This is a genomic window from Pseudomonas sp. HMSC057H01 (assembly GCF_001836405.1).
Classification (GTDB): Bacteria; Pseudomonadota; Gammaproteobacteria; order Pseudomonadales; family Pseudomonadaceae; genus Pseudomonas; species Pseudomonas aeruginosa.
This window is the reverse complement of sequence record NZ_KV828387.1, coordinates 1-105,899: the sequence shown is the minus strand read 5'-3', so window position 1 is coordinate 105,899 and position 105,899 is coordinate 1. Positions and strand designations below refer to the sequence as shown.

Below are 105,899 nucleotides of genomic sequence, written 5' to 3'. Positions count from 1 at the left end.
CCTGCTTGGTGCCGGTGATGGACATATAGGCGGGTGTTGCCATGGATGCATTCCTTGTCAGTGGTAGCCGGGACGACATGTCCTGGTGCGGCAGCTACCCAACAAGCTTCGTGCCAATAAAATATTTACCTTTTAAATCAAACTCTTGAAGAATCTCCCGGCCCGCACGAACGCTTTCCCCCGGGTTTATCCCGAAAAAGTGAGCAAGTTGTTGCACAGTGCTATGCAAGAACTTGCTCACTTCATCGAAGACCCCGCCAGACCTTGGCCCCGGCGTTGTATCCACAGCTTTTCCCGAAGTTATCCAGCAAAAAGTTGCACACCTGCCGAGTGCCTCAGAGCCAGTTCTTGAACTTGAACCAGAGGTACGGAAGGATCGCCGATACCACCATCATCCCCAGCGCCATCGGATAGCCGATGGACCAGTCCAGCTCGGGCATGTCCTTGAAGTTCATGCCGTAGACGGTGCCCACCAGGGTCGGCGGCAGGAACAGTACGGCAGCGATGGAGAACACCTTGATGATGCTGTTCTGCTCGATGTTGATCAGGCCAAGGGTCGCGTCGAGGAGGAAGTTGATCTCGGTGGACATCTTCGCCAGGTACTCGTCCAGCGAGCGCACGTCGCGCTCCACGGTCTTCGCCAGCACCTTGGCCGGCTCGGAAAGCCAGCCGTTGCAACCCTGGCGGAAATAGCTGTTCATCCGATTGATGCTGAGCAGGCTGTCGTTGAGCTTGGACAGCAGCGAGCTGCTGCGCCCGAGGTGCTTGATGATCTGCTGCAGGTCGGTCTTCGGCTTGCGGGTCTGGGCGGTGGACTCGGCGAAGATCTCCCGCGACATGCTGCTCAGTTGCCCCTGTACGGCCTCCAACACGTCGGCGATGCGGTCCACCAGGCTGTCCATCATCAGGGCGAACAACTGGGTGCTGCTGCGGTTGGCGTCGAGCTGGCGGATGCAACGGTTCTCGAACTCGCGGAACGAACGCAGGTCGGCGTAGCGCACGGTAATCAGCCATTTCTCGCTGAGTACGAAGGTCACTTCCTCTGTGCTCGGCCGGTGCTCGGTGATCCCGCCGACCACCGAAGTGGTCATGTAGAGGACGTTGCCGTCCTCGTAGAAGCGCGACGAATCCTCGATCTCGGCCATCTCCTCGCGGGTCGGGATGTTCACCTGCAGGTGGGATTCGAGCAGGCGCTCCTCTTCGGGGGTCGGGTGATGCAGGTCGATCCACAGGGTGCCCGGCGGCAACCCCCGCTGGGCATCGTCGTGCTGGCGTCGCTCCAGGCGGTCGCCGGAAAGGATGTAATAGGTGATCATGTCGGGTATCGCTACCTTCGCGGCCATCCGTTGGCCAAGCAGGGTGGACAACTTCCCGCCGCCGCACAAGCGGTACTTTGCGCCAGAACGAGGAACGCCCGATGAGCGAACAGGACGACAACCAGGAAGACGGCTTCGCCGAGGAAAAACTGATCCAGGCCATCGAGAACCAGATCGAAAGCGAGAATCCGCCGGCGGCGCGCGCCGTGTTCAACAAGCTGACCCTGGTCGGCTACGAGCGCGACGAGGCACTGGGCATGATGGCCTACGTGCTGGCCCACGAGATCAACGCCATGCTCGCCGCCGACCGCGCTTTCGACAGCGCCGGCTACGAGCATGCGCTGCGTGCCCTGCCGACGTTGCCGGACGACGAATGAGCGGAGCCGGGCCGACTGGTGCCGGCGAATGCCCCTCGTATCCATACGGTTTTGTTTCGCCAAACGCCTGCCGCTCTGGTAGAAAGGTGGCGCCCACTCTCCGTGCCACCTGCTTTCGCGGAGCGATACCGGATGCGATCCTGGTTCCACTTCCTGCCCATCTGCCTGCTGCTGGCCCTTTCCGGCCCGGCAGCGGCCGTCCCGACAGAACCCCTGGTGCTCGGCGCCGAAGACGACTGGTATCCCTATACCGCCTACAAGGACGGCCGCATCCAGGGCATGAGCGCGGACATCGTGCGGGCCGCCTTCAGGGCTGCGGACACGCCGGTCCAGCTCAATCCCTACCCCTACTCCCGCTGCATGAAGCTGGCCCTGAAAGGCTTGATCGCCGGCTGCTTCAACACCTCGCCGAACCCGCACATCCTCGCCGACTACCGTCTGCCCCGGCATCCGTTGTTCCGCGCGGAGATCCAGCTCTGGGCGCGACGCGACGAAGCGCGGCCGGTGAATGCGGAGCAGGCGCTGAGCGGACGGAAAGTCGCGGTGACCCTCGGCTATGAATACGGCGACGGCTTCGATCGCCGCCACGACCTGGTGCGCATTCCGGTGCGCAAGGACTACTACGGTTTCCTCATGCTCCAGCGCGGCCGCGTCGACTACGCCCTGGCCTACCGCAATACGGCTCGCCAGTTGTTCAGCGAACATCCCGAACTGGAAGGCCAGTTCCAGCCGGTGGCCACGGTCCACCGCCCGGAGCTGTACCTGTCGTTCTCGCGCCGCCACCCGCAGGCCGAGCATCTGCTCGAACGCTTCGACCTCGGCATGCAGCGCATCCTCGCCAGCGGCGAGTACCAGAAGATCCTCGACGGCTGGAGCCAGGCCGCCGACGCTACGCCCTAGTCCAACTACACTCACCGGTGCTCAACACCGTAAGGAGCCGACATGGCCTTCACTCCCGAGCTGATCGACGAACTGGAACTGCTGGCGCTCTTCAACCTGAACAACACCCAGGAAGGACTCAAGGTCCATCACACCGCCGACGGCAAGGCCGTCGCCGCCGCCCGACGCCTGCACGACAAGGGGCTGATCGACCAGCCCGACGGCGGCTACCTGACCAGTCTCGGGCTGGACGCCGCGGAGCAGGCACAGGGCCTGCTGACCATCCTCAAGGGTTGACGGAAGCGGCCATCGCGACCTGCTCCCGACAGGCCGCGACGGTTGTCCCGGTTCGCGGTGCGGCGCTCAAGCCGCCGCGCTTCCGGGCGATACAATGGCATGACCGGAGCCAGGCACGGCGCCTGGCCTTGCCTGTGCCCGGACGCCCATGAACCGACACCCCGCACTCAGCCTCGATCTCGACGATGGCATCGACCGCAAGGTCCTCGGCCAGTTGCGCCAACGCTTCCTGGCGGTCAACGCCGGTCGCCTGCAACGCGCCCGACAGGCGTTGTCCAGCCGCCAGGAGCGGGTCCTGCGCCTGCTACCGCTGCTGTTCCACATCAACCATCCGCTGCTGCCGGGCTACCTGTCGGCCAGCACGCCGGCGGGCCTGAGCGGTTTCGAGGCGGACGACGAAGTACTCGCCGAAGCCCAGCGCCTGGCACGTTCGTTTGTCTACAAGCCACGCAGGCAGGAACCCGCACAACAGCCGATCCACGGCCTGTTCCTGATGGGCAGCCTGGGGAGCCTGGCCCAGGAGGAACAGAGCGATCTCGACCTCTGGGTCTGCCATGCCCCAGAACTGGAGCCCGGCGCGCGCCAGGAGCTGCGCCGCAAGTGCGCGTTGATCGAGGACTGGGCGCGCAGCCAGGGCAGCGAGGTGCACTGTTTCCTGATCGACGTCGCCCGCTTCGGCCAGGACGAACGCGAAGACCGGAAGGAGCCCGGCGGCGACGGCAATACCCAGCACTTCCTGCTGCTCGACGAGTTCTACCGCAGCGCGATCTGGCTCGGCGGACGCACCCCTCTGTGGTGGCTGGTGCCGCCGGCCCATGAACGGCGCTACGACGAATACTGCCGGACCCTGCTCGGCAAACGCTTCATCCGCGCCGAAGAGGTGCTCGACCTCGGCCACCTGGCGCACATCCCCGCCCGGGAGTTCATCGGCGCCGGCCTCTGGCAGTTGTCCAAGGCCATCGATTCGCCCTACAAGTCGCTGCTCAAGCTGCTGCTCACCGAGGCCTACGCCAGCGAGCACCCGCGGGTCCGCTGCGTCGCCCTGCGCTTCAAGGAGCAGGTATTCGCCGGCCAGCTCGATCTCGACGAACTGGACCCCTACGTCCTGGTCTATCGCCATCTCGAACGCTACCTGCGGGAACAGCAGGCGCCGGAACGCCTGGAACTCGTGCGGCGCTGCCTGTACCTCAAGGTCGGGCGCAAGCTCGGCGGTCGCCAGCGCCAGGCGCAGAAGGGCTGGCAGCACCTGTCGATGGAGCGGCTCGTCGCGGAATGGCAATGGGAGCCTCGCCGCTTGGCCCTGCTCGACAGCCGCAGCCAGTGGAAGATGCGCCAGGTGATGGAAGAGCGTCGCACGGTGGTCAACGAACTGACCTACAGCTACCGCCTGCTGTTCCAGATCGCCCGCCAGCAAGGCGCTGACAGCGGCATCGACAGCCGCGACCTGGGCCTGCTCGGCCGCCGCCTGTATGCCGCCTTCGAGCGCAAGGCAGGCAAGGTGGAGAACATCAACCCGGGGATCGCCCCGGATCTCGGCGAAGACGTCCTGACCCTGGTCCAGCTGCCCGCCGACGACGACCGCGAGCAGGCGCAGTGGGCGATCTTCCCCGGTGCCCTGGGCGCTCACCAGTGGCCTGACTACGCGCCGCTGAAACGCAGCCTCAGGCTGGTCGAGCTGCTCGCCTGGTGCCATCGCAACGGCGTCATCGACAGCGCCACCCGGCTGTCCCTGCATCCCGGCCAGAGCGACCTCGGCGATGCCGAACTGGACAATCTCCTGGGCAGCCTGCGGCAGTTCCTGCCGGTCCCCCTGGCGACCGTGGACGACGCCGACCTGCTGCAACCGCGTCGGCTCAAGAGCGTCCTGCTGCTGGTCAACGTCGGTGTCGACCCGCTGCGCCACCACAGCCAGATGAACCTGCACATGGCTACCGGGCGTACCGACGTGCTCGGTTATGCCGGGGTGCGCGACAACCTGGTGCTGACCCTCGACCAGCTCAGCCTCAACAGCTGGAACGAACTGACGGTGCGCCATTACGCAGGCCCTCAGGCGCTGCCCGAGTGCCTTGCCGAGTTCCTCGACGCCGTCCGCGAAAAGCCCGGAAGCCTGCCGCAGCCGCCCGAACTGATGGTGCGCTGCTTCTGTCGCAACCGGGCCGCCGCCATCGCCGTGCGGGTCGAAGAGCTGTTCCGCGAAACCTACGGGCAACTGCTTGGCGGCCAGCCGAGCCGCTACCTGCTGCAGATCCGCCAGCAGTACCACCTGCTGGAAATGTCGCCGGAAGCGGTCAGCCACGAGAGCCTGCCCGACCTGCCGAGCCTGCTCCAGCACCTGGGCCGCGAGCGCGATGGTTACAGCGCCCTGAAGCTGGATCGCCACGCCCTGGAAGGCGTGGACCTCGGGCTGATCCTGTCCATGGGGCGGCCGGACTGCATCCAGGTGTTCTACCGGCGCGACTTCGACAGCGCCGAGATCAGCCTGCTCGACGAACGCAACGCGTTCTGGCGCCAGCGCCAGGCGTTGCGTGACGAACGCAGCCTGCTCGCACCGCTGCAGCGCTTCCTGCAATCGCTGCTGTACCGGCGCAACGCCCTGTCGCTGGCGGAACAGGTGCCGGCCTCGCTGGATATCCGCTACTACGAGTTGCTCTCCAACGACGGCAGAGTGCACGTCGAGCCTCGCGAAGCGCCGGAGGCCCTGGCCGGACCCGCGTTGTACGAGCTACAGGCGCTACTCGAACGCGGCGAACGCAAGCGCGTGCAGGTCACCCTGTACTGCGACCACCAGGAGTTTTCCGAACTGGAGTACGGCGCCGGCCTGTTCAAGGCGGTCGCCCGGCATATCCTGGCGCATCGCGCGGAAAGCGAACCCTACCCCTGCTACCTGACCGACCTCGACCTGTCGCGGCTGTTCGCCGACGAACAGCCGCAAACGCTGCACTATCTGCGTTATAAAAGCGTCCTGGAAACGGCGCTGAACCAGGCGCTGCTGGAACAATGACCCAGCGCCACACCGCGCGGGGCTCGACAAGGACGTACGGATGGCACTCCTCGGTATTACCCTGCTCGCTGGCGCCGCATTCGTGGGCGGCTATCTCTACCGCCGCGGCCTGGATCGCCGGCGCTACCGCTTCATCCAGCAATTTCGCCTGCCGCCGCGGGTCGCCCAGGCGGTCCGCGAGCGCTATCCGCAGCTCAGCGAGGAACAGGTCCAACGAGTGCTCGGCGGCCTGCGCGAATACCTGCTGCTATGCCGCGCCGCCGGCAAGCGGATGGTCGCGATGCCGTCCCAGGTGGTGGATGTCGCCTGGCACGAGTTGATCCTGCATACCCGGCTCTACCAGCACGTCTGCCGCAAGGGACTCGGGCGCTTCCTCCACCATACGCCGGCGCAGGCGATGCGCAGCCCCCGACAGGCCCAGGAAGGCATTCGGCGCGCCTGGAAGCTGGCTTGTCGCCGCGAAGGCATCGACCCCCAGAACCCCACGCGCCTACCGCTGCTGTTCGCTCTCGACACGGAACTGGCGATCGCCGACGGCTTCCGCTACACCCTGAACTGCGCGCAGCGGCAAGACGGCGGCGCAGCGGTGTATTGCGCCAGCCATATCGGTTGCAGCAGCGGCTGCGCCAGCGATAGCGGCAGTACCTTCGGTTCGGACGGACAGGACTCGCGCCACGGCTGCGGCGGCGATAGCGGTGGGGACGGCGGCAGCGGTTGCGGGGGCGGTGGGGGCGACTGAGGGTCGCGAAGCCCGTCGCCGGCAGGCGACGGGCGAAAACCGATCAGCGCGCGTAGTCGCCGGCGGCTTCCGGCTGGTATTCGATTTCCAGCAGGGTCAGCTTCAGCGTCTTGCCGCTCGGCGCCGGCCAGTCGATGGTCTGGCCGATGGTCAGGCCCAGCAGCGCGGTGCCCACCGGCGCGAGGATCGAGACCTTGCCTTCGCCGGCCACGTCTTCGGGATAGACCAGGGTCAAGGTGTACTCCTTGCCGCTGCTTTCCTCGCGGCAACGCACGGTGGAGTTCATGGTCACGACGCCCGGCGGAATCTCGTCATGCCCCACCACCTGGGCGCGCGACAGTTCGGCCTCCAGCGCCTCGGCGGCGGGTCCGAATTCGTCCAGGCCATCCAGCAGGCGCTCCAGGCGCTGCAGGTCCAGACGAGTGATGGTGATCGGCGGCGTGCTCATGATCGCAGGCGTGCTCCTTGGTCCGGTTCGGTTGATCGATGAAAAGCAGGAATCGCAAAAAAGCAAAAACCCCGCCCGAAGGCGGGGTTTTCCCGGACACTAACACAGTCGCAGGAATTAGCAACATCCCCCCTATCAGGAGAGACGGCCCGCCAGCGACTGGCGTCGAGCGGCCTGTGACCTGATCTGCAAGCGGCGGGAATCGTCGGCCTTGCCCCACTCGCGGATTTCCGCCAGGGAGCGTCCGCAGCCGACGCAAACGTCCGCATCGTCGAGGCAGCACAGGCGCCGGCAAGGCGAGGCCACCGCCGGCGGCGAAGCCTCAGAGGCCGGGGAACTCGACATCCTCGCCCCCCTGCTCCAGGGTCGCCCGGTTGAGCAGCGCGCCCAGCGGTTCCTGGCTGCCATCGTGGCGCCAGAGACCGCTGGCCTCGTCGTAATCGAAGTGGAAGCCGCCCGACTTCGCCGCCACCCACAACTGGCGCAACGGCGCCTGGCGGCTGAGGATCAGCTGCGAGCCGTTCTCGAAGCGTACGGTGAGCACGCCGCCGGCGTTCTCCAGGTCGAGATCCAGGTCGCTGTCATCGAAGGCGTCTTCCACCTGCTGCTGGAGCGCATCGACCAGGTCGTGGAAACGCGCTTCATTCATCGTACTCATGCATTGCCTCGGCATTCGCTAACGGGAAAAAAGGCGGGCGACTACCTTCGTCTTGCCCTATTCCGACAATTCTACGCTGGTATTGCCGTAGTCCGCGCTGTTTTGCCGCGACGCTCGCGGAAAACGCCGGCGCCCCCTCTGCCTCAGGCCATTCCCCTGCAAGCCCCGGCACACCTGATCCGGCTCGCATAGGCAAGGCGCCGGGGGGTCGGTATACTCCGGAACAATTCACGTTTTCTACAAGGATTCCGTCATGAAGCGGCTGTTCCTGTCCTTCGTCGCGCTCGCCCTCCTCGCCGGCTCCATCGCCGCCTGCGGCCAGAAAGGCCCGCTGTACCTGCCGGACGACGAAAAAGCCAAGAAAGAACACAGCAAAGACCGCTACGGTTTCTGAGAGAGCGCCCATGGACACATTCAGTTACCGCGACGGTGAGCTGTTCGCGGAAGGGGTGGCGCTTTCCCGCATCGCCGAGCGTTTCGGCACGCCCACCTACGTCTACTCCCGCGCGCACATCGAGGCCCAGTACCGCGCCTATGCCGACGCCCTCGCCGGCATGCCGCACCTGGTCTGCTTCGCGGTCAAGGCCAACTCCAACCTCGGGGTGCTGAATGTGCTGGCGCGCCTCGGCGCCGGTTTCGACATCGTTTCCCGCGGTGAGCTGGAGCGTGTCCTGGCCGCCGGCGGCGATCCGGCCAAGGTGGTGTTCTCCGGCGTCGGCAAGACCCGCGACGACATGCGCCGCGCCCTGGAAGTCGGTGTGCACTGCTTCAACGTCGAGTCCGGCGAAGAGCTGGAGCGCCTGCAACGGGTGGCCGCGGAACTCGGCGTGAAAGCGCCGGTGTCGCTGCGGGTCAACCCGGACGTGGATGCCCAGACCCACCCCTATATCTCCACCGGCCTGAAAGAGAACAAGTTCGGCATCGCCATCGACGAGGCCGAGGCGGTCTACGCCCGCGCCGCCGAGCTTGACCACCTGGAGGTGATCGGCGTCGACTGCCACATCGGCTCGCAATTGACCCAGCTGGAGCCCTTCCTCGACGCCCTCGAGCGCCTGCTCGGGCTGGTCGACCGCCTGGCCGGCAAAGGCATCGGCATTCGCCACCTGGACCTCGGCGGCGGCCTCGGGGTGCGCTACCGCGACGAACAGCCGCCGCTGGCCGGCGACTACATCCGCGCCATCCGCGAGCGCCTGCATGGCCGCGACCTGACCCTGGTGTTCGAGCCGGGCCGGTCCATCGTCGCTAACGCCGGCGTGCTGCTGACCCGCGTCGAGTACCTCAAGCACACCGAGCACAAGGATTTCGCCATCGTCGACGCGGCGATGAACGACCTGATCCGCCCGGCTCTCTACCAGGCCTGGATGGACGTGCAGGCGGTACGCCCGCGCGATGCCGTGCCGCGCCGCTACGACCTGGTCGGGCCGATCTGCGAGACCGGCGACTTCCTCGCCAAGGATCGCGACCTGGCGCTCGCCGAAGGCGACCTCCTGGCGGTGCGCTCGGCCGGCGCCTACGGCTTCGTCATGAGCTCGAACTACAACACCCGCGGTCGCGCCGCCGAGGTGCTGGTGGATGGCGAGCAGACCCACGAGGTCCGTCGCCGCGAGACCGTCCAAGAGCTCTACGCCGGCGAAAGCCTGCTGCCGCAGTGAGGCCCAGACTATGCTTTTGCGCTTCACCAAGATGCATGGCCTGGGCAACGACTTCATGGTCCTCGACCTGGTCAGCCAGCACGCCCATGTGCAGCCCAAGCACGTCAAGCTCTGGGGCGACCGCAACACCGGGGTCGGCTTCGACCAGTTGCTGATCGTCGAAGCCCCGAGCAGCCCCGACGTCGACTTCCGCTACCGGATTTTCAACGCCGACGGCTCCGAGGTCGAGCAGTGCGGCAACGGCGCCCGCTGCTTCGCCCGCTTCGTTCAGGACAAGCGCCTGACGGTGAAGAAGAGCATCCGCGTAGAAACCAAGGGCGGCATCATCGAGCTGAATATCCGCCCGGACGGCCAGGTCACGGTGGACATGGGTCCGCCGCGCCTGGCCCCGGCCGAGATACCGTTCCAGGCCGAGCGCGAAGCCTTGTCCTATGAGATAGAGGTGAATGGCCAGCGCGTCGAACTGGCCGCGGTATCCATGGGCAATCCCCATGGCGTGCTGCGCGTCGAGAACGTCGACAGCGCACCGGTACACAGCCTCGGTCCGCAACTGGAAGTCCATCCGCGCTTCCCGAAGAAGGCCAACATCGGCTTCCTCCAGGTGCTCGATCCGCACCATGCGCGCCTGCGCGTCTGGGAGCGCGGCGTCGGCGAGACCCAGGCCTGCGGCACCGGCGCCTGCGCCGCGGCGGTTGCCGGGATTCGCCAGGGCTGGCTGCAATCGCCGGTGCAGATCGACCTCCCCGGCGGCCGCCTGCACATCGAGTGGGCAGGTCCCGGCCAGCCCGTTATGATGACCGGGCCTGCCGTCCGCGTGTATGAAGGCCAGGTCCGCCTGTAAGGGCCGTCGCCCGCGAGAACCGAGACGCTTATGACCGAGAAAAGCCAGGAACCGACAGCAGCGCTGGACGCCGAGCAGGTGGCCGCCTATCTGAGCCAGCACCCGGAGTTCTTCGTCGAGCATGACGAGCTGATCCCCGAGCTGCGCATCCCGCACCAGCCCGGCGACGCCGTGTCGCTGGTGGAGCGCCAGGTACGCCTGCTGCGCGAGCGCAACATCGAGATGCGCCACCGGCTCTCGCAACTGATGGACGTGGCCCGCGAGAACGACCGCCTGTTCGACAAGACCCGCCGCCTGGTCCTCGACCTGCTCGACGCCACCAGCCTGGAAGACGTGGTCAGTACCGTCGAGGACAGCCTGCGCCACGAGTTCCATGTGCCCTACGTGAGCCTGATCCTGTTCAGCGACAGTAGCGTCTCGGTGGGCCGCTCGGTGAGCAGCGCGGAGGCGCACCAGGCCATCGGCGGCCTGCTCTCCGGCGGCAAGACCGTCTGCGGCGTGCTGCGTCCGCACGAACTAGCGTTCCTCTTCGGCGAGAGCGACCGCGACGAGATCGGCTCCGCAGCGGTGGTCTCCCTGAGTTTCCAGGGCCTGCACGGCGTGCTCGCCATCGGCAGTCCCGATCCGCAGCATTACAAGAGTTCCCTCGGCACCCTGTTCCTCGGCTATGTCGCCGAGGTCCTGGCCCGCGTGCTGCCGCGCTTCTCCTCGCCGCTGCGCTCGGTCCGCTGAGCGCGGCGGGCGGTCCGAGATGCGCGCCGACCTGGATGCCTTCCTCGAACATCTGCGCAGCGAGCGCCAGGTCTCCGCGCACACCCTCGACGGCTACCGCCGCGACCTGCTGAAGATCCTCGCCCTCGCCGAAAAGGCCGGGCTCTCCGACTGGAACGCCCTCGACACCCGCAGCCTGCGCACCTTCGTCGCCCGCCTGCACCAGCAGGGCCAATCCAGCCGCAGCCTGGCACGGCTGCTCTCGGCGACGCGCGGCCTCTACCAGTACCTGCTACGCGAAGGGCGCTGCCGGCACGACCCTGCCAACGGCCTGAGCGCGCCGAAGAGTCCGCGCAAGCTGCCCAGGACCCTCGACGCCGACCGCGCCCTGCAATTGCTCGACGGTGCCGTGGAGGATGACTTCATCGCCCGCCGCGACCAGGCCCTGCTGGAGCTGTTCTATTCCTCCGGGCTGCGCCTCTCGGAACTGGTCGGCCTCGATCTCGAATGGCTGGACCTCAAGGAAGGCCTGGTGCGAGTGCGCGGCAAGGGCAACAAGGTCCGCGAGCTGCCGGTCGGCAAGGCCGCGCGCCAGGCGCTCGAAGCCTGGCTGCCGCTGCGCGCCCAGGCCGCTCCGGAAGACGGAGCGGTGTTCATCGGCCGCGGCGGCAAGCGCCTGACGCCACGGGCGATCCAACTGCGAGTGCGCCAGGCCGGCGTCCGCGAGTTGGGCCAGCACCTGCACCCGCACATGCTGCGGCATTCCTTCGCCAGCCATCTGCTGGAGTCGTCCGGCGACCTGCGCGCCGTGCAGGAACTGCTCGGCCACGCCGACATCGCCACGACCCAGATCTATACCCACCTGGACTTCCAGCACCTGGCCTCGGTCTACGACCGCGCCCATCCCCGCGCCAAGCGCAAGGGCAACGCCGATGGAGGCAACGACCCATGAGCAGCCTGCGACTGATCACCTTCGACCTCGACGACACCCTGTGGGACGTCGCCCCGGTGATGAACAACGCCGAGGCCCTGCTCCGCGAATGGCTGGCGAGCAACGCGGCGCGCCTGGGTCCGGTGCCCATCGAGCACCTGTGGGCGATCCGCACCCGCCTGCTGGATCGCGAACCGATGCTGCGCCACCGTCTCAGCGAGCTGCGCCGGCGCATCCTGTTCCATGCCCTGCTCGACGCCGGTTATCCACAGGCGGAGGCGGAAAGCCTGGCCGAGGCCGGTTTCCAGGTATTCCTCGAAGCGCGCCACCGGGTCACCCTGTTTCCCGAAGTCCACCCGACCCTGGAGATCCTCGCCGACCGCTTCACCCTCGGCGTGCTCACCAACGGTAACGCCGACGTGCGCCGCCTGGGCCTGGCCGACTACTTCCGGTTCGCCCTCTGCGCCGAGGAACTGGGCGTCGGCAAGCCCGACCCGACGCCATTCCGCGAAGCCCTGAAGCGCGCCGGCGTCGAGGCCTCGGCAGCGGTACACATCGGCGACCACCCCAACGACGACATCGCCGGAGCGCGCCGCGCCGGCATGCGTGCCATCTGGTTCAACCCAAACGGCAAGCCCTGGGCCGGGGAGGAAGAGCCGAGCGCGGAGATCCGCAGCCTCGCCGAGCTGCCGGCCCTGCTCGCCCGCCTGCAATGACCAACCGGGCCCCCGGTCGCGGGTAGCGCCCTAGGCACGCGAAGCGCTGGCCTTGAAGCGCCCGACCCCGCGCAAGATGGAAAGCGCCACCGCAACGGCAGCCAACGTCAGCGACACGCCGAAAAGCAGCAACGCCGTCGACGCACCGAAGCGATCCGCGATCAGTCCGGTGAAGATCACCGGCAGGCTGAAGCCGAGGTAGGCCAACAGGAAGTAGCCCGCGCTGGCCCGCGGCTTTTCCGCACCGGCCAGGACATTCACCGCCGACAGCCCGCCCAGGTAGGTGAAGCCGTAGCAGGAACTGCTCGCGCCCAGCGCACCGAACAGCACCGCAGCCAGTGAGCCGTGGATCGCGCCCCAGGCCAGCAGGGCATAGCTCGGCGGCAGGATCACCAGCCCCAGGCAGGTCGCCGAGGCCGGCGCCATCCGCCGCGCCAGCGGCTGGAACAGCAGGCCGCAGCTGATCACGGTGAAGGTCGAGAAGCCCGACCAGCGCGCCAGCCCGTGGGCCGCCAGCAGCGAAGGCAGGACCGCGATGACCAGGCCCACAGTGGCCCATGCCAGCAGGATCGAGAAGCCGTACGGCAGGCTGCCGGCGGGAAAGAACGGCAGCCGCAGCATCGGCGTATCGCGCCCGCGCGGCGCCTCGTCCGGCAGGCCCGCCACCGCCGCCAGGGCCACGCAGGCCAGTCCCAGCTGGACCCAGAAGCTGCCGGGCACCAGGCTCTCCCGGAACAGCAGGAACAGACTGGTCAGTGCCGCGCCGAGGCCGAAGCCGAGCGAGGTGCTGGCGGTCACCCAGTTGGCCGAGGTGCGGGAATCCCCGCCCGCCATCAGTTCGCTCATGTAGGCCGTCCCGGTGGCCGATGCCAGGGCCGTGCCGACGCCGAGCAACAGGCGCGCCACGCCGAGCGCCTCCAGGCGCGGCCAGAGCGCCATCACCAGGGTGGCCACCATCGACAGCAGCAACGCGACGACGATCGGCGGCTTGCGCCCCATCCGATCGGACAACCCGCCGAGTACCAGCAGCACCGGCAGTACGCCAAGCACATAGCCGGAGAAAGCGCTGGCGGTGGCTGCCGCGCCGTAGCCGGAAAGCTCCGCGTAGGCGGTGTACAGCGGCGCCTGGAGGTTCACCGCCAAGGTGATCAGGCACAGGCCGAAGGCCAGGCATGCGGCGTGGCGACGGGTATTGCTCATGCGTTTCTCCGTACAAGGGCCTGCCGCGGCAGAGCGGTGGGCATTGGCTAGCCCGCGAGAAGAGGCGTCGACTATCCGGCGCGGCGGCGCTACGGAACAAGTAACAGCTGTTCGGATTTGTGCTTAACTGTTCGCCTGAAAAGACCGAACAGTGAGTCAGGCATGCACCTCCGGATCGACCGCAATGCCAGCGAGCCGCTGGTGCAGCAGATCGTCGCAGGGGTCAGCGGCTGGATCCGCGGCAATCGCGTCCGCGCCGGCACGCGGATTCCGTCGATACGCCAGTTGGCCAGGGAAAACCAGCTCAGCCAGTCCAGCGTGATCGAGGCCTACGACCGCCTGGTCGCCCTGGGGATGCTGGAATCGCGGCACGGCTCGGGGTTCTTCGTCGCCGAGGCACCCACCGCCGCTACCGAACTCGACAGCGAGTGGCACGAAGGCGCGGAAAACGCATGGGGCCAGTTCAGCGGCAGCTCGACGAAACTCAAGCTCGGCTGCGGCTGGATTCCGGACAGCTGGCGGGAAGTCGAGGAACTCAGCTACGCGATCCGCCAGGTCGCCCGCAGCGAACTCGCCGGGCTGTTCGACTACAGCACTCCGCTGGGCCTGCCGGCGCTGCGCCAGCACATCCAGAAACGCCTGCGGCTGATCGATATCCATGTCGACCCGGAGCAGATCCTCACCACCACCGGCGCCAGCCATGCCCTCGACCTGTTGGTACGCACGCTGCTCAAGCCGGGCGACGTGGTGGTGGTGGAGAACCCCGGCTACTACAACCTGTTCAACCTGCTGAAATTCCACGGGGTGAAGATGCTCGGCGTGCCGCGCACCCGCCACGGCCCGGACACCGCCGCGCTGGAGGCGATCCTCCTCGCACACAAGCCGAAGTTCCTTTTCACCAACAGCATGTACCACAACCCCACCGGCACCAGCCTCAGCCCCTCGGTGGCCCACCGCGTGCTGCAACTGGCCGAGCAGCATGATTTCCACATCGTCGAGGATGACATCTACGCCGACTTCCAGAACGGCCCCAGCACCCGCCTGGCAACCCTCGATTCGCTGCGCCGGGTGATCTACCTGGCGAGCTTTTCGAAGACCCTCAGTTGCTCGCTACGGGTCGGCTACCTGATCGCCGGCCCCGAGCTGATCCGGCGCCTGGCGGATGTGAAGATGTACACCAGTATCGGCAGCCAGCGCTTCGCCGAATGCGTGGTCTCGACCATGCTCGCCAACGGCAGTTACCGCAAGCTGGTGCAACGCCTGCGCCAGCGCCTGACCCGGCAGATGGCGGCGACCCTGCGGGTGCTTGGGGACAACGGCTGGGAGGTGTTCGCCGAACCGGTCGGCGGGATGTTCGTCTGGGCCCGTATCGGCGACTACCCGTTCGCCGAATTGCAGGCCGTGGCGACACGCCTGGACGTGCTGCTGTCGCCGGGCAGCGGCTTCAGCCCGGAAGGCGAGGAGAGCGACTGGCTGCGTATCAACATCGCCTATGCCAGCGACCCGCGGGCCCTGGCGTTCTTCGAGGCGTTCGGGTGAGGCGCGCTCTTGCCCTCCCCTGCCTCACTGGTAGTCGAGCAGGATCACCATCGCGGCCAGGACCGAGCCGGGCGTGATTTTCTCGGCGGTCTGCACATAGGACGCTTTCATCGGGATCCAGTACGCCCCGCCGGTGTTCTTGTCGTACGCGGTCACCGGCAACGAGAGTCCCATCCGTAGCGGCACGCCGGCCTCGTCGGTGACCCGGATCGATACGCCGGTCGCGGTGCTGCCCGCCAGGCGCGGCAGCACACCCGAGCCTTCGGCCACCGCCCCCCCCACCGCTTGAAGGCTGTAGCCGACGCGGTTGTACCCGCGAGGACAGCCGGCCACTACGAGATTGAACGGGGTAACGGCCGCGTAGGTGCCGACGCCGTTCAGCCGGGCGGCAGCGATCGACTGCAGCTTCACGGTCTGGTCGGCGACCTGGCAGGTCGCATTGATCGTGGTGACGCTCCCGGTCAACCTGACGGAAGAGGTGCCAGACGCGACAAGCCCGTCCTTGTAGGTAATGAGGAAGTACGAGTTGAACGCTCCGCTCGCGAACTGGCCGTCGGAGAGCGGCGTCGAGTTGCGGAACAACTGGACCTCCGCGATTTGCGAGAAAGTGCCCTTGAAACGGCTGCTCGCCGGTATGCCATCCAGCAGCAGGCGCACCGAAAGGCCCGGCACGTTGGTATTCAGGTCCGGACCATCGACCGGGTCCCAGACACTTCCCTTGTTGTACAGAGAGACGCCGATGAGATCGCAGCTGGGCTTGCCGCACAGTTGCATGGGAGTGAACGTGTAGCGCGACGTGACGTTTCCCTCGGGAAGGATCGAGGGGACGGCGATATCGCGGCCGCCGAAAGCGTACAGATTGGCAGCCATGCTGGTGCCGGCGGGAACGAACAGGACTGCCGCGATCAGCAGGGTTCGACGGAACGTCTTGAACTCCATGGGATGACAACCGATGTGTCCGGCATGTCCGGGAAAATCCGGCGGAACCGGCGCGAACTTGATGGGTGGCGAATCTTTTCAGAACGCCTGGAAAAGAGCCATAAGACAGGACCTACACGGCTCCGCGAATCCACCTAAGAATCGCTAGGAAAATTCTTAAGCAAGCTCTACAGCTCGCTCTCCGGCAAGTGCAGGATTGGCCCCGGACACCGCTTGGAGCGCCTGGATGGCAAGCAGCTTCGGTTGACGATGTGGAACGGTAGCGCTGCCACCGGAAAGGAAAAGGCCTTGGCCCGTCGCCAGCCGTGCCTGAACAGGCGAAAGATCGGCTCGCCAACCGGGATGCGGCGGGGCGGGATGCCCGCCAAGATAGCAGGCGCCATAGCACAAGGCCCGCCACTCCCTCACGGGTGGCGGGCCTTGGGATGACGCGAAATCAGATGGGGCGGCTGCCGTACTTGCTGTCCGGCTTCTTCGGCGGATCGGCCACCACGTTGGGTTCGATCTCCTGCACCTTTCCACCGCGGGAAAGGAATTCCTCCATCGCCTTGGCGAGGGCGTCACGCTCTTTCTGCTTGGCTTCGACCGAGGGCAGTTCCTCTTCCACCACGGCGGCTTTCGCCTTCTTGCCGGGGGCGGGGGCCTCGTCGCCGTCACTGCTGTCCGCTTCGCCGTCGTCGGCCGCGGCCAGCTCTTCGCCGTCGTCCTCGTCAGCGCCGTCCAGCTCGTCCTGTTCCAGTTCTTCTTCGCTCATGGTCAACCTCTCGGTGCTGCAAAAGCAGGTTAGTTATAGCCCAGCCGCGCGTTTTGATGAGCGCCGCCGGAAAAAATTCATACTGACTCGCCCTGCCAGGTGGCGAGCACGCGCCGTGCCCCGCCCCTGTCCCGGTGTTCACCGAGATAGATCCCCTGCCAGGTGCCCAGTGCCAACCCTCCCGACTGTATCGGCAGGGTCAGTTGGCAGCCCAGCAGGCTGGCCTTGAAATGCGCCGGAAGGTCGTCCGGACCTTCGTCGTTGTGTTCATAGCCGACTTCGCCGCGTGGCGCCAGCCGCTCGAAAAAACGCTCGAAATCCCGGCGTACGGCAGGATCGGCATTTTCATTCAGGGTCAGTGAAGCCGACGTATGTTGCAAAAGCAGGTGCAGCAGGCCGACCCGGCACCGCCGAAGCTCCGGCAAGGCGTCGAGTATCTCCTCGGTGACGAGGTGAAAGCCCCGCGGACGCGGGCGCAAGGTGATCAGGGTCTGCTGCCACATGCTGCTGTTCCAAATCGGCTCCGATCCGTCGCGCCGCGCATTCTAGCGCGGCATTTGAAAAAGCAAAGAGCGTAAGAGACAGACCTGTGAAAGCTGAGGGTTGCGCAGTCCGCCGGCAGTCGCTGAAAGACCGGTTGCGGAGAGGTCGTGGCAGTCGCGGGAAACGCCCAGGACTTTCGACGCGCAAGGGCATGGCGTTCGGCGAAGGCGAGCGCGGGAGGCAAACCGACGCCCGGCGGAAAGCCGGGCGCCGGCAGGTATTACAGGTTGTAGCCGCGCTCGTTGTGCAGCGCCAGGTCGAGGCCGACCGCTTCCTCTTCCTCGGTGACCCGCAGGCCCATGACCAGGTCCAGCACCTTGAGGATCACGAAGGTCACCACGGCGGTGTAGACCACGGTGAAGGCCACGCCCTTGAACTGCACGAAGAACTGCGCGCCGATGTCCTCCACGCTGCCGAAGCCGCCCAGCGACGGCGCCGCGAAGATCCCGGTGAGCAGCGCGCCGACGATACCGCCGACCGCATGTACGCCGAAGGCGTCGAGGGAATCGTCGTATTTCAGCGCGCGCTTGAGACTGGTGGCGGCGAAGAAGCAGATCACCCCGGAGGCCAGGCCGATCACCAGCGCGCCCATCGGACCGGCGGTGCCGGCGGCCGGGGTGATCGCCACCAGACCGGCGACCACGCCGGACGCGATGCCCAGGGCGCTCGGCTTGCCGTGGGTGATCCACTCGGCGAACATCCAGGCCAGGGCCGCGGCGGCGGTAGCGATCTGGGTCACCAGCATGGCCATCCCGGCGGTGCCGTTGGCGGCGGCGGCGGAACCGGCGTTGAAACCGAACCAGCCGATCCACAGCATGGCCGCCCCGACCAGGGTGTAGCCGAGGTTGTGCGGCGCCATCGGCGTGGTCGGGTAGCCCTTGCGCTTGCCCAGCACCAGGCAGGCGACCAGGCCGGCGATACCGGCGTTGATGTGCACCACGGTGCCGCCGGCGAAGTCCAGCACGCCCCAGTCCCACATCAGGGCGCCGTCGCCGCTCCAGACCATGTGCGCGATCGGCGCGTAGACCACGGTGAACCAGACCGCCATGAAGATCAGCATCGCCGAGAACTTCATGCGCTCGGCGAAGGCGCCGACGATCAGCGCCGGTGTGATGATCGCGAAGGTCATCTGGAAGGTGATGAACACGCTTTCCGGGAACAGCGCGGTGGCGGAAGTCAGGCCGTCGGCGGTGAGACCGCTGAGGAAGGCCTTGTCCAGCCCGCCGACGAAGGAATTGAAGTTGAGGACGCCCTTCTCCATCCCGGCGGTATCGAACGCCAGGCTGTAGCCATAGACCACCCAGAGAATGGTGATCAGGCCGGTGATGGCGAAGCACTGCATCATGATCGACAGCACGTTCTTCGCTCGCACCATGCCGCCGTAGAACAGCGCCAGACCGGGGATGGTCATGAGCAGGACGAGCGCAGTGGAGATCAGCATCCAGGCGGTGTCGCCGCTGTTCAGGACGGGTTCCTCAGCGGCCAGGGCGACGCCCGGCAAAGCGAGGGACAATAGGGCTCCTAGCCCTGCGATCTTACGCAGAGTCATGTTGGTATTCTCCTGGGGCTTTTGGGGGTTCGGTTGGGCTTAGATCGCGTCGGTATCGGTTTCGCCGGTACGGATGCGGATGGCCTGTTCCAGGTTCACCACGAAGATCTTGCCGTCACCGATCTTGCCGGTATTGGCCGCCTTGGTGATCGCCTCGATGACGCGGTCCAGCTGGTCGTCGGCGATCGCCACGTCGATCTTCACCTTGGGCAGGAAGTCGACGACGTACTCGGCGCCGCGATACAGCTCGGTGTGGCCCTTTTGCCGGCCGAAACCCTTGACCTCGGTCACCGTGATGCCCTGCACACCGATCTCGGACAACGACTCGCGGACGTCGTCCAACTTGAACGGCTTGATGATGGCAGTGACTAGCTTCATGAAACTCTCTCCCGTGTTTGGTGGACTCGCCCCAGGAAAACGAACCCGAGGACAGTCTAAGCGCAGTGTCTGGCTTTGTAACGCGCCGGTCCCTCTGGGAAGCATGATCGGGACCCTCCGCCCCGACCTGGCCCTGCTGCGGCCGTTCGATGCCGCAACCTGCCGGCCTCCCGCAACCGCCTCATCTGCCGCACCGGTACTGCTTCAGTGCACGCCTCACCCCGGCCAAAGCAGAAAGCTTGCCAGCTCCGGCAAATCCGCCGGATTTCAAGCCCTTAGCCGCCAACCCGGGGATAGTGCGGAACGCCGGCCTCCGGGCGGCGCACCAAATAGGCGCAGACGCGCTCCGACAGTTGCGCAAAAAGTGTGCAATGGCCCTCCCGCGAGCGCCGCCGACATCGTGCTAGACTGCCGCCCACTCGTTACCGGAACCCTCGCCATGCTGCCGCCCAAAGCCGTCTTCGAAGCCCTCAGCCAACAAGCCAGCCGCCTGTTCGCCGGCGAATCGCCGTTGCCCAAGGCCGAACTGGAGTCGCAGTTCCGCGCCCTGATGCAGAGCGCTTTCAGCAAGCTCGACCTGGTCAGCCGCGAGGAATTCGACAGCCAGATGCTGGTCCTCGCCCGCACCCGCGCACGGCTGGAAGCCCTGGAGGCCAAGGTGGCGGAACTCGAAAGCAAGCTGACGCCGCCCGCCGACTGATCCTTCCCCCTGCGAGCGGCGTGAGATCAAGGAGCGATCCATGTCCCTGGCGATTGTCCACAGCCGAGCCCAGGTCGGCGTCGAAGCCCCCTGCGTCAGCGTCGAGGCGCACCTGGCCAACGGCCTGCCTTCGCTGACCCTGGTCGGCCTGCCGGAAACCGCGGTGCGCGAGAGCAAGGACCGCGTGCGCAGCGCCCTGCTCAATGCCGGTTTCGACTTCCCCGCGCGGCGCATCACCCTCAACCTCGCCCCCGCCGACCTGCCCAAGGACGGCGGTCGCTTCGACCTGGCCATCGCACTCGGCATCCTCGCCGCCAGCGGCCAGTTGCCCGGCACCACCCTCGACGGCCTGGAGTGCCTTGGCGAACTGGCCCTGTCCGGGGCGATCCGGCCAGTGCGAGGCGTATTGCCGGCCGCGCTGGCGGCGCGCGACGCAAGGCACGTTCTGGTGGTACCGAAGGAAAATGCCGAAGAGGCCAGCCTGGCCAGCGGGCTGACGGTGTTCGCCGTGGACCACCTGCTGGAGATCGCCGGACACCTCTCCGGCCAGGCCCCGCTGCTGCCCTACCAGGCCCGCGGCCTGCTCCGCGCGCCCTTCCCTTATCCAGACCTGGCCGAGGTCCAGGGCCAGGCCGCCGCCAAGCGCGCCCTGCTGGTGGCCGCCGCCGGCGCGCACAACCTGTTGCTCAGCGGCCCGCCGGGCACCGGCAAGACCCTCCTGGCCAGCCGCCTGCCCGGCCTGCTGCCGGCGCTCGACGAGGACGAGGCCCTGGAGGTCGCAGCGATCCATTCGGTGGCCAGCCACGTCCCCCTCAGGCACTGGCCGCAGCGACCGTTCCGCCAGCCGCACCACTCCGCCTCCGCGCCGGCCCTGGTCGGCGGCGGCAGCCGCCCGCAGCCGGGCGAGATCACCCTGGCGCACCAGGGCGTGCTGTTCCTCGACGAACTGCCGGAGTTCGAGCGCAAGGTCCTGGAGGTCCTGCGCGAGCCGCTGGAAAGCGGCGAGATCGTCATTGCCCGGGCCAACGGCCGGGTACGTTTCCCGGCGCGCTTCCAACTGGTGGCGGCGATGAATCCCTGTCCCTGTGGCTACCTCGGCGATCCCAGCGGCCGCTGCCGCTGCACCCCGGAACAGGTCCAGCGCTACCGGGGCAAGCTGTCCGGACCGCTGCTCGATCGCATCGACCTGCACGTCAGCGTGCTCCGCGAAAGCACCAGCCTGCAGCCAGGACACGGCGAAACCGCTACCGCCGAGATCAGCGAACGGGTTGGCGCCGCACGGCAACGGCAACTGGCCCGCCAGGGCTGCGCCAATGCCCATCTCGACCTCCAGGCGATGCACCGCAATTGTGCACTCGCCGAAGCGGACCGCCGCTGGCTGGAGGCTGCCGGAGAGCGCCTGGAACTTTCCTTGCGCGCCTTGCATCGCATACTCAAGGTGGCCCGGACGCTGGCCGACCTGGAGCGCATCGATGCCATCGAACGCCGGCACCTGGCGGAAGCCCTGCAGTATCGGGCAACGACCTCCACGTGAAGCGTAATAATTCAGCAAAGCTATCGATTAAGGCTTTCCGAATCAAATTAGCTATCACGATGTGTTAGGCTGTTTCGTCTTCCGCCTTCGGCGGGCAATCCGATCACAAGGAGAGCTAGCTTACATGGAGACACCCACTACCCCCCGGAGCACCCTGAATCCTCCGGTCTTCTATACCTCCGCCGCCCTGATCCTGGCCCTGGTGCTGTTCACCGTGCTCCTCCAGGAAGAAGCGCAATCGCTGTTCAACCACGTCCAGCAATGGATCATCACCAACGCCAGCTGGTTCTACGTACTGGCCGTGGCGCTGATCCTGATCAGCGTGGTGTTCCTCGCCGTCAGCCGCTACGGCGACATCAAGCTCGGCCCCGACCACAGTCGTCCCGACTACCGCAACACCACCTGGTTCGCCATGCTGTTCTCCGCCGGCATGGGCATCGGTCTGATGTTCTTCGGCGTTGCCGAACCGGTGATGCACTTCACCACCCCACCGGTAGGCGAGCCGAACACCGTGCAGGCGGCGAAGGAAGCGATGAAGCTGACCTTCTTCCACTGGGGCCTGCATGCCTGGGCGATCTACGCCATCGTCGCGCTGATCCTGGCCTTCTTCAGCTATCGCCACGGCCTGCCGCTGACCCTGCGCTCGGCGCTGTATCCGCTGATCGGCGAACGTATCTACGGCCCCATCGGCCACGCGGTGGATATCTTCGCGATCATCGGCACCGTGTTCGGCGTGGCGACTTCGCTCGGCTACGGCGTGCTGCAGATCAACAGCGGCCTGCACCACCTGTTCGGCTGGCCGGTGAACCAGACCGTGCAGATCGCCCTGATCGCCGCCACCTGCGGCCTCGCCACGCTCTCGGTGGCCAGCGGACTGGACCGCGGCATCCGCATCCTGTCCGAGCTGAACCTGAGCCTGGCGGTGATCCTGCTGCTCTTCGTGCTGGTCCTCGGGCCGACCGTGTTCCTCCTGCAAACCTACGTGCAGAACACCGGGGCCTACCTGTCCGACATCGTCAACAAGACCTTCAACCTGTACGCCTACGAGCCCACCGACTGGATCGGCGGCTGGACCCTGCTGTACTGGGGCTGGTGGCTGTCCTGGTCGCCCTTCGTCGGCCTGTTCATCGCCCGTATCTCGCGCGGCCGCACGATCCGCGAGTTCGTCTGCGGCGTGCTGTTCGTCCCGGCCGGCTTCACCCTGCTGTGGATGACGGTGTTCGGCGATACCGCCATCCACATGGTCCTGCAGGAGGGCTTCACCCAGTTGGCCGAAGTGGTCAACCAGGACAGTTCGGTGGCGCTGTTCGCCTTCCTCGAGCACTTCCCGCTGGGCAGCGTGATTTCGCTGGTGGCGGTGCTGATGGTGGTGGTGTTCTTCGTCACCTCGGCCGACTCCGGCGCGCTGGTGGTGGACATGCTGGCCTCCAGCGGCAAGGACCACTCGCCGCTCTGGCAGCGGATATTTTGGTCGGTGCTGATGGGCGTGGTGGCCATCGCCCTGCTCCTCGCCGATGGCCTCAAGGCGCTGCAAACCGCGACCATCGCCAGCGCGCTGCCATTCTCCATCGTGCTCCTGGCGTCGATCTGGGGCCTGTTCAAGGCGCTGCACCTGGATGCCACCAAGCGCGGCATCCGCTACCAGGCGCTGACCTTCTCCCGCCCCACCACGCGCAGCGGCGCAAGCGAGGGCGACGGTTGGCAGCGCCGCTTGCGCAACATCGCCATGTTCCCGAGGCGCAGCCACGTCAACCGCTTCATCACCGATGTGGCGCGACCGGCCTGCGAGGACGTCGCCGCCGAACTGCGCAAGCAGGGCTACGAAGTCCAGGTGCAGGACGGCGAGGACGGCCGGGTTCGGCTGGAAGTCAGCCACGGCGGCGAGGTCGATTTCATCTACGAGGTGCGTCCGCGCGCCTTCACCACGCCGAGCTTCGTGATGCGCGACACCGAGGACAGCAGCGAGTCGCGCAAGTATTTCCGCGCCGAGGTCCATCTCCAGGAAGGCGGCCAGGACTACGACATCATGGGCTGGAGCCGCGACGGCGTGATCGGCGACATCCTCGATCAGTACGAGCGGCACATGCACTTCCTGCACGTGGTGCGCTGAGGGATGCGGGGGCCGGCCAATGCCGGCCCCTCGCCGTTTCGCCTACTGGATCTGCTCCGGGGTGACGATCACCCAGTTCCTGTCCGCCGTCACCGGCAGGCCGGCCTTGGCCTGGGCGGCGGAATGCTGCTTGATCATGCCGTTGATCTGCTCCATGTACTTGGCCTTGCGGTTGACCCACAGGTGCACGCCGTTTTCCGCGGTGCCGTTGAACAGCATGTAACCGTCGCTGTCCGGGGTATCGCCGGCGACCAGGATCGGCCGCTTCCAACGGTCGATGTAGGTGAGGATCGCAGCCTGCTTGCCGGCCATCCAGGTCGCCGGGGTCCACAGGTAGGGGGTCACCTCCAGGTCGAGGTTGGCCTTGGGATCGTACTTGCCCTCGGCGATCTGCTTGCGCGCGGTGGTCAGCTCTCCGGTCTTGCGGTTCTTCAGCAGGGTGGTGACGCCGATGACGTTCTCCGGCTTGGCGTTGTAGCCATACCTGGGGTCCGCCGCGACCATCCGCACCAGTTCCTCGTGGGCCGCGCTGATCACGTAGACCTCGATGCCGTTTTCCATCAGCTTGTTGTACAGCTCGCGCTGGCCGCTGAACACGCGCGGCGGCTCGACGTCGAGCGTGGCGAGCTTGTCGCCGTCGTAATAGGTGGCGGGGATCGGCTTGCCGTAGGCCATCAGTTCGTCGACATAGCCCTTCAGTTCCCTGAGGGTGAAGCCTGAGAACACCTGGGCGACCCAGGGATAGCAGACCATGTCGTCGATCTCGCAAAGCCGGTAGTAGTAGCTGAACAGGCTCTCCTTGTGCCCGGCCTGGTCCTTGAACGGGATCAGTTTCAGCGAAGGGTCGAGCCTGTCGCGGGTCAGCACGCCCTTCATTTCCAGATAGGGCAGCAGCGATTCTTCCAGGTCGTAGCGATAGCTGGTGTTGTCCATGTCGAACACGGCGTAGGCGCCCTTGTTCGCGTTGGCCTCGATCAGTGCATTCAGTTGCCTGGCGGCGGGGGCCGGCCAGTGCTCGAGTTCGGTGGCGCTGGCCTGGCCGACTGCGGCGGCGAGCGCCAGCGCGGCGAGTATTCCTTTGGCGAAGGTCATGGCGGGTTCCTTTGGGCGGTTGGAAGGAAGCTCCGTCCCCTGCCGCTCCCGACAGGCAACGACCAACGACCCTAGCGCAAACCCTGCGCCCGGCCCAGCGACGGCAGCGACCTGTAACGTCGCGTCAGCGCCAGGAGTTGTCCGGCGGCGTCACGCCAGCCGCTCGACGACGGGCAGACGCATCGCCGCCACCTCCGCGAGGAGGAAGTCGCGCAATCGCTGGAAGCGTTCCTGTCCCCTGCGGGCGCGAGGCCAGACTAGGTGATAGCTTTCGCCGCTGGCCACCGCCACCGGCCAGGGCAGGCCGATGCGGCCCTGGGCGACATCCTCGGCGACCATCACCAGGTCGCCGATGGACACGCCATAGCCTCGTGCGGCGGCGACGATACCCAGTTCCAGCGTGTCGAACACCTGGCCGCCCTTGAGCGACACCTCGTCCCCCAGCCCAGTCCGCTGCAGCCAGCGTCGCCAGTCGCGACGATCCGGCGTGGGGTGCAGCAGCTCGCTGTCACGCAGGCGTTGGAGGGTCCAGGGCTCCACGGCCTCGTCGGGATCGCAGACCGGCACCAGCCATTCGGCGAACAGCGCTGCCGTTTCCCATTCCGGGCTGAACTGGCCGCTGCCCAGCAACACCGCGCAGTCGAAAGGCTCGCGCTGGAAATCCACCGAGTCCACATCCATCCAGGCACTGGTGAGCTGCACCTCGATATCCGGGTTCAGGTGGCGGAAGCGGCTCAGGCGCGGTAGCAGCCAGCGCAGGGTAAGGGTGGAAGGCGCCTTCAGGCGCAGGGTGGCGTCGTCCACGCGCAGGGCGGTGCAGGCCCGTTCCAGCGCATCGAAGCCGTCGCGCAGCCCGGGCAGTAGCAGGCGTGCCGGCTCGGTCAGCTGCAACTGGCGGCCATGGCGCTCGAACAGACGGCAATCGAAGTGCTCCTCCAGGGTACGGATGTGCCGGCTCACCGCGCTCTGGGTTATCGCCAGTTCCTCGCCGGCGCGGGTGAAAGAGGCGTGCCGGGCGGCAGCCTCGAAGGCGCGCAGGGCATACAGCGGGGGCAGGCGACGGGTCATTGGGGAATTACCTCTTTCATGACTTTTACTCATGCCTGGCATCTTGTTTTTCCTTTTGTGGAGCCATGCCAGTCGCACCGAGAATAGCCGCATTCTCAACGCCGACAGGCCATCGCGGCAACCATCTCCTCCTGAGCCATACTCATCCATGTCCTCGCCATCCCTCGTCGAACTCAAAGCCATCCTGCGCCTGGCGGGCCCGTTGATCGCCGCCCAGCTGGCCTATGTCGCCATGGTCTTCACCGACACCGTGATGATGGGCAAGCTCGGCCCCGACGCGCTGGCCGCCGGCGGCCTGGGCGCGGTCAGCTACGCCTTCGTCTCGACGTTCTGTGTCGGCGTGGTAGCAGCGGTCGGCAACCTGGTGGCGATCCGTCACGGCTGCGACGACGCCGCTGGCGCCGCCGCGGCCGCTCGCTCCGGACTCTGGGTCGGCGCCGCGCTGGCCCTGGCCGCCGGCCTGCTGCTATGGAACCTGCGGCCGCTGCTCCTGCTCTTCGGCCAGGCGCCGCAGACGGTGGACGGCGCCATGCAGTTCCTCCACAGCCTGACATTCGCCCTGCCCGGCTACATGGCCTTCATGGTCCTGCGCGGCTTCACCAGCGCCATCGACCGCGCCGGCCCGGTGATGGCGATCAGCGTGCTCGGCGCGCTGGCCAACCTGGCTCTCAACTATTCCTTCATAGAAGGCCTGTTCGGCCTGCCGCGCCTGGGCCTGGCCGGTATCGGCCTGGTCACCGCCCTCGTCATGAACTGCATGCCGCTGCTGCTGGCCCTGTATATCCGCCGGCAGCCGGCCTATGCCGCGTACTCGCTGCTGCGCGGACTGGGACGGCCGCAGCGGGCGATGGTCGAGGAGATCCTGCGCCTGGGGCTGCCCATCGGCGGCACCTACGCGGTGGAGTCGGGGATGTTCACGGTCGCCACCCTGTGCATGGGCATCATCGGCGATCACGCCCTGGCCGCGCACCAGATCGCCATCCAGGCGGTATACGTGGCGTTCATGGTGCCGGTGGGGTTGTCGTACGCCACCACCTACCGCATCGGCCAGCATTTCGGCGCCGGCCGCCTGCTCGAAGCACGCCGCGCCGGGCGCGTCGGCATCGGCTTCGGCGCGCTGTGCATGCTGCTCTTCGCCGGGCTCTTCTGGTGGATGCCGGAGGCCATCATCGGCCTGTTCCTCGACCGCGACGCCCCGGCCAACCGGGAGGTGGCCGCGATGGCCGTCTCGCTGCTGGCGATCGCCGCCTGGTTCGAGCTGTTCGACGGCACCCAGAACGTCGCCATGGGCGCGATCCGCGGTCTCAAGGACGCCCGCACCACCTTCCTGGTCGGCCTGGCCTGCTACTGGCTGGTTGGCGTGCCGCTGGCCTGCCTGCTGGCGTTCGCGGCCGGCTGGGGCGCCGCGGGCGTCTGGTGGGGGCTGGCCGGCGGCCTGGCCTGCGCAGCCATCGGCCTGACCCTGGCCTTCGAGTGGAAGACCGCGCGGTTGCTGCCGAAAGCCACAGCCAGCGAGACGTCGGCGCTCAATTGCCGAGCGGCTGGCCGCGGTGCGCCGAGCGCTCGCCGATGCCCAGGAAACGCGCCAGTTCCGCCAGCGGCAGCGGCGGACTGATCCAGTAGCCCTGCACCTGGTCGCAACCGAAATCGCGCAACTGCTCCTGCTGGCGCAGGGTCTCCACGCCTTCGGCAACCACTTCCAGGTTTAGGTTGTGCGCCAGGTTGATCATCGCCCGCACCAGTTGGAAGTTTTCCGCCCGCTGGTCCATGCCGCCGACGAAGCTGCGGTCGATCTTCAACAGGGTGATCGGCAGGCTATTGAGGTGGACGAAGGACGAGAAACCGGTGCCAAAGTCGTCCAGCGAAAAGCGCACGCCCAGTTGGCCGAGCGCCTGCATGGTCTGCAGCACCTGGTCGCTACGCCGCATCACGGCGGTCTCGGTCAGTTCGAACTCGAGCCAGCGCGCGTCGACGCCGTGCTCTTCGATCAACCGTTGCAGGGTCGGCAGCAACTGGCTGTCCTGGAACTGGCGGAACGACAGGTTCACCGCCATGTGCAACGGCTCCAGGCCGCGCCCGTTGAGCCACTGCATGTCGCGCAGGGCGCGGGCGATGACCCAGTAGCCGAGCGGCACGATCAGCCCGCTCTCCTCGGCCAGCGGGACGAACTCGCTGGGCGTGAGCAGGCCCCGCTCGCCGTGGCGCCAGCGCACCAGCGCCTCCAGGCCGACGATGCGCCCGCTGTCCAGGCACAGTCGCGGCTGGTAGTGCAGCTCCAGCTCGTCGCGACGCAGCGCCCGGCGCAGTTCGGCTTCGAGGTCGGCTAGGCTGCGCACGCCACGGTTGATGCGTTCGTCGAAGACATGGAAGGTGCAACCCTGGCGGCTCTTGGCCTGCTGCATGGCGATGTGCGCATGCCACATCAGCGGATCGGCACCTTCGTCGGCACGGGCATGGGCGAGTCCCAGGCTGCAACCCAGCAAGAGGCTCTCGCCATCGATCCAGTAGGGCTCGCCGAGGCATTCGACGATGCGTTCGGCGACCCGCTCGGCGCGTTGCGGATCGCGACGGGTGTCCAGCAGCAGGGCGAACTCGTCGCTGCCCAGGCGCGCCAGGCTGTCACCGTTCTCCATGAAGCCGCGCAGGCGGTTGACCACCTGCAGGATCAGGCGGTCGCCGCCCTGGTGGCCGAGGGAATCGTTGACGTGACGGAAGTTGTCCAGGTCGAGATGGCCGAGCACCAGGCCACGCCCGTCGAATTCGCTGAGGCGCGCCGCGAGCAGGGTCTGGAAGCCCTGGCGGTTGGCGATGCCGGTCAGCGGATCCTGCTCGGCGAGCAGTTGCAGGGTCGCCTGCAAGCCCAGGCGCTCGCGCGCGTAGCGCAGGCAGCGGCGCAGGCTGTCCTCGGAGAGCTGTTCGGCGGCCAGCCAGTCGACCACCCCAACCGGCGCCTGCGCCGGCTCCTGCTGCAACAGCAGGATCACCGGCCAGGGGCAGGGAGTCCCCAGCGGCAGGCAGGCCGGCGTGGCCAGGAGCAGCCCGCGGGGCTCGGCGGCGAACAGGGTGGCCGCGCCCTCCCAGGTGGTGACGATGCTCAGCGAAAAGGCAGGCCCCAGCGCTCTCAGGCGTTCACCTAGCAGTGGCGCCCAGTCCGGCGTATCCGCCAGAAGGAGCAGGCGCAAGGGTTCTGCGGGCGCTGACAAGCAACCTCCAAAGTTTTAAGAATCTTCGTAAAGAACGAACGGCATCATCCTAATGCGGTAGGGAATCTACAGCAAAATGGCGTGAACGATCTCGGGATCGGTCACAGCTTGCACGCTAATTCTCGCGGATGCCAGCCAGCCTGTTAGAATACGCCCCCGCTTCAACCCTCTCTTCCGGCCTGTTCCTATGTCCCGACTCAATCCCCGGCAGCAAGAAGCCGTGAACTACGTCGGCGGTCCCCTGCTGGTCCTGGCTGGCGCCGGCTCCGGCAAGACCAGCGTGATCACCCGCAAGATCGCCTATCTCGTCCAGCAGTGCGGTATCCGCGCCCAGTACATCGTCGCCGTGACCTTCACCAACAAGGCCGCGCGGGAGATGAAGGAGCGCGTCGGCACCCTGCTGCGCGGCGGCGAGGGCAAGGGCCTGACCGTCTCGACCTTCCACAACCTCGGCCTGAACATCATCCGCAAGGAACACGAGCGGCTCGGCTACAAGCCCGGTTTCTCGATCTTCGACGAGTCGGACATCAAGGCGCTGCTGACCGACATCATGCAGAAGGAGTATTCCGGGGACGACGGCGTCGACGAGATCAAGAACTACATCGGCGCCTGGAAGAACGACCTGATCCTTCCGGAGGAGGCGCTGGAAAAGGCCCGCAATCCCAAGGAGCAGACCGCCGCGATCGTCTACCTGCATTACCAGCGCACCCTGCGCGCCTACAACGCGGTGGACTTCGACGACCTGATCCTGCAACCGGTGAAGCTGTTCCAGGAACATCCGGACGTCCTCCAGAAGTGGCAGAACAAGGTGCGCTACATGCTGGTGGACGAGTACCAGGACACCAACGCCAGCCAGTACCTGCTGGTCAAGCTGCTGGTGAAGGACCGCGCCCAGTTCACCGTGGTCGGCGACGACGACCAGTCGATCTACGCCTGGCGCGGCGCGCGCCCGGAAAACCTGATGCAGCTGAAGGAAGACTTCCCTTCGCTGAAGGTGGTGATGCTGGAGCAGAACTACCGCTCCACCAGCCGCATCCTCAAGTGCGCGAACGTCCTCATCGCCAACAACCCGCACGTATTCGAGAAGCAGTTGTGGAGCGAGATGGGCCACGGCGATCCGATCCGGGTGATCCGCTGCCGCAACGAGGACGCCGAGGCCGAGCGCATCGCCATGGAAATCCTCACCCTGCACCTGCGCACCGAGCGGCCGTACAGCGAGTTCGCCATCCTCTACCGTGGCAACCACCAGGCCAAGCTGATGGAGCTGAAGCTCCAGCACCACCAGATTCCCTATCGGCTCTCTGGCGGCACCAGCTTCTTCGGGCGCCAGGAAGTGAAGGACCTGATGTCCTACTTCCGCCTGCTGGTGAACCCCGACGACGACAACGCCTTCCTCAGGGTGATCAACGTGCCGCGCCGGGAAATCGGTTCGGCGACCCTGGAGAAGCTCGGCAACTACGCCACCCAGCGCAAGATATCGATGTACGCCGCCTGCGACGAGATGGGCCTGGCCGAGCACCTCGACAGCCGTTTCCACGAACGCCTGCAACGCTTCAAGCGCTGGATGGACGGTATCCGCCGACAGTGCGCGGAGAACGAGCCGATCGCCGTGCTGCGCAGCATGGTGATGGACATCGACTACGAGAACTGGCTGCGGCAGAACGCCTCCAGCGACAAGGTCGCCGAATTCCGCATGAGCAACGTCTGGTTCCTCATCGAGGCACTGAAGAACACCCTCGAGCGCGACGAGGAAGGCGACATGACCATCGAGCAGGCCATCGCCAAGCTGGTCCTGCGCGACATGCTGGAGCGCCAGCAGGAAGAAGAGGAAGGCGCCGAAGGCGTGCAGATGATGACCCTGCACGCGTCGAAGGGGCTGGAGTTCCCCTACGTGTTCATCATGGGCATGGAGGAAGAGATCCTGCCCCACCGTTCCAGCATCGAGGCCGACACGGTGGAAGAGGAGCGCCGCCTGGCCTACGTCGGCATCACCCGCGCGCGGCAGAACCTGGCGATGACCTTCGCCGCCAAGCGCAAGCAATACGGCGAGATCATCGACTGCTCGCCGAGCCGCTTCCTCGACGAACTGCCCCCCGAAGACCTCGAATGGGAAGGCATGGAAGACGCCCCGCAAGAGGTCAAGGCGGCCAAGGGCAACGCCGCCCTCGCCGACATCCGCGCCATGCTCAAGCGCTGAGCCCGCCGCGCCTCGACTGTCTCGATTTTCACAAAAGTGTCTTGCCCGATGCCTAGCCTCGGGCGAGGAACTTTTGCCGCTCCACGCGCGACCAAAATTAGCTAGCTAACGAATTCCATTCGAGGACAGCTTCATGTCGAGCAAGAAAGTCGCCGAGATCGTCGTGGAAACCCTGGAAGCCGCCGGCGTCCGCCATTGCTATGGCATCGTCGGCGACACCCTCAACCATGTCACCGACGCCATCCATCGCAGCCAGATCCAGTGGGTCCACGTGCGCCACGAAGAGGCGGCGGCCTTCGCCGCGGGCGCCGAGTCCTACATCAGCGGACGCCTGACCGCCTGCGCCGGCTCCTGCGGACCGGGCAGCCTGCACTTCATCAACGGCGTCTACGAGGCCCAGCGCAACCGCGCGCCGATGGTGCTGATCGCCAGCCAGATCGTCACCCCGCAACTGGGCATGGAGTTTCCCCAGGAGGTCGACTTCAAGGCGGTCTACGCCAGTTGCTCGGTGTTCTGCGAGCAGGTGCACAGCCCGGAACAGGCGCGCCGGGTGCTGGCCCTGGCCTGCCAGGCGGCGCTCAACCGGCGCGGCGTGGCGGTGGTGATCCTGCCGGCCGACATCAGCCAGGCCACGGTGAAGGACGACCTGCCGTTCTCGGTGCATTTCCCGCAACCGGTGCTGCGCCCCAGCGACGCCGAACTGCAGGATATCGCCCGCCTGCTGGCCCACGGCAAGAAGATCGGCATCTACGCCGGCTCCGGCTGCCAGGGCGCCCACGACCTGCTGGTGGCCCTCGCCGACCGCCTCAAGGCGCCCATCGCGCACACGTCGCGGGCCAAGGACTTCGTCGAGTACGACAACCCCTTCAACATGGGCATGACCGGTATGCTCGGGATCGAGTCCGGCTTCCACATGATGACCGAGTGCGACACCCTCCTGCTGCTCGGCGCCGACTTCGCCTGGGCGCAGTTCTATCCGCAGAAGGCCACCCTGATCCAGGTCGACCGCGACGGCAGCCACCTGGGTCGCCGCCACCCCGTCGATCTCGGCGTGGTCGGCGACGTGATCCCCACCCTCGAGGCGCTCCTGCCGCTGCTCGAAGTCCGCGAGGAACGCAGCTTCCTCGACGAATGCCTGAAGCACCGCGAGCGCTCGCTGCGGACGCTGGAAAAAGAGGAGCAAGCCGGCAAGGGCGAGCTGATCCACCCCCAGCACCTGGTCAGCCTGCTCGACCAGCACGCCAGCGAGGACGCCCTGTTCACCGCCGACGGCGGCTCGGCGATGGTCTGGCTGTTGCGTCACATCCACAGCAACGGCAAGCGCCGCACCCTCACCAGCCTGGTCCACGGCACCATGGCCAACGCCATGCCCCAGGCGCTGGGACTGAAGAAGGCCTACCCCGAGCGCCAGGTGATCTCGATCTCCGGCGACGGCGGCCTGGCCATGCTGCTCGGCGACCTGCTGACGGCCATCCAGGAAAAACTGCCGATCAAGGTAGTGGTGCTGAACAATGCCTCGCTGAACTTCGTCGAGCTGGAACAGAAGGTCGAGGGCCTGCTGGACAACTACACCGACCTGCTCAACCCGGACTTCGCCCGGCTCGCCGAGGTGATCGGCTTCCACGGACGCAAGGTGACGCGCTCCGAGGATCTCGAGGCGGCGGTGCAGGAGTTCCTCGCCCAGCCCGGTCCGGCGCTGCTGGACGTGCATACCAACCCTGCGGAGCTGGTGATGCCGCCGAAGATCGAGTTCGGCCAGGTCGCCGACACCGCCCTCTACGCCGCCAAGGCCGTGCTCAGCGGGCGCTTCAAGGACGTCGAGACGCTACTGGTGAACAACCTGCTGAAATGAGCCGGCAGCGGCGCGGCCCGCCTGCCACGGGGCCGCGCCGGGCAGGCGCGGATTCCTGACCGCTCGATCATGTTCGCTCGTCCGAGAGAACGTCGCGCGCGGCGCCGGCTGGCGGTACAATGCCGCGCTTCATCAGCGACAGCCGCTTCGCAGGAAGCCACCCGTGGACATTCTCAAAGACAAAATCCGCTCGGAAGGCATCGTCCTTTCCGAGCACGTACTCAAGGTCGACGCCTTTCTCAACCACCAGATCGACCCGCAGCTGATGCAGCAGGTCGGTCACGCGTTCGCCATGCGCTTCCGCGACCAGGGCATCACCAAGATCGTCACCATCGAGGCTTCCGGCATCGCCCCGGCGGTCATGGCCGGCCTGGAGCTGGGCGTCCCGGTGATCTTCGCCCGCAAGTACCAGTCGCTGACCCTGAAGGACAACCTGTACATCTCCAAGGTGTTCTCCTTCACCAAGCAGACCGAGAGCACCATCGCCATCTCGGCCAAGCACCTGAACGCCCACGACCACGTGCTGGTGATCGACGACTTCCTCGCCAACGGCCATGCCGCCAAGGCGCTGATCGACCTGATCGGCCAGGCCGGCGCGAGCATCGCCGGGCTCGGCATCGTCATCGAGAAATCCTTCCAGGATGGCCGCGCCCTGCTGGAAAGCGAAGGCTACCGGGTCGAGTCCCTGGCCCGGGTGAAATCGCTGGCCGGCGGTCAGGTCGAGTTCCTCGACTGAGCGCCACTCAGCCCCGCTCTTCCTGGCTGGCCCGCAGGCCGGCCAGCAGCAAGCGCTGGTAGAGTTCCTCGCGAAGCCCCTGCGGATCGTCCAGGTCCATGCGCCGCAGATGCGCCGGGTAGGCTTCTGGCTCCGGCGCGTCCAGGGTCGCCTTGCCCAGTTCGAGAATCTCGCTCAGCTTCAGCTTGCGCTTGAGCCAACCCAGCGCCCGCAGCAGGTCCTGCTCGACCTCGTCGAAATCGCTGCCCAGGGGAAACTCCGGCAGCGCCGCTGCGTGGGCCTGGTGCAAGGCCTGCAGGCGCTCCGGGGTATTGTTGCGATAGCGTTCGGGCAGGACGAAATCCTTCGGCAGCTTGCCGGCCGACTGGGCCTGCTCGGCCAGCGCCTGCTGGAAACGCGAGTCGGCGATGGCCAGCAGCGCGGCGATCACTTCCGCGTCGTTCTTGCCGCGCAGGTCGGCGATCCCATACTCGGTCACCACCATGTCACGCAAGTGCCGGGGAATGGTGGTGTGGGCGTACTGCCAGACGATGTTCGAACTGACTTCCCCGCCGGATTCGCGCCAGCTACGCAGCATCAGGATCGAACGTGCGCCCTCCAGCTCGTGGGCCTGGGCGACGAAGTTGTACTGCCCGCCGACGCCACTGAGCACCCGGCCGTCCTCCAGCTGGTCGGCGACCCCGGCGCCGAGCAGGGTCACGGTGAAGGCGCTGTTGATGAAGCGCGCGTCGCGCCGCTGCAGGCGCTTCAGCTCTTCCTGGCGGTACAGGTTGTTGACGAAGCCGATGCCGGTCATGCCGATCCCGGCGCGCTCTTCCAGCGACATCTCGCGCAGGCGCCGGTAGAACGCCAACGGACCGAGGAAGAAGCCGCCGTGCAGCCACACCCCGCCCTCCTCCGGCGCCTCGCCGCGCTCGGCAGCACGCTGTCGCGCTTCGTCGGGGTAGACCCGGCGGCTCAGCACGCCGGCCTCGGCCAGCGCCAGCAGACCCGGCACGAACATCTCGCTGCAACCGTAGAGCCCCCGGCGGAACGGCTCCAGGCCACCATCGCGCTCGACCGTCTCGGCCCAGCGCGCACGCACCCCCAGCTCGTCGATCAACGCCCGGTAGGTGGCGTTGTCGCGCTGGCGCAGCAGCAAGGCGGCGGTCAGCGCGTCGCCCATCGAGCCGATGCCGATCTGCAGGGTGCCGCCGTCGCGCACCAGCGCGCTGGCGTGGAGACCGATGCAGTGATCCTGCAGGTTGACCGGCATGTTCGGCGTGGAGAACAGCCGGCTGCTTTCCGCCGGCGCGTCGATCAGCAGGTCGAATACCGACTCCTCGACCTCGGCGTCACCCGGCAGGTAGGGCAGGTCATCGTGGACCACGCCGATGGCGACGATGGTCTCGCCAGCGGCGCGACGCTTCTCCAGCATCGGCAGGAGGTCCAGGGTGATATCCGGGTTGCAGGCCAGGCTCAGCTTGCCCGGCCGCTCGGGATGCCGCGCCACCAGCTGGGCCACCGCGTTGACGCCCTTGGCATTGATGTCGCGGGCGACGTGGCTGTAGTTGCAACTGATGTAGTGCTGCTGCGCCGGCGCGCTGTCCAGCAGGCTGCCGGGCTGCAGGTAGAACTCCTCGACGCGGATGTTCGCCGGCAGTTCGTCGCGGCGCAGGGCGTGCAGGTAATCCAGCTCCGGGTAGTCGGCGAAGACCCGTTCGGCGAAAGGCTCGAGGAAACGCCGTTGCAGGTCGCCGCCAGCGGCGGGACGCCCCAGGGAAAGCGCGGTATACAGCGTCAGTTGGCGCTCCGGCAGGGTCCGCAGGCGCTGGTACAACGCATTGACCAGTCGGTTGGGCTTGCCCAGCCCGAGGGGCAGGCCCATGCGGATCGGGCCCTCGATGGTCTGCAGCAAGTGATCGACTGCGGCGTCGATGGAACAGGTTCGGCTCAAGACGATGCCCTCCGGCGAATGGGTAGCCGGAAGTTTGGACCCTGTTTGCCGGCGGGACGATCCGCCAGCGGAAAAAACCCGCACCGCGGATACGAAAAAGCCGCCAGGAGGCGGCTTTTCGCGACACGGTTCCGGCGTTGTTACAGGCCGGACATATGCTTGATCGCGGCTTTCAGCTCGTCGTCCGAGCAATCGGCGCAGGTGCCTTTCGGCGGCATGGCGTTGATACCGGAAATCGCCTTGGCCAGCAGGCCATCGAGGCCGCCCTGCTCCTTGGCGCGCTTGCCCCACTCGGCCTTGTCGCCAACCTTCGGCGCGCCCAGCAGGCCAGTGCCGTGGCAGGTGTTGCAGGTCTTGCCGACGATGTCTTCGCCGGAACGCGCACCGCCGCCACCGGCGGCTGCCGCGACGGCGCCGACGCCTTCGCATTCCTTGCCTTGTACGCAGACCTTGCCTACCGGCTCGAGGCGCTTGGCGATCGCATCGTCAGTGGTCGTAGCCTGAGCGCTTACAGCCCACAGGGCCAACACGGCAGCTTGGGCCGCCAGCATTTTTTTAATCAGGTTCACCCTTACACCCTCATCGTGGCTTATCACACCCGGGCACGATACCGATCACTGCGGGCCGCGCGGGCGGGCGCAAGTATAACGGCAAAGAAAGCCCGGCAGAAACAATTGCACACCCTCGCAAAGCCTTGCGGCATTAGGTCGCAGCCCCGCATGCCCCTTGTCGGCCGGCGCCCTTCGGGCCCGGCGGGGTCTTGTGCTTCAGGTCAGAAATTTGCGGGCGTGGTGGCGCTGATCAAGCGTGCCGGCACATCGTAGGGATTGCGAAAACGGTGCGGCTTGTTGCTCTCGAAATAGTAGCTGTCGCCGCGCTCGAGCACATAGGTCTCGCTGCCAACGGTCAGTTCCAGGCGCCCGTCGACCAGCACCCCGGCCTCCTCGCCTTCGTGGTTGAGCATTTCCTCGCCGGTGTCGGAGCCCGGCGGGTAGGTTTCGTCGAGGAAGGCGATCGCCCGGCTCGGGTGCGCCTTGCCCACCAGGCGCATGGACACCGCGCCGCTGGAAATGTCGATCAGTTCGTCTGCCTTGTAGACAACCTGGGTATGGCTGTCCTGCTCCAGGTCCAGGGAGAAGAACTCCACCAGGGACATGGGGATACCGCCCAGCACCTTCTTCAGCGAACTGATGGAAGGGCTCACGCTGTTTTTCTCGATCATCGAGATAGTGCTGTTGGTGACACCCGCCCGTTTGGCGAGTTCGCGCTGGGAAAGACCTTTGAGCTTTCGGATGGTTTGCAGACGAGCACCGACGTCCAAGGGTGGAGTCCTCCTTATTCTTCTGGCAGGCAAGGCAAAACGAGGCCGCACACGGCTGGCGACCCCAAGTCGGCGGTATCATGGCAACACTGTTCAGTATTTACAACAGATCGGTCGACATGCCTGCGCAAAGAATTCGGAAAGTTTTTCTCAAGCCCCGGAATAGACGCGCGGCACCCTTTTCAGGTTGCACAGCAGTTGGTAGGGAATGCTGCCGAACTGCGCCGCCAGGGCGCCGACCGGCACGTTCGGGCCCCATAGTTCGACCCGGCTGCCCAGCCCGGCCTGGGGATGGTCGGTAAGGTCGACGGTGAGCATGTCCATCGATACCCGGCCAACCAGGCGCCCCGGCTTGCCGTCGATGAACACCAGGGTGCCGTCGGCGGCGTGCCGCGGGTAGCCATCGGCGTAGCCCATGGCGACCACGCCGATGCGCTGGCTACGCTCGGTGCTGTAGCGCGCGCCGTAGCCAACCGGTTCGCCGGCCGGCAGGTCGCGGACGCTGATCACCTTCGATTCCAGGGTCATCACCGGGCGCAAGCGGTCGGCCAGCGGATGTGCGCGCTCGAACGGCGTGGCTCCGTAGAGCAGGATGCCCGGACGTACCCAATCGCTGGGCACCTTCGGCCAGCCGAGCACGGCTGGCGAATTGCGCAGGCTGATCTCGCCTTCCAGGCCCTGGCTCGCGGCCGCGAAGGCGGCGAGCTGTTCCTCGGTGCGCGGGCAATCCAGTTCGTCGGCGCGGGAGAAGTGACTCATCATCACGATCTTCGCCACCTTGCCGCTGGCCCGCAGGCGCTCGTGGGCGGCGCGGAAGTCCTCGGGGAAGAAGCCGACGCGGTGCATGCCCGAATCCATCTTCAGCCAGACGTTCAGCGGGCGGGCCAGGCTGGCGCGTTCGATCGCCTCCAATTGCCAGGCGCAATGCACCACGCACCAGAAGTCGTGGGCGACGATCAGCTCCAGCTCGGACGCCTCGAAGAAGCCCTCCAGCAGCAGGATCGGCTGGCGGATACCGGCCTCGCGCAGCTCCAGGCCCTCCTCGATGCAGGCCACGGCGAAGCCATCGGCCTCGGCCGCCAGCGCTTCGGCACAGCGCACCGCGCCGTGGCCGTATGCGTCCGCTTTAATCACCGCGAGCGCACGGGCGCCGGTGGCCTCGCGGGCCAGCCGATAGTTGTGACGAAGGGCTTGCAGGTCGATCAGGGCACGGGCGGGGCGCATGGCGACGGGTCTCTCTTCAGCGAGGTGCGGCATCGCGCACCTTTCATCAGGCGAAAAAAAGCCCGGCTCTCCGGCCGGGCCAGACAAAACTCAGGGCAGCGCAGCGACCACCGACATCTCTACCAGGATCTCCGGCTCGCAGAGCTTGGCTTCGACGGTGGCGCGCGCCGGCGCGACGCCGCGCGGCAGCCACTGGTCCCAGACGCGGTTCATGCCTTCGAAGTCGGCGTCGATGTCCTTCAGGTAGATGGTCACCGAGAGGATCCGGGTCTTGTCGGTGCCGGCCTCTTCCAGCAGACGCTCGATGGCCGCCAGGGTCTCGCGGGTCTGCTGCTCGACGCCCGCGGACATGTCCTCGCCCACCTGGCCCGCCAGGTAGACGGTGCCGTTGTGGACGACGATCTGGCTCATACGCTCGTTAGTGTGCTGGCGCTGGATGGGCATTCTTGGCGTTCTCCGGGGAATTGCTGTAGCGGGAAATATCCAGGCCTTCGGTGCTGATCTGCGGGCGCTTCTTCGCCATCAGGTCGGCCAGGTAGCGACCCGACCCGCAGGCCATGGTCCAACCCAGGGTGCCGTGGCCGGTATTGAGGAACAGGTTGCGGTAGCGGGTGGCGCCGACGATCGGGGTGCCATCCGGGGTCGCCGGGCGCAGGCCGGTCCAGAAGGTCGCCTGGCTGATGTCGCCGCCCTCGGGATAGAGGTCGGTGGTGATCATTTCCAGGGTCTCGCGGCGGCGCGGGTTCAGCGACAGGTCGAAGCCGGCGATTTCCGCCATGCCGCCGACGCGGATGCGCTGGTCGAAGCGGGTGATCGCCACCTTGTAGGTCTCGTCGAGGATGGTCGAGGTCGGCGCCATCTCCGGGTTGGTGATCGGCACGGTCAGCGAGTAGCCCTTCAGCGGATAGACCGGAGCCTTGATACCCAGCGGCTTGAGCAGTTGCGGCGAGTAGCTGCCCAGGGCCAGCACGTAGTGGTCGGCGGTGAGCAATTCGCCGTTGACCAGCACACCGTTGATGCGGTCGCCGGCGAAGTCCAGGCGTTCGATGTTCTGGCCGAAGCGGAACTCCACGCCCAGGCCCTTGGCCATTTCCGCCAGGCGGGTGGTGAACAGCTGGCAGTCGCCAGTCTGGTCGTTGGGCAGGCGCAGGGCGCCGACCAGCTTGTCGGCGACCTTGGCCAGGGCCGGCTCGACGCGGGCGATGCCGTCGCGGTCGAGAACCTCGTAGGGCACGCCGGAGCGCTCGAGCACGGCGATGTCCTTGCCGGCGGCGTCCAGCTGCGCCTGGGTGCGGAACAGTTGGGTGGTGCCGAGGGTGCGGCCCTCGTAGGCGATGCCGGTCTCGGCGCGCAGTTCGTCGAGGCAATCGCGGCTGTACTCGGACAGGCGGACCATGCGCTCCTTGTTCACCGCGTAGCGCTCGGCGGTGCAGTTGCGCAGCATCTGCAGCATCCAGGCGTACTGGCTGGGATCGGAGGTGAGCTTGATGGCCAGCGGCGCGTGCTTTTCCAGCAGCCACTTCATGGCCTTCAGAGGAATGCCCGGGGCAGCCCAGGGCGAAGCGTAGCCGGGAGACACCTGGCCGGCGTTGGCGAAGCTGGTTTCCAGCGCGGGACCGTCCTGACGGTCGACCACCACCACCTCGAACCCGGCACGGGCCAGGTAATACGCACTGGCGGTACCGATGACACCGCTGCCAAGGACCAGAACTCGCATTGTCGCCTCCCACGTCGCGGAGGAACCGCGGACGTTTGTTATTTTGAGCGTGTAGATGCGCGCAGTATAGGAAGAGGCAGGCAGAAATAATCACCAATTTTAGGCGGTTACTCAGGTAAAAAACCGGACAAGTAGGGGTTTTACCGAGGCGCATCCACCATAAAACTGGAAAAATACCGCATATTTAAATGATCGAACTCAGGCCGGGAGCCGCTTTTTCGGGAAAGCCTGTCGCAGAACCCATGGAAAACGGCAGGAGTCCCTGAAGGAACCGCTCACGACAGGAAAAATTCCGCGGACACTGCCCGGCCCTTGCGACCGGAGCAGCGTCCCAGAGCGCTCGCGGAGCCTTCGCGCTATTTCTTCACCCACTTGCCGCCGACCTGGACGTACTGCCCGGCAGGGGTTTTCTCCATCGCCTTCTTGCCGGCCATGGCCTCCACGTCGGCCAGCGAAGCGCCGCTGCTGTTGGCCACCTTCTGGTATTCGGCGCGGCGCGCGGCATTGATCTGCGCGGCGATGTCCGCCGCCTGGCCGCTGTTGCTGACCACGCCAAGGTAACCGTCCGCCTGCTCGCCGACCAGGCCCTGGGCCTTGGCGCCGCCAAGGGCCGACATGGCCTGGCCGAGGTCCATCGCCATGGCGGAAAGGCTGATGCCGAGGGCCAGCAGGGCGATACCGAGTTTGCTACGGGTTGTCATGGATCCGCTCCTTTAGAACAGGCCGCTGTTCTCGTTGATGATGCCGTCCAGAGCCTTGTCGACCTTGATGTAGATCTCGTGCTCGATTTTCACGTTGAGATTGATGTTGATCGGCTCGCTGGGAGCCGCCAGTTGCACGGTGGGCGTGCAGGCCATCGTCAGGCTGCCCAGCAGCAGGACAGCGAATAGAGCGCAGAGGCGCATCGGGGGTTCTCCTGTATGGCTCATGGCGCCGAAGCCTTGCGTTTCTGCATGCGCTCCTGCACACGTTGGCGAATGGTTTCGCTGACCCGGTCGCTCAGTTGCAGGCTGGTCAGCAGTGCCGGGATATCCTCCTCCAGGTTGACGTTGAGGTTGACCGGGCGCCCCTTCTCCAGGTCCGGGTTGCTGCCCTGCAAGCGCAGGCCGAGCAACAGCTTGCCGTTCTCATGATAATCGACGCTGCTTTGCAGGACGTCGTAGTGGAAATCGTCGAGGGCATCGGCGACCAGCTTCATCCCCGGGTTACTGCGCCCCAGCGCCTCGATTTTCGCCGAGCGGAAGCGCAGGTAGCCGGGCTCGCGGGCCTTGACCTGGCCGCCGGAGACGCTGGGCTTCCAGCGGTTCAGCATCAGCGGCAGCTCGCCGTCCAGGGTGCCTTCGCCGGCCAGGCCCTCCGCCGGATAGACCCGGAAAATCTCGCCAAGTTGTATGCCCTGGATACGCAAGGCGAACTTCTGCTCGGCCTGACCCAGGCGGATGCTCCCCGCGGGGACCGAGGCCTGCCCGCCGAACAGGCCGCTCTGCAACGTCTGCCAGCTCAGGCGGCCGCTGCCCGGCGCGGAAAGCGGGGCCTCGTAGCGCCCGCGGAAACTCACCGGCCCCAGCGGCAGGCCGGGATTGGCCTCGGCCAGGCTCAGGCCGGGGCTGTCCAGGCTCAACTGACCGCCGCGCAGGCGCAAGGCCAGGCTGCCGCCCAGCCCCTTCAGCTCGCTGCGGTCGTAGATACCGTCGAGGCCTTTCAGGGTCAGGTCCAGGTCGAGGGACGAGCCACCCGCCGCGTCGAGCTTCCAGCCGGCCGCGGCGGTCGCGCGCCCATTGCCCAGTTCGAGCAGCCCCGGCCAGTCGGCGAGGGTCGCGGCCAGCGGATTGCCGGTACGGAAGAACACCTCGGCCAGCTTGGCGGAGAGTGCCAGGGGCGTCTTCGCATCGCGCTGCAGCTGGATGTCCGCCGCCAGCCCCGCACCGTTGCTCAGCCGTCCCTTCAGGCTGGTGCGCTCGAGGGTGGTGTCGAGCGGCCCCTCGAAGGTCCAGGCCAACGGCTTGAGGTTGGCCTGGCGGAGTTGTCCGACCTGCGCCTGCAGCGGCCCGGCGAAATGCAGCGCCAGCGGCTGGTAGGCTAGTTCGAGAGCGGTCCCGGCGAGATTGAGGCGGGGCTGGCCAAGGTGCAGCGTCGACGGCTCGGCCAGGGACGCCGCCTGCAACCGCGCGCCCCTGCCGAAGGAGAGGTTGGCGCGCTGCCCGTCCAGCCGGCCCTCCAGGGGAATCTCCGCGACCAGTCGCTCGGCTTTCCAGCCCAGGTATTGCAGGCGCGGCGCGTCCACCTGCAAGCGCCCCTCCACCAGCCTGGCGGCCCACGGCGAGATGCCCAGCAGGTCGAGCCGCGTCTCCAGCTTCAGCGTACTTGCGCCCTCGCTGGTGAACGCCAGGCGCAACGCGGTGACGCTATCGGCATCGCGCTCCAGCGGCTCGCTGCGCAAGCCCAGCGCGCTCGGCCGCAACTCGGCCGGCAGCGCCTGCAACCACTCGCCGTGCAACTGGCTCAGGCGCAAGTCGCTGCGCAGCTGGCGTGGCAACCAGGCGCCCTCGTCTCCATCCAGTTGGACTTGCAGTTCGCCCTGTACATTACCCAGACCGGGCAGCGGCCAGGCTTGCGGAGCCTGCACCAGCAGCGCCGCCGAGCCACCGCCGTCGAGCACCCGGCGCGGCTCCAGCCAGTCGCGGCCAGGCGCCAGGCGGATCGTCCAGTCCGCTTGCAGACGCAGGGCTTGCGGTGCGTCGGGCAGGCGCTGGGCTTCCGGCAACCAGCGATTGAGCCAGACCACCAGGCCACGGGTGTCCGGCAGGCCGGGCGCCTCCAGGCGCCCCTGCCAGAGGCCGTCGCCATCGGACGGCGCGAGCTGGCTGTCCAGCGTCAGCAGCGCCTGCCGGTCGAGTTGCGCGCGCGCCCGCAGGCGCCAACCGGTAGGCTCCTCGAAGAGCTGGGCGTCGAGCTGGGCCTGCTGCGCCTCTTGTTGCAGGCGCAGTTGCGCAGCCAGCGGAAACAGCGCTCCCGACGGGCGGCCGATGTCCAGCCCGCCGTCCTGCTCGCAGCGGCCGGCGGGACAAGGCAGGTCGAGATGGAAGCGTTCGAGGTGGATCTGTTCCGGCAGCCAGGCGAGGGTCTCGCGTAGGGACGTCCAGTCCAGCGCAGCGGAGTCGTCGGAACTCGCGGCAGCCGGTTGCCAGGCGAGCGCCACTTGCTCCACGCGCAGGCCGGGTAGACGCGGACGCCAACCCGACAGCCCGGGCCAGCGCAGCAGCGCGTGTTCCACGTCCAGTCGCAGGCTGGCGCCATCCGCGCCGCGCCGCTCCAGCGCCAGCCGTCGCAGCCCGATGCCTTCGGCGGACAGGCCCAGGCCTTGCCACTCCAGGCGCTCGACACCCTGCTCGCGCAACAGGCTGCGCCAGGCATGCCAGCCGTAGCCGAATGCCAGCAGCAACAGCACTGCAAATACCAGCAGCAACGTCGTCCTTCTGCGCAAACGCATGTCCTACCTCTGTCCGTTGCCGACCCGGCCAAGGGTGGCGGGGCCCTCGTGCAAGATCAAGGCGTTTTCCCTGGCCAGTGTTTTTCCCTGCTTTCGACGTTATATTGGCGGAAAATTTCCGGATTTTCCGAGCCAGACGGGGAGCCTCCATCCATGCGTACCCAGCATCAGAGCAAGCGCGAGCTGGACAAGATCGACCGCAACATCCTCCGCATCCTGCAGGAGGAAGGTCGCATTTCCTTCACCGAGCTGGGCGAACGCGTCGGCCTCTCGACCACACCCTGCACCGAACGCGTGCGCCGCCTGGAGCGCGAAGGCCTGATCATGGGCTATCACGCCCGGCTCAATCCGCAGCATCTGAAGGCCAGCCTGCTGGTGTTCGTCGAGATCAGCCTGGACTACAAGTCCGGCGATACCTTCGAAGAGTTTCGCCGGGCGGTGCTCAAGCTGCCCCATGTGCTGGAATGCCACCTGGTGTCCGGCCACTTCGACTACCTGGTGAAGGCTCGCATCTCGGAAATGGCGTCCTACCGCAAGCTGCTCGGCGACATCCTGCTGAAACTGCCGCACGTACGCGAGTCGAAGAGCTATATCGTCATGGAAGAGGTCAAGGAGTCGCTCGACCTACCGGTTCCGGATTGACCCATGACGCGCTCCGGGAGTCCGCCAGGACTCCCGGCATAGACGGGAAACACCGTCTTTTCTGTACACGATCCCCGCAACACCTCGCAGTTTTTTCCTTTTTCGCCCTTGGCGAGCGCCTCGACTGACGTTTATGCTCCGTCAAATTTTCCACACATAATAATCAGGATTTCACACATGAACGCCCGCGTTCACCAGCCGGTGCATACCGCCCAACACGCCCCCTCCTACTACGCCGCCACGCTCAACCGACGCATCGAGTGCCCTCCCCTGGCCGGCGAAGAACAGGCCGACGTGTGCGTCGTCGGCGGCGGCTTCTCGGGAGTGAACACGGCGTTGGAACTGGCCCAGCGCGGCTTCTCCGTGGTCCTGCTGGAAGCGCACCGGATCGGCTGGGGCGCCAGTGGGCGCAATGGCGGCCAGTTGATCCGCGGCGTCGGCCATGACGTCGAGCAGTTCCTCCCGGTGATCGGCGCCGACGGCGTGAAGGCACTCAAGCTGATGGGCCTGGAGGCGGTGGAGATCGTCCGTCGCCGGGTCGAGCAATACGCCATCGACTGCGATCTGCGCTGGGGCTACTGCGACCTGGCGAACAAGCCCGGCGACTACCAGGGCTTCCGCGAGGACATGGAGGAACTCCAGGCCCTCGGCTATCGCCACGAGATGCGCCTGGTGCCGGCCGCGGAGATGCGCAGCGTGGTCGGCTCCGATCGCTACGTCGGCGGCCTGGTGGACATGGGCTCCGGCCACCTGCACCCGCTCAACCTGGTCCTCGGCGAAGCCGCCGCTGCCCAGTCGCTGGGCGTCCGCCTGTTCGAGCGCTCGCCGGTGACGCGCATCGACTACGGCACGGAAGTCCAGGTGCATACCGCCGCCGGCAAGGTGCGGGCGAAGACCCTGGTGCTGGGCTGCAACGCCTACATGAACGACCTCAACCCGCTGCTCGGCGGCAAGGTACTGCCGGCCGGCAGCTACGTGATCGCCACCGAACCGCTGGACGAGCAACTGGCCCGCCAACTGCTGCCGCAGAACATGGCAGTGTGCGACCAGCGCGTGGCCCTCGACTACTACCGGCTCTCCGCCGACAACCGCCTGCTGTTCGGTGGCGCCTGCCATTATTCCGGCCGCGACCCCAGCGACATCGCCGCCTACATGCGGCCGAAGATGCTGGAGGTATTCCCGCAACTGGCGAACGTCCGCATCGACTACCAATGGGGCGGCATGATCGGCATCGGTGCCAATCGCCTGCCACAGATCGGCCGCCTGCCGGGGCAGCCCAACGTGTACTTCGCCCAGGCCTATTCCGGACACGGGGTGAACGCCACGCACCTCGCCGGGCAGTTGCTCGCCGAAGCCATCGGCGGCCAGCAGAGCGACGGCTTCGACCTGTTCGCCAAGGTGCCGCACATCACCTTCCCCGGCGGCAAGCTGCTGCGCTCGCCACTGCTGGCGCTGGGCATGGCCTGGTACCGGCTGAAGGAAAAACTCGGTAGCTGAGCCCATCCGAGGCTCGGCGGATTCTGAAAAAATCAGGCGGGGCATCGCTCTTCCGAGGAAAACTCCTAGAATTCGCACGACCGGGATGAGCCGGTCGTTCGAGTTTCCACGGGAGATGTCCTTGCTTCGCCGATTCCTCCTGCTGGCCCTCCTGGCCCTCTCCGGCTGCGCCAGCACTCCTCCGCCGCAACCGTCGTCGGCACTGCCCGCCGAGGGTACCTGGCTGGCCAGGCAGGCCGAAATCCAGGGACGCGACCACCCCGGCCAGTCCGGCTTCCACCTCCTGGGCGCCAGCGAGGATGCCTTCGTCGCCCGCGCGGCGCTGATTCGCGCAGCCCAGCGCAGCCTCGACATCCAGTACTACATCGTCCACGACGGACTGACCACGCGCGCCCTCGCCTACGAGTTGCTCAAGGCAGCCGACCGTGGCGTGCGGGTACGCATCCTCATCGACGACACCGCCAGCGATGGCTGGGACTACGAGATCGGTGTGCTCTCCGCCCATCCGAACATCCAGGTGCGCCTGTTCAACCCGTTGCACCTGGGCCGCGCCACCGGCATCACGCGAGGCGTCGGCCGCCTGTTCAACCTGTCCCAGCAACACCGGCGCATGCACAACAAGCTGTGGCTGGCCGACGGCACGGCGGCCATCGTCGGCGGACGCAACCTCGGCGACGAGTATTTCAACGCCAAGCCGGAGATGAACTTCACCGACCTCGACCTGCTCGGCGTCGGCCCCATCGCCAACCAGCTCTCGCACAGCTTCGACCAGTACTGGAACAGCGCCATCAGCCGGCCGATCGAGGATTTCCTCTGGCGCGCGCCCTATCCCGGCGAACTGGAGTCGGCCCGACGCAAGTTGCAGCGCTACCTGCGCAAGGAGTCGGTGAAGGAGTCCGGCTACATCCGCCACCTGTTCGACCACGGCGACCAGCCACGCCTGGGCAACTGGCTGGAGAATCTCACCTGGGCACGCGCCGAGGCGATCTGGGATGCGCCGCTGAAAGTATTGAGCCGCGGCGAGCCCGACTCGCACCTATTGCTCAGTCCGCACCTGGCGGGCCTGTTCAAGGGCGTGCAGAAGGAACTGATCCTGGTCTCGGCGTATTTCGTTCCGGCCAAGGACGGTCTCAACTACCTCACCGGCAAGGCCGACAGCGGCGTCCGCGTGCGCCTGCTGACCAACTCCCTGGAAGCCACCGACGTGCCCGCCGTGCATGCCGGCTACGCACCCTATCGGATGGCGCTGCTGGAACATGGCGTGAAGCTCTACGAGCTGCGCGCCAATCCCGACCAGCCGCTGAGCGGCGCGCCCTGGCGCCTGCACGGATCGAGCAGCGCCAGCCTGCACAGCAAGGCGATGGTCTTCGACAGGCGCAAGGTATTCATCGGTTCGTTCAACTTCGATCCGCGCTCGATCCTGTGGAACACCGAAGTCGGGGTCATCGTCGACAGTCCGCTGCTGGCCGAGCAGGTCCGCCAACTGGCGCTGGAGGGCATGGCCCCGAGCGTCAGCTACCAGGTTCGCATCGACCGCAGCGGCAGCCGGCCGAAGCTGGTCTGGATCGACGAACGCGACGGCCGGGCCCAGGTCCTGCGCCACGAGCCGGGTAGCCTGTGGCGACGCCTGAACGCCTGGGTCGCGGGAATGATCGGACTGGAAAAGATGCTCTGAGGGTCACTCGGAGGCTTCCAGGCCGGTCGCCTCCTCGTCCGCCGGAATCGCCCCGCGCAGCCGCACCAGCACCACGAAGCCCGCCGCGCCGAGCGCCATCATCAACGGCAGGGCGTGACCGCTGATCCACTGGCTGGCGGCGCCGGTGGCCAGCGGGCCGAGCAGGCAGCCGATGCCCCATAGCTGCGCGACATGGGCATTGGCCCGGACCAGGGCATCGTCTCGGTAGCGCTCGCCGATCAGGATCAGCGCCAGGGTGAACAACCCGCCGGCGCTGGCCCCGAACAGCACCAGCAGCGGCCAGATCAACGGCGTCTGCAGCAGCAGGGGAATCGCCAGGCTGCTCAGCAGCAGCACCAGGCCGCAGCCGCCGAACAGGCCGCTGCGCGAGACCCGGTCGGCGAGCCAGCCGATCGGCAGCTGCAACAATGCATCGCCCACCACCACGGTACTGACCATGGCCAGCGCCACCGCTTGCGGAAAGCCCTGGCGCAACCCGTATACCGGCAGCAGGGTGAGGATCATCGCCTCGAAGGCAGCGAACAACACCACCGCCCAGGCGATCGCCGGCAGGCCCCGGCAGAAGGCCCACAAACCGCGCCCGGAGGCGCTGTGCGGATCGACCCTGGGCGCACCGCCGCGGCCCAGCAGCAGCAACGAGCCAGCAATCAGCAGGCAGACGCCGAACCAGAAGCCACGGTCGTCGGCGGTACCGATGAAGGTCAGCAGTACCGGCCCGGACAGTTGGCTGAGGGCGTAGCCGGTGCCGTACAGCGCGACCAGCCGGCCACGCCACTTCTCCACCGCCAACTGGTTGATCCAGCTTTCCCCGAGGATGAACACCACGGTGAGCTGCACGCCGATCAGAAGGCGCAGCAACAGCCATACCGGGTAGCTCTGCAGCAGTGCCAGCAGGCCGATGGAGGCTGCCCCGGTGAGCAGGCACAACTGCATCAGCCGCGGCGTACCGACGCGCGCGGCGAGGCGCCCGGCGATCATCGCGCCGAGCAGCACGCCCACTGCCGGCGTGCTGGCCATCACGCCGATGGCGAAACTGCCGTAGCCCCAGCTCTCCAGGCGCAACGAGACCAGCGGCATGGTCAGGCCAAGGGCGAGGCCGATGCTGATGACTGCGGAACAGACGGCGAAATAGCTTCCCCAACGCATTGCGATTCTCCCGTTGGCACCCCGGAAGCCTTGCCGGGGCGAGCGGATATATCCGGCGCACGAAGCACAGCGGCCGGGCTTCCAGAAGGAAACCCGGCCGCGGGTGTGGCTCGAGAGAGCCGGCCCGGAAGGGCCGACCTAGGCGATCAGAGCTTGATCCAGGTCGCCTTCAGCTCGGTGTACTTGTCGAAGGCGTGCAGCGACTTGTCGCGACCGTTGCCCGACTGCTTGAAGCCGCCGAACGGAGCGGTCATGTCGCCGCCGTCGTACTGGTTGACCCAGACGCTGCCGGCGCGCAGGGCCTTGGCAGTCAGGTGCGCCTTGGACAGGTTGCTGGTCCAGACCGCCGCCGCCAGCCCATAGGGCGTGTCGTTGGCGATGCGCACGGCCTCCTCGGCATCCTCGAACTCGATCACCGAGAGCACCGGGCCGAAGATCTCCTCACGGGCGATCTTCATCGCATTGGTCACGCCGTCGAAGATGGTCGGCTCGACGTAGGTGCCGCCGGTTTCTTCCAGGGTCCGCTTGCCGCCGGCAACCAGCTTGGCACCGTCGTTGTGACCGGCCTCGATGTAGGACAGCACGGTGTTCATCTGCTGGGTGTCCACCAGCGCGCCGACGTTGGTTTCCGGATCCAGCGGGTTGCCCGGCTTCCAGCCCTTGAGGGCCTCGATCACCAGGGGCAGGAACTTGTCCTTGATGGAGCGCTCCACCAGCAGGCGCGAACCGGCGGTGCAGACTTCGCCCTGGTTGAAGGCGATGGCGCCGGCAGCGGCTTCGGCGGCGGCCTTCAGGTCCGGGGCGTCGGCGAAGACGATGTTCGGGCTCTTGCCGCCGGCCTCCAGCCAGACGCGTTTCATGTTCGACTCGCCGGCATAGACCATCAGTTGCTTGGCGATCTTGGTCGAACCGGTGAACACCAGGGTGTCGACATCCATGTGCAGTGCCAGCGCCTTGCCTACCGTGTGGCCGTAGCCCGGCAGCACGTTGAACACGCCTTTCGGAATGCCGGCCTCGACGGCCAGCTGGGCGATGCGGATGGCGGTCAGCGGCGACTTCTCGGAGGGCTTGAGGATCACCGAGTTGCCGGTGGCCAGGGCAGGACCGAGTTTCCAGCAGGACATCAGCAGCGGGAAGTTCCACGGCACGATGGCGGCGACCACGCCGACCGGCTCGCGGGTCACCAGGCCCAGCTCGGCATGGGGAGTGGCGGCGACTTCGTCATAGATCTTGTCGATCGCCTCGGCGCTCCAGCGCAGGCTGTTGGCGGCGCTGGCGACATCGATGTGCAGCGAGTCGCTGATCGGCTTGCCCATGTCCAGGGTTTCCAGCAGGGCCAGCTCCTCGGCGTTCTCCAGCAGCAGATCGGCGAAGCGGATCATCGCCTGCTTGCGCTTGGCCGGCGCCAGGCGCGACCAGGCGCCGGAATCGAAGGCATTGCGAGCGACCTTGACCGCCTGCTCGGCATCGGCCAGGTCGCAACTGGCGACCTTGGCCAGGAAGCGGCCATCCACCGGGCTCAGGCAATCGAAGGTCTCGCCGGAGGCGGCGTTGCTGTATTCGCCGTTGACGAAGGCGCGGCCTTCGATCTTCAGGTCTTTGGCGCGGGCTTCCCAGTCGGCGCGGGTCAGGGTGGTCATGACAACGTGTCCTCTTATTGGTGTTCTGGGCGCCTGGGAGACAGGCGCGCTGTCAGATTCTGCAAGGCGGGCGCGCGGCCCGTGGTGTCCGCCACCCTAAACCAGAGCAGCGCCTGTTTTCAATATATTTGACAGGAACCCCTCTAACTCCCTTGTCACGTTCATTATTTTAAACATAGACTCGCCCGGACTAGCGTCTTCATCCCTCGCGTGCAACCTGGGTGGCCCTATGACAATGAATAACGAGCCGCAGTCGAGCAGCCTCGACAACTTCTGGATGCCCTTCACCGCCAACCGCCAGTTCAAGGCGCGGCCGCGCCTGCTGGAAAGCGCCGAAGGCATCCACTATATCGCCCAGGGCGGGCGCCGCATCCTCGACGGCACCGCCGGCCTCTGGTGCTGCAATGCCGGCCACGGCCGGCGCGAGATCAGCGAAGCGGTGGCCCGGCAGATCGCCACCCTCGACTACGCCCCGCCGTTCCAGATGGGTCACCCGCTGCCGTTCGAACTCGCCGCGCGGCTGGCGGAAATCGCCCCGCCGGGCCTGAACAAAGTGTTCTTCACCAACTCCGGCTCGGAATCGGCGGACACCGCGCTGAAGATCGCCCTTGCCTACCAGCGCGCCATCGGCCAGGGCACCCGCACCCGCCTGATCGGCCGCGAACTGGGCTACCACGGGGTCGGCTTCGGCGGCCTGTCGGTAGGCGGCATGGTCAACAACCGCAAGGCCTTCTCCGCCAACCTGCTGCCGGGGGTCGACCACCTGCCGCACACCCTGGACGTCGCCCGCAACGCCTTCACCGTCGGCCTGCCCGAGCATGGTGCGGAAAAGGCCGAGGAGCTGGAACGCCTGGTGACCCTGCACGGCGCCGAGAATATCGCCGCGGTGATCGTCGAGCCGATGTCCGGCTCGGCCGGCGTGGTGCTGCCGCCCAAGGGCTACCTTCAGCGGCTGCGCGAGATCACCCGCAAGCATGGCATCCTGCTGATCTTCGACGAAGTGATCACCGGTTTCGGCCGCGTCGGCGAAGCCTTCGCCGCGCAGCGCTGGGGCGTCGTCCCGGACCTGTTGACCTGCGCCAAGGGGCTGACCAACGGCAGCATCCCGATGGGCGCCGTATTCGTCGACGAGAAGATCCACGCCGCCTTCATGCAAGGCCCGCAGGGCGCCATCGAGTTCTTCCACGGCTATACCTATTCCGGCCACCCGGTAGCCTGCGCCGCCGCCCTGGCGACCCTGGACATCTACCGTCGCGACGACCTGTTCCAGCGGGCCGTCGAACTGGAAGGCTACTGGCAGGACGCGCTGTTCAGCCTGCGCGACCTGCCCAACGTGGTCGACATCCGCGCCGTCGGCCTGGTCGGCGGCGTGCAACTGGCGCCGCACGCGGACGGCCCCGGCAAGCGCGGCTACGACGTCTTCGAGCGCTGCTTCTGGGAGCACGACCTGATGGTCCGGGTGACCGGCGACATCATCGCCATGTCGCCGCCGCTGATCATCGACAAGCCCCACATCGACCAGATCGTCGAGCGCCTGGCCCAGGCCATCCGCGCCAGCGTCTGATCCAGGCGGGCGGCTGGCGCCGCCCTGCCTCCAACTGGCCAGAACCACAAGAACCGAGAGTCAGCATGAACATCGAACAGATCGTCGACTTCGCCCAGGCCAACAGCGCTCCGGAACACTACAGCCCGGCGCCGGAGAAAATCCTCAAGGGCGACCCGAAACAGAGCGTGCGCAACCACTACGGCAGCCCCTGCGGGCAGTTCAACGCCGGTATCTGGGAAGGCGCCGTGGGCCAGTGGACGGTGAACTACACCGAACACGAGTACTGCGAGATCATCCAGGGCGTCTCGGTGCTGCGCGACCGGCACGGCAACGCCAAGACCGTGCGCGCCGGCGACCGCTTCGTGATCCCCGCCGGCTTCCAGGGCACCTGGGAAGTGCTCGAAGCCTGTCGCAAGGTCTATGTGATCTTCGAAGCCAAGGCCTGAGCCCCGGCTTCATCCCGAATGCTTGTTACCCTTGCCCGCCACCTGGCGGGCTTTTTTGTGCACCAGCCCGGGAGTTCGTACGCCGGAAATGAAAAAGCCCGCCGGATGGCGGGCTTTTCGCAAGGTGCCGGATCAATTACTTGATCTTGGCTTCCTTGTAGATCACGTGCTGACGAACGACCGGATCGTACTTCTTGATCTCGATCTTCTCAGGCTTGGTACGCTTGTTCTTGTCGGTGGTGTAGAAGTGGCCGGTACCGGCGCTGGACACCAGACGAATCAATTCACGCATGATTCAGCTCCTTAGAATTTTTCGCCGCGGGCACGCAGGTCAGCCAGGACGGCCTCGATGCCACGCTTGTCGATGATACGCATGCCCTTGGCGGAAACGCGCAGACGTACGAAGCGCTTCTCGGACTCGACCCAGAAACGGTGGTGCTGCAGGTTCGGCAGGAAACGGCGGCGGGTTTTGTTGTGTGCGTGGGAAATGTTATTCCCGGTAACCGGACCCTTACCGGTTACTTGACAGACTCTAGACATGCCTCAGCCCTCTATAACCTCATGCCCAACCCGGCATGGGTTGGCTGCTTTAACTCAAGTTCGATACTCAGTTTCACCGGGGTCTTACCCGCTGCATCCCGACGAAGGAGAGCGTGGCCCCAGAAAAGAGCGCAGCTTTATATCAGAAAGGCGCCCCGCGCCGCAAGGGCGAAGGCCCATGGCGCAGCCGCGGCCCGCCTCACTGCGGGCTTCGCACCGCGGCCGTTCGTCGCCTTGCCTCGTTGTCGCTGCCCGCCGCATGGTCTAGGGTAGCGATTCAAGGTCGCCAACGGCCTTGCATGACTGCGCCCAACCGCTGCGGATGGGCATGTTAACCGTTCGAATGGAGCCCGTCATGCGCCTCGCCGCTTTCTCCCTGTTCCTCGCCCCCCTGCTGCTCGCCCAGCCCGCCGCCGCTGCCACCTTGAGTGTGTGTACCGAGGCCAGCCCCGAGGGCTTCGACGTGGTCCAGTACAACTCGCTGACCACCACCAACGCCTCGGCCGATGTGCTGATGAATCGCCTGGTCGAGTTCGACGCCGGCAAGGGGACGGTGGTGCCCTCGCTGGCCGAGCGCTGGTCGGTGTCCGACGACGGCCTGAGCTATCGCTTCGACCTGCGCCAGGGCGTGCACTTCCACAGCACCGCCTACTTCAAGCCGAGCCGTACGCTCGACGCCGACGACGTGGTGTTCAGCTTCCAGCGCATGCTCGATCCGGCCAATCCCTGGCACAAGGTGGCGCAGAACGGCTTCCCGCACGCCCAGTCGATGCAACTACCGGAGCTGATCAAGCGGGTGGAGAAAAGCGGCGACCACCAGGTGCTGATCGTTCTCGACCACCCCGACGCGACCTTCCTGCCGATGCTGAGCATGGGCTTCGCCTCCATCTATTCGGCGGAGTACGCCGACCAGTTGATGAAGGCCGGAACCCCGGAAAAGCTCAACACCGCGCCGATCGGCAGCGGGCCGTTCGTGTTCAAGCGCTTCCAGAAGGACGCGGTGGTGCGCTACGCCGCCAACCCCGAGTACTTCGCCGGCAAGCCGGCGGTCGACGCGCTGATCTTCGCCATTACCCCGGACGCCAACGTGCGCCTGCAGAAGTTGCGCCGCGGCGAATGCCAGATCGCCCTGTCGCCGAAGCCGCTGGACGTGGAGAGCGCGCGCAAGGACGCCAGCCTGAAGGTCGAGCAGACGCCGGCCTTCATGACCGCCTTCGTCGCCCTCAATACCCAGCATCCGCCGCTGGACGATCCCAAGGTGCGCCAGGCGATCAACCTGGCCTTCGACCGCACCAGCTACCTGCAGGCGGTATTCGAAGGCAGCGCCAGTGCCGCCACCGGCATCTATCCGCCAAACACCTGGAGCTATGCCAGGGATATTCCCGCCTACCCGCACGACCCCGAACAGGCGCGCAAGCTGCTGGCTGGCAAGCAGCTTCCCGAGCTGAACATCTGGACCCGCCCGTCCGGCAGCCTGCTCAACCCCAACCCGAGCCTCGGCGCCCAACTGCTCCAGGCCGACCTGGCGGAGGCCGGGATCAAGGCCAACATCCGCGTCATCGAATGGGGCGAGTTGATCCGTCGCGCCAAGAACGGCGAACACGACCTGCTGTTCATGGGTTGGGCCGGCGACAACGGCGATCCGGACAACTTCCTCACTCCGCAATTCAGCTGCGCCAGCGTCAAGTCGGGGCTCAACTTCGCGCGCTATTGCGACCCCGGCCTGGACAAGCTGATTGCCGACGGCAAGGCCGCCAGCAGCCAGGAACAACGCACCGGCCTGTACCACCAGGCGCAGAAACTGATCCACGAACAGGCGCTCTGGCTGCCCCTGGCCCACCCGACCGCCTTCGCCCTGACCCGCCAGGAGGTGCAGGGCTACCAGGTCAATCCGTTCGGTCGCCAGGATTTCTCGCGGGTCGCCGTGAAACGCTGAAGGCCACGCCCGGGAGAACCCAGCGATGGATCTCGACCGTCTCTACCTGCCGCATTGGCAGTTCAGCGAGCGCCATCAGCGGCTGATCGACGCGCCGGCGCTACCCTGCTGCACACGGAAACCCGGGTGTTCTGCCCCGATCGCGCCAGCCGCCTGCGCTTCACCCCCTACTGGTTGGCGATCCGCCCGGTCAGCGGACTGATCCGCCGGCGCCTGCTGGCGGGCATCGAGCGGCGCCTGGGCTGAGCCCTTCGTCGAACGCTCACAGCCAACCGTATTCGGCCAGCGACAGCGGCTCGCCGTCGCCGATGATGAAGTGGTCGAGCACCCGCACGTCGATGAGCGCCAGGGCTTCCTTGAGGCGCGCAGTGAGCTGGCGGTCGGCGAGACTCGGACGGGCGTCGCCGGAAGGGTGGTTATGGGTCAGGATCAGCGCCGCCGCGTTGTGCGCCAGGGTGCGCTTGACCACCTGGCGCGGGTAGACGCTGGCGCCATCGATGCTGCCCTGGAACAGCACCTCGAACGCCAGGACCCGGTGCCTCGTGTCGAGGAACAGGCAGGCGAACACCTCGTGCTGCTCGTGGCGCAGGCGCGCCTTGAGATAGTCGCGCACCGCCTGCGGGCTCTCCAGTATCGAATCGCGACGCAGGCGCTCGGCCAGGTGGCGCCGGCCCATCTCCAGCACGGCCTGCAATTGCGCATACTTGGCCACGCCGAGCCCGAGATGGCCGCAGAACGAGGCGAGGTCCGCCTCGAGCAGGGCACGCAGCCCGCCGAACTCGCTCAACAGCCGCCGCGACAGCTCGACCGCACTGCAACCGGTCACTCCCGTGCGCAGGAAGATCGCCAACAGCTCGGCATCGGAAAGGGCCGCCGCGCCCTGCTCCAGAAGCTTCTCCCGAGGCCGTTCGGCTTCGGGCCAATCGCGGATGCTCATTCGCTTTCCCCATCGAGCCCGCCCGCTGTTCCCGTGCGGACGCTGTGCTATCTTAGCCCATCCTTTTTGCGCGGCAGACGACCTGGGGAGGCGCGTTTGCCGAAGCGCATGTCATCCATTTCCTTATTAAGGCAAGCCTATGCAGCGGCTCTATCGGAAACGCATCGTCCTCGGCGTGGGCGGCGGCATTGCCGCCTACAAGAGCGCCGAACTGGTCCGCCGCCTGCGCGACCAGGGCGCTGAAGTCCGAGTGGTGATGACCCAGGGCGGCCGCGAGTTCATCACGCCCCTGACCCTCCAGGCGTTGTCCGGCCATCCGGTGCACACCGATCTGCTGGACCCGGCGGCGGAAGCCGCGATGGGCCACATCGAACTAGCCCGCTGGGCCGATCTGGTGCTGATCGCACCGGCCACCGCCGACCTCATGGCGCGCCTGGTCCAGGGCGTGGCCAACGACCTGCTGACCACCCTGGTGCTGGCCACCGACGCGCAAATCGCCCTGGCACCGGCGATGAACCAGGCCATGTGGCGCGACACCGCGACCCAGGCCAACGCCGAGCTGCTGCGCCAGCGCGGCTTCCACCTGTTCGGTCCGGCAGCGGGCAGCCAGGCCTGCGGCGACGTCGGCCTCGGGCGCATGCTCGAAGCCGAGGAACTGGCGCAGCGCGCCGCCGACTGCTTCCAGCGCCAGGCGCTGACCGGCGTGCATGTGCTGATCACCGCCGGCCCGACCCAGGAAAACATCGATCCGGTGCGCTACATCACCAACCACAGTTCCGGAAAGATGGGCTTCGCCCTCGCCGAGGCGGCGGTGGAAGCCGGCGCACGGGTGACCCTGGTCACCGGCCCGGTGCACCTGCCGACGCCCGACCGGGTGCAGCGCGTCGACGTGGTCAGCGCCCGCGACATGCTGGCCGCCTGCGAGGCGGCAATGCCCTGCGACCTGCTGATCGCCTCCGCGGCGGTCGCCGACTACCGCCCGGAAGTGGTCGCCGCGCACAAACTGAAGAAAGACCCTACCAGCGGCGAGGGCTTGCTCTTGCAGCTGGTGCGCAATCCCGACATTCTCGCCACCCTCGCACAGCGCGAGGATCGTCCCTTCAGCGTGGGCTTCGCCGCAGAAACCGAAAACCTGCTGGACTATGCTGCACGCAAGCTGAAGGACAAGAACCTCGACCTGATCGTCGCCAACGACGTGGCCAACCCCTCGATCGGCTTCAACAGCGACGAGAACGCGATCACGGTGATCGACCGCGACCTGCATCCGAGCACCTTCGCCCAGACCAGCAAGGGCAAGATCGCTCGCCAGCTGATCGCCTTCATCGCCGACCGCCTCAACCAGCAATGAGTTACTGATGCACTCTCTCCAAGCCAAGATCCTCGACCCCCGCCTGGGCTCCGACTTCCCGCTCCCGCAGTACGCCACGCCGGGCTCGGCCGGCCTCGACCTGCGCGCCATGCTCAAGGAAGACACCGTCCTCGGCCCGGGCCAGACCCTGCTGATTCCCACCGGCCTGTCCATCTACATCGCCGATCCCGGCCTCGCCGCCCTGGTTCTGCCGCGCTCCGGCCTGGGCCACAAGCACGGCATCGTGCTGGGCAACCTGGTCGGCCTGATCGACTCGGACTACCAGGGCGAGCTGATGGTGTCCTGCTGGAACCGCGGCGAGTCGCCGTTCACCATCGCCGTCGGCGAGCGCATCGCGCAGTTGGTACTGGTGCCGGTGGTGCAGGCGCATTTCGAGCTGGTCGAGCAGTTCGACGAAAGCCAGCGCGGCGCCGGCGGCTTCGGCCATTCCGGCAGCCACTGACCCCGAACACAGGACGAGACGCCGAGGAGACGCGGCATGAAGCTTTTCCAGCGCACCGCCAAGGATGGGAACGAGTTGGGCGACCTGCTCGAACCGGAAAAGAAGCCGCGCAAGGCAGCGTCCGAACGCGCTGACGGCAAGGACCTGCTGCCCGGCATAGGCGCCAGCCTGCTGGGCGTGGCGGCCGCCGGCGCCCTGCTCTGGTTCGGCGTCTTCGGCGGCGCCGGTGAGGCACAGCAGCGCCAGTTGGACGCGGCCTGGGCCGAAGGCCAGGCCGGCGCCTTGCGCCAAGCCTTGCAGCAACTCGCCGCCGACACCCGCGCCGCCGCGGCCAGCCCCCTCGCCCTCGAAGCCCTGCAAAGCGGCGACGCCGCCCGCATCGAGGCCGCCCAGCGCAGCCTGCTGGCCTGGGACGGCGTGGTCGATGCCCACCTGAACGCGCCCGGTCAGGCCACCCAGGACAACGACAGCCCCGGCCCGGTCAGCTTCGCCGCCCTGGATATCCTGCACCGGGTGGAAAGTGGCCAGAACGTCGCCGCCGAAGCCTACAAGGTCGGCCAGCGCTGGCTGCTGTACAGCGCCGCGCCGGTGCGCGGCGCCGACCAGAGCCTGCAAGGCACGCTGCTGCTGGCGGTCGACCTGCAACGGCTGCTGCGCGCCCTGCCGCCCTTGCCGGGCGATGCCGGCCAGGTGCAACTGGTCCAGCAGTTCTCCGGCGCACCGGCCCAGGTGCTGCTGCAACGCGGTATGCCGGCGCCGGGCAAGGGTGCGCAAGCGCTGGACAGCGGCAATCCGAACTGGAAACTGAACTACACGCCCGGCAGCGTCGCCTCGACCCAGGCCTCGCCGCTGCTGCTGGCACTCGCGGCGCTGCTGGCCCTGCTCGGCGGCATCCTCGGCGCCTACCTCACCCGTTCGTCGCTGTTGCGCCGCCTGCACCAGGATGTCCTGACCCTCGGTCAGTATCTTCAGGAACTCGGCGGGCAACGCACTGCCAAACCCCCTGTGCCTAGCCTGCCGGGCTTCGCCCCGCTGATCCAGGCATTGGCCCGCCAGCCGCGGCGCAAGCCGGAGCCGACCAGCGCGCCCAGCCCTGCCAAGGCAGCGCCGGTGGCGGTGGCGGTGGCGAAAGCGCCTCCTCGCGAGGAGCCGGCATTGGCAGATCCGTTGTTCCAGAACACCGACATTCTGGATATCGACATTCTCGATGAAGACCAGGACCTCCTGGGATTGGAGCAAACCCCCATCATGAGCACTGCAAAAGCACCGACGCTGCCCGCCAGCATCTTCCGCGCCTACGACATCCGCGGCGTGGTAGGCGATACCCTCACCGCCGAGACCGCCTACTGGATCGGTCGCGCCATCGGCTCGGAAAGCCTCGCCCGCGGCGAACCGTGCGTCGCTGTCGGCCGCGATGGCCGCCTGTCCGGTCCCGAACTGGTCAAGCAGCTGATCCAGGGCCTGGTGGACTGCGGTTGCCAGGTCAGCGACGTGGGCATGGTGCCTACCCCGGTGCTGTACTACGCGGCCAACGTGCTTGAGGGCAAGTCCGGGGTGATGCTGACCGGCAGCCACAACCCGCCGGACTACAACGGCTTCAAGATCGTGGTCGCCGGCGAGACCCTGGCCAACGAGCAGATCCAGGCCCTGCGCGAGCGCATCGAGAAAAACGACCTGGCATCCGGCGTCGGCAGCGTAGAGCAGGTCGACATCCTGCCGCGCTACTTCAAGCAGATCCGCGACGACATCGCCATGGCCAAGCCGATGAAGGTGGTGGTCGACTGCGGCAACGGCGTGGCCGGGGTGATCGCCCCGCAGCTGATCGAGGCCCTGGGCTGCAGCGTGATCCCGCTGTACTGCGAGGTCGACGGCAACTTCCCGAACCACCATCCGGACCCGGGCAAGCCGGAGAACCTGAAGGACCTGATCGCCAAGGTCAAGGCCGAGAACGCCGACCTGGGCCTGGCCTTCGACGGCGACGGCGACCGCGTCGGCGTGGTCACCAATACCGGTACCATCATCTATCCGGACCGCCTGCTGATGCTGTTCGCCAAGGACGTGGTCTCGCGCAACCCGGGGGCCGACATCATCTTCGACGTCAAGTGCACCCGCCGTCTGATCGCCCTGATCAGCGGCTACGGCGGCCGTCCGGTGATGTGGAAGACCGGCCACTCGCTGATCAAGAAGAAGATGAAGGAAACCGGCGCCCTGCTGGCCGGCGAGATGAGCGGCCACGTGTTCTTCAAGGAGCGCTGGTTCGGCTTCGACGATGGCATCTACAGCGCCGCCCGCCTGCTGGAAATCCTCAGCCAGGACCAGCGCGACAGCGAGCACGTGTTCTCGGCCTTCCCGAGCGACATTTCCACCCCGGAAATCAACATCACCGTCACCGAGGACAGCAAGTTCGCCATCATCGAGGCGCTGCAACGCGACGCCCAATGGGGCGAAGGCAACATCACCACCCTCGACGGCGTGCGGGTCGACTACCCCAAAGGCTGGGGCCTGGTACGCGCCTCCAACACCACTCCCGTGCTGGTCCTGCGCTTCGAAGCGGACACCGAGGAAGAGCTGGAGCGCATCAAGACCGTCTTCCGTAACCAACTGAAGGCAGTGGATTCCTCGCTGCCCGTGCCCTTCTGACATGTCGGAGCTCCCCATGACCCTGAGTCGCGATGACGCCGCCCAGGTTGCCAAGGTCCTTTCCGAGGCCCTGCCCTACATCCGCCGCTTCGTCGGCAAGACGCTGGTGATCAAGTACGGCGGCAACGCCATGGAGAGCGAGGAGCTGAAGGCCGGCTTCGCCCGCGACGTGGTGCTGATGAAAGCGGTCGGCATCAACCCGGTGGTGGTGCATGGCGGCGGCCCGCAGATCGGCGACCTGCTCAAGCGCCTGTCGATCGAGAGCCACTTCATCGACGGCATGCGCGTCACCGATGCGGCGACCATGGACGTGGTGGAGATGGTCCTCGGCGGCCAGGTGAACAAGGACATCGTCAACCTGATCAACCGCCACGGCGGCAGCGCCATCGGCCTGACCGGCAAGGACGCCGAGCTGATCCGTGCGAAGAAGCTCACCGTGACCCGCCAGACCCCGGAGATGACCAAGCCGGAGATCATCGACATCGGCCATGTGGGCGAAGTCACCGGGGTCAACGTCGGGCTGCTGAACATGCTGGTCAAGGGCGACTTCATTCCGGTGATCGCGCCGATCGGCGTGGGCAGCAACGGCGAGTCCTACAACATCAACGCCGACCTGGTGGCCGGCAAGGTGGCGGAAGCGCTGAAGGCCGAGAAATTGATGCTGCTGACCAACATCGCCGGCCTGATGGACAAGCAGGGCCAGGTGCTGACCGGGCTGTCCACCGAACAGGTCAACGAGCTGATCGCCGACGGCACCATCTACGGCGGCATGCTGCCGAAGATCCGCTGCGCCCTGGAAGCGGTGCAGGGCGGCGTGACCAGCGCGCACATCATCGATGGCCGGGTGCCGAATGCCGTGCTGCTGGAAATCTTCACCGACAGCGGCGTCGGCACCCTGATCAGCAACCGCAAGCGTCACTGATCGCCCGCCACGGCGCGCTCCGGCGCGCCATGGCGGTTCTCCCTTAGCGTCGCGCGGCCAGCGTGAAGACCTGGTCCAACGGGCTCGTGCCCTCGCTACGGAAGGTCGCCGGGCTCACTCCCGTCCAACGCTTGAACGCGCGCCTGAAACTGCGGATATCACGATATCCCACTTCCTCGGTGATACGTTCGATGGACATCCCGGGGTTGCCCAGCAGGCTCATCGCCCGCCCTCGCCGCACCTGCTCCAGCAACGCCTCGAAGGTCAGCCCGTGTTCGGCCAGCCGGCGCCGCAGGGTGCGGCTGCTCATGTTCAGTTCGGCGGAAATCCTTTCGATCTGGCTGCCCAGGCTGAGGTCGCGGGCGATGGCCCGTTCCACCGCCTGGACCAGGTCGAGTTTCCGGTGCACCTGGGTGCTTTCCTGCTCCAGCAGGGCCAGCGCCTGGCGCAACGCCGGCAGGTTGTGGTTGGGCAGGCGCATGTCCAGCCAGTGGCTGGCGATCGCCATGCGGTTGTGCAGGCAGCCGAAGCGTACCTGGGGCCCCAGCAGGCGCAGGTACTCGCCCGCGTAGGGCGGAGCGGCATGGATGAGTTCGATGCCCAGCGGTTCGAACGCCGGGCTGACCAGGGCACGCCCATACACCAGCAGGCTGGCGAAGAACTCCTCGATGGCAAACACCTGCACCTCACTGCTGGGCAGGTGGCATTCGACCTCGACGAAGAAGGTTTCGCCCTGCTGGTAGACGCTGGAGGTGACGATCCCGCCCGAGCTGTGCTGGTAGCGCACGCCGATGTCGAACGCGTCGCGCAGGGTCCGGCACAGCGACAGCACATGGCCCAGCAGGCCAAGGGTGCCGAGCACGTTCTGGTGTCCGACCCACAGCCCCAGCCCCCGCTCCGGCAGGGCCTGGAGGGCACGCTGGATCATGCTCACGGCCTGGCGGTAGGAGATGCGCTGGGTAGGGTCCTGCAGGTCTTCGACGGTGAAGCCCAGGCCCCGGCACAGCCGCGCGGGATCGACGCCATGGCCTTCGACCACCTCGGCCAGCGTCTGCAGCAGGAAGGTGGATACCTGGGCGAGTTCGTAGCGCGCATCGGCGGCATTGTTGTGCATGGGCGAAATCCTGAGCCGGTCTCGGCTTCGTTCTTGTTCTGGCGGTGGATCGCGACATGGGATGAGCGTCCCATCATATAGCGTTCCGCACAGATGTAACAAAGCATTGCACGGTGTCCGCAAATCCCCCCCTCGCTGACCGTCAATGCCCTGCCTCGGCCTGTCGATAGGGCTTATTCCTATGCCGTACCCCGAGCCACGCCAAACAATAATAAGAGCCCGCCCATGAATCCGACCCACCCCCGCAGGCCCCTGCGCCTGGCCGCCTGCGTCACCCTCGCCTTCAGCTGCTGCACCCATGCCAGCGAAGGCGGCGTGGACAACATAGGTCCAGGAACCGACGGTTTCTTCACCCTGCCACTGGACGTCGACAACCTCCCGGACCACATGTTCGCCTTCAACGTCTACTACAACCACTACGAAGCCAGGAAGCTGAACATCAGCTCCTTCGGCGGCAAGGTGTCCGACGTGAAGATCAGCTCGGATGCGATCATCCCTCGCCTGGACTACCTGAGCCCGCTGCGGATCTTCGGCGGGCGCCTGGGCGGCTACATCGCCCAGCCCTATATCCGCCAACGGGTGGCCGCGTTCGGCCTGAGCGACGAACGGGAAAGCATGGGTGACACCACCTTCGCGCCGATCATCCTCTGGGACATGGGCAAGGACCTGACCCTGGCCGCCGCCATGGAGGTCACCGTGCCCACCGGCAAGTACGATGCCGAGCGGCTGGCCAACACCAGCAACAACTTCTACACCTACAAGCCGCTGTTCTCCTTCACCTGGCTGCCCACCGAACGCACCGAGCTGTCGCTGAAGGCCACCTACAGCTTCAACATGGAAAACCACGACACCGACTATCGCTCGGGGCAGATCTTCCATTTCGACTATTCCGCCAGCTACCGGGTGACCGACAACCTGCGCCTCGGCCTGAACGGCTACTACCTCAAGCAGACCACCGACGACAAACAGAACGGCGAGACCGTACGGGTGTTCGGTTTCGGCGAGGAAGTCGACGATGGCGTACGCGGCCAGGTCTTCGCCATCGGCCCGGCCGTGCACCTGACCTTCCTCAAGTACGCCAGCGCGGAGATCCGCTGGGCCAAGGAATTCGACGTGGAGAACCGCCCCGAGGGCGACATGCTCTGGGCCAAGCTGACCATTCCGTTCGAACTCTGAGGCATCGGAACGAAGCGGCAGCCCGGTATCCGCGGGCTGCCGCCATCGACGAGGAAAAGCGCCAGGCGTCCTAGGCGTAAACCGGCCAGCGCTCGACGATCCGCCCGCCGCGCAGCGCCAGCAGGTCGCCGAATTGCAGCAGCACCGCCTCGCTCTGGGTCGGCCGCAGGAAGACCTGGTCGTCCACCTCCAGGCCCACCGAAGGCGAGCCGTTGACCATTTCCTGGTTCGAGCTGCGCCCGTAGATGCCGTTGCTGCGCAGTCCCTCGGGCGAGGCGAAGTCGGCCATCCAGTTGCCGCCGTAGATGAAGAAGGTGCCGCGCTGGTTGGGGTCCCACCAGGAAAACAGCCGCGACTTGCCGTCCAGCGCCGGGATCTGCACCGCGCCGGTGCTCTTGAGTACCGGCGTGGCGATGTAGACGGCCGGCACATGCTCGGCCAGGGACGCCAGGTCGTAGTGGCTCGGCTTGAGCATGGCGGTGCCCACCGAGACCTCGCTGCTCAGCGTTTCCTTCTCGTGCATGCGATAGCTGGGGCTGCCGGCGGTATTCAGGGTCAGTTGTGGCGTCCACAGCGCGGCGAAGCGCTGGCGGGCGAAGTCGACATGTCCCTGGTAGAGCGCCATGACCTTGGCGAACAGCTCCTCGGGCGAACCGAGGATGCCCGGCACGCCCATTCCGACGAAGGGGTCGTAGCCCATGAAGCCGGCGAACTCCAGGTGCTGCGGATGCGCCGCGATCAGCGCCAGCAATTCACCCAGCGCGGCCTGGTCGGCCACCCCGCCGCGATGCAGGCCGACGTCCAGTTCGATGTTGACGCGCATCCGGGTCCCCAGCCCTTGGGCCAGCGCCAGGTACTGACGCAAGCGCTGCGGCGTATCGATCAGCCATTGCAGCTGCCGCGCCGGGTCGAACGCACCCTTGTGCTCGCGGTAGAACAGTTCCGCCGAACGCACCGGCAACGGCTTGCCAAGGAGGATGTCGGCATCCGCAAAAGCGACCGCGTCGTGGTTGAGGAACGGTTGGTGGAAGGACATCAGCCGCCGGGTGCCGGCGCGCCTGGCGATGTACGCCAGCAGGCCGGGCGAGGGCAGCGACTTCTCCACCAGCCGCAGATGCTTGCCGCCGCGGCGGACCGAACGCATCACCACATCGATGTTGTGGTCCAGGCGATCGAGGTCGATGAGCAGCACCGGGCACATCGGGCCATTGGCCTTGAGTTCGCGGTTCAGCGCGCGGAAATAGTCGTCGTACGGCCCGCCACGGTCGGCGGGACGCATCCAGGCGGCAGTTCCCGCCAGCAGCGCGCCGGCCCCGAGGCCGGCGAACATGAACTTGCGTCGATTCACGGCGTCGCTCCTTTCAGGTCACGCCCAGGATGGAAGAGAGGTGCGCATTGAGGAACCGCCCGCGGGGATCCAGCGCCTGGCGCACCTCGGCGAACGCCTTCCAGCGCGGATAGAGCCCCTGCAACTGGTGCGCGTTGAGGCCATGCAGCTTGCCCCAGTGCGGACGCCCGGCGTATTTCCAGAAGATCGGTTCCACCGCGGCGAAGAAGTTGTGGTGGTCCATGCTGTAGTGCTGATGCACGGAAATGGAACAACTGTCGCGGCCCTCGAACATGCTCAGGGGAATGTCGTCGGCCTTCACGTAGCGGTACTCGATGGGAAACCAGGTGCGCAGGTCCTTGTCGCGGATCAGCGCGAGGATTTCCCGCAGGCAGGCGGGGCCATGCTCGGCGGGGACCGAATACTCCATCTCGTTGAAGCGCACGTTGCGCACGTTGGCGTAGACCGCATAGGAATCGTCGACCCGCTCGTCGAAGCGGGCGAAATGGCGCAGGCTGTTGAGCAGGGTGCGGCGGGTCTCCGGGAAGTCGCTGAGGTACTTGTCGAGACCTTCGATCAGGCCGACGAACTCGTTGCCGCCTTCCTTCGCCGGGTCCAGGGGCGGGGTCTTCGGCTCGTCGGTCTCGTTGAGGGCGATCGACAGGGCGTAGTCGGAGTGGGTCACCACCAGCATCTCCCAGTGCTGGTTCTCGCGCGTGTTCTTCTCCACGTCCTCCAGCAATTCCTCGGTCCGGGCGATCCACTGCCGTTCACGCAGGCGGTAGGCCGCGCGGTTCTGCAGGCGCACCCGGGTCACGACGCCCAGCGCCCCCAGCGAGACCCGCGCGGCATCGAACACCTCCACGTTGCGCTTGGCGTCGCACTCGAGCACCTCGCCGCTCGCGGTGACCAGTTGCAGACCGCGAACCTGGGCGGAATAGGAACCGAAGCCGACCCCGGTGCCATGGGTGGAAGTAGCGATGGCGCCAGCCAGGGTCTGGTAATCGATGTCGGCCATGTTCACCAGCGCCTGGCCGATCTCCTTGAGCGGAGCGCCCATCTGCGACATCGGCGTACCGCCGCCGAACTCGGCCTGGAGGGTCGCGCTGTCGTGGCTGAGCAAGCCGCTGAAGTAGGCGAGTGAGAGCAGGGTGCCGTCGGTCGGGACCAACGCGCTGAACGAATGGCCGGAGCCCACCGGGCGGATCCTGCCGGACGCCTGGCGGATGACCCGGACCAGTTCGTCGAGGTCTTTCGGTGCCTCCCGCGCCAGGGGCAGGCAGCTTTGCGCGCCGGACCAGTTGCGCCAGGGAATCAGGCGCGGTGCGCGGAGCAACTCCGCCAGCGCGGGGTTTCCCACCATGGCGGCGAACGCACCGAGCGCTCCCGCCCGTTGCAGGAGCTGGCGTCGCGACAGATGACTTGGCATGCCGGTATCCCCTATCGGTCCTGCGCTGCGGACATGAAATCGATCAAAGCCCGGAACTGCTCTTCCGAGCACTGCATGCACATGCCCATGGGCGGCATGCCCTTGTAGCCGTTGATGCTGTGGTCCAGCAGGGTGTCGATGCCCTGCGCCAGGCGTGGCGCCCAGGCAGCGGCATCGCCGGTCAGCGGCGCGCCGGAGGCGGGATTGGCGTGACAGAGCTTGCAACTGGCGGAATACACCTGCGCCAACGCAGGGTCCGCAGGGACACGCTGGGAATCGGCGGCCCGTGCCGGTGGCTCCGTGGATTCTCCGCAGGCCACCAGCATCAGGCCCAGGGCAAGCAGCAACCCCGGGCGGCAAAGGCGCGAGTTGTCCGGTCCGGGGCGGAGCGTGGACGACATGGTGTTCCTCTCTCGTTGCGCACGGCGTGCGTTCTCGTCGAACAACACTAAGGCCGCGACGCCCCGAGGATGAGGGCAATGCGGGCCAGCGACGGGGGGTTCTGCGGCCAGCCCTTTCGCACCGCGCGATGGCGGTCTAGAGTCGATGTCTGCAGCAGCGTCGAGGAGCCGGCATGAGCAGCGCAGCACAGCGCCAGAACTACACCTTCTTCCATTCCCTGCGGGTTCGCTGGGCGGAGGTCGATCCGCAGGGCATCGTCTTCAACGGCAACTACCTGACCTATCTAGACGTCGCCACCACCGAGTACTACCGCCAGCTCGGCATGTCCTACCCGGCCGACCTGCTGCGCGGCGGAGGCGACCTGTTCGCGGTGAAGAGCACCCTGGAATACCGCGCCCCGGCGCATTTCGACGACTGGCTGGACATCGGCACCCGCGTGGCGCGGCTGGGGCGCAGCAGCCTGGTTTTCGAGCTGGGCATCTGGCGCGACGAGCAGCTGCTCACCGTCGGCGAGCTGGTCTACGTCTATGCGGATGCGAACGAGCGACAGAGCCAGCCCGTACCGGACTGGCTGCGCGAGAAGATCAGGGCGTTCGAGCGACAGTCGCCAGTGGAGTCAGGGACTCACGCCGAGTAGCTGGGAGAGCCGCGCGCGGTCGGCGGCATAGGTTCTTTCCGCCTCTTCGCGGGCCTTCTGGAAGCGCCCGATCTCACCCTGCAGGCGCTTTTCCTCCTGCTTGAGATCGTCCAGCTGGTCCACCAGCGCCTGCGCCACCGGACGTCCGGCACGCTCCTGGTTGGCCGCCTGGCCTTGCAGGTTGGCCTGTTGCAGCTTGAGCGACTGCAGGTTGCCGCGCGCCACGCTGCTCAGCCCGTCCAGTTCCGCCAGGCGCCGTTCGCGAGCGCGGTCGACGTCCTCGAGGCTGGAATACAGGCGCAGCAACTGCGCATCGGAACTGGCCTGGGCCTGGGCCGCCTTGCGCTGCCGCAGCTCCTCGGCGGTCGGCGCCGGCGGTACGGTGCGGATCACCCGGCCCTGGTCGTTGAGGACCTGGTAGCCCTTGCCGATGTACTGCGGCGGCACACCCTGGCGGTCGAGCACCACCACGCCCTTGTCGTTGACGTAGCGGTAAAGCTCCACCGCTCCGCCCGGCGCCGCCTGGGCGCCGAAGGAAAGCCCCTGGAGCACCAGCCCCAGGGCCATCAGGCAACGCATTACATCCTGTCCGACCATGCCAGTCCCTTGTGAAAGGTTCAGATACCGTATTGGGCGCGATAGGCCTCTACCGCCGGCAGATGCTTCTTCAGTTCAGCATCTTCGGCAAGATATTCCAGCACCTGCTCCAGGGAAACGATGCTCACCACCGGCATGCCGAAGTCGCGCTCGACCTCCTGGATCGCCGACAGCTCGCCCTTGCCGCGCTCCTGGCGGTTCAGCGCGATCAGCACGCCCGCGGCCCTGGCGCCCTGGGCGTCGATGATCTGCATCACTTCGCGGATCGCGGTGCCGGCGGTGATCACGTCGTCGATGATCAGCACCCGGCCGCTCAGCGGCGCGCCGACCAGCGTGCCGCCTTCGCCGTGGTCCTTGGCTTCCTTGCGGTTGAAGCACCAGGGCAGGTCGCGCTGGTGCTGCTCGGCGAGGGCCACCGCGGTGGTGGCGGCCAGGGGAATGCCCTTGTAGGCCGGGCCGAACAGGACGTCGAAGTCGATTCCGCTGTCGATCACCGCCTCGGCGTAGAAGCGTCCCAGGCGGGCCAGCGCCAGGCCGCTGTCGAACAGGCCGGCATTGAAGAAATAGGGGCTGGTGCGCCCGGACTTGAGGGTGAACTCACCGAAGCGCAGAACCCCGCGCTCGATGGCGAAACGAATGAAATCGCGCTGATACGCCTGCATGAATGACACCAAGCCGCATGAATTTAGCTAAACCGTTTGAGCTCGGGTATCATACACGCACGTGATTTTGGGGGCCATTTATGCGGATCATCAGTGTGAACGTGAATGGTATTCAGGCTGCGGCCGAGCGCGGTTTGCTCAGTTGGCTGCAAGCACAGAATGCCGACGTGATCTGCTTGCAGGACACCCGAGCCTCCGCCTTCGATCTGGATGACCCGTCCTTCCAACTGGACGGCTACTTCCTTTATGCCTGCGATGCCGAGCTACCCGAACAGGGCGGTGTCGCACTCTACAGCCGTTTGCAGCCCAAAGCTGTGATCAGCGGCTTAGGTTTCGAAACGGCCGATCGTTACGGGCGCTACCTGCAAGCCGACTTCGACAAGGTGAGTATCGCCACCCTGCTGCTGCCTTCCGGGCAGAGCGGAGACGAGAGCTTGAACCAGAAATTCAAGTTCATGGACGACTTCACCCATTACTTGAGCAAGCAGCGTCGCAAGCGCCGCGAATACATCTATTGCGGCTCGCTATACGTCGCCCATCAGAAGATGGACGTGAAGAACTGGCGCGAATGCCAGCAGATGCCGGGCTTCCTCGCGCCCGAACGGGCCTGGCTGGACGAAGTGTTCGGCAACCTCGGCTATGCCGACGCCCTGCGCGAAGTCAGCCGCGAAGGCGACCAGTTCAGCTGGTGGCCGGACAGCGAACAGGCCGAGATGCTCAACCTCGGCTGGCGCTTCGACTACCAGGTGCTGACCCCCGGCCTGCGCCGCTTCGTGCGCAACGCCAAGCTGCCGCGCCAGCCGCGCTTCTCCCAGCATGCGCCGCTGATCGTCGACTACGACTGGCAACTGAGCATCTGAGCCCCGTCAGACACGAAAAAGCCAGCGCATGCGCCGGCTTTTCTATTCCACGTGCGGCCTACTTGATCAGCCGCAGGCAGAACGGATAGCGATAGGCCTTGCCTTCGTTGGCCTTGATGCCGGCGATGATGGTCAACACCAGCGCCGCCAGACAGACCAGGCCGAGCAGGAAGAAGCCGATCACCACCAGCATCAGCAGGAAGCTGACGAACATCGCCAGCGCCACGGTGATCTGGAAGTTCAGCGCTTCCTTGCCCTGGGCGTCGACGAACGGATCGCTCTCGCGCTTGAGTTGCCAGACGATCAGCGGCCCGAGCAGGCTGCCGAAGGGAAACACCAGGCCGATGAATGCCGCGAAATGGCAGAACATCGCCCATTGCCGGGCTTCCTGGCCGGGGGTCGCGGCGACCTCTTCGGATACATCGTTCATGTAGTGCTCCTTCTCCGGGGCCCGGCAGGCAGTGCCGGGCGTCTGCTCATTCGGCCAGCGCGGCGCGCTGAAGTTCGAACAGCTCCTGCATGCCCTGCTGGGCCAGTTCGAGCATGGCGTTCAGCTCGGCGGGACGGAACGGCGCGCCTTCGGCGGTTCCCTGCACCTCGATGAAGCCGCCGGCATCGGTCATCACTACGTTCAGGTCGGTTTCCGCGGCGGAATCCTCCAGGTAGTCCAGGTCGAGGACCGGCACGCCCTGGTAGATGCCCACGGAAACGGCGGCGACCATCTGCTTCAGCGGATTGCCCTTGAGCGCGCCACGCTTCTTCAGCACCGCCAGGGCGTCGATCAGCGCCACGGTGGCGCCGGTGATCGAGGCGGTGCGGGTGCCGCCGTCGGCCTGGATCACGTCGCAGTCGATGTACAGGGTGTTCTCGCCGAGCTTGCTGAGGTCCAGCGCCGCTCGCAGGGAACGGCCGATCAGGCGCTGGATCTCCAGGGTACGACCGCCCTGCTTGCCGCGGCTGGCCTCGCGCTGGTTACGCTCGCCGGTGGAGCGCGGCAGCATGCCGTACTCGGCGGTCAGCCAACCCTGCCCCTGGCCCTTGAGGAAGCGCGGCACCCCGGACTCGGCGCTGACGGTGCAGATCACCTTGGTATCGCCGAACTCGACCAGCACCGAACCTTCTGCGTGCTTGGTGTAATGGCGGGTGATGCGGATCGGGCGCAGCTGGTCGGCGGCACGGCCACTGGGACGATTCATCGTGGATATCCTGTACTGAGAAAGCGGAATTGGCCGCCATTATAGAGGCCAGCCCGGGCTCTCAACCACCGTCGGCGTGCGGGCCCCGCCGGACGTGGGTTACAATGCCCGGCTCGAATCACGGCAGCCGCGCGCGTCCGGCGCCGAACGCACTCCCCACACGACTATCGAGGTAGACCCATGGTGCACAGCATGACCGCCTTCGCCCGCGTCGAGCAGGCCGGTACCCACGGCACCCTGAGCTGGGAGCTGCGCTCGGTCAACCACCGTTACCTGGAGCCCCACCTGCGCCTGCCCGACGCCTTCCGCGACCTCGAAGGCGCGGTGCGCGAGGCGCTGCGCCAGGGCCTGTCGCGTGGCAAGGTGGAATGCACCCTGCGCTTCGCCGAGGAAACCGCCGGCAAGAGCCTGCAGGTCGACCAGGAGCGCGCCCGCCAACTGGTCGCCGCCGCCGAAGGCGTAGCCGCCCTGATCCGCCAGCCGGCGCCTCTCGATCCGCTCGCCGTGCTGGCCTGGCCCGGCGTACTGGTGGCCGACTCGGCCGATCCGCAGGCGCTCAACGCCGCCGCCCTGGAAGCCTTCGGCCAGGCCCTGGAGCAACTCAAGGCCGGCCGCTCGCGCGAAGGCCAGGAGCTGGCGAAGCTGCTCAACGATCGGCTCGACGCGATGCTGGTGGAAGTCGGCAACCTGCGCGAACTGGTGCCGACCATGCTGGCCAACCAGCGGCAGAAGATCCTCGACCGCTTCGCCGAACTCAAGGCCGAACTCGATCCGCAGCGCCTGGAGCAGGAACTGGTCCTGCTGGCGCAGAAGAGCGATGTCGCCGAGGAGCTGGACCGCCTCGCCACCCACGTCGGCGAGGTCCGCCGGGTCCTCAAGGCCGGCGGCGCCGCCGGTCGGCGCCTGGACTTCCTGATGCAGGAACTCAACCGGGAAGCCAACACTCTAGGCTCCAAGGCGTTCGACCCGCGCTCGACCCAGGCGGCGGTCAACCTCAAGGTCCTGATCGAGCAGATGCGCGAGCAGGTCCAGAACATCGAATGACCGGCGGGCGCCTCCGCCCGATCTCTTTCCAACCCGTACGAAGCACCAGGAACACCTCATGTCCGGCACCCTGTACATCGTTTCCGCTCCCTCCGGCGCCGGCAAGACCAGCCTGGTGAAGGCCCTGCTCGACGCCGCCCCCGAGGTCCGCGTGTCCGTCTCCCATACCACCCGCGGCATGCGTCCGGGCGAGGTGGACGGGGTCAACTACCACTTCACCAGCCGCGAGGAATTCCTCGCCATGCTCGAACGCAACGAGTTCCTCGAGCACGCCGAAGTCTTCGGCAACCTCTACGGCACCTCGCAGCGCTGGGTCGAGAAAACCCTCGCCGAAGGCCTCGACCTGATCCTCGAGATCGACTGGCAGGGCGCCCAGCAGGTGCGCCGGCTGATGCCCGAGGCCCAATCGATCTTCATCCTCCCGCCGAGCCAGGAAGCCCTGCGCCAGCGCCTGACCAACCGCGGCCAGGACAGCGACGAGGTGATCGAGCGGCGCATGCGCGAAGCCGTCAGCGAAATGAGCCACTACGTGGAGTACGATCACCTGGTGATCAACGACGATTTCGCCCACGCCCTGGACGACCTCAAGGCGATCTTCCGCGCCCGCCAGTTGCGCCAGGACGCCCAGCAGCAACGCCACGCCGAACTGCTCGGTCGTCTGCTCGCCTAAATCGGCTCTTCCATAAAGATTGGCGATTTTTTAGACTATTCAGTCCGCCCGGCAAACGTCGGGCTCACTTTTCGTTACGAGGAACACCATGGCCCGCGTCACCGTTGAAGACTGCCTGGACAACGTCGATAACCGTTTCGAGCTGGTCATGCTCGCCACCAAGCGCGCCCGTCAGCTGGCTACCGGCGGCAAGGAGCCGAAAGTGGCCTGGGAAAACGACAAGCCGACCGTCGTCGCCCTGCGCGAGATCGCTTCCGGCCTGGTCGATGAGAACGTCGTCCAGCAGGAAGACATCGTCGAGGACGAACCGCTGTTCGCAGCGTTCGACGACGAGGCCAACACCGAGGCCCTGTAAGCCATGGCCTCGGCTCGACGTCGCCTGCGAGCGCCGCAACCCGCCTACGGGCAGGGGGTGAACCCTTGCCGGGCATAGACGCCTTCGCCGACAGACTGTCGAGCTACCTCGGGCCGGACCAGGTCAACCTGGTCCGCCGCGCCTACTACTACGCCGAGCAGGCCCACGACGGGCAACGCCGCCGCAGCGGCGAGCCGTACGTGACCCACCCGCTGGCGGTCTCCAACATCCTCGCCGACATGCACATGGACCATCAGAGCCTGATGGCCGCGATGCTGCACGACGTGATCGAGGACACCGGCATCGCCAAGGAAGCGCTCACCGCGCAGTTCGGCGAGACGGTTTCGGAACTGGTCGACGGGGTCAGCAAGCTGACCCAGATGAACTTCGAGACCAAGGCCGAGGCCCAGGCCGAGAACTTCCAGAAGATGGCCATGGCCATGGCCCGCGATATCCGCGTGATCCTGGTCAAGCTGGCCGACCGCCTGCACAACATGCGCACCCTCGAGGTGCTGTCCGGCGAGAAGCGCCGGCGCATCGCCAAGGAAACCCTGGAAATCTACGCGCCCATCGCCAACCGCCTGGGCATGCACACCATGCGCGTGGAGTTCGAGGACCTCGGTTTCAAGGCCATGCACCCGATGCGCGCCGAGCGCATCCGCCAGGCGGTGAAGAAGGCCCGCGGCAACCGCCGCGAGATCGTCGGCAAGATCCAGGAGTCGCTGGTCAACTGCCTCGCCCGCGAAGGCATGGAAGGCCAGGTGATCGGCCGCGAGAAGCACCTCTACAGCATCTACCAGAAGATGCGCGGCAAGCGTAAGGCGTTCAACGAGATCATGGACGTCTACGCCTTCCGCATCATCGTCGACAAGGTCGATACCTGCTATCGCGTACTGGGCGCCGTGCACAGCCTGTACAAGCCGTTCCCCGGACGCTTCAAGGACTACATCGCGATTCCCAAGGCCAACGGCTACCAGTCGCTGCATACCACCCTGTTCGGCATGCACGGGGTGCCCATCGAGATCCAGATCCGTACCCGCGAGATGGAGGAGATGGCCAACCACGGGATCGCCGCGCACTGGCTGTACAAGTCCAACGACGAGACGCCCAAGGGCACCCATGCCCGCGCCCGGCAATGGGTGAAGGGCGTGCTGGAACTGCAGCAGCGCGCCGGCAACTCGCTGGAATTCATCGAGAACGTGAAGATCGACCTGTTCCCGGACGAGGTCTACGTGTTCACGCCCAAGGGCCGCATCATGGAACTGCCCAAGGGTTCCACCGCGGTCGACTTCGCCTACGCGGTGCACACCGACGTCGGCAACAGTTGCATCGCCTGCCGCATCAACCGCCGCCTGGCGCCGCTCTCCGAGCCGTTGCAGAGCGGCCAGACGGTGGAAATCGTCACCGCCCCGGGCGCCCGGCCGAACCCGGCCTGGCTGAGCTTCGTGGTCACCGGCAAGGCGCGCACCCATATCCGCCATGCGCTCAAGCTGCAACGCCGCTCCGAGTCGATCAACCTCGGCGAGCGCCTGCTGAACAAGACCCTCACCGGCTTCGACAGCCACCTCGAGAAGATTCCCCAGGAACGCATCCAGGCCGTGCTCGCCGAGTACCGCATGGAAGTCTTCGAGGACCTGCTGGAAGAGATCGGCCTGGGCAACCGCATGGCCTACGTGGTCGCCCGCCGCCTGCTGTCCAGCGAGGGCGAGGAAGCGCCGAGCGCCGAGGGTCCGCTGGCGATCCGCGGCACCGAAGGCCTGGTCCTGAGCTACGCCAAGTGCTGCACGCCGATTCCCGGCGACCCGATCGTCGGCCACCTGTCCGCCGGCAAGGGCATGGTGGTGCACTTGGAAAGCTGCAAGAACATCAGCGAAGTACGCCACAACCCGGAAAAATGCATCCAGCTCAGCTGGGCCAAGGATGTCACCGGCGAATTCAATGTCGAACTGCGCGTCGAGCTGGAGCACCAGCGTGGCCTGATCGCCCTGCTCGCCACCAGCGTCAACGCGGCCGACGGCAACATCGAGAAGATCAGCATGGACGAGCGCGACGGTCGCATCAGCGTGGTCCAGCTGGTCGTCAGCGTGCACGATCGCGTCCACCTGGCCCGCGTCATCAAGAAGCTGCGCGCCCTCAAGGGAGTGATCCGGATCACCCGCCTGCGCAGCTGACCCGCTTTTTCCTGTGTCATCCGGCGCCCCCGCGCCCACTCGATTTCAGCAAGGAGTTCCCATGACCAAGACCGTTATCCACACCGACAACGCCCCGGCCGCCATCGGCACCTACTCCCAGGCCATCAAGGCCGGCAATACCGTCTACGTGTCCGGACAGATCCCGCTGGACCCGAAGACCATGGAACTGGTGGAGGGCTTCGAGGAGCAGACCGTCCAGGTGTTCGAGAACCTCAAGGCGGTGATCGAGGCTTCCGGCGGCTACCTGCACGACGTCGCCAAGCTGAACATCTTCCTCACCGACCTGTCGCACTTCGCCAAGGTCAACGAGATCATGGGCCGCTACTTCACCCAGCCCTACCCGGCGCGCGCCGCCATCGGCGTAGCCGCCCTGCCGAAGGGCGCACAGGTGGAAATGGACGCCATCGTCGTCCTCGAATAAGCCGGATGTTCGCGACGGGGCCCAAGGCCCCGTCGCTCTGCATGGAGTAGCACGATGCGCCGCGTGATTTTCCTCGCCGCAGCCGCCGCCCTGCTGGCCGGCTGCGCCGGCACGGCCGATCCGTCCGGCACCTGGATCAACCAGGCCGCGATCGACGCCGCGAGCAAGGACGGCAAGCTGCGCGAGGCCCTGCTCGCCTATGGCCCGAACCTGGAATGGAAGCTCGACAGCAAGGCAGGCGAAGCCACCTTCAGCAACGGCTTCGAACTGGGCGAAGGGACCCTGAGCAAGAGCGATGACGAGCACTGGAAGGTTGCCTTCTATGGCGACGACAACCAGGAGAGTCTCGAACTGGACGGCAAGGAGCTGATCCAGCAGGCCAGCGCCAACGGCCCGGAACAGCGTTTCCGCCGTCTCGACCCGCAACCCGCGGCCAACAGCCCTGCCGGCAGCGGTTTCGAGCGGGCCTTGTATGGCAGCTATCTGAAGGGCAGCTGGAAGATCCGCGAAGGCCAGGGCCAGGGCGGCAAGGTCGAGTTCCAGGCCAATGGCCTGGTCAGCGGTCTGCCCGGCGCCGAACGCTACGCGCTGTGCCTGGCCGGCGATTGCGCAGCGATGAGCGGCGACAACGACAGCATCTGGCTGCAACAAGGCAACCGCGGCCGCGAATTGCTGTTCAGCCTCGACGACGACGAGCTGCAACTGTTCGAAGCGGTCAATACCGCCGGCGCCAACGAGATGCCCAGCTACGTGCCCGGCAAGCGCGTCTGGTTGCTGGAGCGCTGACGCCTCTCAGAGGGCGGCCAGCACCAGCCAGCCGCCCAGCGCCAGCAGCAGGACGCCGCACAGCCGGTCCAGCGCACCTACCCGCCGTTGCAACCAGCCGCGCCAGCGCGGCCTGTCCAGCAGGCGCACCAGCGCCATGTCCCAGCACAGCACCGCCAGGCTCATCCACGCCAGGCACAGGGCCAGCGCCCAGCCCGGCAGGCTGAAGCGCGCCAGCACGCCGAACAGCCCCGCATAGAAGATCGGCAGCTTGGGATTCAGGCTGCTCGCCAGCAGGCCGTCGCGCAGCCCGCGCAGATAGCCGCCGCGGGACGGGACGTCGCGCTGCGCCGGCATTTCCAGTCGCCTCTGCGCAAGCAGCGCCTGGCCCGCCAGCCAGAGGAAGTACAGTCCGCCGAGCGCCTGCAGCCAGCGCAAGGCGCTGTGCGCCGAGTCCGGCACGCTGGCCAGCAGGCCGAGCACCAGCAGCATGCTCAGGAGGTTGGCCAGGGCGATGCCGGCGGCCACCCCGTCGGCCTGGCGCCGGCCGCGCAGCAGGGCGGCGCGCACCAACAGGAAGAAGTCCGGCCCCGGCGACAGCAGGGCGGCGAAATGGGTACTGGCGACAAGGACGAACGCGGCGAACATGAAGGCCCCTCGAAACGCGAAGGCCTCCAGTCTGTGCAGCGCGGCGGGCGCCGTATTGGAAAAAACTCAGGTCTTGGCGCTGCGCCGGAACTGCCCCGGAGTGACCCCGGTGAAACGCCGGAAGGTCGTGGAGAAGTGCGCCTGGTCGTAGAAGCCGAGGTGCTGGGCGAGTTCCGCCAGCGGCCGTTCTTCCAGCAACAGGCGCTTGGCCTGGCGCACCCGGCATTGCAGTTGGTAGGTATGCGGCGGCACGCCGTAGGCACGCCGGAAAGCCTCGATGAGGTGGCGCGGATGGCGCTGCAGCAACTGCGCCAGTTGGTCCAGACCGAGCGCCTCGGTGGCATGCGCTTCCAGGTAATCGCGCAGGCGTGCGGTGGTTCCGCCGTCGCGGGGCGCCGCGGCCGCCGGGCGCAAGCCGCCGTGGCGCACGAAGACCTGTTCGAGCAAGGCCAGCAGGCGGCTTTCCAACCCCAATGCGTCGCTGCGCTGGAAGTCCTCGGCCAGTCGCGCCAGGCCAACCGCCACGCTGCCGTCGTCGGCCGGGTTCAGCTCGCCGAAGCCGCGCGGCAACTGTTTGCGGCCGAGCAGGCCGAGCAGGCGCGTTTCCTCGACATAGAGCATCCGGTAGACCAGCCGCTCGGATTCGGCGTGCCCGGTATGCGGCTCTTCCGGGTTCATCAGCGACAGGGTGCCGGCCGGCAGCGCATGGCGCCGCCCGCGGCACTGGTAGCCGCCGACGCCGTGGAGGATCGAGCCGATGGCGAAGGCCGAATGGCTGTGGCGGCCGAACGCCTGGCCGGAGAAGTCCGCATGGAACAGCTCCACGCCAGGCAGCCAGGGACGCGCCAACAACCGGTTGGCAGCCATCAGGCGTCCCCGAGCACCGCCGCGTAGCCCTCGCGGTAGCTCGGATAGCGCGGCACCCAGCCGAGCGCCCGGGCGCGGCGGTTGCTGCAACGCTTGCTGCCGGCGCGGCGTACCGAATGTTCGTCGGCCCATTGGCTGACGCCCAGGCGCTGGCGCAGGTAGTCGACCACCTCATGCATCGCCACGGGCGCGTCGTCGACACCGATGTAGCAGTCCTCCAGCGCCTGGCCGCCGGCATCGGCGCGCAACAGGAAGGCCAGCAGCCCGGCCGCATCGTCGGCGTGGATCCGGTTGGCATACAGCGGCGGCTCGCTGACCACCCGGTAACCCTGGCGCACCTGGTTGAGCAGCCATTCCCGCCCCGGACCGTAGATGCCGGCCAGGCGCACGCGGGTAGCCGGTATCCCGCTGTCCAGCGCGACCTGCTCGGCGTCGAGCATGATCCGTCCGGAATAGGCCTGGGAAAGCGCCGGCGACTCCTCGTCGATCCAGCCGCCATCGGTCTGCGCGTAGACCCCGGTGCTGGAGACGAACAGCAGGCGCCTGGGCCGCTGGCCGTGGGCCTGCAACCAGCCCAGCACATGGCGCAGGCCGTCGACGTAGGCGGCACGGTAGCCAGCCTCGTCGTGCTGACTGGCGGCGGCGCTGTACACCAGGTAGTCGAGCGGCTCGCTCGGCCACTGCGCGGGACACTCCGGAGCCTGCAGATCGCCAGCCACCGGCAGGATCCCCTGCGGCAAGGCGTCCACCGAGCGACGCAGGCCATGGACCCGCCAGCCATCGGCCAGCAGTGCCTCGCCGAGGCGCCCGCCGACATCGCCGCAGCCGGCGATCATCACTGTTTGCGACATGAAGCCGTCTCCTTCCTACAACAAGGCGGGCAGTGTAGGCGTCGAATCGTCTGCAATGCACGCCCGATCATGCCCCCGGAGGTTGGTTCGCGGCGGTGCAGCCGCTATGCTTGGCCGATCTTAACGGATGAGCAGCCATGACCCTCACCGAACTGCGCTACATCGTCACCCTCGCCCAGGAACAACACTTCGGCCGCGCCGCCGAGCGTTGCCACGTCAGCCAACCGACCCTCTCGGTCGGCGTGAAGAAGCTCGAGGACGAGCTGGGGGTGCTGATCTTCGAGCGCAGCAAGAGCGCCGTGCGCCTGACGCCAGTGGGCGAAGGCATCGTCGCCCAGGCGCAGAAGGTCCTCGAACAGGCCCAGGGCATCCGCGAGCTGGCCCAGGCCGGCAAGAACCAGCTGGCCGCGCCGCTGAAGGTCGGCGCCATCTACACCATCGGTCCCTACCTGTTCCCGCACCTGATTCCCCAGCTGCACCGGGTCGCGCCGCAGATGCCGCTGTACATCGAGGAGAACTTCACCCATATCCTCCGCGACAAGCTGCGCACCGGCGAACTCGACGCGATCATCATCGCCCTGCCGTTCCAGGAAGCCGACGTCCTGACCAAGCCGCTGTTCGACGAGCCTTTCTATGTGCTGATGCCGGCCGACCACCCCTGGACCGCCAAGGCCAGCATCGATTCCGAGCTGCTCAACGACAAGAGCCTGCTCCTGCTCGGCGAAGGCCACTGCTTCCGCGACCAGGTGCTGGAAGCCTGCCCGACCGTGCGCAAGGGCGACGAGAACAAGCACACCACGGTGGAGTCCTCGTCGCTGGAGACCATCCGCCACATGGTCGCCTCCGGACTGGGCGTCTCGGTGCTGCCGTTCTCCGCGGTGGACAGCCACCACTACGCCCCGGGCGTCATCGAAGTGCGCCCGTTCAGCGCGCCGGTGCCGTTCCGTACCGTTGCCATCGCCTGGCGCGCCAGCTTCCCGCGTCCACGCGCCATCGAAGTGCTGGCCGACTCGATCCGCCTGTGCTCGGTGGCCCGCCCGCAAACCCAGGAACAACCGCAAATCGCATGACCGAGCTGTCCAGGGTCCCGGTCACCGCGCTAAAGGGCGTAGGCGCCGCACTGGCGGAGAAGCTCGCTCGGGTAGGCCTGGAAACCCTGCAGGACATCCTGTTCCACCTGCCCCTGCGCTACCAGGACCGTACCCGCGTCACCGCCATCGGCGCCCTGCGGCCAGGGGCCGACGCGGTGGTCGAGGGCGTGGTGGCCGGCGCCGACGTGGTGATGGGGCGCCGCCGCAGCCTGCTGGTGCGCCTGCAGGACGGCAGCGGCACCCTGAGCCTGCGCTTCTACCATTTCAGCCAGGCGCAGAAGGACGGTCTCAAGCGCGGCACCCACCTGCGCTGCTACGGCGAAGTCCGGCCGGGCGCCTCGGGCCTGGAGATCTACCATCCGGAATACCGCGCGCTGAACGGCGACGAGCCGATTCCGGTGGAGCAGACCCTGACGCCGATCTACCCGACTACCGAAGGACTCACCCAGCAGCGCCTGCGCCAGTTGAGCCAACAGGCCCTGGCCATGCTCGGTCCCAGCAGCCTGCCCGACTGGCTGCCGGCGGAACTGGCCCGCGATTACCAACTTGGCCCGCTCGACCAGGCGATCCGCTACCTGCACCGGCCGCCGCCGGATGCCGACATCGAGGAACTGGCCGAAGGCCGGCACTGGGCGCAGTTGCGCCTGGCCTTCGAAGAACTGCTGACCCACCAGTTATCCCTGCAGCGCCTGCGCGAAGCCGTGCGTTCGCAGGCAGCGCCGCGCTTGCCGGCGGCCAGCCGCTTGCCGAAACGCTTCCTTGCCAACCTCGGCTTCCAGCCGACCGGCGCGCAACGCCGGGTCGGCGCGGAGATCGCCTACGACCTGGCCCAGGACGAACCGATGCTGCGCCTGGTGCAAGGCGACGTCGGCGCCGGCAAGACCGTGGTCGCCGCCCTCGCCGCCCTGCAAGCCATAGAGGCCGGCTACCAGGTGGCGCTGATGGCGCCGACCGAGATCCTCGCCGAGCAGCATTTCCTCAACTTCAGCAAGTGGCTCCAGCCGCTGGACATCGAAGTCGCCTGGCTGGCCGGCAAGCTCAAGGGCAAGGCCCGCGCGGCGGCACTGGAACGCATCGGCGACGGCGCGCCGATGGTGGTCGGCACCCACGCGCTGTTCCAGGATGAAGTGAAATTCAAGCGCCTTGCACTGGCGATCATCGACGAACAGCACCGCTTCGGCGTGCAGCAGCGCCTGGCCCTGCGCCAGAAGGGCGTGGACGGCAGGCTCTGCCCGCACCAGTTGATCATGACCGCCACGCCGATCCCGCGGACCCTGGCGATGAGCGCCTATGCCGACCTCGACACCTCGATCCTCGACGAGCTGCCGCCCGGGCGTACCCCGGTGAATACCGTGCTGGTGGCCGACAGCCGCCGTATCGAGGTGATCGAGCGAGTCCGCGCGGCTTGCCGCGAAGGGCGCCAGGCCTACTGGGTGTGTACCCTGATCGAAGAGTCCGAGGAGCTTACCTGCCAGGCCGCCGAGACCACCTACGAAGAGCTTTCCTCGGCGCTGGGCGAACTGCGTGTCGGCCTGATCCACGGGCGCATGAAGCCGGCGGACAAGGCCGTGGTGATGGAGGCCTTCAAGGAAGGCATGTTGCAACTGCTGGTGGCGACCACGGTGATCGAGGTCGGCGTCGACGTGCCCAACGCCAGCCTGATGATCATCGAGAACCCCGAGCGCCTTGGCCTGGCCCAACTGCACCAGCTACGCGGCCGTGTTGGCCGGGGCAGCGCCGCCAGCCACTGCGTGCTGCTCTACCACCCGCCGCTGTCGCAGATCGGCCGCGAGCGGCTGGGCATCATGCGCGAGACCAGCGACGGCTTCGTCATCGCCGAGAAGGACCTGGAATTGCGCGGCCCCGGCGAAATGCTCGGCACCCGCCAGACCGGCCTGCTGCAATTCAAGGTCGCCGACCTGATGCGCGACGCAGACCTGCTGCCGGCGGTCCGCGATGCCGCCCAATCCCTCCTGGCGCACTGGCCGCAGCATGTCAGCCCGCTGCTCGAACGGTGGTTGCGCCACGGCCAGCAATACGGTCAAGTGTGATCTATTTCGCTCTCGCTGACCGGCGTAGGTCTCAGTCTTGAAGCAGCTCTGGTTATACTGAGGGAAAATCCAGCTCGCATGGTCTCGTCATGACAGAAGCCGCCCTGGCCTCCGCCGATGCTCCGCACGCCCCCCAGGTCATCCTCCAGCTGCTCGCCAAGCTAGGCATCGCCTGCCGCGAGGTCAGCGACAGCGCGGAGCTGCCTGCCGCCCGCCGGGTCCAGGCGGTGCTGCTGGACGACGCCGTCGGCACCCTGCTGGTGCTGTTCCCGCAGAGCCAGTTGCTGGACCTTGCCCGGCTCACCGAACTGACCGGCCGCAAGCTGCTGGCGATCGAGCCCGAGCGCCTGGAACGAATGCTCGGCAAGCACGAGCTGCACCGCCTGCCGGCGTTGCCGCCCCTGACCAGTTCGCCCTGCCTGTACGACGAGCGCCTGTTGCAGGAACCGCGCCTGCTGATCGAGTCCGGCCAGCCCGGCATCCTCCTGGAGATCGCCAGCAACGACTTCCGCGGCCTGCTGGGCAAGGCCAGCGCCGCGCGCTTCGGCGAACCGCTGGAAAACATCAACCTGAACCTTGACCGCCCGGACGACGACCGCGCGGAAATCAGCCAGGCCGTGCAGGCCTTCACCGCCCGGCGCATCCAGCAGCGCCTGGAGCAGACCATCGAGATTCCACCGCTGCCGCAGACGGCGCAGAAGATCATCAAGCTGCGGGTCGACCCCAACGCCAGCGTCGACGACATCACCGGCCTGGTGGAAACCGATCCGGCGCTCGCCGCCCAGGTGGTCAGTTGGGCGGCCTCGCCCTACTACGCCGCGCCGGGCAAGATCCGCTCGGTGGAAGACGCGATCGTCCGCGTCCTCGGTTTCGACCTGGTGATCAACCTGGCTCTCGGCCTCGCCCTGGGCAAGAGCCTGAGCCTGCCCAAGGACCAGCCGCAGCAGGCCACGCCCTACTGGCAGCAGGCGATCTACACCGCCGCGGTGATCGAGGGCCTGACCCGCGCCATGCCGCGCGAACTGCGCCCGGAGTCCGGCCTGAGCTACCTGGGCGGCCTGCTGCACAATTTCGGCTACCTGGTCCTGGCGCATGTCTTCCCGCCGCATTTCTCGCTGATCTGCCGGCACCTGGAGGTCAACCCGCACCTCGGCCATGCCTATATCGAACAGCACCTGCTGGGGATCACCCGCGAGCAGATCGGCGCCTGGCTGATGCGCGTCTGGGACATGCCTGACGACCTCTATTGCGCCCTGCGCTTCCAGCAGGCCCCCAGCTACACCGGGCCGAACGCGGTCTACGCCAACCTGATCTGCCTGACCAACCGGTTGCTGCGCAACAGCGGCATCGGCGATGGCCCGCAGCAAGCGATTCCGGCGGCATTGTACGAGCGCCTGGGGATCACCCCAGAGAAGGCCGGGGACGCCGTGAAAAAGGTGCTGGAAGCGGAAGCGGCCCTGCGCGAACTGGCGGCCCAGTTCAATCGCTTGCCGGGGTGACCGGGTAGTCCGCTGCGAAACGCACTACCGAAAGGCTGCGGCCGCAGCCCGGATGAGATCGAAAGCCGCCCTCAGGCGGCTTTCTTCTCCGGCGCCTTCTTCTTCGGCTTGAGGTACTTCACCAGACCCTGGAACCAGATCACCAGCGCCGGATTGCCCTGTATCTGGATGTCCTTGTTCTGGATGCCCTGCATGAAGGCCAACTGCGGGTTCTTCGAAGTCATCGCGGCGAAACCGTAGGCTCCGTCCTTGAACCCCAGGGAAAATGCCGGTTGCGGATGGGTACCGCGCTTGCTGCTGACGCGCAGGTCCCTGACCAGGTAGTGGCGCGCCACCTTGCCATCGAGGGTATGCAACTGGAACACCAGGTCCTTGCCCTCGAGCTGCTTCTGGAAAGCGGGATTGTCGCGGCTGGCCTTGGCCATCAGGCGACCAAGCATCCACAGGAGAAGACGAAATTTCATGCACGCGCCTCGATATCCGGGGAGATGAGCGGCGCATTGTAGCTGTTCGCGAGGAGGACTACAGCTGTCCTTTCGATGAGCGCGGAAGCGTCTTCGACGAAGCCCGGAGCCGCTCTGACTCCGGGCTCTCGGCGGTCAGTTGACCGCGTCGCGCAGGGCCTTGCCCGGCTTGAAGGCGACGGTGTTGCTGGCCTTGATCTTCACCGGCTGGCCGGTCTGCGGGTTCTTCCCCGTGCGGGCTCCGCGATGGCGTTGCAGGAAGGTGCCGAAACCGACCAGGGTCACGCTGTCCTTGCGGTTCAGCGCGCCGGTGATTTCATCCAACAGGGCGTTGAGAACGCGATTGGCCTGTTCCTTGGTGAGATCGGCCTTTTCGGCGATAGCGGCGGCTAGTTCTGGTTTACGCATAGTTGCCTCTTTGACGGTTTGTTGTTTTTGTGTCCGTGCTGTCTTCCCAGCAGCGCTCAAAGGCACCGCAGTCCACCGGAACCATAGGCTCTAGACTGCGGTAGACGCGATGGAGGATGGCATGCTCCCGAGGACTGCGCCAGTATCGTCCGACAATTTTGCCGCAAGTCTCGACGGCATAACGGCCGGAGCCAATGGCATTCAAGCCATGAGGCCGGGTAACTCTTTGTTCAGGGCCAATTTTTCGTTCACCGCCGCTCCGGTCAGGGCATAACCGATCACTCGACCAGCGGTATCCCGGCACAGGACCTTGAGGTCCGTTCCAGAGCCTTCCACTAGCCATTGGCCATCCATTCCGCGCGGCGGCGGCGACACCACCAGCGGGCAGGCCGGGGTCTTCACCGTCACCGGCATGGGACCGTAGGCCACCTGGCTGGGGTTGCCGGCGAGGGTCTGCGCCAGCGCGCGTGCGCAAGCCATCAGCGGCATCACATAGAGCAGGTTGAGGCCGTCCACTTCGGCGCAGTCGCCCAGCGCGTAGATGTTGGCGTGGGAGGTGCGCAGCGAGCGGTCGACGACGATCCCGCGGTTGACCGCCAGCCCGGCGGCGAAGGCCAGTTCGGTGCGCGGACGCAGGCCGACGGCGGAGACGACCAGGTCGCAGGGAATCACCTCGCCATCCGAAAGATGCGCTTCCAGCCCCTCGCCGGCCTTCTTCAGGCTGGCCAGCACCGGCCCCAGGTGGAAGCGCACGCCGAGGCCTTCCAGGCCGGCCTGCACGGCCTTTGCCGCGGCCGGGTGGAGCAGGCCCGGCATGACCTGCTCGCAAGGCGCCACCACGTCGAGCTGGTAGCCGCCGCTGGAGAGGTCGTTGGCGAATTCGCAACCGATCAGCCCCGCACCGAGCAGCAGTACCCGGCGCTTGCCGGCAGCCGCCTGGCGGAAGCGCGCGTAGTCTTCCAGGTCGTTGATCGGGTAGAGCGCGTCCTGGGCATCGCCCTCGACCGGCACCCGGATCGGCTCCGCGCCCCAGGCCAGGACCAGGTCGCGATAACGCACCTCTTCCTCGCCGATCCAGATCCGCTGATGGCCCGGATCGATACCGGTGACCCGGGTATGGGTCAGGATGCGCGCGTTCAGTTGCTCGGCCATGGCGCCCGGTTCGGCCATGGCCAGGCCGTCGGCGTCCTTGTTCTTCGAGAAGCCGGTAGAGAGCATCGGCTTGGAATAGGAACGGCCGTCGTCGGCGGTGATCATCAGCAGCGGCGTCTCGCCGTCCAGCTTGCGCCACTCGCGGGCCAGGTTGTAGCCCGCCAGGCCGGTTCCGATGATTACCAGGGGCGCACGCTCGCTCATTTCCGTTCCTCTGTGATTGCCGGCGCCGGGCGCCGCTTCTGTGGATTTCGCTCAGGCGATCTCGATCATCTCGAAATCGATCTTGCCGACACCGCAGTCCGGGCAGACCCAGTCCGCCGGGATGTCCTCCCAACGGGTTCCCGCCGGAATGCCTTCTTCGGGCAGGCCCAGGGCTTCGTCGTAGATGAAGCCGCAGACCACGCATTGCCACTTGCGCATAGCCACCCTCCTCGTTCGTCGAACCTAGCTCAGCGTCGGTGGCCGGCCAACGGCAAGGCTGCCGGGCGTTCCCGGCAGGACAGTCAATGACCGGACCCAAGCCCCAAGGATAACCCCTGGACGGCCGCTGGCCAGGCATGAAAAAAGGCGGCCAGGGCCGCCTTCTTCGCCGGCGAGCGGGGCTCAGCCGATTTCGATCATCTCGAAGTCCAGCTTGCCGACGCCGCAGTCGGGGCACAGCCAGTCTTCAGGCACGTCTTCCCAGCGCGTTCCCGCCTCGATGCCTTCTTCCGGCCAGCCTTTGGCCTCGTCATAGATCAGTCCACACACCACGCATTGCCACTTCTTCATTGTTTACCTCGGGCGGGTTACCACGGTTCAGCGCCGGCAACCTATAACAAATCCACCCTGTCCGCCAACCTGCCCGAAAGGCAAGGTGGTGCCGAACGGGCCAACCAAAGATGGGTGGTGCCCACCGGTCGCCTCACAGCCCCTCGGCTCCGATCCGCGCCACCCGGGCGTCCTCTTCGGCGCGTACGCCGGAAACCCCGACCGCGCCGACCACCTGTCCGTCCACCAGGATCGGCACGCCGCCCTCCAGGGTGGCCTGCAGCAGCGGCACCGAGAGGAAGGCACTGCGTCCGCCGTTGATCATGTCCTCGTAGCGCTTCGTTTCCCGGCGCCCGAGGGCGGCGCTGCGGGCCTTTTCCGTCGCGATGTAGGCACCGATCGGCGCGCAGCCGTCGAGGCGCTCCAGCGCCAGCGGGTGGCCGCCGTCGTCGACCACCGCGATGCTCACCGCCCAGCCTTGGCGCTGTGCCTCCTCGCGGGCCGCGCCAAGGACGCGGGCGACCTCCTCGCGGCCGAGTACCGGCTTGCTGTGCATGGTTTCACTCTCCTCCGGGCAAGGCCTGGTCGAGCAGCTCGATCCAGTGGCGTACCGGGGTCCGTCCGGCCCCGTCGAGATGGGCCTGGCAACCGACGTTGGCCGTGGCGATGACATCCGGCGCGCCGCTTTCCAGGGCGTCCAGGCGGTTGTCGCGCAGACGCCGGGACAGCGCCGGCTGGGTCAGCGAGTAGGTGCCGGCGGAGCCGCAGCAGAGATGACCGTCGGCCACCTCGGTGAGATGGAAGCCCAGTCGCCGCAGCACCGCCTCCACGGCCCCGCCCAGTCGTTGCGCGTGCTGCAGTGTGCATGGGCAGTGGAATGCCAGGCGCTGGTCGCAGCGCAGGCCGAGGGACTCCAGCGGCTCGTCGCGAAGCACTTCCACCAGGTCGCGGGCAGCGGCGGCGACCTCGCGCGCCTTGTCCGCGTACCGTGGGTCGTCGCGCAGCAGGTAGGCGTAGTCCTTGACGAAGGCGCCGCAGCCGCTGGCGGTCTGCACGATGGCCTCGGCACCCTCGCGCAGCAACGGCCACCAGGCGTCGATATTGCGCCGCGCGCGCTGGCGGCCGCGCTCCTGCGCATCCAGGTGGAAATCCAGCGCGCCGCAGCAGCCGGCCGCGGCCGCCGGCGTCACGCTGATTCCCAGGCGGTCCAGAACCCGCGCGGCGGCGGCGTTGGTATTCGGCGACAGCGCCGGCTGCACGCAACCTTCGAGCAGCAGCACGCGCCGCGCATGCCGGGGCTGCGGCCGCCTGCCCGGCGCCGCGACCCGACGTGGCAGCTTGCCCTGCATCGCCTCAGGCAGCAGAGGCCTCAGCCGCCCGGCAGCGCCGGCCAGCACGCCGAACAACCCCGGGCGCGGGGCCAGCAGGCGCAGCACGTCGCGCAGCAGGCGTTGCCGGAAGCCGCGCGGCAGGCGTTCGGCGAGGAGGTCGCGGCCGATATCCAGCAGCTTGTGGTACTCGACTCCGGATGGGCAGGTGGTTTCGCAGTTGCGGCAGCTCAGGCAGCGATCGAGGTGCAGGCGGGTGCGCTCGCTGGCCTCGTCGCGCTCGAGGAACTGCTTGATCAGGTAGATCCGTCCGCGCGGGCCGTCGAGTTCGTCGCCCAGCTCCTGGTAGGTCGGGCAGGTGGCGTTGCAGAAACCGCAGTGCACGCAGCTGCGCAGGATGCGCTCGGCTTCGGCGGCCTCGGCGCGTTGCCGGGCGGAATCGCAGAGGTTGGTTTGCATCGCGCCTCCTCAGAGTTCGGCGTACATCCGCCCGGGATTGAAGATGCCCTGCGGGTCGAGCTGGCGTTTGAGTGCCCGGTGCAGGTCGAGCAGTCCAGGCGGTAGCGGCTGGAACGGCGCATCGAGATGGCCGGCGCGGTAGCAGGTGGCGTGGCCGCCATGGGCGGCGGTCCACGCGCGGATGTCCGCGGCCGGCGCGTCGCTCTTCAGCCAGCGCAGCGCCCCGCCCCAGTCCAGCAACTGACGACCGGGCAACGGCGTCTCCGGCGCCAGCGCCGGCAGCGACAGGCGCCAGAGCGGTCGCGGGTCGTCGAAGAACGGCAGGCGCTGCTCGCGCAGGTCGGCCCAGAAGCCGTCCTCGAGCGCTTCGCCACCGAGGCGGTCGCGCGCCGAGCGTACCGAGCCCTCGCCGCCCTCCAGGCGCAGGCGCAGGGCTTCGCCGTCGTGGCAGGCCGCACTGATCGGCAATGGCTGGCCTCCCCACTCGGCCAGCTTGCGCAACGCCGTCGCCACCGGCAGGTCCAGGCTCAGGCCGGCCTGGCAGCGCGGCATGGGCAGCACCTTGAAGGACACTTCGGTGACCACCCCGAGGCAACCGAAGCTGCCCGCCAGCAACCGCGACAGGTCGTAGCCGGCGACGTTCTTCATCACCTCGCCGCCGAAGCGCAGGTGGGTGCCCAGGCCACTGATCAGCCGCGTGCCGAGGACGAAATCGCGTACCGCTCCCGCCCAGGGCCGGCGCGGTCCGGACAGGCCGCTGGCGAGCACCCCGCCGACGGTCGCCCGGCCGCCGAAACCCGGCGCCTCGCAGGCAAGCATCTGCCCGCCCCGCGCCAGCACGGCCTGTAGCTCGTCCAGCGGCGTACCGGCGCGGGCGGTGATCACCAGCTCGCAGGGATCGTAGGCGACGATCCCGCGGTGTTCGGCGAGCGCCAGCGGTTCGCCCGCGACCGGCCTGCCGAGGAACGCCTTGCTATCGCCGCCGACGATGCGCAGCGGCGCGCGCCGCGCCAGGGCGTCGCGGACCCGCTCGAGCAGCGCGCCGGCATGGTCGGCGCCAGCGTCCGGATCGAAATACGGCTGGCTCATCAGAAACGCTCCAGTTCGGGGAACGGCAGTCGACCGTGGTGGACGTGCATGGCGCCGAACTCGGCGCAGCGATGCAGGGTGGGCACGTTCTTGCCGGGATTGAGCAGCCCGGCCGGGTCGAACGCCGCCTTCACGGCGTGGAACAGGGTCAGCTCGTCGGCATTGAACTGAGCGCACATCTGGTTGATCTTCTCGCGGCCGACGCCATGTTCGCCGGTGATGCTGCCGCCTACCGCCACGCACAACTCGAGGATCCTGCCGCCCAGCGCTTCGGCGCGCTCCAGCTCGCCCGGCAGGTTGGCGTCGAAGAGGATCAGCGGGTGCATGTTGCCGTCGCCGGCGTGGAATACGTTGGCCACCCGCAGGCCGTATTCGCGCGAAAGCTCGGCGATGCCATGCAGCACCCGCGGCAGCTCGCGGCGCGGGATGCTGCCGTCCATGCAGTAGTAATCGGGGGAAATCCGCCCGACCGCCGGAAACGCATTCTTGCGCCCGGCCCAGAAGCGCTGGCGCTCGGCCTCGTCTTGGGCCTGTCGCACCGATGTGGCGCCAGCCGCCTCGAACAGCTCGCGGACCCGCTCGCAATCCTCGTGCACGTCGGCTTCCACGCCATCCAGTTCGCAGAGCAGGATCGCCGCCGCGTCGACCGGATAGCCGGCATGGATGAAGTCCTCGGCGGCGCGGATCGACAGGTTGTCCATCATTTCCAGCCCGGCCGGGACGATGCCGGCACCGATCAGGTCGGCCACCGCCCGCCCGGCGCTTTCCACATCGTCGAAGCTGGCCAGCAGGACCTTCGCCACCGGCGGGCGCGGCAACAGCCTGACGGTGACCTCCACCACCACGCCGAGCAGCCCTTCGGAGCCGGTGAACAGCGCCAGCAGGTCGAAGCCGGCGCTGTCCAGGGCGCTGGACCCCAGGCTCAGGCGCTCGCCTTCCAGGGTCACGATGTCCACCTGCAACAGGTTGTGCACGGTCAGGCCGTACTTCAGGCAATGCACGCCGCCGGCGTTCTCCGCGACATTGCCGCCGATGGAGCAGGCGATCTGCGAGGACGGGTCCGGTGCGTAGTACAGACCATGAGGGGCAGCGGCCTGGGAGATCGCCAGGTTGCGCACGCCAGGCTGGACCCGGGCGAAACGACCCAGCGGATCGATCTCGAGGATCCGCCGGAAACGCGCCATCACCAGCAGCACGCCGTTCTCCAGCGGCAGCGCGCCGCCGGACAGGCCGGTGCCGGCACCGCGCGCCACGACCGGCACCTTCAGCCGATGGCAGAGGGCGAGCAGGCCCTGAACCTGTTCGATGCGTTCCGGCAATGCCACCAGCAACGGCGTGCAGCGATACGCCGAGAGTCCGTCGCACTCGTAGGGACGCAGGTCTTCCGCGGCGTGCAGCAGTTCGAGGTCGGGCAGGCGGAGGCGCAACTCGGCCAGCAGGCCATCCTTGTCCACCTGCGGCAGCGGACCGTCCAGACGCTCGTCGTAGAGGATGTTCATGGCGGCTGTCCTTGTTGTGGTTGTCGGCGGGATCAGCAAGCGTCCACAGCCTGTACCGCGCGGACGCCAGGGTCCAGCAGGCGTCTAACTGGTCCTACCAGTATCACCAGGAGCCATGGGCATGAGGCGCATGCTAGAAAGTCCCTGAGCTTCTATAGTGAGTAACGACAGCCAACTGGTCCTACCAGTGCAACGGGAGCTTCCATGCAGAAACAGCGGGTGGCCGACCAGGTCGCAGAGCGTATCGAGCGGCTGATCGTCGACGGCGTGCTCAAGGTCGGCCAGGCACTGCCGTCCGAGCGGCGCCTGGTGGCCAAGCTCGGCTGCTCGCGCTCGGCCCTGCGCGAGGGCCTGCGGGCGCTGCGCGGGCGCGGCATCATCGACACCGAGCATGGCCGTGGGTCGTTCGTCGCCGATCTCGACCGCAACGCCGACGCCAGCCCGCTGATGCACCTGTTCGGCTCCCAGCCGCGCACCCTCTACGACCTGCTCGAAGTCCGCGCCCTGCTGGAGGGCGAGGCGGCCCGCCTGGCAGCGCTACGCGGCACCGAGGCAGACTTCGTCCTGCTCGCCCGACGCTACGAAGAGATGCTCGCCAGCCACGAGGAAGTCCAGCCGATCGATCCCCGCGAGCACGCCCGCCGCGACCACGCGTTCCACCGGGCGATCAGCGAGGCATCGCACAATCCGGTGCTGGTGCATACCCTGCAATCGCTCAACGAACTGCTGCTGAGCACGGTGTTCGCCTCGGTGAACAACCTCTATCACCGGCCGCCGCAGAAACGCCAGATCGACCGCCAGCACGCGCGCCTCTACGCGGCCCTCCGCGAGCGCCAGCCGGACCAGGCGCAACGGGCGGCGCGCGAACATATCCACAGCATCCGCGACAACCTGCGGGAGATCGAGCAGGAAGAACAGCGCCTGGTCCGCGCCACCCTGCGCCTGAACGGCTGGGGGTGACGCGCCACCGCGTCGCAGACCGGCCGCCGACCGAACGTGCTACCCTCGCCGCCTTCTGCCGCCGTCTCGTAGTCCCGTCATGCCCAGCAATGCGCTCTGGCTTCGCGCCGACCAACTGTCCAGCGTCTCCCCCACCGTCCTCGACTGGCTGTTCGACGAAGGGTCGCTGACCCGGCGCCTGACCGCCCTGGCCGACGGCGCGTTCCGCGTCGAACCCCTGCTGGAAGGCTGGCAGACCCTGCGCGACGACGAATGCCAGGGGCTCGACGTCCCTCCCGGCAGTAGCGGCTGGGTCCGCGAGGTCTACCTGCATGGCCACGACCGTCCCTGGGTGTTCGCCCGCAGCGTGGCGGCGCGCAGCGCCCTGGAAGGCTCGGGCTTCGACCTGGCGCTGCTCGGCACCCGCTCGCTGGGCGAGTTGCTGTTCAGCGACAGCGCCTTCGAGCGCGGGCCCATCGAAGTCTGCCGCTATCCGGCGGCCGGTCTGCCCGCCGAGGTCCGCGCCGAGGGTCTCTGGGGCCGTCGCTCACGGTTTTCCCGCGGCGCGCTCGGGGTGCTGGTGGCGGAGGTGTTCCTACCGAGCCTGTGGGACCAGGCGGGAATCGCCGACGTATAATCCCCCGGTCGACTCCGGAGGTCCCCATGTTCGTCACCCTGATCAAGCCGCTGGCCCGCCTGCACCCCCGCGCCTGGGACTTCGTCCAACTGGTGCGGCTGGACCGGCCGATCGGCATCTACCTGCTGCTCTGGCCGACCCTCTGGTCGCTGTGGATCGCCGCGGACGGCGTGCCGGAGCTGAAGAACCTGCTGATCTTCGTCCTCGGCGTCATCCTGATGCGCGCCGCCGGCTGCGTGATCAACGATTTCGCCGACCGCAATTTCGACGGCCACGTCGCACGCACCAAGGCGCGCCCGCTGGCCACCGGCAAGATCAGCGTGCGCGAGGCCTGGATCACCTTCGCCGTCCTGGTCGCGCTGAGCTTCGGCCTGGTCCTGCTGACCAACGCAACGACCGTCTGGCTATCGTTCGGCGCGGTAGCCGTGGCCTCGCTCTACCCCTTCATGAAGCGCTACACCTACTATCCGCAGGTGGTGCTGGGCGCCGCCTATTCCTGGGGCATCCTGATGGCCTTCACCGCCGAGCGCGGTGAACTGCCGGCCAGCGCCTGGCTGCTGTTCCTGGCCAACGTGCTATGGACGGTCGCCTACGACTCCTACTACGCGATGACCGACCGCGAGGACGACCTGAAGATCGGCATCAAGTCCACCGCGATCCTCTTCGGCGATGCCGACCGCCTGATCATCGGCAGCCTGCAGGGCCTGACCCTGCTCCTGCTGGCGCTGGCCGGCAGCCGCTTCGAACTGGGCCTGTACTTCTACCTCGGCCTGGCGGTGGCGGCGGCCTGCTTCGTCTGGGAAGCCTGGTCGACCCGCGACCGCGACCCGCAGGCCTGCTTCCGCGCCTTCCTGCACAACCACTGGGCTGGCCTGGCGATCTTCCTCGGCACGGTCGCCGACTACGCGCTGCGTTGAGCGGCGCGCAGGCCGGCGACCGTCTAGTCCATGTCCGGCTGGGCGACGTGCCAGGCGCCCATCTTGCCGTCACCGTTCTTGTCGCCAGGCTTCTTGTCCTGGATGAAGGTATAAAGGGGCTTGCCGTAGTAGGCCCACTGCTGGGTGCCGTCCTCGCGAGCGACCAGGCTCCAGTCGCCGCTGGCCTGCGCTCCCTGGGCCGCTGCCAGCGGCGGCCAGTTCTTCGCGCACTGCCCGGAACAGGCGGATTGCCCTTCGCTGTCCTTGTCGTAGGTATAGAGCGTCATGCCCTTGCCATCGACCAGCACGCCGTCCTTCTCGGTGGCCGGCGCCACCGTTTCCTGGGCCAGCGCGGCGAACGCCGGCAGGGCCAGCGCCAGACCCAGCGCCAGGTGGATTCTGTTCATCGCGTCTCTCTCCTGTGTCTTCAGGTGGAGCGTTCGCCGCCCGCAGGGACGGCACCGGAACCTGTTGAGCATAGCCCCGCTGCGGGCAGTCGGCGGAAACTACGCCGTTGTGTCACATACCTGACACAATTTCGTTATCTAATGCGGCGCAAGACAGATCGACCCGAGGCAAGACCATGGTTGGCAAGACAATCCTCATCGTTGATGACGAAGCACCGATTCGCGAGATGATCGCCGTGGCCCTGGAGATGGCCGGCTACGAGTGCCTGGAGGCGGAAAATACCCAGCAGGCGCACGCGGTGATCGTCGACCGCAAGCCGGACCTGATCCTGCTCGACTGGATGCTCCCCGGCACTTCCGGCATCGAACTGGCGCGACGCCTGAAGCGTGACGAACTGACCGTCGACATCCCGATCATCATGCTCACCGCCAAGGGCGAGGAGGACAACAAGATCCAGGGCCTGGAGGTCGGTGCCGACGACTACATCACCAAGCCGTTCTCGCCCCGCGAGCTGGTCGCCCGCCTGAAGGCCGTGCTGCGCCGCACCGGGCCTGGCGACAGCGAGGCGCCGATCGAGGTCGGCGGCCTGCTGCTGGACCCGATCAGCCACCGCGTGACCATCGACGGCAAGCCGGCCGAGATGGGCCCCACCGAGTACCGCCTGCTGCAGTTCTTCATGACTCACCAGGAACGCGCCTATACCCGCGGCCAACTGCTCGACCAGGTCTGGGGCGGCAACGTCTATGTCGAGGAGCGCACCGTCGACGTGCATATCCGCCGCCTGCGCAAGGCGCTCGGCGAGGTCTACGAAAATCTGGTTCAGACTGTCCGCGGGACCGGCTATCGTTTCTCCACCAAGAGCTGACCCCGCGCCCGGCCGCCCGGCGGCCGGAGTCGTTTCCCCTGGACGGTCCGTGACGGACCGCCACTGGACAGGATGCAATCCGTCGTGAACCAAGACTGGCGTGGAGCGCTGATCCGCCACCTGCTTCTCGTGCTGGCCGCCAGCCTCGTGCTCGGCGTGGTCAGCGGCCATTACGGCTGGGCCCTGGCCCTCGGCCTGGCTCTCTACCTCGGCTGGACCCTCTGGCAGCTACTGCGCCTGCACCAGTGGCTGCGCAACCACCAGCCAGACGAGCCACCGCCGGACAGCTACGGCCTCTGGGGCGAAGTCTTCGACAATATCTACCACCTGCAACGCCGCAACCAGCGCGCCCGTGGCCGCCTGCAGGCGGTGATCGACCGGATCCAGGAGTCCACCGCGGCCCTGCGTGACGCGGTGATCATGCTCGACAGCGACGGCAACCTGGAATGGTGGAACCTCGCCGCGGAAAACCTGCTCGGCCTGAAGACCCCGCAGGACGGTGGCCAGCCGGTGAGCAACCTGATCCGCCATCCGCGCTTCAAGGAATACTTCGACCAGGAGGATTACCGCGAGCCGCTGGAAATCCCCTCGCCGATCAACGAGCGCCTGCGCCTGCAATTCCACATCACCCTCTACGGCAACCGCGAGCACCTGATGCTGGTCCGCGACGTCACCCGCGTCCACCAGCTGGAGCAGATGCGCAAGGACTTCGTGGCCAACGTCTCCCACGAGCTGCGCACGCCGCTGACGGTGATCGCCGGCTACCTGGAGACCCTCCTCGACAACGTCGAGGATGTGAACCCGCGCTGGCTGCGCGCCCTGCAACAGATGCAGCAGCAGGCCGGACGCATGCAGAACCTGCTCAACGACCTGCTCCTGCTGGCCAAGCTGGAGGCCACCGAATACCCCGGCGACAACAAGCCGGTGGCGGTGGACGCTCTCCTCGCCAGCATCCGCAACGACGCCCAGGCCCTGTCCGCCGGGCGCAACCACCGCATCAGCCTGGACGCCACACCCGCGGTGCAGCTCAAGGGCAGCGAGGCGGAACTGCGCAGCGCCTTCTCCAACCTGGTATTCAACGCGGTGAAGTACACCCCCGACGAGGGCGAGATCCGCATCCGCTGGTGGGCCGACGAACAGGGCGCGCACCTGTCGGTGCAGGACACCGGTATCGGCGTCGATCCCAAGCACCTGCCGCGCCTGACCGAGCGCTTCTACCGGGTGGACTCCAGCCGCGCCTCCAACACCGGCGGCACCGGCCTCGGCCTGGCCATCGTCAAGCACGTGCTGATCCGCCACCGCGCGCGCCTGGAAATCAGCAGCGTGCCCGGCAAGGGCAGCACCTTCACCTGCCATTTCGCCCCGGCACAGGTCGCCGAGGCCGAGCGCAAGGCGTCGAAGTGAGCCTCGTCGCGGTGCCGCGCCGCCGGCGTCGGCACGGCCAAGGCTTGCAAGCGACGACACAGCCCCTCATTCTTAAGGGCCTTTTGGCTACCGCACACCCCCATGGACCCTTCTCCTAGTACCAGCATCGCCACCTATTTCGCCGATGCCGGCCTGATCCTCTTTGCGCTTTTCCTCGTCCTGCTCAACGGCTTCTTCGTCGCCGCCGAGTTCGCCATGGTCAAGCTCCGCGCCACCCGCGTGGAAACCATCGCCAAGCAGCACGGCTGGCGCGGCGCCATCCTGCGCAAGGTACACAACCAGCTGGACGCCTACCTGTCCGCCTGCCAGTTGGGCATCACCCTGGCCTCCCTGGGCCTGGGCTGGGTCGGCGAGCCGGCCTTCGCCGAACTCCTGGAACCGCTGCTGGCGATGATCGGCGTGCATTCCGACGAACTGATCCGCGGGATCTCCTTCTTCACCGCGTTCTTCATCATTTCCTACCTGCACATCGTGGTCGGCGAGCTGGCGCCCAAGTCCTGGGCGATCCGCAAGCCGGAACTGCTGTCGCTGTGGACGGCGGTGCCGCTGTACCTCTTCTACTGGCTGATGTACCCGGCGATCTGGCTGCTCAACGCCAGCGCCAACGCCATCCTCAAGATCGCCGGCCAGGGCGAGCCCGGCCCGCACCACGAGCATCACTACAGCCGCGACGAACTGAAGCTGATTCTCCACTCCAGCCGCGCCCAGGACCCCAGCGACCAGGGCATGCGCGTGCTGGCCTCGGCGGTGGAGCTGGGCGAGCTGGAGGTGGTCGACTGGGCCAACTCCCGCGAAGACCTGGTCTACCTCGAGCACGACGCGCCGCTGGCGGACATCCTCGCGGTGATCCGCCGCCACAAGTACAGCCGCTACCCGGTCTGGGACAGCCACAAGGGCGAGTTCATCGGCCTGCTGCACATCAAGGACCTGCTGCTGGCACTGTCCGCCCTGGACAGCCTGCCGGAGACCTTCGACCTCGACGAACTGGTGCGCCCGCTGGAGATCGTCACCAAGCACACCCCGCTGTCGCGCCTGCTGGAGCAGTTCCGCAAGGGCGGCGCGCACTTCGCCGTGGTGGAAGAGGCCGATCACAAGGTGGTCGGCTTCCTGACCATGGAGGACGTGCTGGAAGTGCTGGTCGGCGACATCCAGGACGAACACCGCAAGACCGAGCGCGGCATCCTCGCCTACCAGCCGGGCAAGCTGCTGGTGCGCGGCGACACACCGCTGTTCAAGCTCGAGCGCCTGCTCGGCATCGACCTCGATCATGTCGAGGCGGACACTCTCGCCGGGCTGGTCTACGACACCCTGAAGCGGGTGCCGGAGGAAGAGGAAGTCCTCGACACCGAGGGCCTGCGGATCATCGTGAAGAAGATGCGCGGTCCGAAGATCGTCCTGGCCAAGGTGGTCAAGCTCGACTGAGACGAGCCGGCGCCGCCACGGCGCCGGCGACTTTTCAAGGCTCGCGGACGATGGCGAAGTTCGGCAGGCTGTCGACCGGCTGGGCGAAGTCGTAGGGAATCGACTCCAGCGCCAGGCCGACGTTGCGCTGGATCACGAAGTGCAGGTGCGGCCCGCTGCTGTTGCCGGTGTTGCCGGAGCGCGCCAGCGGCGTGCCGACCTGGACCCGCTGGCCCTCGGCGACCAGCACCGAGTGGCGCATCAGGTGCAGGTAGACGCCCATGGTGCCGTCGTCGTGCAGGATGCGGACGAAGTTGCCCGAGGGATTGTTGCCGCGCCCACTCTGGTTGTTCTCGATCTTCACCACGGTGCCGCCGCGGGCGGCGATGATCGGCGTGCCCTCGGGCATGGCGATGTCCATCGCGTAGCGGCCCTTGGGGGTGAAGTGGCTGTACTTGCCATTGGCGCCCTGGGACAGGCGGAACGGCCCGCCGCGCCAGGGCAGCGGATAGCGATAGAGCAGCGGCTGCTGGCGCGGGTCGCCGAGCGCATAGCGCAGCTTCGGCGTGTAGCTCATCGGCTTGCCGGCCTTGCGCGGCGCCAGGGTCGCCAGGCGCATCTGGCTGCGCGCCGGGACCACCCAGCGAATCGGCCCGTCGGGCACCCCGACGGCATTGCGCGGGTTGCGGATCCGCAACTCGACCTCGACCGGCGCGTAGAGGTCGTTGCGCACCTGCAGGGTCTCGCCACCCGCGTGCTTCTTCGTCTCCAGCTTCACTTCCCGTTCCAGGTGCTCGACCATCCGGTCGCGGAAGACGAACACCTGCGCCCCGGCCACGGCGCGGTCGGAGTAGGTCACCACGCCATTGGCGTCGGTGTACTTGTAGATGGTCAGGGCCGCAGCCGGAGCTGCCGCGGCGAACAGGCCACAGAGAAGGAGAAGGCGCCCTAGCATGACTGCACGGATCGTGTCGTTCTGGTTATCCCGAATCGGCAAGACTAGCAGCGCTTTATTGCCAGGGCGAGACGACAGCGAGCGGGCTGTGAACGGATCGTCGGGAAAAAAACCGCTCAGGCGCCGGGAACGTAGTGCTTCTGGGTACTTCCGCGGGCGATCAGGCGCGACAGGTAGTCGAGCTTCTGCGGGTCGCGGTCGACGAAACGCAGGGTCAGCAGCAGCCAATCGCTATCCGGCTTCGGCTCCAGCGCGGCGATGGCGTGCAGGTAGCCGTTCAGGCGCGCCACGTCGCTGTTTTCCTCGAGGTCCAGCACCGCGCTTTCCAGCACCTGCGGCAGCGGGTCGGCGCGCTTCACCACCAGTTGCGCTTCCTTCAGGCTGACCGCCTTGATCACGCAGGGCATGCTGCTCTGCGGCAGGCGCAATTGCGCCTGGCCCAGCGGGTTGCCGCTGCCGGCGGGACGCGCGCTGGCCTGGGGAGCCGAAGCCGGCTTCGGGGCGGGGGCCGGTTTTGCCGGACTGGCGGCGGGCTTGATCACCTCGGCGCGACCGCCGGTCAGAGCGGCCAGCGAATCGTTGGCCATGCCGCTGGCGATCTCCCGGCGCGGCGCGTGGGCCGCCAGGGCTTCCAGCTTGCCGCTGCGGCTCAGGGCCTTCTTGATCTTGGCCACCAGCTGGTCATTGGAGAATGGCTTGCCGATGTAGTCCGACACCCCGGCCTGGATCGCCTGGACCACGTTCTCCTTGTCGCCGCGACTGGTGACCATGATGAACGGGGTAGTCTTGAGGTTTTCCTGGGCACGGCACCAGGTCAGCAGTTCGAGGCCGGACATCTCCGGCATCTCCCAGTCGCAGAGGATCAGGTCGACGTTCTGCCGACTGAGCAGTTGCTGGGCCTTGCGGCCGTTCACGGCCTCCTCGATATGAAGGCCGGGGAAGTTGTCGCGCAACCCTTTCTTCATCAGATCTCGGATGAAGGGGGCGTCATCCACCACTAGCGCGCTGACTTTGCTCATCGACTTCTCCTGGACAGGTTCGCCTAGGATAGCCTCCCCTGCTGGCAGGATGCCAAGCCTTGCTGCAGTCGCGCGAAGAAACAAGGCTCCAGGTCAAGGGAGCCTTGCCTGCGGAAGATCACTCGCCGCGGTTGTTCTCGACCTCTTCCTTCATGCGGGTCAGGCCGATGTGACGAACGTCGGTGCCGCGAACCAGGTAGATCACCAGCTCGGCGATGTTGCGCGCATGGTCGCCGATGCGCTCCAGCGAGCGCAGGGCCCAGATGATGTTGAGCACGCGGGATATCGCCCGCGGGTCTTCCATCATGTAGGTGACCAGCTCGCGGAGGGCGGTCTTGTATTCGCGATCGACGGTCTTGTCGTACTGTGCCACGGACAGCGCCAGGTCGGCATCGAAGCGGGCAAAGGCGTCCAGTGCCTCCTGCACCATCCTCTGCACTTGGCTGCCGATGTGCCGAACCTCGACGTAGCCGCGCGGCGACTCGCCTTCCTCGCACAGCTGGATGGCGCGGCGGGCGACCTTGGAGGCCTCGTCGCCGATCCGCTCGAGGTCGATCACCGACTTCGAGATGCTGATGATCAGGCGCAGGTCGGAGGCCGCCGGCTGACGCCGGGCGAGGATACGCACGCACTCCTCGTCGATGTTGCGCTCCATCTGGTTGATCTGGTCGTCGATCTCGCGGACCTGCTGGGCGAGGCCGGAGTCGGCATCGATCAGCGCGTTGACCGCGTCGTTGACCTGCTTTTCCACCAGCCCGCCCATGGCCAGGAGGTGGCTGCGCACATCCTCCAGCTCGGCGTTGAACTGCTGGGAGATGTGATGGGTGAGACTGTCTTTGTTGATCATGTGGGGAATCCTTCTGGAGCCGCTGCGACCGGTGACATCAACGAGCTACGGAGAGCGCCGGAGGCAGCGGTATCGCCGCGCCTCCGGACGCGCCGCTAGCCGTAGCGGCCGGTGATGTAGTCTTCGGTCTGCTTCTTCGCCGGGTTGGTGAACAGCGTATCGGTGTCGCCGAACTCGATCAGCTTGCCCATGTACATGAACGCCGTATAGTCGGAAACCCGCGCGGCCTGCTGCATGTTGTGGGTAACGATGACGATGGTGAACTTCGACTTCAACTCGTAGATCAGCTCTTCGATCTTCAGCGTGGAGATCGGGTCCAGCGCCGAGCACGGCTCGTCGAGCAGCAGCACTTCCGGTTCCACCGCGATGGTCCGGGCGATCACCAGGCGCTGCTGCTGGCCACCGGACAGGCCGAGGGCGGACTCGTGCAGGCGATCCTTCACCTCCTCCCACAGCGCAGCCCCCTTCAGCGCCCACTCGACGGCCTCGTCAAGTACGCGCTTCTTGTTGATGCCCTGGATACGCAGGCCGTAGACCACGTTCTCGTAGATGCTCTTGGGGAACGGGTTGGGCTTCTGGAACACCATGCCGACGCGACGGCGCAGCTCGGCGACGTCGACGCCCTTGGCGAAGATGTTGTGGCCATCGAGGCGGATCTCGCCTTCGACGCGGCAGCCGTCCACCAGGTCGTTCATCCGGTTGAAGCAGCGCAGCAGGGTCGACTTGCCGCAGCCGGACGGGCCGATGAAGGCGGTCACGCGCTGCTTCGGAATGTTCATCCGGACGTCGAACAGGGCCTGCTTGGCGCCGTAGAACAGGTTCAGCCCGGGCACTTCCAGTTCGACACTTTCGGAAGCCAGGTCGAGGCTCTGGCGGTCGCGGCCGAGCGCATCGAAGTTGATGCCGTGGCTGGCGGTCTCGTTTTGCATGGGAAGCTCCCTCAATCAGTTTTCCAGGGCCTTGTACTTCTCGCGCAGGCGATTGCGGATCGCGATGGCGGAGAAGTTCAGCAGGGCGATCACCACGACCAGCAGCAACGCCGTAGCGTATACCAGCGGCCGTGCGGCCTCGACGTTGGGGCTCTGGAAACCGACGTCGTAGATATGGAAACCGAGGTGCATGATCTTCTGGTCGAGATGCACGTACGGATAGTTACCGTCGACCGGCAGCGACGGTGCCAGTTTCACCACGCCGACCAGCATCAGCGGCGCCACTTCGCCGGCGGCACGAGCCACGGCGAGGATCAGGCCGGTCATCATCGCCGGGCTGGCCATCGGCAGGACGATCTTCCACAGCGTTTCCGCCTTGGTCGCGCCGAGCGCCAGGGAGCCTTCGCGGACCGCGCGCGGAATCCGCGCCAGGCCTTCCTCGGTGGCGACGATCACCACCGGCACGGCGAGGATCGCCAGGGTCAGCGAGGCCCAGAACAGTCCGGGGGTACCGAAGGTCGGCGCCGGCAGGGCCTCGGGGAAGAACAGCCGGTCGATGGAACCGCCCAGCACGTAGACGAAGAAGCCCAGGCCGAACACGCCGTAGACGATCGCCGGTACGCCGGCGAGGTTGTTCACGGCGATGCGGATCACCCGGGTCAGCGGCCCCTGCTTGGCGTACTCGCGCAGGTAGACCGCAGCGATCACGCCGAACGGGGTGACGATCAGCGCCATCACCAGGGTCATCATCACGGTGCCGAAGATCGCCGGGAAGATACCGCCCTCGGTATTGGCCTCGCGCGGATCGTCGCTGAGGAACTCCCAGAGCTTCTTGAAGTACACCGTCATCTTGGTGCCCAGGCCCATGGCGTTGGGCTGGTAGGCATGCACCAGCTTGCCAAGGGTGATTTCGCTCTCGCGGCCGCTGGCGTCGCGCATTACCACGCTGTCGCGGTTGAACTCCTGGTGCAGGCCGTTGAGCTGCTCTTCCAGGACCTTGTAGCGCGCCTGCAACTCGCTGCGCTCGGCGGCCAGGTCGGCCTGGGCGGCGGCGTCCAGCTTGCCGTCCAACTGCAACTTGCGCTCTTTCAGGCGCAGGCGCTCGAGACCGTGGTTGATCCCGCCGATGTCGCCCTTCTCCAGCTTGTAGAGCTTGGCGTAGAGGTCATCCACCCGCTGCATGCGCTTCTGCAGTTCGCCTACCGCGGCGTCGCCTTCGGCGACCACCTGGCCGTTCTCCTTGACGCTCAGCAGGTAGCCGTAGAAGTTGCCCCACTCGCGGCGTTCGAGAACCATCAGCGCTTCGGGACGCTTGATGTCCTGCAGCCACTCGCCGACGACCCAGGAGAAATCGCTGCCGTAAAGCTCGCGGTTGCCCAGCTTGAGCAGCTCGCGGGTCATGAATTCGGGGCCGGCCTCCGGGACCGGCATGCCGGCGCTGCGCAGGCGCGCGCGCGGCACTTCCTCGGCCTGGACCACCTCGCCGATCACGGTCTTGGCGGCTTCGCCAGGGATCTGGTAAGTCGCCTCGATGACGTTCGCCGGCCAGAAGTGGCCGAGGCCGCGTACCGCGATCACCGCCAGCAGGCCGATGGTCATGATCACCGCGATCGACACCGCGCCGGCGTTCATCCACACCCAGGGCGAGCCGCTGCCGAACCAGGCTTTGACGGTTTCCTGTTTCTGTTTCACAGAGCTATACCTCCGCCGCTTACAACGACGCGTATTTCTTGCGCAGACGCTGACGGATCAGCTCTGCCAGGGTGTTCATCACGAAGGTGAACGTCAGCAGTACCAGCGCCGAGAGGAACAGCACGCGGTAGTGGCTGCCGCCGACCTCCGACTCGGGCATCTCCACCGCGACGTTGGCTGCCAGGGTGCGCATGCCTTCGAAGATGTTCAGTTCCATCACCGGGGTATTGCCGGTCGCCATCAGCACGATCATGGTCTCGCCGACGGCGCGGCCCATGCCGATCATCAGCGCCGAGAAGATGCCTGGGCTGGCGGTCAGGATCACCACGCGGGTCAGCGTCTGCCAGGGCGTGGCGCCCAGGGCCAGGGAGCCGTAGGTAAGGCTGCGCGGCACGCTGAAGATGGCGTCTTCGGCGATCGAGAAGATATTCGGGATCACCGCGAAGCCCATTGCCAGCCCGACGATCAGGGCATTTCGCTGGTCGTAGGTGATGCCCAGGTCGTGGCTCAACCAGAGGCGCATGTCGCCGCCGAAGAAGGTGGTCTCCAGGTGCGGGCTCAGCCACAGGGCGAAGGCGCCGACGGCGAGCACCACCGGGATCAGCAGCGCGGCTTCCCAGCCGGCCGGCAGGCTCAGGCGGATACGCTCGGGCAGGCGGCTCCAGAGCAGGCCGGCGAGAAGGATGCCCAGCGGCGTCAGCAACAGCAGGCTGAATACCCCCGGCAGGTGGCCTTCGACGTAGGGTGCCAGGAACAGGCCGGCGAAGAAGCCGAGGATCACCGTCGGCAGCGCCTCCATCAGCTCGATCACCGGCTTGACCTTGCGGCGCATCGCCGGAGCCATGAAATAGGCGGTGTAGACGGCGGCCGCGATGGCCAGCGGAGCTGCCAGGATCATCGCGTAGAAGGCGGCCTTGAGCGTGCCGAAGGTCAGCGGCGAGAGGCTCAGCTTCGGTTCGAAGTCGGTGGTCGCGGCGGTGGACTGCCAGACGTAGGCCGGCTTGTCGTAGCTCTCGTACCAGACCTTGCCCCAGAGCGCGCTCCAGGAGATTTCCGGGTGCGGGTTGCTCAGGGCGAAGCGGTGGATCTTGCCACCCTGCTCCAGCAGCAGGCGGTTGGCCCGCGGCGACAGGGTGATGACCCCGGAAGAGTCGGCGACCGGCTGGACCAGCAGGGTACGGTGCGCCGTGCTGTGGAAGACGCCGAGGTTGCCCTTCTCGTCCAGGGCGATGAAGCCCTTGCGCCGTTGTTCCGGAGCGATGGCGCTGATCGGCGCGCCATCCAGGTTGAAGTCGCGAACGTGCGACAGGCGCGGTTCGCCGTCGGTATCGCGAGCCATGAACCACTGGGCGATGCCACCCTTGGAATCGCCCACCAGCAGCGAGATGCCGCCCAACAGCTGGGTGCTCGCGGTGACCTCGGCGTTGGGGTCTTCCAGCAGCTTGTAGCGACCGTTCAACTGGCGGCTGTGCAGGTCGAACACATCGGCGGTGGCACGTCCGTTGATCACGTACAGCCACTGCTTGCGCGGGTCGAGGTAGATGGCTTTCACCGGTTCGGCGATCTGCGGGAGTTCGATGCGCTCCTCGTCCAGCGTGCTTTCGCCGGTCAGCATGTTCTCTTCGCGAGTCATGCTCAACAGCAGCAGTTGCTTGTCGACGGAGCCAGCCAGCAGCAGGCTGTCGTCGCCGGCATTGATGCTCACATGCTCCAGCGGGCGGCCCTGCGGATCGAGACCGATCGGGGTCTCGCCGTAGGGGAAGGCGATCTCCGGGGTGATGGTCTTCTTGTTGTCCGGGTAGGTGACCTTGTAGGTGTGCTGGAACACCAGCACCTGTCCGTTGGACAGGCCCAGGGCGACCGTCGGGCTGCCCGGCTGGTCTTGGGCGATCGAGCGGATCTCGCTGCCCGCCGGAAGCGGCAGAGCGACACGCTTCAGTTCGACGCCGGTCTTGGCGTTGAAGAAGAGGATCTCGCCCTGGCCGCCAACGCGCATGGCCACCTGGTTCTGCTCCTCGATGCTGAGCAGCAGGGGCACCTGCGCCTGCTGCATCCAGGCCGGAGTCAGCGCTTCGCGGGTCTCCAGGTCGGCGCCGCGGAACAGCGGGAGCACGACGTAGGCCAGGTAGAAGAAGATCAGGGTGATCGCCGCCAGCACGGCCAGGCCGCCGACCAGCACGTACCAGCGGGTCAGGCGGTCCTTGAGGGCACGGATGCGGCGCTTGCGTTGCAGGGCTGGCGTATTGAAGTCAATCCGCTCGGGAGCAAGGGAGGAGTTCATCGGGGAGTTGGCCATGTCGTTCATGGGGTGACACCCTAAAGGCTCTGTATGACAGACAGATGACAGCAACATGACGCAACAAAGCCCGCCAGCAGAGCCTCGCTGGCGGGAAAGGCCGGCGGGTCCTAGCGCCCGCCGGCAGAGCCTTCATGCCTGGACGGCCCATCGCTGGGCCATCCGCTCAAGTCACTGGATTACAGGCCCAGTTCCTTGATCGCCTTCTCGGCCACCTTGGCCGGCAGCGGGATGTAGCCGTCCTTGACCACGACCTGCTGGCCGGTCTTGGACAGGACCAGCTTGAGGAACTGAGCCTCCAGCGGATCCAGCGGCTTGTTCGGTGCCTTGTTCACGTAGACGTAGAGGAAGCGCGACAGCGGGTAGGTGCCGTTCAGGGCGTTCTGCTCGTTGTCCTCGACGAAGGCAGCGCCTTCCTTCTTGGCCAGGGCCACGGTCTTCACGCTGGCGGTCTTGTAGCCGATACCGGAGTAGCCGATGCCGTTCAGCGACTGGCTGACCGACTGCACCACGGAAGCCGAACCCGGCTGCTCGTTGACGTTCGGACGGAAGTCGCCTTTGCACAGGGCTTCTTCCTTGAAGTAGCCGTAGGTGCCGGAAACCGAGTTGCGGCCGAACAGTTGCACCGGCTTCTTCGCCCAGTCACCGGTCAGGCCCAGGTCGCCCCAGGTCTTCACGTCCTGCTTGCTGCCGCACAGGCGGGTAGCGGAGAAGATCGCATCGACCTGCTGCATGGTCAGGCCTTTGATCGGGTTGTCCTTGTGCACGAAGATCGCCAGGGCGTCGACAGCGACCGGGACGGCGGTCGGCTTATAGCCGTACTTCTGCTCGAAAGCCTGCAGCTCGACGTCCTTCATCTTGCGGCTCATCGGGCCCAGGTTGGCGGTGCCTTCGGTCAGGGCCGGCGGCGCGGTAGAAGAGCCGGCAGCCTGGATCTGGATGTTCACGTTCGGATAGAGGCGCTTGTACTCCTCGGCCCACATGGTCATCAGGTTGGCCAGAGTGTCGGAGCCGACGCTCGACAGGTTGCCCGACACACCGCTGGCTTTCTGATATTCCGGCAGCGCCGGGTCGATCGCGGCTACCGCGGAAGCGGCGCCTACGCCTGCGGCGACGAACGTCAGGGCCGCCATCAAACGCTTGAGTTTCATGCCTTGCTCCTTGGACAGGATGGGGTTGGATGGAACGGGGGCCAGTATCGTCAGGCCGCATGAAGACTCTATGAAAGGAATGTGACAGTTGGATGAAATGCCATCAGCCTTCCGACATTTTTCCGCAAGCCTTGGGAGAAGCCCTGCCACACCCCTAAAAGCCTGGAAACACAAGGGCTCCAGCCTTTCACGGAGGGGCCCGGGAGGCCCTCTGGAGCGCGTTTTCGATCCGCCTGGGGGAGGTAGCCGTCCATCCGTTTCATGCAGGATGGGTAGTTTCCAGGGCAATTGTGACAGTCGCCGCCGGCATTCGCAGTCGAGAAAAGAAGCGAGGAAGCACGCCTTTTTCCGCGCGCAAAAGCAAA

At 66.7% G+C, this 105,899-nt stretch carries 102 protein-coding genes; 47 read left to right on the top strand and 55 right to left on the bottom strand.

From position 1 onward, the window contains the following. Positions 1–335: 335 nt before the first annotated feature. Entirely contained in the window at positions 336–1,316 is a 981-nt protein-coding gene (locus tag HMPREF2581_RS03605) for a magnesium transporter CorA family protein (RefSeq protein ID WP_003096411.1), read from the bottom strand. A gap of 101 nt (positions 1,317–1,417) precedes the next feature. Between HMPREF2581_RS03605 and HMPREF2581_RS03600 the strand changes: the two genes are divergently transcribed. From HMPREF2581_RS03600 to HMPREF2581_RS03580, 5 genes are all read left to right on the top strand, one after another. Next, positions 1,418–1,693, top strand: coding sequence for a hypothetical protein (locus HMPREF2581_RS03600; protein ID WP_003114340.1), 276 nt, complete (start codon positions 1,418–1,420; stop codon positions 1,691–1,693). Between the two features lie 132 nt (positions 1,694–1,825). Continuing rightward, on the top strand, positions 1,826–2,593 hold the full coding sequence (locus tag HMPREF2581_RS03595) for a substrate-binding periplasmic protein (RefSeq protein ID WP_003096415.1): 768 nt from the start codon (positions 1,826–1,828) through the stop codon (positions 2,591–2,593). 42 nt (positions 2,594–2,635) lie between these two features. Continuing rightward, positions 2,636–2,869: a TIGR02647 family protein gene (locus tag HMPREF2581_RS03590; RefSeq protein WP_003096418.1), complete on the top strand. Its 234-nt coding sequence runs from the start codon at positions 2,636–2,638 to the stop codon at positions 2,867–2,869. A gap of 148 nt (positions 2,870–3,017) precedes the next feature. After that, the gene (locus tag HMPREF2581_RS03585; RefSeq protein WP_003141975.1) at positions 3,018–5,870 is read left to right on the top strand and encodes a class I adenylate cyclase; all 2,853 of its coding nucleotides are present in this window, start codon (positions 3,018–3,020) and stop codon (positions 5,868–5,870) included. 40 nt (positions 5,871–5,910) lie between these two features. Next, the gene (locus tag HMPREF2581_RS03580) at positions 5,911–6,609 is read left to right on the top strand and encodes a glycine-rich domain-containing protein (RefSeq protein ID WP_003096422.1); all 699 of its coding nucleotides are present in this window, start codon (positions 5,911–5,913) and stop codon (positions 6,607–6,609) included. Between the two features lie 43 nt (positions 6,610–6,652). Here the strand turns inward: HMPREF2581_RS03580 and rnk are convergent, their stop codons facing one another. From rnk to cyaY, 3 genes are all read right to left on the bottom strand, one after another. Next, the gene (gene rnk / locus HMPREF2581_RS03575) at positions 6,653–7,057 is read right to left on the bottom strand and encodes a nucleoside diphosphate kinase regulator (RefSeq protein ID WP_003096424.1); all 405 of its coding nucleotides are present in this window, start codon (positions 7,055–7,057) and stop codon (positions 6,653–6,655) included. Positions 7,058–7,192: 135 nt separating this feature from the next. Continuing rightward, positions 7,193–7,402 (bottom strand): DUF1289 domain-containing protein, encoded by a 210-nt coding sequence (locus tag HMPREF2581_RS31605; protein ID WP_003161172.1) that lies wholly within the window; start codon positions 7,400–7,402, stop codon positions 7,193–7,195. Next, on the bottom strand, positions 7,380–7,715 hold the full coding sequence (gene cyaY, locus HMPREF2581_RS03570; protein WP_003121284.1) for an iron donor protein CyaY: 336 nt from the start codon (positions 7,713–7,715) through the stop codon (positions 7,380–7,382). Before cyaY ends, HMPREF2581_RS31605 begins: the two co-directional genes overlap by 23 nt. 253 nt (positions 7,716–7,968) lie before the next feature. Here cyaY and HMPREF2581_RS03565 point away from each other — a divergent pair, with 253 nt between their 5' ends. From HMPREF2581_RS03565 to HMPREF2581_RS03540, 6 genes are read left to right on the top strand one after another with little or no spacing between them, the layout of a single operon-like run. Then, on the top strand, positions 7,969–8,109 hold the full coding sequence (locus HMPREF2581_RS03565) for an LPS translocon maturation chaperone LptM (RefSeq protein WP_003096430.1): 141 nt from the start codon (positions 7,969–7,971) through the stop codon (positions 8,107–8,109). A gap of 10 nt (positions 8,110–8,119) precedes the next feature. Further along, complete coding sequence (lysA, locus tag HMPREF2581_RS03560; RefSeq protein WP_003096431.1) at positions 8,120–9,367, top strand: diaminopimelate decarboxylase; 1,248 nt, start codon at positions 8,120–8,122, stop codon at positions 9,365–9,367. 10 nt (positions 9,368–9,377) lie between these two features. Then, entirely contained in the window at positions 9,378–10,208 is an 831-nt protein-coding gene (gene dapF, locus HMPREF2581_RS03555) for a diaminopimelate epimerase (RefSeq protein WP_003098223.1), read from the top strand. A 30-nt stretch (positions 10,209–10,238) separates the two neighbouring features. After that, the gene (locus HMPREF2581_RS03550) at positions 10,239–10,940 is read left to right on the top strand and encodes a DUF484 family protein (protein WP_003141978.1); all 702 of its coding nucleotides are present in this window, start codon (positions 10,239–10,241) and stop codon (positions 10,938–10,940) included. 19 nt (positions 10,941–10,959) lie between these two features. Beyond that, positions 10,960–11,871 carry a tyrosine recombinase XerC gene (gene xerC / locus HMPREF2581_RS03545; protein WP_003096434.1) on the top strand — a complete coding sequence of 304 codons (912 nt, stop codon included), beginning with the start codon at positions 10,960–10,962 and terminating at the stop codon, positions 11,869–11,871. After that, positions 11,868–12,566, top strand: a complete 699-nt coding sequence (locus HMPREF2581_RS03540; RefSeq protein WP_003096435.1) for an HAD family hydrolase — start codon at positions 11,868–11,870, stop codon at positions 12,564–12,566. Before xerC ends, HMPREF2581_RS03540 begins: the two co-directional genes overlap by 4 nt. A gap of 30 nt (positions 12,567–12,596) precedes the next feature. Here HMPREF2581_RS03540 and HMPREF2581_RS03535 read toward each other — a convergent pair whose 3' ends face one another. Next, complete coding sequence (locus HMPREF2581_RS03535; protein WP_003141980.1) at positions 12,597–13,766, bottom strand: MFS transporter; 1,170 nt, start codon at positions 13,764–13,766, stop codon at positions 12,597–12,599. Positions 13,767–13,928: 162 nt separating this feature from the next. On the opposite strand from HMPREF2581_RS03535, the gene HMPREF2581_RS03530 reads away from it, so the two are divergent. Beyond that, on the top strand, positions 13,929–15,305 hold the full coding sequence (locus HMPREF2581_RS03530) for an aminotransferase-like domain-containing protein (RefSeq protein WP_003109813.1): 1,377 nt from the start codon (positions 13,929–13,931) through the stop codon (positions 15,303–15,305). A 24-nt stretch (positions 15,306–15,329) separates the two neighbouring features. Here the strand turns inward: HMPREF2581_RS03530 and HMPREF2581_RS03525 are convergent, their stop codons facing one another. The 5 genes from HMPREF2581_RS03525 to glnK all read right to left on the bottom strand — a co-directional run bounded on the left by HMPREF2581_RS03525 (position 15,330) and on the right by glnK (position 19,468). Continuing rightward, complete coding sequence (locus HMPREF2581_RS03525; protein WP_003096438.1) at positions 15,330–16,244, bottom strand: fimbrial protein; 915 nt, start codon at positions 16,242–16,244, stop codon at positions 15,330–15,332. 436 nt (positions 16,245–16,680) lie between these two features. Continuing rightward, entirely contained in the window at positions 16,681–16,998 is a 318-nt protein-coding gene (gene sutA / locus HMPREF2581_RS03520; RefSeq protein ID WP_003096440.1) for a transcriptional regulator SutA, read from the bottom strand. A 77-nt stretch (positions 16,999–17,075) separates the two neighbouring features. After that, complete coding sequence (locus HMPREF2581_RS03515; protein WP_003096441.1) at positions 17,076–17,501, bottom strand: secondary thiamine-phosphate synthase enzyme YjbQ; 426 nt, start codon at positions 17,499–17,501, stop codon at positions 17,076–17,078. A gap of 260 nt (positions 17,502–17,761) precedes the next feature. Then, entirely contained in the window at positions 17,762–19,090 is a 1,329-nt protein-coding gene (locus HMPREF2581_RS03510) for an ammonium transporter (protein ID WP_003109815.1), read from the bottom strand. Positions 19,091–19,129: 39 nt separating this feature from the next. Further along, complete coding sequence (gene glnK, locus HMPREF2581_RS03505) at positions 19,130–19,468, bottom strand: P-II family nitrogen regulator (protein WP_003096476.1); 339 nt, start codon at positions 19,466–19,468, stop codon at positions 19,130–19,132. A 439-nt stretch (positions 19,469–19,907) separates the two neighbouring features. On the opposite strand from glnK, the gene HMPREF2581_RS03500 reads away from it, so the two are divergent. The 3 genes from HMPREF2581_RS03500 (at position 19,908) to betT (ending at position 23,812) form a co-directional block, all read left to right on the top strand. Next, entirely contained in the window at positions 19,908–20,168 is a 261-nt protein-coding gene (locus HMPREF2581_RS03500) for an accessory factor UbiK family protein (RefSeq protein WP_003096478.1), read from the top strand. A 40-nt stretch (positions 20,169–20,208) separates the two neighbouring features. Then, a complete protein-coding gene (locus HMPREF2581_RS03495) occupies positions 20,209–21,702 on the top strand; it encodes a YifB family Mg chelatase-like AAA ATPase (RefSeq protein WP_003141984.1) in 1,494 nt (497 codons plus the stop codon). A gap of 124 nt (positions 21,703–21,826) precedes the next feature. Next, a complete protein-coding gene (gene betT, locus HMPREF2581_RS03490; protein WP_003096496.1) occupies positions 21,827–23,812 on the top strand; it encodes a choline BCCT transporter BetT in 1,986 nt (661 codons plus the stop codon). 42 nt (positions 23,813–23,854) lie between these two features. Here betT and pchP read toward each other — a convergent pair whose 3' ends face one another. Together pchP and HMPREF2581_RS03480 are read right to left on the bottom strand one after the other, a co-directional pair. Then, positions 23,855–24,904 (bottom strand): phosphorylcholine phosphatase, encoded by a 1,050-nt coding sequence (gene pchP, locus HMPREF2581_RS03485; protein ID WP_003110458.1) that lies wholly within the window; start codon positions 24,902–24,904, stop codon positions 23,855–23,857. 150 nt (positions 24,905–25,054) lie between these two features. Further along, a complete protein-coding gene (locus HMPREF2581_RS03480) occupies positions 25,055–25,972 on the bottom strand; it encodes a LysR substrate-binding domain-containing protein (RefSeq protein ID WP_003141986.1) in 918 nt (305 codons plus the stop codon). Between the two features lie 148 nt (positions 25,973–26,120). Here HMPREF2581_RS03480 and HMPREF2581_RS03475 point away from each other — a divergent pair, with 148 nt between their 5' ends. After that, complete coding sequence (locus HMPREF2581_RS03475) at positions 26,121–27,587, top strand: NorM family multidrug efflux MATE transporter (protein WP_003110456.1); 1,467 nt, start codon at positions 26,121–26,123, stop codon at positions 27,585–27,587. Here the strand turns inward: HMPREF2581_RS03475 and HMPREF2581_RS03470 are convergent. After that, a complete protein-coding gene (locus HMPREF2581_RS03470; protein WP_003121292.1) occupies positions 27,499–29,175 on the bottom strand; it encodes a putative bifunctional diguanylate cyclase/phosphodiesterase in 1,677 nt (558 codons plus the stop codon). The genes HMPREF2581_RS03475 and HMPREF2581_RS03470 overlap by 89 nt on opposite strands. Before the next feature lie 187 nt (positions 29,176–29,362). Here HMPREF2581_RS03470 and rep point away from each other — a divergent pair, with 187 nt between their 5' ends. From rep to HMPREF2581_RS03455, 3 genes are all read left to right on the top strand, one after another. Then, positions 29,363–31,372: a DNA helicase Rep gene (gene rep, locus HMPREF2581_RS03465; RefSeq protein ID WP_003110454.1), complete on the top strand. Its 2,010-nt coding sequence runs from the start codon at positions 29,363–29,365 to the stop codon at positions 31,370–31,372. Positions 31,373–31,505: 133 nt separating this feature from the next. After that, positions 31,506–33,224, top strand: a complete 1,719-nt coding sequence (locus tag HMPREF2581_RS03460; RefSeq protein WP_003141989.1) for a thiamine pyrophosphate-dependent enzyme — start codon at positions 31,506–31,508, stop codon at positions 33,222–33,224. 163 nt (positions 33,225–33,387) lie between these two features. Then, positions 33,388–33,960 carry a xanthine phosphoribosyltransferase gene (locus HMPREF2581_RS03455; RefSeq protein WP_003096508.1) on the top strand — a complete coding sequence of 191 codons (573 nt, stop codon included), beginning with the start codon at positions 33,388–33,390 and terminating at the stop codon, positions 33,958–33,960. A 7-nt stretch (positions 33,961–33,967) separates the two neighbouring features. Here HMPREF2581_RS03455 and HMPREF2581_RS03450 read toward each other — a convergent pair whose 3' ends face one another. The 9 genes from HMPREF2581_RS03450 to HMPREF2581_RS03410 all read right to left on the bottom strand — a co-directional run bounded on the left by HMPREF2581_RS03450 (position 33,968) and on the right by HMPREF2581_RS03410 (position 43,648). After that, positions 33,968–35,827 carry an acetyl-CoA hydrolase/transferase C-terminal domain-containing protein gene (locus HMPREF2581_RS03450; RefSeq protein ID WP_003141992.1) on the bottom strand — a complete coding sequence of 620 codons (1,860 nt, stop codon included), beginning with the start codon at positions 35,825–35,827 and terminating at the stop codon, positions 33,968–33,970. A gap of 209 nt (positions 35,828–36,036) precedes the next feature. Further along, positions 36,037–36,465 (bottom strand): c-type cytochrome, encoded by a 429-nt coding sequence (locus HMPREF2581_RS03445; RefSeq protein ID WP_003096511.1) that lies wholly within the window; start codon positions 36,463–36,465, stop codon positions 36,037–36,039. 203 nt (positions 36,466–36,668) lie between these two features. Continuing rightward, positions 36,669–37,217 (bottom strand): cupin domain-containing protein, encoded by a 549-nt coding sequence (locus HMPREF2581_RS03440; protein ID WP_003096513.1) that lies wholly within the window; start codon positions 37,215–37,217, stop codon positions 36,669–36,671. Positions 37,218–37,367: 150 nt separating this feature from the next. Then, complete coding sequence (alr, locus tag HMPREF2581_RS03435) at positions 37,368–38,441, bottom strand: alanine racemase (protein ID WP_003096515.1); 1,074 nt, start codon at positions 38,439–38,441, stop codon at positions 37,368–37,370. 90 nt (positions 38,442–38,531) lie between these two features. Next, positions 38,532–38,885: a RidA family protein gene (locus tag HMPREF2581_RS03430; protein ID WP_003098273.1), complete on the bottom strand. Its 354-nt coding sequence runs from the start codon at positions 38,883–38,885 to the stop codon at positions 38,532–38,534. After that, a complete protein-coding gene (gene dadA, locus HMPREF2581_RS03425) occupies positions 38,860–40,158 on the bottom strand; it encodes a D-amino acid dehydrogenase (protein ID WP_003098274.1) in 1,299 nt (432 codons plus the stop codon). The genes HMPREF2581_RS03430 and dadA overlap by 26 nt, the downstream gene beginning before the upstream one ends. A gap of 356 nt (positions 40,159–40,514) precedes the next feature. Further along, positions 40,515–40,859 carry a YdbL family probable chaperone protein gene (locus tag HMPREF2581_RS03420; protein ID WP_003096521.1) on the bottom strand — a complete coding sequence of 115 codons (345 nt, stop codon included), beginning with the start codon at positions 40,857–40,859 and terminating at the stop codon, positions 40,515–40,517. A 12-nt stretch (positions 40,860–40,871) separates the two neighbouring features. Next, the gene (locus tag HMPREF2581_RS03415) at positions 40,872–41,063 is read right to left on the bottom strand and encodes a YnbE family lipoprotein (protein ID WP_003096523.1); all 192 of its coding nucleotides are present in this window, start codon (positions 41,061–41,063) and stop codon (positions 40,872–40,874) included. 20 nt (positions 41,064–41,083) lie between these two features. After that, positions 41,084–43,648, bottom strand: a complete 2,565-nt coding sequence (locus HMPREF2581_RS03410) for an intermembrane phospholipid transport YdbH family protein (RefSeq protein WP_003141996.1) — start codon at positions 43,646–43,648, stop codon at positions 41,084–41,086. A gap of 153 nt (positions 43,649–43,801) precedes the next feature. On the opposite strand from HMPREF2581_RS03410, the gene dadR reads away from it, so the two are divergent. The 3 genes from dadR to HMPREF2581_RS03395 all read left to right on the top strand — a co-directional run bounded on the left by dadR (position 43,802) and on the right by HMPREF2581_RS03395 (position 47,462). Further along, on the top strand, positions 43,802–44,290 hold the full coding sequence (dadR, locus tag HMPREF2581_RS03405; RefSeq protein WP_003096535.1) for a transcriptional regulator DadR: 489 nt from the start codon (positions 43,802–43,804) through the stop codon (positions 44,288–44,290). Between the two features lie 177 nt (positions 44,291–44,467). After that, on the top strand, positions 44,468–45,787 hold the full coding sequence (locus HMPREF2581_RS03400) for an NAD(P)/FAD-dependent oxidoreductase (protein WP_003141998.1): 1,320 nt from the start codon (positions 44,468–44,470) through the stop codon (positions 45,785–45,787). Between the two features lie 85 nt (positions 45,788–45,872). Beyond that, positions 45,873–47,462, top strand: coding sequence for a phospholipase D family protein (locus tag HMPREF2581_RS03395; protein WP_003141999.1), 1,590 nt, complete (start codon positions 45,873–45,875; stop codon positions 47,460–47,462). A 3-nt stretch (positions 47,463–47,465) separates the two neighbouring features. On the opposite strand, the gene HMPREF2581_RS03390 is transcribed toward HMPREF2581_RS03395, so the two are convergent. Both HMPREF2581_RS03390 and HMPREF2581_RS03385 read right to left on the bottom strand, forming a co-directional pair. Then, entirely contained in the window at positions 47,466–48,629 is a 1,164-nt protein-coding gene (locus tag HMPREF2581_RS03390) for an MFS transporter (RefSeq protein WP_003096541.1), read from the bottom strand. Positions 48,630–48,775: 146 nt separating this feature from the next. Continuing rightward, positions 48,776–50,269, bottom strand: coding sequence for an aldehyde dehydrogenase (locus HMPREF2581_RS03385; RefSeq protein ID WP_003136252.1), 1,494 nt, complete (start codon positions 50,267–50,269; stop codon positions 48,776–48,778). 229 nt (positions 50,270–50,498) lie between these two features. On the opposite strand from HMPREF2581_RS03385, the gene HMPREF2581_RS03380 reads away from it, so the two are divergent. Together HMPREF2581_RS03380 and HMPREF2581_RS03375 are read left to right on the top strand one after the other, a co-directional pair. Continuing rightward, positions 50,499–51,833: an omega-aminotransferase AptA gene (locus tag HMPREF2581_RS03380; protein ID WP_003096546.1), complete on the top strand. Its 1,335-nt coding sequence runs from the start codon at positions 50,499–50,501 to the stop codon at positions 51,831–51,833. A gap of 65 nt (positions 51,834–51,898) precedes the next feature. Then, positions 51,899–52,261, top strand: a complete 363-nt coding sequence (locus HMPREF2581_RS03375; protein ID WP_003096551.1) for a cupin domain-containing protein — start codon at positions 51,899–51,901, stop codon at positions 52,259–52,261. A gap of 136 nt (positions 52,262–52,397) precedes the next feature. On the opposite strand, the gene rpmG is transcribed toward HMPREF2581_RS03375, so the two are convergent. Both rpmG and rpmB read right to left on the bottom strand, forming a co-directional pair. Next, positions 52,398–52,553, bottom strand: a complete 156-nt coding sequence (rpmG, locus tag HMPREF2581_RS03370; protein ID WP_003096555.1) for a 50S ribosomal protein L33 — start codon at positions 52,551–52,553, stop codon at positions 52,398–52,400. 11 nt (positions 52,554–52,564) lie between these two features. Further along, complete coding sequence (rpmB, locus tag HMPREF2581_RS03365) at positions 52,565–52,801, bottom strand: 50S ribosomal protein L28 (protein WP_003096556.1); 237 nt, start codon at positions 52,799–52,801, stop codon at positions 52,565–52,567. A gap of 355 nt (positions 52,802–53,156) precedes the next feature. Here rpmB and HMPREF2581_RS03360 point away from each other — a divergent pair, with 355 nt between their 5' ends. Continuing rightward, on the top strand, positions 53,157–54,737 hold the full coding sequence (locus tag HMPREF2581_RS03360) for an ABC transporter substrate-binding protein (protein WP_003096557.1): 1,581 nt from the start codon (positions 53,157–53,159) through the stop codon (positions 54,735–54,737). Between the two features lie 262 nt (positions 54,738–54,999). Here the strand turns inward: HMPREF2581_RS03360 and radC are convergent, their stop codons facing one another. Further along, positions 55,000–55,674 carry a RadC family protein gene (gene radC / locus HMPREF2581_RS03355; protein WP_003096559.1) on the bottom strand — a complete coding sequence of 225 codons (675 nt, stop codon included), beginning with the start codon at positions 55,672–55,674 and terminating at the stop codon, positions 55,000–55,002. Positions 55,675–55,813: 139 nt separating this feature from the next. On the opposite strand from radC, the gene coaBC reads away from it, so the two are divergent. From coaBC to argB, 4 genes are read left to right on the top strand one after another with little or no spacing between them, the layout of a single operon-like run. After that, positions 55,814–57,022, top strand: coding sequence for a bifunctional phosphopantothenoylcysteine decarboxylase/phosphopantothenate--cysteine ligase CoaBC (gene coaBC, locus HMPREF2581_RS03350; RefSeq protein ID WP_003098292.1), 1,209 nt, complete (start codon positions 55,814–55,816; stop codon positions 57,020–57,022). 7 nt (positions 57,023–57,029) lie between these two features. Beyond that, positions 57,030–57,485, top strand: a complete 456-nt coding sequence (dut, locus tag HMPREF2581_RS03345; RefSeq protein WP_003096567.1) for a dUTP diphosphatase — start codon at positions 57,030–57,032, stop codon at positions 57,483–57,485. 36 nt (positions 57,486–57,521) lie between these two features. Then, entirely contained in the window at positions 57,522–60,125 is a 2,604-nt protein-coding gene (locus HMPREF2581_RS03340) for a phosphomannomutase/phosphoglucomutase (protein WP_016254361.1), read from the top strand. Positions 60,126–60,141: 16 nt separating this feature from the next. Next, positions 60,142–61,047, top strand: coding sequence for an acetylglutamate kinase (gene argB / locus HMPREF2581_RS03335; RefSeq protein ID WP_003096572.1), 906 nt, complete (start codon positions 60,142–60,144; stop codon positions 61,045–61,047). Positions 61,048–61,090: 43 nt separating this feature from the next. Here the strand turns inward: argB and sphR are convergent, their stop codons facing one another. Beyond that, complete coding sequence (gene sphR, locus HMPREF2581_RS03330; RefSeq protein WP_003098298.1) at positions 61,091–62,161, bottom strand: AraC family transcriptional regulator SphR; 1,071 nt, start codon at positions 62,159–62,161, stop codon at positions 61,091–61,093. Between the two features lie 225 nt (positions 62,162–62,386). Between sphR and HMPREF2581_RS03325 the strand changes: the two genes are divergently transcribed. Further along, on the top strand, positions 62,387–63,337 hold the full coding sequence (locus HMPREF2581_RS03325; RefSeq protein WP_003142004.1) for a SphA family protein: 951 nt from the start codon (positions 62,387–62,389) through the stop codon (positions 63,335–63,337). 70 nt (positions 63,338–63,407) lie between these two features. Here the strand turns inward: HMPREF2581_RS03325 and HMPREF2581_RS03320 are convergent, their stop codons facing one another. From HMPREF2581_RS03320 to HMPREF2581_RS03310, 3 genes are all read right to left on the bottom strand, one after another. After that, a complete protein-coding gene (locus tag HMPREF2581_RS03320; RefSeq protein ID WP_003142005.1) occupies positions 63,408–64,616 on the bottom strand; it encodes a DSD1 family PLP-dependent enzyme in 1,209 nt (402 codons plus the stop codon). 82 nt (positions 64,617–64,698) lie between these two features. After that, positions 64,699–66,027, bottom strand: coding sequence for a D-arabinono-1,4-lactone oxidase (locus HMPREF2581_RS03315; RefSeq protein ID WP_003142007.1), 1,329 nt, complete (start codon positions 66,025–66,027; stop codon positions 64,699–64,701). Positions 66,028–66,104: 77 nt separating this feature from the next. Then, positions 66,105–66,494: a c-type cytochrome gene (locus tag HMPREF2581_RS03310; protein WP_003142009.1), complete on the bottom strand. Its 390-nt coding sequence runs from the start codon at positions 66,492–66,494 to the stop codon at positions 66,105–66,107. A 173-nt stretch (positions 66,495–66,667) separates the two neighbouring features. Here HMPREF2581_RS03310 and HMPREF2581_RS03305 point away from each other — a divergent pair, with 173 nt between their 5' ends. Beyond that, positions 66,668–67,132: an acyl-CoA thioesterase gene (locus HMPREF2581_RS03305; protein WP_003096582.1), complete on the top strand. Its 465-nt coding sequence runs from the start codon at positions 66,668–66,670 to the stop codon at positions 67,130–67,132. Here the strand turns inward: HMPREF2581_RS03305 and HMPREF2581_RS03300 are convergent. Both HMPREF2581_RS03300 and pyrE read right to left on the bottom strand, forming a co-directional pair. Next, a complete protein-coding gene (locus HMPREF2581_RS03300) occupies positions 67,112–67,729 on the bottom strand; it encodes a hypothetical protein (RefSeq protein WP_003136264.1) in 618 nt (205 codons plus the stop codon). The two genes, HMPREF2581_RS03305 and HMPREF2581_RS03300, sit on opposite strands and share 21 nt — an antisense overlap. A 20-nt stretch (positions 67,730–67,749) precedes the next feature. Continuing rightward, positions 67,750–68,391: an orotate phosphoribosyltransferase gene (gene pyrE / locus HMPREF2581_RS03295; protein WP_003096586.1), complete on the bottom strand. Its 642-nt coding sequence runs from the start codon at positions 68,389–68,391 to the stop codon at positions 67,750–67,752. An 80-nt stretch (positions 68,392–68,471) separates the two neighbouring features. Between pyrE and HMPREF2581_RS03290 the strand changes: the two genes are divergently transcribed. Continuing rightward, entirely contained in the window at positions 68,472–69,251 is a 780-nt protein-coding gene (locus tag HMPREF2581_RS03290; protein WP_003098313.1) for an exodeoxyribonuclease III, read from the top strand. A gap of 58 nt (positions 69,252–69,309) precedes the next feature. Here the strand turns inward: HMPREF2581_RS03290 and HMPREF2581_RS03285 are convergent, their stop codons facing one another. Both HMPREF2581_RS03285 and rph read right to left on the bottom strand, forming a co-directional pair. Then, positions 69,310–69,681, bottom strand: coding sequence for a DUF4870 domain-containing protein (locus HMPREF2581_RS03285; protein ID WP_003096590.1), 372 nt, complete (start codon positions 69,679–69,681; stop codon positions 69,310–69,312). Between the two features lie 46 nt (positions 69,682–69,727). Continuing rightward, the gene (gene rph / locus HMPREF2581_RS03280; protein WP_003096595.1) at positions 69,728–70,447 is read right to left on the bottom strand and encodes a ribonuclease PH; all 720 of its coding nucleotides are present in this window, start codon (positions 70,445–70,447) and stop codon (positions 69,728–69,730) included. 180 nt (positions 70,448–70,627) lie between these two features. On the opposite strand from rph, the gene HMPREF2581_RS03275 reads away from it, so the two are divergent. The 6 genes from HMPREF2581_RS03275 (at position 70,628) to HMPREF2581_RS03250 (ending at position 75,915) form a co-directional block, all read left to right on the top strand. Next, entirely contained in the window at positions 70,628–71,491 is an 864-nt protein-coding gene (locus tag HMPREF2581_RS03275) for a YicC/YloC family endoribonuclease (protein WP_003096599.1), read from the top strand. A 58-nt stretch (positions 71,492–71,549) separates the two neighbouring features. Further along, complete coding sequence (gmk, locus tag HMPREF2581_RS03270) at positions 71,550–72,161, top strand: guanylate kinase (protein ID WP_003098317.1); 612 nt, start codon at positions 71,550–71,552, stop codon at positions 72,159–72,161. 88 nt (positions 72,162–72,249) lie between these two features. Continuing rightward, a complete protein-coding gene (gene rpoZ / locus HMPREF2581_RS03265) occupies positions 72,250–72,516 on the top strand; it encodes a DNA-directed RNA polymerase subunit omega (RefSeq protein ID WP_003096602.1) in 267 nt (88 codons plus the stop codon). A 65-nt stretch (positions 72,517–72,581) separates the two neighbouring features. Next, a complete protein-coding gene (spoT, locus tag HMPREF2581_RS03260; RefSeq protein WP_003096603.1) occupies positions 72,582–74,687 on the top strand; it encodes a bifunctional GTP diphosphokinase/guanosine-3',5'-bis pyrophosphate 3'-pyrophosphohydrolase in 2,106 nt (701 codons plus the stop codon). Between the two features lie 61 nt (positions 74,688–74,748). Next, positions 74,749–75,129: a RidA family protein gene (locus HMPREF2581_RS03255; protein WP_003096609.1), complete on the top strand. Its 381-nt coding sequence runs from the start codon at positions 74,749–74,751 to the stop codon at positions 75,127–75,129. Between the two features lie 54 nt (positions 75,130–75,183). Beyond that, complete coding sequence (locus tag HMPREF2581_RS03250; protein ID WP_003142013.1) at positions 75,184–75,915, top strand: hypothetical protein; 732 nt, start codon at positions 75,184–75,186, stop codon at positions 75,913–75,915. Between the two features lie 6 nt (positions 75,916–75,921). On the opposite strand, the gene HMPREF2581_RS03245 is transcribed toward HMPREF2581_RS03250, so the two are convergent. The 3 genes from HMPREF2581_RS03245 to HMPREF2581_RS03235 all read right to left on the bottom strand — a co-directional run bounded on the left by HMPREF2581_RS03245 (position 75,922) and on the right by HMPREF2581_RS03235 (position 78,260). After that, positions 75,922–76,542, bottom strand: coding sequence for a LysE family translocator (locus HMPREF2581_RS03245; RefSeq protein WP_003096613.1), 621 nt, complete (start codon positions 76,540–76,542; stop codon positions 75,922–75,924). Positions 76,543–76,608: 66 nt separating this feature from the next. Next, positions 76,609–77,409, bottom strand: coding sequence for an AraC family transcriptional regulator (locus HMPREF2581_RS03240; RefSeq protein ID WP_003096615.1), 801 nt, complete (start codon positions 77,407–77,409; stop codon positions 76,609–76,611). After that, a complete protein-coding gene (locus HMPREF2581_RS03235) occupies positions 77,409–78,260 on the bottom strand; it encodes an SDR family oxidoreductase (protein ID WP_003096618.1) in 852 nt (283 codons plus the stop codon). Before HMPREF2581_RS03235 ends, HMPREF2581_RS03240 begins: the two co-directional genes overlap by 1 nt. A gap of 137 nt (positions 78,261–78,397) precedes the next feature. Here HMPREF2581_RS03235 and oxyR point away from each other — a divergent pair, with 137 nt between their 5' ends. The 3 genes from oxyR (at position 78,398) to HMPREF2581_RS03220 (ending at position 82,901) form a co-directional block, all read left to right on the top strand. Further along, positions 78,398–79,330 (top strand): oxidative stress transcriptional regulator OxyR, encoded by a 933-nt coding sequence (gene oxyR, locus HMPREF2581_RS03230; protein ID WP_003096622.1) that lies wholly within the window; start codon positions 78,398–78,400, stop codon positions 79,328–79,330. Next, positions 79,327–81,402 (top strand): ATP-dependent DNA helicase RecG, encoded by a 2,076-nt coding sequence (gene recG, locus HMPREF2581_RS03225; protein ID WP_003096624.1) that lies wholly within the window; start codon positions 79,327–79,329, stop codon positions 81,400–81,402. The genes oxyR and recG overlap by 4 nt, the downstream gene beginning before the upstream one ends. 89 nt (positions 81,403–81,491) lie before the next feature. Beyond that, the gene (locus tag HMPREF2581_RS03220; RefSeq protein ID WP_003142017.1) at positions 81,492–82,901 is read left to right on the top strand and encodes an aminoacyl-tRNA deacylase and HDOD domain-containing protein; all 1,410 of its coding nucleotides are present in this window, start codon (positions 81,492–81,494) and stop codon (positions 82,899–82,901) included. Between the two features lie 71 nt (positions 82,902–82,972). Here the strand turns inward: HMPREF2581_RS03220 and HMPREF2581_RS03215 are convergent, their stop codons facing one another. From HMPREF2581_RS03215 to glcD, 9 genes are all read right to left on the bottom strand, one after another. Continuing rightward, positions 82,973–83,365, bottom strand: coding sequence for a hypothetical protein (locus HMPREF2581_RS03215; protein ID WP_003096629.1), 393 nt, complete (start codon positions 83,363–83,365; stop codon positions 82,973–82,975). Positions 83,366–83,500: 135 nt separating this feature from the next. After that, positions 83,501–83,773: an HU family DNA-binding protein gene (locus HMPREF2581_RS03210; RefSeq protein WP_003096630.1), complete on the bottom strand. Its 273-nt coding sequence runs from the start codon at positions 83,771–83,773 to the stop codon at positions 83,501–83,503. A 201-nt stretch (positions 83,774–83,974) separates the two neighbouring features. Beyond that, positions 83,975–85,129 (bottom strand): rubredoxin-NAD(+) reductase AlkT, encoded by a 1,155-nt coding sequence (gene alkT, locus HMPREF2581_RS03205; protein ID WP_003114369.1) that lies wholly within the window; start codon positions 85,127–85,129, stop codon positions 83,975–83,977. 51 nt (positions 85,130–85,180) lie between these two features. Beyond that, a complete protein-coding gene (locus tag HMPREF2581_RS03200) occupies positions 85,181–85,348 on the bottom strand; it encodes a rubredoxin (RefSeq protein WP_003098329.1) in 168 nt (55 codons plus the stop codon). Between the two features lie 183 nt (positions 85,349–85,531). Further along, positions 85,532–85,699, bottom strand: coding sequence for a rubredoxin (locus tag HMPREF2581_RS03195; protein WP_003098330.1), 168 nt, complete (start codon positions 85,697–85,699; stop codon positions 85,532–85,534). A 133-nt stretch (positions 85,700–85,832) separates the two neighbouring features. Further along, positions 85,833–86,234, bottom strand: coding sequence for a heme-binding protein (locus HMPREF2581_RS03190; protein ID WP_003098332.1), 402 nt, complete (start codon positions 86,232–86,234; stop codon positions 85,833–85,835). A 4-nt stretch (positions 86,235–86,238) separates the two neighbouring features. Then, complete coding sequence (gene glcF / locus HMPREF2581_RS03185; protein WP_003142021.1) at positions 86,239–87,465, bottom strand: glycolate oxidase subunit GlcF; 1,227 nt, start codon at positions 87,463–87,465, stop codon at positions 86,239–86,241. Positions 87,466–87,474: 9 nt separating this feature from the next. Continuing rightward, positions 87,475–88,554 (bottom strand): glycolate oxidase subunit GlcE, encoded by a 1,080-nt coding sequence (gene glcE / locus HMPREF2581_RS03180; protein WP_003142023.1) that lies wholly within the window; start codon positions 88,552–88,554, stop codon positions 87,475–87,477. Continuing rightward, entirely contained in the window at positions 88,554–90,053 is a 1,500-nt protein-coding gene (gene glcD, locus HMPREF2581_RS03175) for a glycolate oxidase subunit GlcD (RefSeq protein WP_003136273.1), read from the bottom strand. Before glcD ends, glcE begins: the two co-directional genes overlap by 1 nt. A gap of 204 nt (positions 90,054–90,257) precedes the next feature. Here glcD and glcC point away from each other — a divergent pair, with 204 nt between their 5' ends. From glcC to ubiA, 3 genes are all read left to right on the top strand, one after another. Next, positions 90,258–91,013: a transcriptional regulator GlcC gene (gene glcC / locus HMPREF2581_RS03170; protein WP_003142026.1), complete on the top strand. Its 756-nt coding sequence runs from the start codon at positions 90,258–90,260 to the stop codon at positions 91,011–91,013. Positions 91,014–91,092: 79 nt separating this feature from the next. After that, a complete protein-coding gene (locus HMPREF2581_RS03165; RefSeq protein WP_003096645.1) occupies positions 91,093–91,629 on the top strand; it encodes a chorismate lyase in 537 nt (178 codons plus the stop codon). A gap of 26 nt (positions 91,630–91,655) precedes the next feature. Continuing rightward, the gene (ubiA, locus tag HMPREF2581_RS03160) at positions 91,656–92,546 is read left to right on the top strand and encodes a 4-hydroxybenzoate octaprenyltransferase (RefSeq protein WP_003142027.1); all 891 of its coding nucleotides are present in this window, start codon (positions 91,656–91,658) and stop codon (positions 92,544–92,546) included. A 23-nt stretch (positions 92,547–92,569) separates the two neighbouring features. Here ubiA and HMPREF2581_RS03155 read toward each other — a convergent pair whose 3' ends face one another. Then, positions 92,570–92,953 carry a COG4315 family predicted lipoprotein gene (locus HMPREF2581_RS03155; protein WP_003096652.1) on the bottom strand — a complete coding sequence of 128 codons (384 nt, stop codon included), beginning with the start codon at positions 92,951–92,953 and terminating at the stop codon, positions 92,570–92,572. Between the two features lie 176 nt (positions 92,954–93,129). Here HMPREF2581_RS03155 and phoB point away from each other — a divergent pair, with 176 nt between their 5' ends. The 3 genes from phoB (at position 93,130) to HMPREF2581_RS03140 (ending at position 96,666) form a co-directional block, all read left to right on the top strand. Beyond that, complete coding sequence (gene phoB / locus HMPREF2581_RS03150; protein WP_003096653.1) at positions 93,130–93,819, top strand: phosphate regulon transcriptional regulator PhoB; 690 nt, start codon at positions 93,130–93,132, stop codon at positions 93,817–93,819. Between the two features lie 72 nt (positions 93,820–93,891). Continuing rightward, a complete protein-coding gene (gene phoR, locus HMPREF2581_RS03145) occupies positions 93,892–95,223 on the top strand; it encodes a phosphate regulon sensor histidine kinase PhoR (RefSeq protein ID WP_003136283.1) in 1,332 nt (443 codons plus the stop codon). 102 nt (positions 95,224–95,325) lie between these two features. After that, positions 95,326–96,666: a hemolysin family protein gene (locus HMPREF2581_RS03140; RefSeq protein WP_003096655.1), complete on the top strand. Its 1,341-nt coding sequence runs from the start codon at positions 95,326–95,328 to the stop codon at positions 96,664–96,666. Between the two features lie 34 nt (positions 96,667–96,700). On the opposite strand, the gene HMPREF2581_RS03135 is transcribed toward HMPREF2581_RS03140, so the two are convergent. The 7 genes from HMPREF2581_RS03135 to pstS all read right to left on the bottom strand — a co-directional run bounded on the left by HMPREF2581_RS03135 (position 96,701) and on the right by pstS (position 105,534). Then, a complete protein-coding gene (locus HMPREF2581_RS03135) occupies positions 96,701–97,600 on the bottom strand; it encodes a peptidoglycan DD-metalloendopeptidase family protein (protein ID WP_003142029.1) in 900 nt (299 codons plus the stop codon). A gap of 116 nt (positions 97,601–97,716) precedes the next feature. Beyond that, positions 97,717–98,619: a response regulator gene (locus HMPREF2581_RS03130; protein ID WP_003096657.1), complete on the bottom strand. Its 903-nt coding sequence runs from the start codon at positions 98,617–98,619 to the stop codon at positions 97,717–97,719. Positions 98,620–98,737: 118 nt separating this feature from the next. Continuing rightward, positions 98,738–99,466 (bottom strand): phosphate signaling complex protein PhoU, encoded by a 729-nt coding sequence (gene phoU / locus HMPREF2581_RS03125; protein ID WP_003142030.1) that lies wholly within the window; start codon positions 99,464–99,466, stop codon positions 98,738–98,740. A 95-nt stretch (positions 99,467–99,561) separates the two neighbouring features. After that, positions 99,562–100,395, bottom strand: coding sequence for a phosphate ABC transporter ATP-binding protein PstB (gene pstB / locus HMPREF2581_RS03120; RefSeq protein WP_003096663.1), 834 nt, complete (start codon positions 100,393–100,395; stop codon positions 99,562–99,564). Positions 100,396–100,410: 15 nt separating this feature from the next. Next, on the bottom strand, positions 100,411–102,087 hold the full coding sequence (pstA, locus tag HMPREF2581_RS03115; protein ID WP_003096667.1) for a phosphate ABC transporter permease PstA: 1,677 nt from the start codon (positions 102,085–102,087) through the stop codon (positions 100,411–100,413). A 19-nt stretch (positions 102,088–102,106) separates the two neighbouring features. After that, positions 102,107–104,140 carry an ABC transporter permease subunit gene (locus tag HMPREF2581_RS03110; protein WP_003123734.1) on the bottom strand — a complete coding sequence of 678 codons (2,034 nt, stop codon included), beginning with the start codon at positions 104,138–104,140 and terminating at the stop codon, positions 102,107–102,109. A gap of 422 nt (positions 104,141–104,562) precedes the next feature. Further along, on the bottom strand, positions 104,563–105,534 hold the full coding sequence (gene pstS, locus HMPREF2581_RS03105) for a phosphate ABC transporter substrate-binding protein PstS (protein ID WP_003096673.1): 972 nt from the start codon (positions 105,532–105,534) through the stop codon (positions 104,563–104,565). Between the last annotated feature and the right edge of the window lie 365 nt (positions 105,535–105,899).

Bases quoted from the DNA above. Each gene is read 5' to 3' on its own strand.
- HMPREF2581_RS03605 (WP_003096411.1), bottom strand. From the start codon at position 1,316: ATGATCACCTATTACATCCTTTCCGGCGACCGCCTGGAGCGACGCCAG.
- HMPREF2581_RS03600 (WP_003114340.1), top strand. From the start codon at position 1,418: ATGAGCGAACAGGACGACAACCAGGAAGACGGCTTCGCCGAGGAAAAA.
- HMPREF2581_RS03595 (WP_003096415.1), top strand. From the start codon at position 1,826: ATGCGATCCTGGTTCCACTTCCTGCCCATCTGCCTGCTGCTGGCCCTT.
- HMPREF2581_RS03590 (WP_003096418.1), top strand. From the start codon at position 2,636: ATGGCCTTCACTCCCGAGCTGATCGACGAACTGGAACTGCTGGCGCTC.
- HMPREF2581_RS03585 (WP_003141975.1), top strand. From the start codon at position 3,018: ATGAACCGACACCCCGCACTCAGCCTCGATCTCGACGATGGCATCGAC.
- HMPREF2581_RS03580 (WP_003096422.1), top strand. From the start codon at position 5,911: ATGGCACTCCTCGGTATTACCCTGCTCGCTGGCGCCGCATTCGTGGGC.
- rnk (WP_003096424.1), bottom strand. From the start codon at position 7,057: ATGAGCACGCCGCCGATCACCATCACTCGTCTGGACCTGCAGCGCCTG.
- HMPREF2581_RS31605 (WP_003161172.1), bottom strand. From the start codon at position 7,402: ATGTCGAGTTCCCCGGCCTCTGAGGCTTCGCCGCCGGCGGTGGCCTCG.
- cyaY (WP_003121284.1), bottom strand. From the start codon at position 7,715: ATGAGTACGATGAATGAAGCGCGTTTCCACGACCTGGTCGATGCGCTC.
- HMPREF2581_RS03565 (WP_003096430.1), top strand. From the start codon at position 7,969: ATGAAGCGGCTGTTCCTGTCCTTCGTCGCGCTCGCCCTCCTCGCCGGC.
- lysA (WP_003096431.1), top strand. From the start codon at position 8,120: ATGGACACATTCAGTTACCGCGACGGTGAGCTGTTCGCGGAAGGGGTG.
- dapF (WP_003098223.1), top strand. From the start codon at position 9,378: ATGCTTTTGCGCTTCACCAAGATGCATGGCCTGGGCAACGACTTCATG.
- HMPREF2581_RS03550 (WP_003141978.1), top strand. From the start codon at position 10,239: ATGACCGAGAAAAGCCAGGAACCGACAGCAGCGCTGGACGCCGAGCAG.
- xerC (WP_003096434.1), top strand. From the start codon at position 10,960: ATGCGCGCCGACCTGGATGCCTTCCTCGAACATCTGCGCAGCGAGCGC.
- HMPREF2581_RS03540 (WP_003096435.1), top strand. From the start codon at position 11,868: ATGAGCAGCCTGCGACTGATCACCTTCGACCTCGACGACACCCTGTGG.
- HMPREF2581_RS03535 (WP_003141980.1), bottom strand. From the start codon at position 13,766: ATGAGCAATACCCGTCGCCACGCCGCATGCCTGGCCTTCGGCCTGTGC.
- HMPREF2581_RS03530 (WP_003109813.1), top strand. From the start codon at position 13,929: ATGCACCTCCGGATCGACCGCAATGCCAGCGAGCCGCTGGTGCAGCAG.
- HMPREF2581_RS03525 (WP_003096438.1), bottom strand. From the start codon at position 16,244: ATGGAGTTCAAGACGTTCCGTCGAACCCTGCTGATCGCGGCAGTCCTG.
- sutA (WP_003096440.1), bottom strand. From the start codon at position 16,998: ATGAGCGAAGAAGAACTGGAACAGGACGAGCTGGACGGCGCTGACGAG.
- HMPREF2581_RS03515 (WP_003096441.1), bottom strand. From the start codon at position 17,501: ATGTGGCAGCAGACCCTGATCACCTTGCGCCCGCGTCCGCGGGGCTTT.
- HMPREF2581_RS03510 (WP_003109815.1), bottom strand. From the start codon at position 19,090: ATGACTCTGCGTAAGATCGCAGGGCTAGGAGCCCTATTGTCCCTCGCT.
- glnK (WP_003096476.1), bottom strand. From the start codon at position 19,468: ATGAAGCTAGTCACTGCCATCATCAAGCCGTTCAAGTTGGACGACGTC.
- HMPREF2581_RS03500 (WP_003096478.1), top strand. From the start codon at position 19,908: ATGCTGCCGCCCAAAGCCGTCTTCGAAGCCCTCAGCCAACAAGCCAGC.
- HMPREF2581_RS03495 (WP_003141984.1), top strand. From the start codon at position 20,209: ATGTCCCTGGCGATTGTCCACAGCCGAGCCCAGGTCGGCGTCGAAGCC.
- betT (WP_003096496.1), top strand. From the start codon at position 21,827: ATGGAGACACCCACTACCCCCCGGAGCACCCTGAATCCTCCGGTCTTC.
- pchP (WP_003110458.1), bottom strand. From the start codon at position 24,904: ATGACCTTCGCCAAAGGAATACTCGCCGCGCTGGCGCTCGCCGCCGCA.
- HMPREF2581_RS03480 (WP_003141986.1), bottom strand. From the start codon at position 25,972: ATGACCCGTCGCCTGCCCCCGCTGTATGCCCTGCGCGCCTTCGAGGCT.
- HMPREF2581_RS03475 (WP_003110456.1), top strand. From the start codon at position 26,121: ATGTCCTCGCCATCCCTCGTCGAACTCAAAGCCATCCTGCGCCTGGCG.
- rep (WP_003110454.1), top strand. From the start codon at position 29,363: ATGTCCCGACTCAATCCCCGGCAGCAAGAAGCCGTGAACTACGTCGGC.
- HMPREF2581_RS03460 (WP_003141989.1), top strand. From the start codon at position 31,506: ATGTCGAGCAAGAAAGTCGCCGAGATCGTCGTGGAAACCCTGGAAGCC.
- HMPREF2581_RS03450 (WP_003141992.1), bottom strand. From the start codon at position 35,827: ATGGGCCTGCCCCTCGGGCTGGGCAAGCCCAACCGACTGGTCAATGCG.
- alr (WP_003096515.1), bottom strand. From the start codon at position 38,441: ATGCGCCCCGCCCGTGCCCTGATCGACCTGCAAGCCCTTCGTCACAAC.
- HMPREF2581_RS03430 (WP_003098273.1), bottom strand. From the start codon at position 38,885: ATGCCCATCCAGCGCCAGCACACTAACGAGCGTATGAGCCAGATCGTC.
- dadA (WP_003098274.1), bottom strand. From the start codon at position 40,158: ATGCGAGTTCTGGTCCTTGGCAGCGGTGTCATCGGTACCGCCAGTGCG.
- HMPREF2581_RS03420 (WP_003096521.1), bottom strand. From the start codon at position 40,859: ATGACAACCCGTAGCAAACTCGGTATCGCCCTGCTGGCCCTCGGCATC.
- HMPREF2581_RS03415 (WP_003096523.1), bottom strand. From the start codon at position 41,063: ATGCGCCTCTGCGCTCTATTCGCTGTCCTGCTGCTGGGCAGCCTGACG.
- HMPREF2581_RS03410 (WP_003141996.1), bottom strand. From the start codon at position 43,648: ATGCGTTTGCGCAGAAGGACGACGTTGCTGCTGGTATTTGCAGTGCTG.
- dadR (WP_003096535.1), top strand. From the start codon at position 43,802: ATGCGTACCCAGCATCAGAGCAAGCGCGAGCTGGACAAGATCGACCGC.
- HMPREF2581_RS03400 (WP_003141998.1), top strand. From the start codon at position 44,468: ATGAACGCCCGCGTTCACCAGCCGGTGCATACCGCCCAACACGCCCCC.
- HMPREF2581_RS03395 (WP_003141999.1), top strand. From the start codon at position 45,873: ATGAGCCGGTCGTTCGAGTTTCCACGGGAGATGTCCTTGCTTCGCCGA.
- HMPREF2581_RS03390 (WP_003096541.1), bottom strand. From the start codon at position 48,629: ATGCGTTGGGGAAGCTATTTCGCCGTCTGTTCCGCAGTCATCAGCATC.
- HMPREF2581_RS03385 (WP_003136252.1), bottom strand. From the start codon at position 50,269: ATGACCACCCTGACCCGCGCCGACTGGGAAGCCCGCGCCAAAGACCTG.
- HMPREF2581_RS03380 (WP_003096546.1), top strand. From the start codon at position 50,499: ATGACAATGAATAACGAGCCGCAGTCGAGCAGCCTCGACAACTTCTGG.
- HMPREF2581_RS03375 (WP_003096551.1), top strand. From the start codon at position 51,899: ATGAACATCGAACAGATCGTCGACTTCGCCCAGGCCAACAGCGCTCCG.
- rpmG (WP_003096555.1), bottom strand. From the start codon at position 52,553: ATGCGTGAATTGATTCGTCTGGTGTCCAGCGCCGGTACCGGCCACTTC.
- rpmB (WP_003096556.1), bottom strand. From the start codon at position 52,801: ATGTCTAGAGTCTGTCAAGTAACCGGTAAGGGTCCGGTTACCGGGAAT.
- HMPREF2581_RS03360 (WP_003096557.1), top strand. From the start codon at position 53,157: ATGCGCCTCGCCGCTTTCTCCCTGTTCCTCGCCCCCCTGCTGCTCGCC.
- radC (WP_003096559.1), bottom strand. From the start codon at position 55,674: ATGAGCATCCGCGATTGGCCCGAAGCCGAACGGCCTCGGGAGAAGCTT.
- coaBC (WP_003098292.1), top strand. From the start codon at position 55,814: ATGCAGCGGCTCTATCGGAAACGCATCGTCCTCGGCGTGGGCGGCGGC.
- dut (WP_003096567.1), top strand. From the start codon at position 57,030: ATGCACTCTCTCCAAGCCAAGATCCTCGACCCCCGCCTGGGCTCCGAC.
- HMPREF2581_RS03340 (WP_016254361.1), top strand. From the start codon at position 57,522: ATGAAGCTTTTCCAGCGCACCGCCAAGGATGGGAACGAGTTGGGCGAC.
- argB (WP_003096572.1), top strand. From the start codon at position 60,142: ATGACCCTGAGTCGCGATGACGCCGCCCAGGTTGCCAAGGTCCTTTCC.
- sphR (WP_003098298.1), bottom strand. From the start codon at position 62,161: ATGCACAACAATGCCGCCGATGCGCGCTACGAACTCGCCCAGGTATCC.
- HMPREF2581_RS03325 (WP_003142004.1), top strand. From the start codon at position 62,387: ATGAATCCGACCCACCCCCGCAGGCCCCTGCGCCTGGCCGCCTGCGTC.
- HMPREF2581_RS03320 (WP_003142005.1), bottom strand. From the start codon at position 64,616: ATGCGTCCCGCCGACCGTGGCGGGCCGTACGACGACTATTTCCGCGCG.
- HMPREF2581_RS03315 (WP_003142007.1), bottom strand. From the start codon at position 66,027: ATGGTGGGAAACCCCGCGCTGGCGGAGTTGCTCCGCGCACCGCGCCTG.
- HMPREF2581_RS03310 (WP_003142009.1), bottom strand. From the start codon at position 66,494: ATGTCGTCCACGCTCCGCCCCGGACCGGACAACTCGCGCCTTTGCCGC.
- HMPREF2581_RS03305 (WP_003096582.1), top strand. From the start codon at position 66,668: ATGAGCAGCGCAGCACAGCGCCAGAACTACACCTTCTTCCATTCCCTG.
- HMPREF2581_RS03300 (WP_003136264.1), bottom strand. From the start codon at position 67,729: ATGGTCGGACAGGATGTAATGCGTTGCCTGATGGCCCTGGGGCTGGTG.
- pyrE (WP_003096586.1), bottom strand. From the start codon at position 68,391: ATGCAGGCGTATCAGCGCGATTTCATTCGTTTCGCCATCGAGCGCGGG.
- HMPREF2581_RS03290 (WP_003098313.1), top strand. From the start codon at position 68,472: ATGCGGATCATCAGTGTGAACGTGAATGGTATTCAGGCTGCGGCCGAG.
- HMPREF2581_RS03285 (WP_003096590.1), bottom strand. From the start codon at position 69,681: ATGAACGATGTATCCGAAGAGGTCGCCGCGACCCCCGGCCAGGAAGCC.
- rph (WP_003096595.1), bottom strand. From the start codon at position 70,447: ATGAATCGTCCCAGTGGCCGTGCCGCCGACCAGCTGCGCCCGATCCGC.
- HMPREF2581_RS03275 (WP_003096599.1), top strand. From the start codon at position 70,628: ATGGTGCACAGCATGACCGCCTTCGCCCGCGTCGAGCAGGCCGGTACC.
- gmk (WP_003098317.1), top strand. From the start codon at position 71,550: ATGTCCGGCACCCTGTACATCGTTTCCGCTCCCTCCGGCGCCGGCAAG.
- rpoZ (WP_003096602.1), top strand. From the start codon at position 72,250: ATGGCCCGCGTCACCGTTGAAGACTGCCTGGACAACGTCGATAACCGT.
- HMPREF2581_RS03255 (WP_003096609.1), top strand. From the start codon at position 74,749: ATGACCAAGACCGTTATCCACACCGACAACGCCCCGGCCGCCATCGGC.
- HMPREF2581_RS03250 (WP_003142013.1), top strand. From the start codon at position 75,184: ATGCGCCGCGTGATTTTCCTCGCCGCAGCCGCCGCCCTGCTGGCCGGC.
- HMPREF2581_RS03245 (WP_003096613.1), bottom strand. From the start codon at position 76,542: ATGTTCGCCGCGTTCGTCCTTGTCGCCAGTACCCATTTCGCCGCCCTG.
- HMPREF2581_RS03240 (WP_003096615.1), bottom strand. From the start codon at position 77,409: ATGGCTGCCAACCGGTTGTTGGCGCGTCCCTGGCTGCCTGGCGTGGAG.
- HMPREF2581_RS03235 (WP_003096618.1), bottom strand. From the start codon at position 78,260: ATGTCGCAAACAGTGATGATCGCCGGCTGCGGCGATGTCGGCGGGCGC.
- oxyR (WP_003096622.1), top strand. From the start codon at position 78,398: ATGACCCTCACCGAACTGCGCTACATCGTCACCCTCGCCCAGGAACAA.
- recG (WP_003096624.1), top strand. From the start codon at position 79,327: ATGACCGAGCTGTCCAGGGTCCCGGTCACCGCGCTAAAGGGCGTAGGC.
- HMPREF2581_RS03220 (WP_003142017.1), top strand. From the start codon at position 81,492: ATGACAGAAGCCGCCCTGGCCTCCGCCGATGCTCCGCACGCCCCCCAG.
- HMPREF2581_RS03215 (WP_003096629.1), bottom strand. From the start codon at position 83,365: ATGAAATTTCGTCTTCTCCTGTGGATGCTTGGTCGCCTGATGGCCAAG.
- HMPREF2581_RS03210 (WP_003096630.1), bottom strand. From the start codon at position 83,773: ATGCGTAAACCAGAACTAGCCGCCGCTATCGCCGAAAAGGCCGATCTC.
- alkT (WP_003114369.1), bottom strand. From the start codon at position 85,129: ATGAGCGAGCGTGCGCCCCTGGTAATCATCGGAACCGGCCTGGCGGGC.
- HMPREF2581_RS03200 (WP_003098329.1), bottom strand. From the start codon at position 85,348: ATGCGCAAGTGGCAATGCGTGGTCTGCGGCTTCATCTACGACGAAGCC.
- HMPREF2581_RS03195 (WP_003098330.1), bottom strand. From the start codon at position 85,699: ATGAAGAAGTGGCAATGCGTGGTGTGTGGACTGATCTATGACGAGGCC.
- HMPREF2581_RS03190 (WP_003098332.1), bottom strand. From the start codon at position 86,234: ATGCACAGCAAGCCGGTACTCGGCCGCGAGGAGGTCGCCCGCGTCCTT.
- glcF (WP_003142021.1), bottom strand. From the start codon at position 87,465: ATGCAAACCAACCTCTGCGATTCCGCCCGGCAACGCGCCGAGGCCGCC.
- glcE (WP_003142023.1), bottom strand. From the start codon at position 88,554: ATGAGCCAGCCGTATTTCGATCCGGACGCTGGCGCCGACCATGCCGGC.
- glcD (WP_003136273.1), bottom strand. From the start codon at position 90,053: ATGAACATCCTCTACGACGAGCGTCTGGACGGTCCGCTGCCGCAGGTG.
- glcC (WP_003142026.1), top strand. From the start codon at position 90,258: ATGCAGAAACAGCGGGTGGCCGACCAGGTCGCAGAGCGTATCGAGCGG.
- HMPREF2581_RS03165 (WP_003096645.1), top strand. From the start codon at position 91,093: ATGCCCAGCAATGCGCTCTGGCTTCGCGCCGACCAACTGTCCAGCGTC.
- ubiA (WP_003142027.1), top strand. From the start codon at position 91,656: ATGTTCGTCACCCTGATCAAGCCGCTGGCCCGCCTGCACCCCCGCGCC.
- HMPREF2581_RS03155 (WP_003096652.1), bottom strand. From the start codon at position 92,953: ATGAACAGAATCCACCTGGCGCTGGGTCTGGCGCTGGCCCTGCCGGCG.
- phoB (WP_003096653.1), top strand. From the start codon at position 93,130: ATGGTTGGCAAGACAATCCTCATCGTTGATGACGAAGCACCGATTCGC.
- phoR (WP_003136283.1), top strand. From the start codon at position 93,892: ATGCAATCCGTCGTGAACCAAGACTGGCGTGGAGCGCTGATCCGCCAC.
- HMPREF2581_RS03140 (WP_003096655.1), top strand. From the start codon at position 95,326: ATGGACCCTTCTCCTAGTACCAGCATCGCCACCTATTTCGCCGATGCC.
- HMPREF2581_RS03135 (WP_003142029.1), bottom strand. From the start codon at position 97,600: ATGCTAGGGCGCCTTCTCCTTCTCTGTGGCCTGTTCGCCGCGGCAGCT.
- HMPREF2581_RS03130 (WP_003096657.1), bottom strand. From the start codon at position 98,619: ATGAGCAAAGTCAGCGCGCTAGTGGTGGATGACGCCCCCTTCATCCGA.
- phoU (WP_003142030.1), bottom strand. From the start codon at position 99,466: ATGATCAACAAAGACAGTCTCACCCATCACATCTCCCAGCAGTTCAAC.
- pstB (WP_003096663.1), bottom strand. From the start codon at position 100,395: ATGCAAAACGAGACCGCCAGCCACGGCATCAACTTCGATGCGCTCGGC.
- HMPREF2581_RS03110 (WP_003123734.1), bottom strand. From the start codon at position 104,140: ATGCAGCAGGCGCAGGTGCCCCTGCTGCTCAGCATCGAGGAGCAGAAC.
- pstS (WP_003096673.1), bottom strand. From the start codon at position 105,534: ATGAAACTCAAGCGTTTGATGGCGGCCCTGACGTTCGTCGCCGCAGGC.